Source organism: Mycobacterium sp. IDUB_24, from assembly GCF_055419385.1.
On record NZ_JBVAXO010000003.1, the window covers coordinates 1 to 114,888 of the forward strand.

The window sequence follows — 114,888 nt, forward strand, 5'->3', positions numbered from 1 at the left end:
CCCTAAACGGGAAAAAGAATGTGGCCAAAAACAACAAACAAAAACCACCAAACACACTATTGAGTTCTCAAACAACACGCCCGAGTTTGTCGCGCAGAAATCCCGCGGCTAAAAGCCGCTGAACTTTACTGCGGGCAGTGAGAATACCCACCGTAATGGGTGTCTCTCTCGGATTTTGTCTTCGCTCTCCGGCGCTTGTCCGTGTCGCTCTGACTTGGAATAAGTTACGTGAGCGCTAACAGCGAGTCAAATCGCCTGGTCACTGCGACGTTTTCCCAGGTCAGAGCCCGGTCGCCGGTTGGCCTAGGCGCCCACGCGCTCGACCCCGGCAATGTGCCGCTTGCCACGTCGCAACACGAGCCACCGCTCATACAGAAAATCAGAATGCTGTGGTATCCACTCGTCGCTTTCAATACGAATGTTGTTCACATACACACCGCCCTCGGCGACGTTGCGGCGTGCCGCACCCTTACTTGCCGCCAACCCGGTGCCGACCAACAAATCCACGATCGAATCCGGGCCGCCGGGCTTCAGCTCGGCAACCTGTCCACTACTGGCCTCGCGCAGCGCGGCGCCGAGGGTGGATTCGTCGAGGTCGGTCAACTCCCCCCGGCCGAACAGCGCCTGACTGGCGAGCTCGACCGCTTTCGTCGCGCCCTCCCCGTGCACCAACGTGGTGAGCTCCCGGGCCAGCCGTTTCTGGGCGGCACGCTCGTGCGCGCGGTTATTGGTGGCGTCCTCGAGCTCGGCGATCTCGTCCGGCGTCAGAAACGTGAACCAGCGCAGGTAACCGATGACGTCGGCATCGGCGGCGTTCACGAAGTACTGGTACCAGGCATATGGGCTGGTCATCTCGGGGTCCAGCCACACATTGCCGCCGCCGGTCGACTTGCCGAACTTCTTGCCTTCCGAGTCGGTGACCAGCGGAGTCGTCATCGCGTGCACCGTGGTGCCCAACTTCTGACGCACCAAGCGGGCGCCGGCCACGATGTTGCCCCACTGGTCGGAGCCGCCGATCTGCAACGCGCAGCCGTGGCGCTGATGCAGCTCGACGAAGTCATTGGCCTGCAGCAGCATGTAACTGAACTCTGTGTAGGAGATGCCGTCGCCCTCTAACCTGCGTTTGACCGTCTCCCGGTCCAGCATCACGTTGACCGAGAAGTATTTACCCAGGTCACGCAGGAATTCGATGGCCGAGAGCCGGGCCGTCCAATTCAGGTTGTTCTCGACGATGGCACCGGTCGGGGTGTCGTCGAATTCGACGAACCGCTCCAGCTGGCCACGAATGCGGCCGGCCCAGTCCGAGACGGTGTCGGCGGTGTTCAGCGTGCGCTCCCCCGTGTCGCGGGGGTCACCGATCATCCCGGTGGCCCCGCCGGCGAGCACGATCGGTCGGTGCCCGGCGCGTTGGAACCGGCGCAGCGTGAGCAATGGGACCAGATGGCCCGCGTGCAGGCTGGGCGCGGTGGGATCGAAGCCGGAATAGACGGTCATGGGTCCCTTGGCCAGGTCATTCGCCAGCGCATCGCGGTCGGTCGATTGGGCGATCAGCCCACGCCAGTCCAGCTCATCCAGGATTCCCATGCTCATGACGACGATCATGCCGCATCGCGGAGGTCAATCACTGGCACCGGGCGCAGGGGCACGCGGGCTGCGCCGATACGCCGAAACCTCTCCCCGATCCGCCAGCCACAACCGCCATCTGCGGTCGGCGGCCTTGCTCACCCCGACCCGTGGTCCTTCCACTGCCGGAGCCGCATCGCGCAACGCCAGGCGCACTGGACTGTCGGCATCGAAGAGGTCAATTCCGTTGTCTTCCATCGTGATTCCCAGCGCCGAACACAGATTTCCGGGTCCCCGTGCCAGGGCGGCCGGCAGTATCGCCGGTCCGCGGCGCCGGCCGGCCAGCTCGGTGCCGGCACTCACCGACGCGGCTCGCAGCAGGACCGCACCCGCGACGCCGTCGTATCCGCAGACCACGTTGGCGCAGACGTGGATGCCGTGGCTGCGGTAGGTATAGAGGTGTCCGGGCGGGCCGAACATCACGAGATTGCGACCACCGGCGCCGCGAAACGAATGTGACGCGGCATCGGGCCAGGGGCCGTCGAGCGGTCCGCCGTACGCCTCGACCTCGACGATGACAGCACTGACACCGCGGCCGGTCAGCTCGGCCCCCAACAGCCGGCGGGCCGCGAGCAGGGGGGCGCCAGTCAACAGCTCGGTGCCCATCTGCAAGCCCACCCGAGCGATTTTGCCCTCCCCGACATTGACCGTTGACACCGGCCGGACTTGCGCGCACTATTCATCACATGATGACTTCATCGATTGATGAATTCTCGACCCCGCCTCCGTCCGACGCCCGCGCCCCCGCCGTCGACATCACCGGACTGCAGGTCAGCCGGGGTGGCCGCCCCGCAGTTCGCGACCTCTCGGTGCGGATCGCCCACGGTGCCATCACCGGCCTGCTCGGTCCGTCAGGCTGCGGCAAGACCACCTTGATACGCAGCATCGTCGGTACCCAGATCATCGAGGCGGGCACGGTCACGGTGCTCGGACATCCCGCCGGTTCGGCACCGCTGCGCCACCGGGTCGGATACGTCACCCAGGATCCGACGATCTACAACGACCTGCGAGTCGTCGATAACGTCCGGTACTTCGCCGCGCTGTACGGCACGTCGGCAGACTCGGCGGCCGACGCCATCCGCGCGGTCGGTCTCGACGATCACCGCACCGCGTACTGCGGCAATCTCTCCGGAGGTCAACGGACCCGGGTCTCGCTCGCCTGCGCGTTGGTGGCCGAACCCGAACTCCTGGTGCTCGACGAGCCCACCGTCGGCCTCGATCCGGTCCTGCGGGTCGACCTGTGGGAACAGTTCAACGAACTGGCACGACGTGGCACCACGCTGCTGGTTTCCAGCCACGTGATGGACGAGGCCGATCACTGCGGTGACCTGTTGCTCATGCGTGAAGGCCGCTTGCTCGCCCACACCACCCCTGACCGGCTACGGAAGGACACGGCATGCACGTCCCTGGAGGAAGCGTTTCTCACCGTCATCCGGCGCAGCGACTCGGACGCGACCAACCGAGCCGACTGAGCCCGGCGGCCTACCTGGCCACGACCGGTCGGATCCTGCGGCAACTGGCCGCAGACCATCGCAGCGTGGCGATGATCCTCGTGGTGCCGAGCCTGATCATCACGCTGATGTACTTCATGTTCCAGAACACCCCGCACCCGCCGGGACACCCATCACCGTTCAACAATGCGTGCCTCATCATGCTCGGCGTCTTCCCGCTCATCGTGATGTTCCTGATCACGTCGATCACCATGCAGCGGGAACGTGTCTCGGGAACCCTCGAGCGGATCTTGACCACACCATTGCGCCGGTTCGACCTGCTGGCTGCCTACGGCACCGCTTTCTCGATCGCCGCTGCGGCCCAGGCCATCCTCGCCTGCATCGTCTCGTTCTGGTTCCTAGGCCTGGATACCGCGGGCAGCCCTGTCCTGGTGTTCCTGATCGCGATCATCAACGCCGTGCTGGGCGTGGGGCTGGGCCTGTTGTGCAGCGCATTCGCCCGCACCGAGTTCCAGGCAGTCCAGTTCATGCCCGTGGTGATCGCGCCCCAGCTGCTGTTGTGCGGCATCATCGTGCCGCGCGCCGCCCTGCCGGAATGGCTGCAGTGGATCAGTAACGTCCTGCCTGCCAGCTATGCACTCGAAGCCCTGCAGCAGGTCGGCGCCCACCCTGAGCTGACCGCCATCGCGGCCCGTGACATCGCGATCGTGGTGGGATTTGCAGTGCTGGCACTGTGCCTGGCCGCGGCGACCCTGCGCCGCCGAACCCCGTAGGAAGCCGTGAGCACCGACATCGATTCCGAACGAGAACGAAAACGCCCCGGCCGGCCCGCCGGGCCGTCGGACAGACGCGAGCGCATCTTGACCAGTGCGCGGGAATTGTTCTCCCGCAACGGGATCGACAAGACTTCGATCCGCGCCATCGCGGCCGAGGCCGGGGTGGACGCCGCGCTGGTGCATCACTACTTCGGCACCAAGACCCAGCTGTTCGCCGCCGCGATCCACATCCCGATCGATCCGATGACGGTGATCGGAAAGCTCAAAGAGGTGCCGGTCGAGCAGATCGGACACACGCTGCCGTCAATCCTGTTGCCGCTGTGGGATTCCGAGATCGGCAAGGGCTTCGTGGCGACGCTGCGCTCGATCCTCGCCGGCAACGACGTATCGCTGGTCCGGTCATTTCTCCAGGAGATCATCGTCGGCGAAATCGGACCACGGGTGGACAACCCGCCCGGCAGTGCCCGAGTCCGCATCCAATTCGTCGCCTCGCAACTGGTCGGCGTCGCGATGGCGCGCTACATCCTGGAGTTGGAGCCCTTCGCCTCGCTGCCGGCGGACCAGATCGTCGAAACCATCGCACCCACCTTGCAGCGCTATCTGACCGGTGACCTACCGGGACTCCCCTGACCCGGCCAACTCGATCAGCCGGCGATGCTCGGCATCGTCATCGATGGCCACGGCCTCGTCGACCAGTAGGACCGGGATGCCGTCCTCGATCCGGTAGGCCCGCCGCAACCGGGGGTTGTAGAGCCAGTCCGTCCCCGCGAGCAGCAGCGGACCGCGGTCCTGCGGGCAGACCAGGATGCTCAGAAGCTTGTCGTCGACCACCACGTGAAGTTAGCCCAACGGGATCTGGATGCCGCCACTCGGGCCGGGCTGTGCCCCGGCCCCGCCCGGAATCGGAGCGATGCCTCCCGGGAACTGGCCCACCCCGGGGTTCAACCCACTCTGCTGCGGAATCTGAGCGTTGGACTGGGCCTGCAACTTGCGCTGGTAGGACAACGTGCTCTTGAGCGCGTCGATCAGCGGGCCCTGGTTGGGGCGCTTGTCGAGGGCCTTGGTGATGGCTTCACGGTTGGCATTCGACGGCTTGTACCCCTGCTGACGCAGCTTCATGATGTCGTGGATCAGCGTGGAGATCTGGCCACCGCCCTCGCCGGTGTCGTAATCCTTGGCGATGATGGACAGCGCTTGGTCGGCCGTCATCGGCGGGGCCGCCGGCGCAGCGGACCCGGGTGCGTCCGCTGCAGGCGTCGGCTGGGCAGGATCGGCCGCGGCTGTCGGCGCACCCGCGCCTACCAGCAGACCAAGGACCAGCGCACCGCCGGTCACCGATCCGGTGACCGCCCGACGCCAGCTGTTCGCACCCGATCCCGATGTCATCGATCCTCCAGTCGTTCTGCCGTTCGCCGGAGCGTAACAGCGCATTCTGGCCCCGGCATCCCGTCCGGCGACGCGATCAGCCGGACTCCGGCTCGCCGTCGGGGACTCCCGCAACGAGTTCCGCCCGGCCCGCGGCAGTCAGTTTCTTGTACGTTCCGGTATCGCCGTCGAGGTACCAGCAGTTACGCCGGCCGGATTTCGGGATGCCCGCCGCCCGCAACGGCGCCACGAGCGGGCGGTACGACGCGCCGAGTTCCATGTCGGCCACCACGTGCACCACGTCGGGCGGGTTACCCGCGGCCAGATCCTCGAGGGCGAGTGACAGATCTGCCGTCGGCACGCTGCCGCCGGGACGCAGCGCCAGCGCCGTCACCGCCAGCTGCCGGCCTGCCTCTTCGACCCCGTAGGTGACCGACATGTCGACCGCGTCCAACCGACCGACCGCGTCGTTGACGGCCGTCGCGAACACCGGCCCCCGTTCGGTACGGATCACCGCACCCCGGTTGTCGACCAGCCAATAGTCACCGTCCTCATCACGACGGAACAGGAACTCGGTGGACACCCAGGTGTCGGCCGGCGCGAACACGCCACGCTTGACCACAGCAGTCGGATCGACCGGGCCGCGCGGGTGGGCGAGAAGCACACCGACCTCGTTGGCCTCGGCCTTGCGCACGAAACCGTGTTCGTCCTCCAGGATCAGATCGTCGTCGGCGTCGTAGGCGGCAAGTTCGACGGTGCCGCCACCCGGTAGCGGACGCCCCTTGCTGCCGATCTTGGCGCCGGACACGTTGGCCAGCACGGCCTGGCCGTCTGTGGTCGCGAAGAACTCGACGACGTGGGCCGGCTCGAACACGTCGACCACCCGCTTCCACAGCCCGGCAGGCATACCCGAGCCGATGAACAACCGGACCGGGTGACTTCCGGTGAGCGAGAACGACGGGTCGTCGATGACCTCGCGCAGCATGGCCCAGGTGTAGGACACGACCGTGACGCCGTACTGCCGGATCTCCTGCAGGAAGCGGTCGGGCTGCAGCCCGCGGGACAGCGCGATGCGTGACCCGCCGACCACCGCACCGCCCAGGCTGACCAGCAGGCCGGACTGGTGATGCAGCGGAGTCAGGCAGTAGACCGTGTCGCCGCGGCCGAGGTTGGCCGCCGACGCGGTGCCGAACGCGGACAGCGCCCACCGGAAGTTGGTGATCTGACGGGCCACGAGCTCGCCGCCGACCTCGCTGAAGGCGACGAAGGCCAGGTCGCGGGCCAGGCCCGGGTTGGGCCGGTACCAGCCGGGGAGTTCGACGACGTCTGGGTCGATCTTCTCCATGTCCACGACAGCGGCGACGTCTTCGGTTTCCTCGGGGAGATCGAGGTCGCGGTTCTCGCCGCCGCCGAGGACCAGCACCCGCGCATCGAGCGCCCGGGCCATGTCGAGGTGGCTCGGGTCGGCGATGATTTCGGTGACGCCGCCGAGACGGGCGGCCGCGGCCAGATCCGCCTCCGGCAGCAGCACCGCCACCGCCCCCAACCGGGACAGCGCCGCAATGGCGACCAGGGCACTCGGCCGGGTGTCCATCAGGACGCCGACGCGGGCGCCCTGGCGCACCCCGACGTCGATCAGGCCGTGCACCACGTTGTTGACCCGGCGGTCCACTGCTTCGTAGGTGTGCACCCGGCCGTCGAACAGCAGCGCCTCACCGTTGGGCGCGCTGCGCGCCTGCTCGCTCATGATCCGGCCCAGCGAAATCCGGGTGTGGTCGTTGACCTGCCCCAGCCGGGCCAGGCGTGGCAGCGTACGGGCCGTCTCGATGACCAGGGTCCTGGCGTTCTTGTTCGCCGCCATCAACGCGTCGGCTGCCGAACGGGCCACCCCGAACGCCATCTCGGTGGCCGCCGTCGCGCCGTGGGTGACGCGGGTGGAGAACGACACCCCGCCCTCCGGGCGGTCTGCCGGCTGCGATCCCATCGGAACCACGCCTTCCGGCATCTGTTCTCCACCAAGCCATTTCACCCACTGCGCCACCGTCGGCCAGGTCTGGTCGGAAGCCTTCGAACCCACGACCAAGCCGAAATGTCCTGCCCTGATCAGATATTCGTAAACATCCGCATCGGGCGCAGCCCGCTTGATGCCCCGGACCGCGGCCGGCTGGCCGATATCGTCGACCTCGCCGACCACCGCGAGGATCGGGCAGTCGATGTCAGAAAGCGTGACGAGGTCGCCGCGGATCGAAAAGCCCCCGGTCATCATCCGGTTGTGTGAGATGAACTGCTTGAGCAGTTCGGAGATCGCGGGCCCCGACCACGCGATCCAGCCCTCCGAGGACAGGAACCGGCGCTGCTGTTCGCGCGGCAGCAGGGCCTCACGGTCGTGCAGCTGACGCAGGAACTCCAGACGAGACTGGGCGGTCTTGATCGGGTCGAGCATCTGAAAACCGGTGCGGGCCAACCAGCCCGGGATGTCGATGCGGCTGAACACGTGATCGGCCATGAAATCCGCCGCACCCGCGGCGACCCCGGCCGGCAGGTTCATCGGCAGTGCGGCCAGGGTGTCCACCGGGGCACCGAAGGCGATGATGCTGGCCAGATCCTTGGACCGCCGGTAGGCCGCGGTTTGGTAGGCGAACATCCCACCCTGCGAGTAACCGGCCAGGTGCACGTCGCGCCCCGTGACCTCTTTGACGACGTCGATGGCCTCCGACAATCCGACGACGTGGTCGGCGAGGTTGCGCTGCATGCCACCCTCGACCTTGTCGGGCGAGCCGAAATCGATGACCCAGGGGTCGATACCGGCGGCGTGCAGGATGCCGACCGCACCATCGTCACGCGTCACGTCCCACATGTCCGCCGACATCATCATCGGATGCACCATCAGCACCGGCGGACGCGGATTCTGGGCCCCCGGGCGGGCGTCCGGCGGAAAGTACCGCCGCAGCCGGTACATCGGCACGCTCTGGATGATCTGGAACGGCGACGGGACCGCACCGGTCTCCAAGCCCCCGTAGCGCAGAACCTCCAGGCCATTCTGCGCGGTCGCCAGCAACCGCTCGACCGGTCTGGTCACTGCTGAGAAATCCACCAGCTTGCTCCCCACCTGACAACTCAACCCCGACCCCGATTGACGTCGTCATCATGGCACAACAGCAACCGATCACCGACTTGATCACGCCTACGTGCGTAGCCGCCCGATGCGGTGCCGGTGACGGAGGCGCCGAACGATAGGGTCGGCGGCGATGGCACACCTGCTCGGGGGCGAAGCCCTGCATCTGGAGTACCCCACCGGCGTGGTGTTCGACTCCGTCACGGTCGGCGTCAGCGAAGGCGACCGGATCGGCATCGTGGGCCGAAACGGCGACGGAAAATCCAGCCTGCTGGCCATGCTGGCCGGCCGACTCGAACCCGATTCCGGCCGGGTGACCGTCCGCGGTGGTGTGCGGGTGGGCGTCCTCGACCAGGCCGACACCCTCGACGACGCGGACACCGTCGGGCACGCCGTGGTGGGTGACGTCCCCGAACACGAATGGGCCGGTGACCCGCGCGGGCGCGACGTCATCTCGGGTCTGCTCGGCGACCTGCCCTGGGACGCCGAACTCCGCACCCTCTCGGGCGGACAGCGGCGCCGGGTCGCCCTGGCCGGGCTGCTCGCCGGCGATCACGACGTGCTGGCCCTCGACGAGCCGACCAACCACCTCGACGTGGAGGCAATCACCTGGCTCGCCGAGCATCTCAAGAAGCGCTGGTCGGCATCCTCGGGTGGGCTGCTGGTGGTGACGCACGACCGCTGGTTTCTCGACGAGGTCTGTACGGCCACCTGGGAAGTACACGACCGCATCGTCGAACCGTTCGACGGCGGCTACGCCGCATACATCCTGCAGCGGGTCGAACGCGACCGGCAGGCGGCCACCATCGAGGCGCGGCGGCAGAACCTGGCCCGCAAAGAACTGGCCTGGCTGCGCCGCGGCGCTCCGGCCCGCACCTCCAAGCCGAAGTTCCGAATCGACGCGGCCAACGCGCTGATCGCCGATGTGCCGGAGATCCGGGACAAGGTCGCACTGCAGTCCCTGGCGGTGTCACGGCTCGGCAAGCAGGTCGTCGACCTCCTGGACGTGTCGGTGAGCTACGGCGACCGCGAGGTGCTGCACCAGGTCGAGTGGCGAATCGCCCCGGGTGAGCGCACCGGGATCCTCGGCGTCAACGGCGCCGGAAAATCCACGCTGCTCGGTCTGATCGACGGTTCGGTGCAGCCGACCTCAGGCCGGGTCAAACACGGTAAGACGCTGCAGGTCGCGACCCTCACCCAGACCGTCGACGAGCTTGAGCCTCACCTCGGCGACCCGGTGCGGACAGTGCTCGCCAACCTGCGCACGTCGTATGTGTTCGGTACCGGGTCGAAGGCTCAGGAACTCACGCCCGGGCAGTTGCTGGAGCGTCTCGGGTTCTCCAACGCCCAGTTGTCGACACCGGTCAAGGACCTCTCCGGCGGACAGCAACGCCGCCTGCAGCTGCTGTTGATCCTGCTGGCACAGCCCAACGTGCTGATCCTCGACGAACCGACCAATGACCTGGACACCGACATGCTCTCCGCCATGGAGGATCTGCTCGACTCGTGGCCCGGCACGCTGATCGTGGTGAGCCACGACCGCTATTTTCTGGAGCGGGTCACCGACCAGCAGTACGGGATCCTCGGCGGGCATCTGCGGCATCTGCCGGGCGGGGTGGACGAGTACCTGCGATTGCGGGCCGCGCATGCATCGGCGACCGGCGCCGCGCCGGCACCGGCCGCCGGCACTACACCCGACGGGCTGTCCGGCGCCGATCTGCGGGCAGCGCAGAAGGAGGTGTCCGCCCTGGAACGCCGGCTGGAGAAACTGCAGCAACAGATCAACCGGTCCCGGACGGCGATGGCGGACCATGACCAGTCCGATTTCGAAGGGCTCGCGGTCAAGGTGGCCGCCATCCGCGCGCTGGAGGACGAGGTCACCGAGGTCGAGGAGCGTTGGTTCGAACTCGGCGAGCAGATCGGCTAACGGCGCAAGCGGATTCGTAACTCCTCAGCGGTGTTGCGGACCACGCCGAGCTGCTTGGCGACCTGAACCGGTGCGGTGCCGCCACGGGCGCTGCGCGCGTTCACCGAACCTTCGACAGTCAGCACTTCGCGCACCTGCGCGGTGAGTGCCGGGTCGATCTCGGCGAACTCGTCGTCGGTCAGCTCGTCGAGCCCGACGCCGCGCCCCTCGGCCGCCTGCACCGCGGCACCCGCGGCCTCATGGGCGACACGGAACGGAACACCTTGGCGCACAAGCCATTCAGCGATATCGGTGGCCAGCGTATAGCCCGCGGGAGCCAGCGCGGCCATCCGGTCCTCGTCGAAGGCCAGGGTGGCGACCAGTCCGGCCATCGCCGGCAACAACAGCTCCAGCTGCGCCACCGAGTCGAAGACCGGTTCCTTGTCCTCCTGCAGGTCCCGGTTGTAGGCCAGGGGCTGGGCCTTGAGCGTGGCCAGCAAGCCCGTGAGGTTGCCGATCAGCCGTCCGGATTTACCGCGGGCCAATTCAGCGATGTCCGGATTCTTCTTCTGCGGCATGATCGAACTGCCGGTCGACCACGAATCGTGCAACGTGACGTAGCCGAATTCGGTTGTGCTCCAGAGGATGATGTCCTCAGCGAGCCGGGACAGGTCCACGCCGATCTGGGCGAAGACGAACGCCGCCTCGGCGGCGAAATCGCGCGCCGCGGTGGCGTCGACGGAATTGTCTGCCGCCGAGGCGAATCCGAGATCCGCGGCGATCGCGTCGGGATCCAGTCCGAGAGAGGAGCCGGCCAACGCCCCCGAGCCGTAGGGCGAGACCGCGGTGCGGTCATCGAAATCGGCGAGCCGGTCGACATTGCGCAGCAGCGGATGAGCGTGGGCCAACAGATGGTGGGCGAGCAGGATCGGCTGGGCGGCCTGCAGATGCGTCTTGCCGGGCATGATCGCCGTCGGATGGGCCGCCGCCTGGGTGGCCAGGGCGTTGACCACCTCGAGCACGCCGTCGGCCACGCGGCGGACAGCGTCGCGCAGCCACATCCGGAACAGTGTGGCCACCTGGTCGTTACGGGAGCGTCCGGCGCGCAGCCGGCCACCCAGATCCGGTCCGACCCGGTCGATCAGCCCGCGCTCAAGCGCGCCGTGCACGTCTTCGTCAGTGACCAGCGGCTCGAAACTGCCGTCGGCGACGTCTTCTCCGAGGCTGTCCAGCCCGGCCAGCAGACCGTCGCGCTGCTCATCGGTGAGCAGGCCCGCCCGGTGCAGAACGCGGGCATGGGCCTTGGACGCGGTGACGTCGTACGGCGCCAGCACCCAGTCGAAGTGGGTCGACTTGCTCAGTGCGGCAAGGGCAGCCGAAGGGCCATCGGCGAACCGGCCGCCCCACAGCGATCCCTCGTTGGTGGTTCCGTCGTTGGTGCTCATGTCACCCTCACTGCTCGGCGGTGCTTGCTGCTTACAGACCCAGGTCGCGCTTGGCCGAGATCTTGGAGCTCAGACCGTGCAGCAGCACGAAGCCCTTGGCCGCGCTCTGGTCGAAGCTGTCGCCCTCGTCGTAGGTGGCCAGGTTGAAGTCGTACAGCGACTCCCCGGAACGCCGGCCGTTGACGATGACGCTCCCGGCGTGCAGAACCAGCCGGATGTCGCCGGAGACATGCTCCTGCGTGTGCTCGACGAACGCCTCCAGGGACCGCTTGAGCGGGCTGAACCACAGGCCGTCGTAGGTGAGCTCGCCCCACTTCTGGTCCACGCCGCGCTTGTACCGGCCCAGCTCACGCTCCAGCGTCACATGCTCCAGTTCGGTGTGCGCGGTGATCAGCACCATCGCACCCGGCGCCTCGTAGATCTCGCGGCTCTTGATGCCGACCAGCCGGTCCTCGACCACGTCGAGCCGGCCCACGCCCTGCGCACCGGCCCGGGTGTTGAGCTCCTGGATGATCTCCAGCACGCTGAGCGGACGACCGTCGATCGCGACCGGGCGACCCTTGTCGAAACTGATGATCAGCTCGTCGGGGGCGTTGAAGTTGACCGTCGGATCCTGGGTGTAGTCGTAGACGTCCTTGGTCGGCGCGTTCCACAGGTCCTCGAGGAACCCCGTCTCCACCGCACGGCCCCACACGTTCTGATCGATCGAGAACGGTGACCGCTTGGTGACGTTGATCGGGATGGCGTTCTCCTCGGCGAACGCGATGGCCTTCTCACGGGTCCAGGCGTAGTCGCGAACCGGTGCGATGACGTCGAGTTCGGGGGCCAGGGAGGCGAAGCCGACCTCGAAGCGCACCTGATCGTTGCCCTTGCCGGTGCAGCCGTGCGCGACGACGGTGCCGCCGTGGCTACGAGCCGCGTCGACCAGGTGCTTCACGATCAGCGGGCGGCTGATGGCCGACACCAGCGGGTAGCGATCCATGTAGAGCGCATTCGCCTTGATGGTCGGCAGGCAGTATTCGTCGGCGAACTCGTCACGGGCGTCGACCACGACGGCCTCGACCGCACCGCAGTCCAGGGCACGCTGGCGTATGACCTCCATGTCCTCGCCGCCCTGGCCGAGGTCGATGGCGACGGCGACGACCTCTTTGCCGGTCTCCTTGCCGATCCAGCTGATCGCGACCGAGGTGTCCAGACCTCCGGAGTACGCCAGGATGACGCGTTCGGACATGAGCAATCTCCTTGTTTTGGGCTTTATTTCAAGTTCTCGATGATGCCGGCGAGCTCTGCCCCGGTCATCGGGTCGCGCGCCACCATCAGGATGGTGTCGTCACCGGCGATGGTGCCGACCACATACGGCAGGGCAGCACGGTCGATCGCGCTGGCCAGGTAGTGCGCTGCCCCTGGCGGGGTGCGCAGCACGGCAAGGTTAGCGCTGGCGTCTGTCGACACCAGCAAGTCCCCCAGCAAGCGGGTCAACCGCTCGGTACCGCCGGACACACCCCGCACCGGGCTGCCGTCCTCGGGTACGACGTACACCCCGACGCCGCCGTCGGCGCCACGCAGTTTCACCGCGCCGAGTTCCTCCAGGTCCCGCGACAGCGTGGCCTGGGTGACCTCGATGCCCTCCTGGCCCAGCAGGGCGGCCAGTTCGGTCTGGCTACTCACCTGCCTGGACGACAGGAGCGTGATGATGCGGGCCTGGCGGCCGGCACGGGTCGGTGCGCTCACGTCAGGATCGCTCCAGGAGCCACACCAGCATGGCCTTCTGGGCGTGCAGCCGGTTCTCGGCCTCGTCGAACACCGCGCTCTGCGGCCCGTCGATCACCTCATCGGTGATCTCGTGACCGCGATGCGCCGGAAGGCAGTGCAGCACAATGGCTTCCGGGTCGGCACGCTTGAGGAGGTCGGCGTTGACCTGGAACGGGCGGAACGGCCGCACCCGGTCGAGCCCGTCGTTCTCCTGACCCATCGACGTCCAGGTATCGGTGACGAGCACGTCGACCCCGTCGACCCCGGCATGTGCGTCATCGGTGAGGGTGACGGTCGCCCCGGTCTCACTGGCACGGCGCTTGGCGGCATCGACGAACTGCGGGTCAGGTTCGAAACCGGCAGGTGCGGCGATGGTGACGTGGATACCCGCGGTGACGCCGCCCAGCATCAGTGAGTGCGCCATGTTGTTGGCGCCGTCGCCCAGGTAGGTCATTCGCAAACCTTTGAGGCCCTCCACCCCGCCCCGGCGCTCGGCCAGTGTCTGCAGGTCGGCCAGCACCTGGCAGGGGTGGAATTCGTCGGACAGCGCATTGACAATCGGGACGGAGGCGCCACTGGCCATGGCGGTCAGCCGCTCCTGGGCGAAGGTGCGCCACACGATCGCGTCGACGTAACGGGACAGGACCGCCCCGGTGTCCTCGAGGGTTTCCTCGCGGCCCAACTGGGTGCTGCGTCCGTCGACCACCACGGCATGCCCGCCGAGCTGGGCGATGCCCATCTCGAACGAGAACCGGGTGCGCGTCGAGTTCTTCTCGAAGATGACGGCGACCCCGCGCGGGCCTTCGAGCGGGCGCCGCGAGAACGGTGCCTTCTTCAGCTCGGCGGCCAGCGCGAGCACCTCGGCCTGCTCATCGGGCGACAGATCGTCGTCACGCAGGAAATGCCGGATCATGATTCAGCCTCCACAGCGGTGTCGAGAACGGTGGGCAGAGCGGACAGGAACGTCTCGATCTGCGGTTCGGTGATGATCAGTGGCGGCGCCAGCCGGATCACGTCCGCAGCAGCGGCGTTGACCAGGAAGCCCGCGTCGCGGGCCGCGGCCTCGACCGCCTTGGCGCTGGGGGCGGTCAGCACCACTCCCTGCAGCAGGCCCTTGCCGCGCACGTGGTCCACCAGCGGATGGCCCAGCTCCTCGATGCCGTGGCTCAGGGTCTTGCCGAGTACCCCGGCCCGGGCGATCAGGTCCCCATCCGTCAGCGCCTTGAGCACGCCCAGCGCGGCTGCAGTGCACACCGGGTTGCCGCCGAAGGTGCTGCCGTGCAGGCCCGGGGTGAGCAGATCACCGGCCGGCCCGATGGCCAGGCAGGCCCCGATCGGCAGCCCGCCGCCCAGGCCCTTGGCCAGAGTCACGATGTCGGGGGTGATGCCGTCGTGCTGATGGGCGTAGAAGACGCCGGTCCGCCCGACTCCGGTCTGTACCTCGTCGAGGACCAGCAGCGCACCGTTCCTTGTGGTGATGTCCCGGGCAGCAGCCAGGTATCCGGCCGGCGGGACGACGACGCCGCCCTCCCCCATGATCGGTTCCAGGAACACCGCGGCGGTATGTGAATCGACCGCGGCCGCAAGGGCTTCGACGTCGCCGTAGGGCACGTGGGTGATGTTGCCCGGCAGCGGTTCGAAAGGTGCCTGCTTGGCGGGCTGGCCGGTCAGGGCCAGCGAACCCATCGTGCGGCCGTGGAAGGCGCCTTGGGCGGCAACGATATTCGTCTTGCCGGTCAGTCGGGTGATCTTGAAGGCCACCTCATTGGCCTCGGTACCCGAGTTGCAGAAGAACACCCTCGCCTGGGTGCCCAGATGCCCGACCAGGGCCTCGGCCAGCGCGATGCCCGGCTCGGTGGCATAGAGGTTGGACGTGTGGCCCAGCGTGTTGAGCTGGGCGGTGACAGCCTCGATGACCGCGGGGTGACGGTGCCCGAGGAGGTTGACCGCGATCCCGCCGAGCAGGTCCAGATAGGACTTGCCGTCAGTATCGGTGACCACGACGCCGTCACCGCCGGCCAGCGCCAACGGCGGGGTGCCGTAGTTGTTCATCATCACCGCTTCCCAGCGGTCCTGGAGGCTCATGCGGGTACCACCTTGGTTCCGGTTCCTTCATCGGTGAAAAGCTCGACGAGCACACAGTGTTCGACACGGCCGTCGATCACATGCGCGCTCGGCACCCCGCCGGCCACCGCCCGCAGGCAGGCCTCGATCTTGGGCACCATCCCCGATTCGAGCTTGGGGAGCAGCTGCGTCAGGGCCCCGGTGTCGATCTCGCTGACCAGCGAGGAGCGGTCCGGCCAATCGGTGTAGAGCCCCTCCACATCGGTGAGCATGACCAGCTTCTCGGCGCCCAGCGCCTCGGCCAGGGCCGCGGCCGCGGTGTCGGCGTTGATGTTGTGCACCACGCCGTCGACATCCGGCCCGATGGTCGAAACCACCGGAATCCGGCCCGCGGCAATGAGATCCAACAGCGATCCGGCGTTGACGTGTTCGACGTCGCCGACCAGCCCGATATCGGTGGCGACCCCGTCGACGGTGACGCTGCGCCGTACCGCGGTGAACAGATGCGCGTCCTCACCGGTGAGGCCCACTGCGTACGGGCCGTGAGCGTTGATCAGGTTGACCAGCTCCCGGCCCACCTGACCGAACAACACCATCCGCGCCACATCGAGGACCTCGGGTGTGGTCACCCGGAAGCCGCCCTTGAAATCGCCTGGGATGCCGAGCTTCTTGAGCATCGCGCTGATCTGCGGCCCGCCCCCGTGCACCACCACCGGGTGGATACCGCAATTGCGCAGAAACACCATGTCGGCGGCGAAGGCCGCCTTGAGGATGTCGTCGGTCATCGCGTTACCGCCGTACTTGACGACGACGATCTTGCCGTGCAATTGCTTGAGCCACGGCAGCGCCGAGGCGAGCACCTGGGCCCTGACGCCGCGCTCGATGGCCTGGCTCATGAGCTGTAGGCCGAGTTCTCTTCGACGTAGGCGTGCGACAGGTCGGTGGTCCGGATGGAAGCACTGTGGTCTCCCGCGCCCAGATCGACCACCACGGCGATGTCCTCGCCGGACAGGTCGACATCGCGCGCACCCGGGGCGCCGGCCCCGTCGATGCAGACCGGAGAACCGTTGAACGACACGCTGATCCGCTCCGGATCGAGCTTCACCGGCGCGATGCCGACCGCGGCCAGCACCCGGCCCCAGTTGGGGTCGGAGCCGAACAGCGCGGTCTTGACCAGGCTGTCGCGGGCGATGACGCGCGCCGCGACCAGTGCGTCGTCCTCGCTGCCGGCGCCGGTGACGGTGATGACGACGCGCTTGGTGACGCCTTCGGCGTCGGCCTGCAGTTGCGCGCACAAGTCGTCGCAGACCCGCAGCACAGCCTCGTTGAGGTCGTCCTGACTCGGGGCGATCTCGCTGGCGCCCGACGCGAGCAGCAGCACGGTGTCGTTGGTCGAGCAGCTGCCGTCGACGTCGAGCCGGTCGAAGGTCAGTGCCGCGGCCCGCTTCAGCGCGACGTCCAGGGCTGCGGCGTCAACGACCGCATCGGTGGTCAACACCACCAGCATGGTCGCCAGCGACGGCGCCAGCATCCCGGCGCCCTTGGCCATCCCGCCCAGGGTCCAGTTCTCCCCCGACTCCACCGAATGGTGCAGCGCAACCTGTTTCGGCACTGTGTCGGTGGTCATGATGGCCCGTGCCGCGTCGTCGCCGCCCGTCAGGCCACCGGCGATCTCGTGGACGATCTCGGTGACCCCGGCCAGCACCTTGTCCATCGGCAACCGGTCACCGATCAGGCCCGTCGAGCACACCGCAACTTCGATGGCACCGGTCTCGGTGCCCCAGTCGCTCAGCGCGGAAGCGACGGCCTCGGCGGTGGCATGGGTGTCCTGGAAGCCCAGCGGACCGGTGCAGGCGTTGGCGCCACCCGAGTTCAGGACCACCGCGCGCAGCCGGCCGGTGGTCAGCACCTGCTGTGACCATTGCACCGGGGCAGCCTTGATCTTGTTGCGGGTGAACACGCCCGCGGCGGCGTGGTCGGGCCCCTCGTTGAACACCAGGGCCAGGTCCGGCGCGCCGGAAGCCTTGATCCCGGCGGCGATCCCGGCCGCCCGGAAGCCCGCGGGGGCGGTGACGCCCTGCGTGCGGACCAGCTTGGTTTCCTCGGTCACGGTGCCACTCCCACGATCGACAGTCCTTCGGTTTCCGGCCAGCCGAGCGCCAGGTTCATCGACTGCACCGCGGCGCCGCCCGTGCCCTTGGTGAGGTTGTCGATGGCGGCGATGGCGACCATGGTCTTCGCTTCGGTGTCCACTGCGACCGCGATCTGCGCGGCATTGCTGCCGATCACCGACCCCGTCTTGGGTAGCTGCCCCTCGGGCAGCAGGTGGATGAACGGCTCTGCGTCGTAAGCCTTTTCGTAGGCAGCCCGGATCTCGTCGTTGGATGCCTCGGTGCGGGCGGTGCAGGTGGCCAGGATTCCCCGGGAGGTCGGGATCAGCACCGGGGTGAAGGAGACGGTGACGTCCTTGTCGGTCACCGCACGCAGCCCCTGGGCGATCTCCGGGGTGTGCCGGTGCTCGCCGGCGATGTTGTAGGCGCGTGCCGAGCCGATCACCTCCGAGCCCAGCAGGTCCACCTTGGCGGACTTGCCCGCACCCGAGGTGCCGCTGACGGCGACCACGGTGACGGCCGGTTCGACGAGGTCGGCGCCGACGGCGGGCAGCAGCGCCAGCAGTGCCGCGGTCGGATAGCAGCCCGGCACCGCGATGCGCTTGGCGCCCTTGAGCCGGTCCCGGGCACCCGGCAGTTCGGGCAGCCCGTAGGGCCAGCTGCCGGCGTGCGCCGAACCGTAGAACTTCTCCCAGTCGGCGGCGTCGGTGAGCCGGAAGTCGGCACCGCAGTCGATGATCAGGGTGTCGGGACCGAGTTGCTCGGCGAGCGCCGCGGAATGACCGTGCGGCAGGCCCAGGAACACGACGTCGTGGCCGGCCAGTACCTCGGCATCGGTGGCTTCCAGGATGCGCGAGGCCAGCGGCAACAGATGCGGGTGATGCTCAGCCATGCTGGTGCCCGCGCTGGAGGCCGCGGTCAATGCCCCGATGGTCAACCGGCCGTCAGCGTAGGCCGGATGCCCGAGCAGCAATCGCAGGATCTCTCCCCCGGCGTACCCGCTCGCGCCGGCCACCGCTATCGAAGTCATGCGGCAATTCTGCATTGTTATGCATGCAGATGCAAACTCATTAACCGGCTAAGCGGCGGCGATGCAGAGCGCGTCGTAGAGCCAGCGCTGAGTGGATCCCACAGTAGTGGCCTCCCCCGCGATTTCACTGAACAGGCTCCAGTACCGGCGGACGTCCGGATCGGTGTCGGCGCCGGCATTTGCGGTGAGCATCCGCCGAAAGCGCGGCGTGTCGGAAACCCGGCGGGCCCGGGCGTGCGCATCGACGAATCGGTCGACGGCAGGTCCGTCCGAAGGTGGCTGACCGAGGCCACCACGATCGCTGATGCCCGCCGGCTCGAACCCGCCACAGCTGCTTGGCCATGACCGTTCCGAACTCCGCCCGGCGGCGCAGACGAGCAGCAGAGCCATGTCACACGCCTCGGCGACACCGGTGACGACGGGCGAGCGCAACAAGTTCTGCGTACGCGACGACGCGGGCCGCGCTCGCCTCGCCGGGCGGTTGCGGCACCGTCATCTCGACGAACTCGTCGAACATCGTCATCGACGTCGCCCCCGCGAACAACCGCCGCCAGAACCCGACGAGAACATCGTGCCCGCGACGCCCCTCCTGGGCGGTGACCAGTCCCTCCAACGCTGCCAGGCGACCCTTCAGACCGGTCAACTCCGCCTCGATGGCTCGTTGTTCGGCCGCCACGGCCTCACCGATCGACGTCCGGCCCGCCAGAATGCCGCCGATGGCGCTCAGGCCGAGACCGACCGCTCGGAGCCGACGGACTAGCCGCAACGACTCGACTGCGGTGGCATCGAATACCCGGTGTCCGCCGGAACTGCGTCGAGGCGCCAGCAGACCTTCGTCGCAGTAGTACCGAATGGTCCGCACCGGCACATCGGTGAGCCGTGACAGCTCACCGATAGTTGTGCTGTGCGTCACAATCTCTTGAACCTCCCCCTGACTGGAGTTTCTAGCGTAATCCGCATGAACACCGAGGACGTCTGGCACGCCGTCGACACCGAAAGACGCAGCCTGCTGCAATTACTCGAACAGCTCAACGCATCGCAATGGCGCCACGCCAGCCTGTGTGACAGCTGGCAGGTCCGAGACGTCGTGGCCCACGTGGCGCTCTCGACCCATGCCCATGTCGGTCGAATTCTGGTCAATCTGATGCGCGCACGCGGCAATCTCGACCGCATGGTGTGCGATACCGCCGTCCGCCACGCCGCGAGAACCGGTGACCGCGAGCTGCTCGGCGAAATCCGGGGCACCATCGGGGCCCGATTCACCGCAGTCGGCACCACGCCGACCGATCGGCTGATGGATCTGCTGGTACACGGACAAGACATCGCGGTTCCCCTGGGCCTTCGTCACGAAATGCCCGTCGAGGCGGCACAGCTGGCGCTCGAACACATCTGGCACCCGCGGTTTCCGTTCCATGCGGCGACGAAGCTCGCCCCGTACCAGTTACGCGCGGTCGATACCGCCTGGGCAGCCGGCGAAGGTCCGCTCATCGAGGGACCGGTGTCGGCGCTGCTCCTGCTCGCCACCGGACGCGAGGCGGCCGCGCTTCCCCACCTGCGCGGCGCCGGGGTCCCCTCATTACGCCCGTGAGGAGAGATCAGCCGCGCAGCACGGCTCCGACCCGCTCACCGGCCACGGCCACCGCGGCGTCACGGGCGGCGCTGGCCTCGTCCTCGGTGAGGGTGCGATCGGCAGCCCGGAACCGCAGCGCCAGGGTCAGCGACTTGCGCCCCTCCCCGATCTGCGGTCCGGTGTAGACGTCGAACAGCCTGACGTCCTCCAGCAGCTCGCCGGCCCCGTCGCGGACGGCATCAACAACTGCAGCCGACGCGACCTCAGCGTCCACCACCACGCTGATGTCCTGGAATACCGCCGGGAAGGGCGATACCGACGGCGCCGGCAACGCTTCGACGATCGGTACGGCATCGAGGTCCAGTTCGACAGCGCAGGTCCCCTTGGGCAGGCCGGTGCGCTCGACGACCGCTGGATGCAGCTGTCCCGCATAGCCGACGGAGGTGTCACCGACGAGTACCTCGGCACAGCGGCCCGGATGCCACGGCAGCTCCTGCGCGGCGCGCAGGGTGAACTCCACCCCGGCCGCCCGGCCGATCACCCGTACCGCCTCGAACGCGTCAGCGGCTTCCACCGGACGTCCGGGGCCCCACGGGCCGGCAGGTTCACGCAGCCCGGTCAGCACCGCCGCGACGTGTTGCGGCTGGCGCGGCAGCGAGGCGTCCAGCCCGGCGATCTCCTCATCGGTGGGCCTGCGGTCGTTCGGGATCCGCTCGACGGACCGGGTCTGCTCGGTGGGATGCACCACCTGCTGAATCGCGAACAGCGCGACATCGGCGGCACCGCGGGAGACGTTGCGGCCCAACGCCTCAAGGAGGCCCGGCAGCAACGTGGTGGCCAGCTGCGGCCGGTCGGCCTCCAGCGGATTGAGCACCTTCGTGGCGTTGCGCCGCGGATCGTCGGCAGCAAGGCCCCACGCGTCGAACACCCCGGCAGGCAGGAACGGCGACGGCAGGACCTCGACGAAACCGGCCAGCGCCAACGACTTCCCGATCGCCCGGTGCCGCTTCTGACCCGCGGTCAGACCACGCCCGGCCGGCGCGGTCGGCAGCACCGACGGGATGGACTCCAGCCCCTCCAGCCGCAGCACCTCCTCGACCAGGTCGGCACGCTGACGCATGTCGGGCCGCCAGCTGGGCGGGGTGACGGTGAGGACGTCGGAACCCGCGGCTTCAACGACCGAGGCGCCGATCTGGGTCAGCCGGCGCGCCGTGGTGCCTGCGGCATATTCGACGCCCGCAGTCCGGTCGGGCAGGTCGGCCGGGATCTCGACGGCCGGTTGCGACCAGTCGGTGCGTCCGTCCACGCGCCAGTCCGTGAGCTTCGGCTCCACGGCACCGCCGGCGATCTCGGCCAGCAGGGTCGCGCAACGGTCCAGGGCCGCAACGGAAATGGCGGGGTCGACCGAGCGCTCGTAGCGACGGCCGGCCTCGCTGGCCAGGTGCAGGCGACGCTGGGTGCGCGACACCGCAGCCGGATCCCACACCGCCGCCTCCAGCAGCACATCGGTGGTGGTACCACGCACCTCGGTGGTGCCCGCACCCATCACTCCGCCGATCGCCGCGGTCGCGACGTCGTCGACGATCAGCACGTCGGCCGAGTTCAAAGTCCGCTCGACATCGTCGAGGGTGACGACCTTTTCACCGTCACGGGCGAAGCGCACCGAGAAACCGCCGGTGATGAGACTGCTGTCGTGAGCATGCATCGGATGACCGAGTTCGAGCATGACGTAGTTGGTGACGTCCACGGCGGGCGAGATCGCCCGGATGCCGCTGAGCATCAACCTCCGCTGCAGCCACCACGGCGACACCGCTGCCGGGTCGATGCCGGTGACCGGGCGTAAACCGAAGCGCTGCACCCCGGTTCCGGGCTCGACGGTCAGTGGCCAGGCCTCCCCCTCGGCGGGCAGCGGCGGCACGTCGGCGAGGTCGACGAAGTTCAGATCGTGCGCACAGGCGATCTCGCGGGCCAGGCCGCGCACCGATAGGCAGTAGCCGCGGTCCGGCGTGATCGCCAGATGGAACACCACGTCGTCCAGACCCAGGACCTCGGCGGCCGGGGTACCGGGTGCGGCGGTGCCCTCGGGCAGCACCAGGATGCCCGCCTGATCGACACCCAGGTTCATCTCCGATGCCGAGCAGATCATGCCGTCGGAAACTCGGCCGTAGGTCTTGCGTGTGGCGATGGTGAAGTCCCCGGGCAGGACGGTTCCCGGCAGGGCTACCACCACCAGGTCGCCCACGGCGAAATTCGTCGCGCCGCAAACGATGTCGTGTGGCTCGCCGTCCACATTCTGGATACCGACGTCCACCTTGCAGGCCCGGATCGGCTTCTTGAACTCGGTGAGTTCCTCGATCTCGGCGACGCGGCCGATGGTCAGCGGACCACTGACGGGGCCGATCGGGATGATCTCCTCGACCTCGTGGCCGATTCGGATGAACGTCTGCTCAAGCTCCTCGGCCGATGCGTCCCAATCGGGGGCACCGGCGCGCACTGCCTCACGCAACCAGCTGAAAGGAATCCGCATCAGGCACCGACCCCGAACGGCAGCGAGAAGCGGACATCGCCCTCGACCATGTCACGCATGTCGGGAATTCCGTTGCGGAACTGCAGGGTTCGCTCCAATCCCATGCCGAAGGCAAATCCGGAGTAAACGTCGGGGTCGATACCGCAGGCGCGCAACACGTTTGGGTTGACCATCCCGCAGCCGCCCCACTCGACCCAGCCGGGGCCCCCCTTCTTACCGGGGAACCAGATGTCCACCTCGGCCGAAGGCTCGGTGAACGGGAAGAAGTGTGGCCGGAACCGGGTGCGCCCCTCGGGCCCGAACTGGGCCCGCGCGAACGCGTCCAACGTGCCGCGCAGGTGAGCCATGGTCAGGCCCTTGTCCACGGCCAGCCCCTCCACCTGGTGGAACACCGGTGTGTGGGTGGAATCCAGTTCATCGGTCCGGAAGGTCCGGCCGATCGAGATGATGTAGACCGGAAGCTCGCGCTCCAGCAGTGCCCGGATCTGCACGGGTGATGTGTGCGTCCGCAGCACCTGTCGCGAGCCTTCAGGGGCGAGCGAAGCGACGGGGGAAGCCTGAGGGGCGATCTGGAAGGTGTCCTGCTCACTACGGGCCGGGTGATCCGGCGGGAAGTTCAGTGCGTCGAAGTTGAACTGCTCGGTCTCGACCTCGGGCCCCTCGGCCAGTTCCCACCCCATCGCCACAAAGGTGTCGGCGACGTTCTCGGCCAGGATCGTGATCGGGTGCCGGGCTCCCACCGGCTGGCGCGTCGAGGGCAACGTCACATCGATGCGTTCGGCGACCAGCACCGCGGCGTCGCGCTCGGCCCGCAGCGCGGCCAACCGCTCGTCGTACGCGCGCTGAGCCTCACCCCGGGCGACGTTGACGCGTTTGCCGGCGTCGGCGCGGTCTGCCTTCGGCAGCGTCGCCAACGACTGCCGGGCCAGAGCGATCGGGGCACGGTCACCGAGGTGCTCGGTCTTGGCGCGTGCGAGCGCGTCCAGGTCGCCGGCTTGATCGAATGCGTGCCGGGCCGCTTTCACCGCGTCATCGAGCGCGGCGGCGGACAAATCCTTTTCGTCACCCACTCGGCGACAGCCTCCTTGATGTCTGCGGCACCGGTGTGACGCAAGTGCTGATCATATGTGATCGGCATCTGGCCCTGACGCTGCGGTTTTGGTTCGGTCGGACCTGTCCGGCGGTCACTGAGCGGGCGGTTGCCCGGAGGTTTTCACCCGGTACATCAGCAGGTCGTCGGGCACACCTTCGGGCTTGTTCGAGAACATCTGTCGACGTTGACGTTTCACGGTGACGCCGATTTCCGCCAACTCCTCCTCGGAGATGCCCTCCAGCGCGGTGTGGGACACCACGAGGCCGCCGCTGTTGGCCCGTTCCATCACCCGGGCGGTGACGTTGACGTCCACGCCGAGCCAGTCCGATCCGATGCGCTGCGGGCGCCCCGTGTGGATCCCGACCCGCATGCGCGGCGCGTAACCGTCCATGTCGATGCCCTTCACCCCGTCGAGCGCAACAAGCATCGCGCGCAGGGCGGTACCCGGGTCGGAGAACACCGCCATCATGCCGTCGCCCATGCGTTTGACGATGTGACCGCCGGCTTCCAGCACGGGCGGCTCGATCACTTGCGCGACGCGGCGCAGCAATCGCAGTGTGGCGTCATCCCCTGAACGCAGCGACCACGACGAGAAACCCACCAGATCGGTGAACACCAGCGTCACTTCGGGATTGGCGGGAGTCCCCGAGACACGTTCGGTGAGCGCCTGCCATACCTGCAATGCGCCCAGGCTCACCTCGCGCGAGGCGGCGTCACGGTCGAGCAGGCGATCGGCTACCCGTGCGGCCGCGCGGGGTCCGCCCTCGCCCGAGGCCGACAGGCGGTCGCCGAAATCCGGATCCCCGGGCAACGACCGACGTACCCGCCGGACCAGGTCGACGACGGCGGGGCTGCGGTTGGCGCTCTGCAGCCACCCGAACGGGCCCGGCAATCCGGGTCTCTGCGCCGGACGCTGTTGGGGCGCCTGCTCGATATCTCCGACTCCGCCGGACGGGTCATCGAACGGCTCGCCATCCACAGCGCAAGAGTAAGTGGCCCGCGGACCGGGCGGCAATCGCGCTACGAGCTGGTTTGCCCACATTTCCCCTACGCCGGCGAACCGGGCTGGTCACAGCGCCGTGGCGCCACGGTAGCCGCCGAATAACAGTGCGCCGCGACGCGCCGCGTCAACGTAGACAACGTACGTTGTCACTACTATCGTTGGCCACAGCTGTGATCCACGTCATGACGAGTCAACGAGGACCAATGACCACACGAGCCACCACCGGCAGCGAACACGATCCACTGGGCCCGGATTCGCTGACCTGGAAGTACTTCGGCGACCTGCGCACCGGGATGCTGGGCGTCTGGATCGGCGCGATCCAGAACATGTATCCGGAACTCGGCGCCGGCGTCGAGGAGCATTCGATCCTGCTGCGCGAACCGCTACAGCGGGTGGCCCGGTCGGTGTACCCCATCATGGGAGTGGTCTACGACGGGGACCGCGCGCCCGACACCGGCGCGCAGATCAAGGGGTTCCACACCACCATCAAGGGCGTCGACAACCAAGGGCGGCGCTACCACGCACTGAACCCTGAGACGTTCTACTGGGCGCACGCGACGTTCTTCATGTTGATCATCAAGACCGCGGAGTATTTCTGCGGCGGCCTCACCGAAGCCGAGAAACAGCAGCTCTTCGACGAACACGTGCAGTGGTACCGGATGTACGGCATGAGCATGCGGCCGGTCCCCAACAGCTGGGAGGAGTTCCAGGAGTACTGGGACGCCAAGTGCCGCGACGAGCTCGAGATCAACCGGGCCACCCTCGACATCTTCACCATCCGGATCCCCAAGCCGTGGTTCGTGCTGATGCCGACACCGGTCTGGGACCAACTTTTCAAACCACTTGTCGGAGCGCAGCGCTGGATCGCCGCCGGATTGTTCGATCCGGCGGTGCGGGAGAAGGCCGGGATGCGCTGGACGCCCGGCGACGAGGTGCTGCTGCGGATCTTCGGCAAGATGGTCGAGTTGGCGTTCGTCGCGGTGCCCGACGAGATCAGGCTGCACCCACGCGCCCTGTCGGCCTACCGCCGCGCGGCCGGGAAGCTACCGTCGGACGGTCCCCTGGTGGAAGCGCCGGGCTTCATGGCGCCGCCCCGCGACCGCAGGGGCCTGCCGATGCATTACCTGCCGCGCAACAAGACCCTGCTCGACCGGGCCGGCGCCCTGGTGCACACCACGTTCTCACTACCGGCGCTGCGGCGCCCTGCCCGCCGCCCCGCGGCCTGACTTTTGACACCTGTCTAAGCTGTCGGGATGCTGGATTGGTCTGATGTAGACATCGCCGTGCGCGACGCGGTTCGTGAGTTCGTGGACAAGGAGATCCGCCCGCACCTCGACGAGCTCGAGAGCGGCGATATGGAGCCCTACCCGATCGTGCGAAAGCTGTTCGCCACGTTCGGTATTGACGCGATGTCCAAGGAATCGCTGGACAAACGGCTGGAGAAGCTGCGCAGCGGTGACGCGAAGCCGTCCGGCGCGCGGGGCGGAATGTTCGGTGGCAGCGGGTCCCCGGGCATGGGATTCGTCCTGATCAGCGAACTGTGCCGGGTATCGATGGGCCTGGTCACCGGGCTCGGGGTCAGCCTCGGCTTGACCGTGTCGACCATCCAGAGCCGCGGCACGCTGGCCCAGCAGGAGCGCTGGCTCCCCGGCCTCGTGACCTACGAGAAGATCGGCGCCTGGGCGATCACCGAACCCGATTCAGGCTCAGACGCCTTCGGCGGTATGAAGTCCTATGTCACCCGCGATGGGGACGATTACATCCTCAACGGCCAGAAGACCTTCATCACCAACGGGCCCGACGCCGACGTCGTCGTCGTCTACGCCAAGCTGGATGAACGAGACGGGTCGGACAAGCGCAACCGCAAGGTACTGACCTTCGTCCTCGACCGCGGCATGGAAGGCTTCGTGCAGTCGAAGCCGTTCCGCAAGATGGGCATTCACTCCTCGCGCACCGGCGAGCTGTTCTTCAACAACGTCCGGCTGGGACGTGACCGGCTGCTCGGCGAGACCGAAGGCTCCGAGGATGGCACCGACGAGGGCCGGGCAAGCGCGCGGTCGAACTTCTCGGCCGAACGCATCGGGGTGGCCGCGATGGCACTGGGCGTGATCGAGGAATGCCTGCGGTTGAGCGTCGACTACGCCAAGACCCGCACCCTGTGGGGTCAGGAGATCAGCCAGTTCCAGCTGATCCAGCTCAAACTGGCCAACATGGAAGTGGCCCGGATGAACGTGCGCAACATGCTGTTCCGCGTCATCGAATCCGCTGAGAAGGGCTCCCCGATCTCCCTCGCCGAGGCATCGGCCATCAAGTGGTACTGCTCGCAGGCCGCGACAGATGTCGCGATGGAGGCCGTGCAGCTGTTCGGCGGCAACGGGTACATGACCGAGTACCGGGTGGAGCAGTTGGCCCGCGACGCCAAGTCGTTGATGATCTATGCCGGCAGCAACGAGGTTCAGATCACCCACGTGGCACGAGGACTGCTCAGTTAGCCCTGCCCCTGGATCATTTCGCGACCCGGGTGTGCCTCGCGCCACCCGGCCATCGCGGCGTCCCAGTCGGGTCCGTCGAGCGCGGTGAGCGCGGCCGGAAACAAGCCGTCCTCTTCTTTGGCGATGTGCAGGTAGAGCTCTTCGATCTCGTTGCGCACCCGAGCCTGGTGCTCGGGATCGGCCAGGTCGACGACCTCGAGGAACGCGGCCAGCTCGCGGTGTTCGGCGACCAACGGATCGATGTGCTCGGCGTAGAGCTCATCGCCGTGCATCACCGCGAACAGCCCGTTCTCCTCGCCCTGCCAGTGCGAGCGCAGCTCCTCGAACATCTCCCCCAGCCGCCGGCGGGCCACCTCCAGCTCACCGCGGTCCAGTGCGCGCACCGCTTCCCGGCCGTGGTCGACTGCGCGCTCGTGCTCGGCGATGTAATCCCGCAGCAGTGGCATGTCCCGGCATCCGCAGTATTGGCACATGCTCAATCACTAGCACTGCGGTGGGCGCGGGCGCTCTGATACAGACAGATAGAGGCTGCCGAGGCGATGTTGAGGCTCTCGGAGTGACCGGGCATGGGTATGTGCACGCGATGGTCGGCAGCCGCGGCCAATTCGGTTGGCAGGCCGTGGGCTTCGGGGCCGAACAGCCAAGCCGTGGGCTGCGCCAGGTCGCCGCCGGCATCGAGGTCGTCGAGGCTGACCTCGCCGTCGACCGTGGTGGCCAGCACCTGCAACCCTGCGGCCTGCAGCCGCGCAACGGTTGCCGCTTCATCGGGCTCGTCGATCACCGGCAGCGAGAAGATGCTGCCGGCCGACGCCCGCAGGCACTTGCTGTTGTACGGGTCGACGCTGTGGCCGGCCAGCACGACGGCATCGGCCCCCATCGCGTCGGCAGTGCGGATCAACGTACCGGCGTTGCCCGGCTCCGAGATCCGCACGGGCACCGCGATCAACCGGGGCGCAGCGGCCAGAACGTCAGCAAGGGAGACCTCCGGCAGCCGGCACACTGCAACCAGGCCGACCGGGGTCACGGTGTCGGACAACGCTTTTGCCGCGCGCTCGGTGACCAACTCCACGGGTGCGTCGCCGAGCACGGATCGGAAGCGGTGCGCAGCTTCTTCAGTCGCGAACACCTCGGAAACAAGTCCGCGCCGCAACGCTGCCTCGACGAGGTTGGACCCCTCGGCAAGGAAGCGTGCGGCGCGGCGGCGCCCGACGTGGCGCTGCAGTTTGACCGCAGCAGCCACCCGGGCAGAACGCTCGGTAAGCGTCAGGCGGCCTCTCCGGAGGGCGCATTGACATCTTCGGGGAGCGCGGCCTTGGCGACCTCGACCAGCGCGGTGAACGCGGCGGCGTCACTGACGGCAATCTCGGCCAGGTTCTTGCGGTCTACCTCGACACCGGCAGCCTTCAGCCCCTGGATCAGGCGGTTGTAGGTGATGTCGTTGGCGCGGGCCGCGGCGTTGATACGCGAGATCCACAGCTTGCGGAACTCACCCTTGCGGGCGCGACGGTCGCGGTAGGCGTAGTTCAGCGAATGCAGCTGCTGTTCCTTGGCCTTGCGGTAGAGGCGCGACCGCTGGCCGCGGTAGCCCTTCGAGGCCTTGAGTACGGTACGCCGCTTCTTCTGGGCGTTGAGTGCGCGCTTCACGCGTGCCATGGGATGTTCCTATTCTCGTTCGGTACGGGGAGCGGCAGGTCTAGCCGTTGAGCAACTTGTTGACACGCTTGGTGTCGTTGGCTGCCACCACGGTGCGGCCGTCGAGCCGACGGGTGCGCTTGGTGGCCTTGTGCTCCAGCAGGTGGCGCCGGCCGGCCTTCTGGCGCACGATCTTGCCGGTCCCGGTCTTGCGGAAGCGCTTGGATGCTCCGCTGTGGGTCTTCGCCTTGGGCATGAATCCTCAGTTCTGTGTTGAAAACTAGTTCTGCGTGACGTCTGGTTCTTCTGATGCGGCTGGTGCAGCCTGCTGCCCGCCGGGGCGCTCGGCCTGCTCTGCCGCCTTGGCGCGAGTCTTCGCGCCGCGGTGCGGTGCCAGCACCATCGTCATGTTGCGGCCGTCCTGCTTGGCTGACGTCTCGACGAAGCCGTAATCGGCGACATCGGCGCCGAGCCGCTGCAGCAACCGGTACCCGAGTTCGGGGCGGGACTGCTCACGACCACGGAACATGATCGTCACCTTGACCTTGGACCCGGCTTCGAGGAAGCGGACCACATGGCCCTTCTTCGTCTCGTAGTCGTGATCGTCGATCTTGGGACGCAGCTTCTGTTCCTTGACGACGGTCTGCTGCTGGTTCTTGCGAGACTCGCGCTCCTTGAGTGCCGTCTCGTACTTGAACTTGCCGTAATCCATGATCTTGCAGACCGGGGGTTTAGCGGCTGGTGCAACTTCGACGAGGTCGAGATCGGCATCCGCGGCGACGCGGAGAGCATCTTCGATGCGCACGATCCCTACCTGCTCGCCGTTCGGTCCGATCAGGCGGACTTCAGGTACGCGGATGCGCTCGTTGATGCGGGTCTCAGTGCTGATGGGGCCTCCTATGTTGGGTCTGCTGAGGAGACCCGCCCATCCGCACTTCTGCCCTGTAGAACAGAAAAGCCCTGCTGAAAAGCAGGGCCCAATGCCGACCGATCACGGCTTCCGCCGCCTGCAGCTCCAAAGGTGGAGCACAGAACCGGCGTCCGAGGACACCGGCGACCGGACCGTTGTACCAGTGTGGCCAACGGTGGGAGTGGGACTCCACTTGCTGTCCCTGACATAAGCCGGGACGGTCGCGCATGAAAGTCTAGCAGCTATGACGGATCCGACCGAAACGCCCGACGAAGCGACACCGCAGCTACGGGAGCTGGCCGACATTCCCGCGGTCGAAGTGATCACCCGGGCGGCGGTCATGTTGATGAGCGCCGCAGCCGAGAAGATCGGGCTGTCGGCCGAGGACCCCGAGGATAGCCCGCACCGCGATCTCGACGAGGCCCGCCGGCTGATCACTGCACTCGCCGGGCTCGTCACCGCCTCGGCCGAATACCTGGGACCCCACGCGGGCCCGGTGCGCGACGGCCTCAAGAGCCTGCAGCTGGCGTTCCGCGAAGCCAGCGCGGCACCCGAAGAACCGGGAAAAGGCCCAGGCGAGAAGTACACCGGCCCGGTCTGGTAGCCGGTCCCCCCGGTGTCTGTGCGCGGGCTCAACCCAATTGACGGGTTGAGCGCCTATTCTCCGGGCGTATGACCGTCATCAGCCGCGGCAACGGCACCGGGGTCCAGCCCGCGTCGAGATTCTCCTGGGTTCCCGCAGCAGCCGGCTGGATCGTCGGGGTGATCGCCACCCTGTCGCTGATCGCCAGCGTGTCACCGGCAGTGCGCTGGTTGATCCAGGTGCCCCGAGAGTTCGTCAACGACTACATCTTCAACTTTCCCGACACCAGCTTCGCGTGGGCGTTCGTGCTGGCGTTGCTGGCCGCGGCGCTGGCCGCCCGCAAGCGGATCGCCTGGTGGATCCTGGTGCTCTACATGGTGGGCGCCATCGGCTGGAACCTCGGTGACCTCGCCGCCGGTGGAGATCCTGTCGCCGACGATGTAGGCGAGGTCATCGGTGTGGTGTTCCACGTGGCCGCGATCGCCGCGCTGGTCTTGGCCCGTAACCAGTTCTGGGCCAAGGTGCGCCGCGGTGCCCTGCTCAAATCCGCCGTGGTCCTGGTCGCGGGCATGGCGATCGGAATCCTGGCCGCGTGGACGCTGCTGGAACTGTTCCCCGGCACCCTGCCCCCGGAATGGCGGCTGCTGTACGCGGTCAACCGGGTCAGCGGATTCGCGACCGTCCCGCCCGAGGTTTTCGAGGGCTATTCGCACACCTTCCTCAACGCGATCTTCGGCTTGTTCGGCGCGCTGGCACTGATGGCGGCCGCGGTCGTGCTGTTCCAGTCCCAACGCGCCTCCAATGCACTGACCGGCGAAGACGAGTCAGCGATCCGCGGGCTGTTGGAGACCTACGGCAAGAACGATTCGCTCGGGTACTTCGCCACCCGCCGGGACAAATCGGTGGTGTTCGCCCCCAACGGCCGGGCCGCGATCGCCTATCGCGTGGAAGTCGGGGTGTGTCTGGCCGGCGGCGATCCGGTCGGTGATCCGAAGGCCTGGCCGCAGGCGATCGCCGCCTGGCTGCAGCTGTGCCAGACCTACGGCTGGGCGCCCGGTGTCATGGGCGCCAGTTCGACGGCAGCCGAGGCGTTCCGGGTGGCCGGGCTCAACGCGCTGCAACTCGGTGACGAGGCCATCCTGTATCCGGACAGCTTCCGGCTGTCCGGCCCCGATATGCGCGCGGTGCGACAGGCGGTCACCCGGGCCCGGCGCGCCGGCACCTCGGTGCGCATGCGGCGCCACCGTGAACTGGATCAGGCCGAGATGGCCGAGGTGATCAAGCGTGCCGACGCCTGGCGGGACACCGAGACCGAACGCGGCTTCTCGATGGCGCTGGGCCGGCTCGGCGACCCGGCCGACGGTGACTGCCTGCTCGTCGAGGCGGTGCAGCACAAGGCCGGCGAACCAGAAAACTCAGAACCCGAGGTGGTCGCGTTGCTGTCGCTGGTGCCGTGGGGAGCCAACGGTGTCTCGCTCGACGTCATGCGCCGCTCCCCGCAATCCCCCAACGGCACCATCGAGCTGATGGTCAGCGAACTGTGCATGCAGTCCGAAGGCATTGGGGTCAGCCGTATTTCATTGAACTTCGCAATGTTCCGGTCGGCATTCCAGCAGGGTGCACAGCTGGGCGCCGGTCCGGTGGCCCGACTGTGGCGCGCCCTGTTGGTGTTCTTCTCCCGGTGGTGGCAGTTGGAGACGCTGTACCGCTCGAACATGAAGTACCAGCCTCAGTGGGTTCCCCGGTACGCCTGCTACGAGGACGCGCGGTTGATCCCGCGAGTCGGGGTGGCCTCGGTGATCGCCGAAGGTTTCCTGGTGCTGCCGTTCTCCCGGCGAAACAAGCAGCACACCGGCGAGCACGTCGCGGCCCCGGCGGAGTTGGTGGGTTCGGGCCGCCTCCACCACGACGGCAGCGCACCGGACTTCTCCGGAATGCCGACGGATCCCGACGGCGACGAGCGGCAACGGCTACCCGAGCAGGTGCGGGTCCGGATGGCCAAGCTGCGGCAGTTGCAGGCCGGCGGCGTGGACGCCTATCCGGTGGGCCAGGCCCCGAGCCACACCATTGCGGCCGCACTGGAGGCCGCCGACGGCGACGACGTGATCGTGGCCGGCCGGATCCTGCGGGTCCGGGACTACGGCGGCGTGCTGTTCGCCCAGCTGCGCGACTGGTCAGGAGAAGTTCAGTTACTGCTCGACAACGAGGGGCTCAGCGGGGCCACGACCGCCGACTTCACCGCCACGATCGACCTGGGTGATCTGATCGAGGTCAGCGGTGCGATGGGCCGCAGCCGCAACGGCACCCACTCGCTCCTGGTCGACAGTTGGCGGTTGATCGGCAAATGCCTGCGCCCGCTGCCGGACAAGTGGAAGGGCCTGACCGACCAGGAGGCCCGGGTCCGGGCCCGCTACGTGGACCTCGCGGTCAACACTGAGGCACGAGACCTGATCCGGGCCCGTAGCGGCGCACTGCATGCCATCCGGGAGACGTTGTACGCCAAGGGTTTCCTGGAGGTCGAGACCCCGATCCTGCAACAGATCCACGGCGGTGCCAACGCCCGGCCGTTCCTGACCCACATCAACGCCTACGACCTGGACCTGTATCTGCGGATCGCGCCCGAGCTCTACCTCAAGCGGTTGTGCGTCGGCGGCGTCGAGCGGGTCTTCGAGCTGGGCCGCGCGTTCCGCAACGAGGGCGTGGACTTCAGCCACAACCCGGAGTTCACCCTGCTGGAGGCCTACCAGGCCCACGCCGACTACAACGTGTGGATCGACGGCTGCCGCGAGCTGATCCAGAACGCCGCGGCAGCCGCCAACGGAGCCCAGGTCTTCCAGCGGCCCCGTGCCGACGGGGTCCTCGAGCCGGTCGACATCTCCGGCCGGTGGGCGGTCAAGACCGTGCACGACGCGGTGTCGGAAGCCCTCGGCGAGCACGTCACCGTCGAGACCGACCTGGCCGTGCTGCGCCGGCTCTGCGACGCGGCGCACATCCCCTACCTGACTCATTGGGACGCCGGGGCCGTGGTGCTGGAGATGTACGAGCACCTCGTCGAGGACCGCACCGAAGAACCCACGTTCTACAAGGACTTCCCGACCTCGGTGTCCCCGCTGACCCGGCCGCACCGCAGCATCCCAGGGGTTGCCGAACGCTGGGATCTGGTGGCTTGGGGCGTCGAACTGGGCACCGCCTACAGCGAGCTCACCGACCCCGTCGAACAGCGCCGCCGGTTGCAGGAGCAATCGTTGCTGGCCGCGGGCGGTGACCCCGAGGCGATGGAACTCGACGAGGATTTCCTGCAGGCCATGGAGTACGCCATGCCGCCGACGGGCGGTCTCGGTATGGGTGTGGACCGTGTGGTCATGTTGATAACTGGCCGTAGCATCCGCGAAACACTCCCGTTTCCCCTGGCCAAACCTCGTTAGCAGCCACCTCACAGCCGATCCCAAGATTGGGCGGCGACGATGTTGCCGTGACCTTCACTCACCACCTGTCCTTGATGCACGGCTGGGTTCCGACCAGCATCCAAGTCATCACCGCCGTGGTGTTGATCGCCGCAATCGGGTGGCGTACCCGCCGCTGGGCGCTCATCTGGCTGCCGTTCGCCGCGGCCGTGGGCGGCATTCTCGTCGCGGGCACAAACTGGTACATCGAGTCCGAGGGTCTGGCGGGCAATCCGGCGCCGCGGTCCCTGTGGGTGTGGATCGCGCTGACGGGCGCGGCGGTGGTGATCCTGGCCGCGGGCTGGCGCGGCAGCCGGTGGTGGCGGCGCGGTACCGCTGTCATGGCAGTGCCGCTGACGCTGCTGTGCACGGCACTGGCGCTGAACCTGTGGGTCGGTTACTTCCCGTGGGTGCAGACCGCATGGAACCAGTTGACCGCCGGTCCCCTGCCCGACCAGACCGACCAGGTCACGGTGGTCGCCATGCAGCGCAAGGGCGCCATGCCCGCCAAGGGCAGTGTGGTCCCGGTCGAAATCCCCAACACCGCTTCGGGTTTCCGGCATCGCGGTGAGTATGTGTACCTGCCGCCGGCGTGGTTCGCTTCCAATCCCGCTCCTCAGTTGCCGACCGTGATGATGATCGGCGGTGAGTTCAACACCCCGGCCGACTGGATGCGGGCCGGCAACGTGATCAAGACGATGGACGATTTCGCCGCCGCCCACCACGGCTATGCGCCGGTGCTGGCGTTCGTCGACCCGGGCGGCACCTTCAACAACGACACCGAATGCGTCAATGGCAAGCGCGGGAACTCCGCCGACCATCTCACCAAAGACGTTGTCCCATATATGAACAGCCACTACGGCGTCAAGCCGGCGGCCTCGGGTTGGGGCATCGTCGGCTGGTCCATGGGCGGCACGTGCGCGGTGGACCTGGCGGTCATGCACCCCGAACTGTTCAGTGCGTTCGTCGACATCGCCGGTGACATCGGCCCGAACTCGGGGACCAAGGCGCAGACCATCGACCGACTGTTCGGCGGCAATGCCGCCGCGTGGGACGCCTTCGATCCGAGCACGGTGATCAACCGGCACGGGCCGTACGACCAGATGACCGGTTGGTTCGACGTCAACGACACCTCCACGCCGGGCAAGCCCGCAGCCCACGCCAACGATCAGGCCAAGGCCGCCAACTCCCTGTGCGCACTCGGTTCGAAACACGGCATCGCCTGCGCCGTGGTGACCCACCAGGGCACCCACGACTGGCCGTTCGCCAGCCATGCATTCTCGGCGGCCCTGCCCTGGCTGGCCAGTGCGATCGGTACACCGCAGGCACCCGCGACCGGACTGCCGCAGGCGTCGCCCTCGGCGGCGTTCATCCAGACGGCCGCCAAGTAGCGCTCAGTAGTCGGATTCAACTGCGCGGACCTCGGCGAGGAAGGCACCCGCGGCCATCCGTGTGCGCGCGAACGCTCGCACCCGCTCCCGCGCCTCCGCGGACTCGGGGGCGTCCTCGGCGCCCACCCGGACCGCGGCGTCTGCCCAATCCAGGTTCCAGGCGTGGGTTTCGGTGAGACGCCGCCCGTCCGAATCGTGCAACTCCAGCACCGCACGACCCGTGGCATCGAGGAAACCGGAAGCGCCGCAACCGTTACCGCGTAGTCCCACCTCGATACCCAGCGGTGAGTCCGGCCCCGAAAGCGCCACCCGCACCACCGCTGTGACCCCCGCACCGTCCCCGAGCACCGACCACTCGAGGGTGTTCTCGGCAGCGTCGAACACTCCGGGCGGCACGGCCGACCACGCGACGGTGCCGGTTCCGCGTGCGATCAGCCCTGCCGTCTTCCCACTGTCGCCGCTGCCGGCCGCGAGCGCGTAGTCGTCCCGCTGTGGTTCCGCTGCGAGCGTGTCCGGCCAGTTCAGCCCGATCTCACCGGCGAGCTCGCGGCATTCCTCGACCATTGCCGCAATCCTCGGATCACCGGATGCAGCAAGTGAATTCAAGGCACTCAGGTGTGGCGCCAACAGACCTGCGACGTCGGAATCCAGGGTGTCGTCAGTGAAGAAATCCTCGGCGGCCACCGTCGACAGCGCCAGTTCGGCATCGAGTACCGGACGCTCCAGTGCCGCGATGCCGTCCCGGTCGCTGGCCGGCCACCACCGCCGCAACCAGTGCCCGATCGCCAACCGCTGCAACGTTTCCATCGTTCCCGGCAGCACCTCGACCCCGGTCAGCTCGAGCGATTGTCCGGGCTCCCGGTGGCGCAGTGCGTCCAGGAGGGCGACGTGGCCCGACTCGCCGAGCACTCGCCAGAGCCAGTCCGCACGCTCCGGATCGGTGAACGTGATGGAAGGTGGTTCGTCTGCGCCCCCGTCCACGACCCATGACAGGACCGCGCCGCTGACCTCGAGTACCGCGACCAGAGGCAGATCGTCGGCCACCGGGCCGCTACTCCACAGCCCGCCGTCTGCACCCAATTTCACTCTGCCACCTGCACTTCCAGCATCGCCTTGATCCGCTGCCGGTGATCCAGACTGACCGACCTGGCCACGCCCTCCAGCAGCGACCGCAGGTCGTCGACGTCCGCGCAGGACTCTTGCCAGACATCCCGGCCGTGCAACCGCGCCCACAGCCGGCTCAGATAGGGGCGGCAGAACGCACCGAGATCATCGATGACCTGCCGTTGGCGCGGGTGCACCGGGGCACCGGCCACCACGTAGCGGCGGGCATGCAGCACATACGCTTCCTTGGCCAGCCGGGCCTGTATGCGCGCCGACAGCTGGTAGCGGCCCGCGGCGTCGGCGTCGAGCGGACGCAGGTCGGTGGCCACCTCGATGCCGGCCACCAGGCCGGCCTGCTTGTCCTCGGCGAGCAGCCCCCATGGAGCGCAGGACCGGTCCACCTCCTCGGCACACAGCAGCGGGATGTCCGGCAGTTCGTCCCGGTCCAGTGCCCGGCGCAATGTCGCCCGTACCCGATCGACCACGCTGCGGTCCAGCGGGCGATCACCCTCGGCCGGGCCAATGATCGACGGGTGCTGTTGTGGCAACACTGAACTCAGTCCGATGTCCACAACCGACCAGGGCAGCCCGGCATCCTCGTGCCGCACCCCGGCGCCGAGGTTGTACGGCGTGGCGTCGGCCACCAGCGCCGACCACACCCGCCGGCGGGCCGCCTCGGCACGATGACTGTCGGCCGGGCCCAGCACAGTCGCCAGTCCGGCGAAGAACGGGCCGGTGATCGCGTCGGAGGCGACGATGTCCTGCCAGCTACGGTCGAGCTGGCGACGCAACCGGTCGACGACATGCGGATCGGCCACATGCTGGTTGAGCGCCTCGATGGCGGTACGGTCACGGCCCTGATGGAGATCGGCCAGCACCTCCGTCGCAACGTCAGTCTTGTCTGAGGCCGGGGCACCCCGGGTAACGGCAAGCTCGAAACACACCGGGAAATACAGCTCCTGGGCGTTGCCGGCGGTGATGCGCAGCCGTCGGCGCTGCTGTTTGAGCTCGGTGAACCAGGCAGCGGCGGCACGCAGGTGTGGCCCACTGCGGATCATCTGCGCGTGCAGGTCAGCAGCCACCGCGGGAGCCAGCACCGGTGCCGAGTAGTGGGTGTTGCTGCGCAACCTGAGCACCAGCGGGTCGATGATCCGTTTGACGGTCCGGCGCAGTGGCCCGCCGTCGTCGCCGCTGAACACCTCGACGCCGGGGCCGAGGGCGCGCCAGGCCCGATCGATCACCGCGCGGCGCGGCTGGGCGGCGCCCACCGCCGAATCGGGGTCGGCCCGCGCCCCAGACGTTTCGGACCCGATGCTCACCGGCACCAGGATAGAGGCGTCGAAGTTGGGTTCGGTAGCGGTCGGTCGGCCGGACCCTTGGGGACATGACCGACGTCGTGCTGCTCACCGTCCTGTGCCTGTTCTGCGCCGGCGCCGCGCTGACCGCCACTCGCCGGGCACGGTGCGTCTGCCGGGACGACGAGGCCGACGAGCGTCTCGTCACTCTCGGCGAATTGGTCGCCGAATTCGACCACATGCTGGTCCGCAAGGGGCTCATGACGCGGGTTCAGCTCGAGCTGATCCGCACCGGCACCCGGTCGCGCGGAATCATCACCGGAATGCGGGCCACCGGGACCATCCGCGAGGACTACCGCGAGGTCGAACTCGACCTCATGGTCAGTAGGCGCGGCGGCGGCCAGTTCCCGGTACGTCAGCGGGCGTTGATCCCGGCATCGGCGCTGGCAAAAGTCTCACCGGGCAACGTGATCGACGCGTACTACCGGCCGGGCAATGAACGCGTCGTGGCGGTCTGTGTGACCCCGGCCTGACTCAGCGGGCGCCGTCGACGCTGAACGTGGCCACCGCGGCCCAGTGCAGTGGGCTGGCCGTCAGGTCGCCGTCACGCCACCGGCGCATCATGGCCCGCTGCCAGCGGTTCACCGCCCGGCCCGCGTCATCGTCGCGATGTGCCAGATCCACCCCGACGATGGTGTCCGTCATCGGATCGGCCTCTGCGCCGGCCCGGCTGAATTGACGGAATCCGGCCGTGGTCGGCAACGACCACAGGGTCGCGGTCACCAGTTGCGCGCCACCCAGGATCATCGCCGCGACCAATCCGGCCGCCTCGTCGAACCGGTAGTCGCCACCGGAGGCGCACGCCAGCAACGCCACTCGGGGCGGGATGGGCAACTGCGCCGCGATCATCTCCCCCGCGGTCAGAGGCCGGCTCTCGGCCAGATGCAACGCCGCGCGGTCGGCGTGCCCGTCGGCTCCGTCAGCGGCGCTGGCGTGCCCGACGTAGAGCAGCCGGCTCGGGTCCTGTGCGCAGGCATCGGCCAACCACCCCCGGTCGGTATCGGTACGCCGGAACAGCTCGACGGCCGCGTCGACCTTCGGCAGCACGGGGTGGCCGGCCACCAGCTCACTGAAATGTTCCGACAACGGCGTCTGTGGTGACGGGCGGCCCAGCACCGAGCCCAGCGCCGAATCCGGTCGCTGTCCCGGAATGCGGGGATCCAATACCAGCACCGGTGGACAGTCGAGGCGTTCCGTCCAACGCGCGGCGCGGCGCGGCGCATGAACGATGTTGGGCGGCACCGCCATCAGTACATCCACCAGCTCCATCAGCCGGAAGCCCTCGGCACCCGGCATCGCGAGCTGGCCCCAGGGCACCCGGCCCAACCGCGGGCTCGGTGTCACGAAAAGCACCGGTCGGACGTCGGCGACGCAATCGGCCAGCAGTTGCCAGCCGTCGATCCCGATGAGGTGCGAACCGAGCAGGCGGGCCAGCTCGAGTTCGGTCTCCGGGGTGGCGAATGCGCCGGTGACCACGGCCCGTTCGACTGCCTCGGCAGGCGTTTCGGTACCGATCGGGTCCGGCAGCGCCGGATTGAGTACCGCCTCCACCGCCTCCATGTGCGGTTCCTCGATCACCCACGTGATCGAGCGTTGCGGCTGCCCCACCACGCGCAGGCTGACGTAGGTCGCGATGCCGACGTCGGCGAACCGGAGTACCAGAGTGTCGGTCACGGCCACGTCGTCCATTCCGCACCAGACGCGGTGACATCGCACCCATACCGCTGCAGCGCGAGCTCCCGGTAGTGGCTCAATATCGGACCCGAGCTCGGGTCGATCCGCAGCGGGGGCAGCGGGCCGAGCCGGGTCAGTGCGCCTTCACCGCCGACTGGTGCCGCGGCGGCCGCGACGGCGAGTTGCGGTGCGAGTTCGGCCTCGACCGGTACGGCCGCCGTGGCGGTCTCGGCCCATTCGGCGGCCGGGCCCGGCTCATCCGCTCGGTCCGTACTGAAAGTTCCTCGTGCGCTGTGGTATTCGATCAACTCACAGGTCAGCTCGGTATTGTCCGATTCCCAGGCCACCGCGAACGCTCCCGCCATCAAGGGAGCCGCAACGCTGTGGGCCCATCGGGCCCTGGCCCCCGCGTCGGTGATCGTGTATCGCACCGAATCAACGGCGAGCGCCGCGGGGACCTTCAGGTCGGCGGCGCGGTCGAGCTTGACCATCCCGCGGCGGTACCTGCGGCTACCCGGGCGGCAGTTGAACGTGCCGGACCCCGCGGCATGCCGAGCCTCGACCTGTTCCCAGCTCTGCCCCGGTTTGCCCAGACCGTCGAAGCCCATCCCCGCCAGCGCGTCGGCCCGCCAGATGTTGCCGAGGTGCGCATCCAGCCGCGCGTACTGCAACCAGGTGCGCCGGGGCGAGGCGTCCAGCAGGCCCCTGGCCTCGTCCACCATCGCGATTGCCTCGTCGAAGGCGCCGCGGAACAGAGCTATCCAGCTCCGTTGCAACAGAATTCGGTGAATATGCAGAGGCCGCTCGATTTCGCGCCAGTGCCGCTCGGCGTGCGCCCAGCATTCGTCGGCCTCCCGCAACCTGCCCAGACCCACCCGGATCAACCCGAAGTAGAGCCAGCTCCGGGATACGTCATGGGCGCGGGCATGCTCGGCGATCACCGGGTAGGCCTCGGTCACCAGGTCCTGGGTGTCGGAGTACTGACCGGCCGACCAGGCCGCGGCCCCCCGCTCCAGCTGAGCGCGGGCGGTGTCGAGCTTCCAGCCCCGGGCCTGCGCACGCGCTCCGGCCCGGCGCAACCATGGCTCGGCCTCGTCGAGACGGCCGGACTCGATGCAGAACCGACCGTAGCCGAGCGCTCCGGTGACGAAAAGGTGATCGGCCTCGGCATCCTCAGTGTCGGGCGCAGTGCGGTCCTCGAGGACGTCCAGCACCTCGGCCCACACCGGCACCGATGCGGCATACAGGTCGTCGTCGCACAGGCTGCTCGCGATCAGAATCCTGGTGTGGCAGATCAGGTTACGATGTTCGGACCGCAAATCGTCGAAGTCCCCGTCGATTTCGATCAGGGTCGCCAGATGCGCTGCGGCGCCGTCATGATCGCCGCGGGCGGCGGCCAGTCCGGCTTCGAGGAACTTCACCCTGCGCGTGTAGCGGCAGATCATGTGATCGATCTCGGAATCGGACATGGTGGCCTGCGCCGCGAGGTCGGGCCGTTGTCCCGACCGGATCGATTCGTAGATCGCCAGACAATCGCGGATGCGGGAAATGCTCTCCACCACACCCTCATACGCGGTGCGTACCAGGAATATCTCGCCGAGCTGTGCGAACACCTCGAACGCATAGTCGTCGCGGTCGGCCTGCTCGATCAGGGGCAGCAGCGAGACCAGGAGATCGCGGGCCGCAACCTCGTCGGCGGCCAGCGCCAGCTGACGGGCACGGTCGAGATCGCCGGCGATGGTCACCCCTGCACCCTATAAAAGGGGCGGGCGCACCCGGCAGGAGGTCCGCCAGGCACGCCCGCCATGTCGGGAGATCAGCTGCAGGACACCGTGATGGTGAACGGCTTGTTGATCATCCCGGCCATCGGGTTCTTCATGTCGGCACCCGACGCTTCACCGGTGATGGTGTAGGTGTCCCCGTCGACCTTGACCTCGGCCGAACCGACCTTGACGCCCATGGCCTCGCTGACCGCCAACGCGCTGCCGTCGTAGACCAGGCCCAGCGACTCGACCTTCGGCGCGGCCTCGTCGGTCATCACCACGCCCAGGCCCTGCTGGCCGCCGACGGCGGCGCTGGCCACGTTGATCTTGCCGCCCTGTTTCACACAGGTGACCGAGTTCAGGTCGAGGCCCGCCAGGTCCGAACCGTCGACCTTGACCTGGGTGTTGCTCCCGGAGCTGACCTTGGTGTCGGTCGCCGACGCGGCCGGCTTGTCCGCGGGTTTGTCGGCAGGCTTGTCGTTCGAGCAGCCCACCAGCACCGCACCGGTCGCGAGCAGTCCCATGGCGCCGGCGATAACTCGATTCATGGCCATTGCGTCTTCTCCTTCGTTTCACGTTGCCCCGATGGCTCCGTCGTGTCCCGAAGTCTTGGCGGGCCCAAGTGCTACCGATCCCAAGAAATGTCGGTTCCCGCAGGTAACGTGGGGTGCATGACGGACCCATCGCAGCCGGACCGATCCGAAGAATCCGCAGCAGCCGAGGAGCCCGCCACCATCGAGGGCGAGGTGGTTCCCCCGGCTCCGGCCACGGGTTCTGCGCCGCGGCCCGTCCCGGGACCGGTTTCCGGGCCGGCGGACCCGGGCTACACCTCAGCCGGGGTGCCGACCTTCGATGCGGTCCGCGAGAAGATCGAGACCCGCTACGGCACCGCGCTCGGAGCGTCCGAACTGGACGCCGAGACACCTGAGGGCCGGTCCATCGAGGAGCAGTACGAGAAGCGCCAGAAGGCGGCAGCCGAACGCTTGCGGCAGATCCGTGAGTCCATGGACAAGCAGGACGACGCCTGACCCGTGCGATCGTTCACACCCGCCGAGCGCCGGGCCCGGCTGGCCCGGCGCCATTTCTTGTGCCGACCGGGGTCCTCCATCGACGACACCACGCGCGCCTTCGTCGGCCTGCACGCGACTGACCCCTCGACCCCCTACCTGTCCCTGTTCGCCCGGCTGCCCGGCTTCACCATCGACGATCTGGACAAGGAGCTGTACCAGCGGCGCACCGTGCTCAAACACCTCGCGATGCGGCGCACACTGTGGATCGTGCGCGCCGAGGACCTGCCACTGGTCCAGGCCGGGGCCAGCGACCGGGTGGCCGGCAACGAGCACCGCAAACTCGTCGGCGATGTGGAGAAGGCCGGTGTGGCCGCCGACGGCGCCCAATGGCTGGACACGGCATGCCAGGCGGTCCTGGCCCACCTGCGCGAACATGGACCTACGCCCGCGGCCCAATTGCGCAGCGCTCTGCCCGAACTCGCCGGGAGTCACGACCCGGCGCCCGGAAAGCGCTGGGGTGGCGAAACACCGCTTTCTCCAAGGGTTTTGACAGTGCTCGGCGTGCGGGGTGACATAGTGCGCGGCCCCAACGACAGTGGCTGGAACAACTCACGGCCGCGCTGGACGGTCACCTCCGACTGGCTCGGGGCACCGGTGCCGACCGCCGACCCGGACCATGCGCGCACCGAGCTCGTGCGGACCTGGCTACGGACGTTCGGCCCGGCCACCGTCGCCGACATCAAATGGTGGTTCGGCAACACCCTGACCTGGGCCCGCCACGCCTTGCGGGATACCGGCGCCGTCGAAGTGGACTTAGAAGGCGCGCCCGGTGCCGTGGGTTATGTACTGCCCGACGACCTCGACATCGAGCCGGATGCCGAGCCCTGGGCGGCCCTGCTCCCGGGACTGGACGTCACCACGATGGGGTGGTTCGACCGCGACTGGTACCTCGGCGCTCACCGCAGCCAGGTCTTCGACACCAACGGCAACGGCGGGCCCACGGCCTGGTGGAACGGCCGAATCGTCGGCGGCTGGAGTCAGGACGCTGACGGCCGCGTCCAAGTCCATCTTCTGGAAGAGATCGGGCGCGACGGCACTCGCGCATTGCAACAGCGCGCCGATGCGCTGACCGAATGGCTGGCCGGCGCCCGCGCCAATCCCCGGTTCCCCTCACCACTGACCAAGCGCTCATGATGCGATTCGCGAGTTGGGGGCTGGTGGCCATGACCGGATGCGCCGTCATCAGCCTTGTCTACGGGTCGAGTTTTCCCGGCGAACCATCGGACATCTTCTATTTCGCGGCATTGACTCTGGTTCCGCTGTTCGTCATCTCGTGCGCCTTGGGCATCGCACTGCGACGCAAGACCGGACGGTGCGACCGGGCGCTGATACTGGCGAGTCCGGCGTTGGTAATCGCAGGCATCGTGCTGGTCTGCACAAACGTCCCACTGCAACTGCATTGGCGAATGGCGCAGCCGTCATTCGATCGCGCTCTACTGGCCTTCGATGCGGACGCCAACTTCGGCAAACATCCCGGCCATATCGCCGGCTACCCCATCGAGTACATCGCGCGCCCGGCCGACAACTTCGTCGACTTCACCTATCGCGACGGCCAGAACGGCTGGAACGGCTTCGCTTACAGCGCCGACGGCAGCGCACCGCAGACCCAACACAAGTCAGCCGGCGATTACGTCATCGGCTGGGCGAAACGCCTTGGCCCGCACTGGTTCGCGTTCCAGAGCTACCACACCGTGCACTGACCGTCAGGCGCTGACCTTGCGCCGCTTGGTTTTCGGCGCGGGTACATCGATCAACTCGGCAAGGAACTGCCCGGTATAGCTGTCGGGGTTGGCCGCCACGGCCTCGGGCGTACCCTGCGCGACAACCGTGCCGCCCCCGGCGCCGCCCTCGGGCCCCATGTCCACGATCCAGTCCGAGGTCTTGATCACGTCGAGGTTGTGCTCGATGACGATCACCGTATTACCCTTGTCGACAAGGCCGTTGATCACCTTGAGCAGCTTGCGGATGTCCTCGAAGTGCAGACCGGTGGTCGGCTCGTCGAGGATATAGACGGTGCGCCCGGTGGACCGCTTCTGCAATTCCGCCGCGAGCTTGACGCGTTGCGCCTCGCCGCCGGACAACGTCGGTGCCGGTTGCCCCAGGCGCACGTAACCCAGGCCGACGTCGACGAGGGTCTTGAGGTAGCGGTGGATCGAACTGATCGGCTCGAAGAACTCGGTGGCATCCTCGATCGACATGTCCAGCACCTCGGCGATGGTCTTGCCCTTGTAATGCACCTCGAGGGTTTCCCGGTTGTACCGGGCGCCCTGACATACTTCGCACGGCACATACACATCGGGCAGGAAGTTCATCTCGATCTTGATGGTGCCGTCACCCGAGCAGGCCTCACAGCGGCCGCCCTTGACGTTGAACGAGAACCGCCCGGGCTGATAGCCGCGGACCTTGGCCTCGGTGGTGGCGGCGAACAGCGACCGGATCTTGTCGAACACCCCGGTGTAAGTGGCCGCATTGGACCGCGGCGTGCGGCCGATAGGTGACTGGTCGACGCGGACCAGCTTGTCGAGTTGATCAAGGCCGTTGACTCTGGTGTGCCTGCCGGGCACCTGCCGGGCACCGTTGAGCTTGTTGGCCATCACCGAGGCCAGGATGTCGTTGACCAGGGTCGACTTGCCCGAGCCGGAGACTCCGGTCACCGACGTGAGCACGCCGAGCGGGAAGGCGACGTCGATCTCCCTGAGATTGTTCTCCCGGGCCCCGACGACCGTGACCTGACGACGCTTGTCGGTGGGCCGGCGGATGGCCGGGACCTCGATGCTCTCTTTGCCGGAAAGATAAGCGCCGGTAAGGGATTCGGGGTTGGTCAACAGGTCCGCATACGTTCCGCTGTGCACGATCCGGCCACCGTGCTCACCCGCGGCCGGGCCGATGTCGACCACCCAGTCGGCGTGCGCGATGGTGTCCAGATCGTGTTCGACGACGATGAGGGTATTGCCCAGCTCACGCAACCGGACCAGGGTGTCGATCAGCCTGCGATTGTCACGCTGGTGCAGGCCGATGGACGGCTCGTCGAGCACGTAGAGCACACCCACCAGCCCGGAGCCGATCTGGGTGGCCAGCCGGATACGTTGCGCCTCACCACCGGACAGCGTGGCGGCAGCCCGCGACAGCGACAGGTAGTCCAGGCCGACGTCGAGCAGGAACCCGAGCCGCGACTGGATCTCCTTCAGCACCTGCCCGGCGATGGCCTGCTCGCGATGCCCGAGCGTCAGTGCGTTGAGGAATTCGGCGCAGTCCGCGATCGACAGCTCGGCCACCTCGGCGATGGACTTCGCGCCGAACTCCCCCGCGGCCATCGTCACCGCGAGAATCTCGGGCTTGAGCCGCGTGCCGTTGCACTCGGGGCACGGGATGTCACGCATGAAGCCCTCGTAGCGTTCCTTCATCTGCTCCGAGTCGGTCTGCTCCATGCGCCGCGCCAGGAAGGCCATCACGCCTTCGAAGTCCGCATAGTAGGACCGGGTGCGGCCGTAGCGGTTCTTGTATCGGACGTGGACCTGGTGATCAGACCCTTCGAGAATGGCCTTGCGCGCCTTGGCGGGAAGCTTCTTCCACGGGGTGTCGACGTCGAACCCGAGTTGATCGCCCAATCCGGACAGCATCCGGGTGAAGTACTCGGCACTCTGCCCCACGGCCCACGGCGCGATGGCGCCGCCGGCCAGCGTCAGGTCCGGATCGGGGACGACCAGTTCGGGGTCGACCTCTTTGCGGATTCCCAGGCCCGTGCATTCCGGGCAGGCGCCGTAGGGAGAGTTGAACGAGAACGACCGGGGTTCCAGATCGTCGACGGCCAGCGGGTGGCCGTTGGGGCACGCCAGTTTCTCGGAGAACCGTTGTTCGCGATGCGGATGGTCGTCCTCACGGTCGACGAACTCGAGCACCACGATGCCGTCGGCCAGGTTCAGCGCGGTCTCCACCGAATCGGTGAGCCGCTGCTTGGAGCTGGCCTTGACCGTCAACCGGTCGATGACCACCTCGATGTCGTGCTTTTCCTGCTTCTTGAGCTTGGGCGGATCGGTCAGCGGATGCACCACGCCGTCCACCCGCACCCGGCTGTAACCCTGAGTGTTGAGCTTCTCGAACAGGTCGACGAACTCACCCTTGCGGGTGCGTACCACCGGGGCCAGCACCTGGAACCGCAGGCCCTCGTCCATGGCCAGCACCTGATCCACGATCTGCTGTGGGGTCTGACGGGCGATGCGCTCACCACACACCGGGCAGTGCGGGGTGCCCGCGCGGGCGTACAGCAGACGCAGATAGTCGTAGACCTCGGTGATGGTGCCCACGGTCGAGCGAGGGTTGCGGTTGGTCGACTTCTGATCGATCGACACCGCAGGCGACAGGCCCTCGATGAAGTCGACATCCGGCTTGTCCATCTGTCCGAGGAACTGCCGGGCGTATGCCGACAGGGACTCGACGTAGCGGCGCTGCCCCTCGGCGAAGATGGTGTCGAAGGCCAGCGAGGACTTGCCGGACCCGGACAGGCCGGTGAACACGATCAGCGCATCGCGCGGCAGATCGAGGTCGACTCCTCGCAGATTGTGCTCGCGGGCACCCTTGACAATAAGGCGGTCAGCCACGCGTTTCCTTTCCCACGACAGACTTCACGCCCATGCTATGTGCGCCCACCGACAAGCCGGATACGGTGGCGCTATGACCAGCCCTCACATCGCGGTTGACGACACCTACACCGGACACCAGGAGCCCGGCACCGCCGCCCGGCGCGCCCTGCCGAACGCCTCGATCATCAAGGTGTCGGTGGGCCCGATGGACAACAACGCCTACCTCGTGACCTGCAATTCCACCGGTGACACACTGCTGATCGACGCCGCAAACGACGCCGATGTGCTGCTCGACGTGATCAAACAGCAGACACCCAAGCTGTCCCTGATCGTCACCAGCCACCAGCATTTCGACCACTGGCAGGCGCTGGAAGCTGTGGCAGAGGTCACCGGAGCGCCGACGGCCGCACACTCCCTGGACGCCGAGCCACTGCCCGTGACGCCCGATCGGATCCTGGCCGACGGCGACACCATCACGATCGGCGACCTCACGTTCGACGTGATCCATCTACAGGGTCACACCGAGGGGTCGGTTGCGCTGGCCCTCAAGTCACCGGACGGCGTGACCCACCTGTTCACCGGCGACTGCCTGTTTCCGGGCGGGGTCGGTAAGACCTGGCAGCCCGGTGACTTCGAGCGGCTACTGGGTGATGTGAGCGCCAAGGTGTTCGACGTCTACGACGACCGCACAGTGGTGTACCCCGGCCACGGAGACGACACCACGCTCGGCGCCGAACGTCCCCATCTCGGGGAGTGGCGCGAGCGCGGTTGGTAGTCGTCTGCCGGTGCGGCTCAGCTGGTGTGGACGATGAGCACGTCGGTCTTGGACCGGCGTGCCACGTTCGCCGGCACCGAGCCCAGCAGACGGCCGGCGATCGTGCTCAAGCCGACGTTGCCGACCACCAGCAGATCCGCCTGGACGTCCTCGGCGAGCTCGACGAGCGCATCGACCGGAGCGCCGACAACCGGCCGCTCCTCGATGTCGGTGGCGCCGGCGGATTTCGCACGATCGGTCGCCTCGCGGAGGATGGCGTAGATCGGTGCATTGCCCGCCATCTTGTAGCCCTCGTCCTTGAGCACATCAGCGGCACGCTGATCTTCGCTCTGGGGGAAGTAGGCGGTCGCCACGATCAGCTTGGCATTCGAGCCGGCGGCAATCTGACCGGCGCGGTCGACTGCACGCAATGACGAATCAGATCCGTCCGTGCCGACCACCACGGTTCGATACGCGCTCATCAATACCCTCCCACTGTCAGTTGCAACGCCACCCGAGACAGTAACCCGTCGTCCGCTGACCAGGGGGGCGAATCACGACACCCACACGGACAGCCGACAACTGAACCCATATTTCGGTCCCGGAACGGCGAATCGGCCCTGATGTTAACCCTCGGAACCACAATTTCGGTGCCGACCGTGACGTAGTCGACGCGGATCGAATCGGGGTTGCCGCCAGGACGATTCACCACCGTAGTGATCCAGCTCATCTATCGGTGCGCCGCTCGACACGGTGGGCAATAGCACTGTCGGAGAGAGCGAGTCGGGTGCCCCAGGCTAATCTTTGGCATCGGTTGAGGGGGTGACACGGTCGCTGACGTGGATCTATCGCTGAATGAGCGTGCCGACGGCGCGGGCAGGCGCGTCGATCGAGACATCCGATTCGACGCTCTGGCGGTGGCCGCGTTCGCCATTGTGCTGAGCGCAGCAGGGGCTGCCCGGCCCTCACTGTGGTTCGACGAGGCCGCCACCATATCGGCGGCAACCCGATCGGTTTCCCAGCTCTGGGACCTGATCGGCCACATCGACGCCGTGCACGGCCTGTACTACCTCGGCATGCACGGCTGGTTCACCGTTTTCCCGGCAACAGAGTTCTGGTCCCGGTTCTCCAGCTGTCTCGCCGTCGGCGGCGCGGCGGGCGGAGTGGTCGTTCTAGGCCGGCAGCTCGGCAGTCGGACGGTATCGGTCTGTGCGGGAGTTATTTTCGCGATATTGCCCAGAGTCACGTGGGCCGGCATCGAGGCTCGGTCCTATTCGTGGTCGACGCTGGCGGCGGTGTGGCTGACGGTTCTGCTCATCTTCGCGCTCCGGCGCGATCGTACCGCGTTGTGGGTGTCATACGGTGCGCTACTGGCGATTTCGGCCGTGCTGAACATCTTCGTGGTTCTGATGGTGATCCCACATGCCGTGGCCGTCATGATGCTCTGCGACCGCCGTCGCAACAGAGCCGGCTGGGCTGTGGCCACCGCGGCCGCCGTCCTGATGGTGGTTCCCTTCATCTCGTGGTGCCGTTCGCAGAGCTTCCAGGTCGGCTGGATCTCACCATTGGGCCTACATACGGTCGGCGAAGTCCTCATGGAGCAGTACTTCGACCACAGCCTGGCCTTCGCGCTACTGGCGGCGGCCGTGCTCAGTGCACCCTTGTTGGTGAGACGGCTACGGCCCACCGATGCCGGCGCCCGGCAGCTCGTGCTTGTCGCCGCGATGTGGGTGCTCGCACCGACAGCGGTGCTTCTGGTGTATTCGGCTGTTTCCCAACCGCTTTACTACCCGCGTTACCTCTGTTTCACCGCACCGGCAATGGCACTGCTGCTGGCAATCTGTGTGGTCGCGGTGGCCCGCAGCCGGGAATGGATCACTGCCGTATTGGCGGTGTTCGCCCTGACCGCGACACCGAACTACATCACGGTGCAACGCGGCCCTTACGCCAAGGAAGGCATGGATTTCAGCCAGGTCGCAGACGTCATCTCGGCACACTCATCCCCCGGCGACTGCCTGATCTTGGACAACACGACCTCATGGAAGCCGGGCCCCATCCGCCCCCTCACCGCCGCCCGGCCGGCCGCGTACGCCGACCTCGTCGACCCCGGTCGCGGTACCCCGGCCTGGAAACGAAATCGGTTGTGGGATGCGCACCTCGGGATCTGGGGCGTCGCAAACGAGGTGCGCCGGTGCACGGTCTTGTGGACCGTGTCCGAACGCGACCCTTCGGTGCCCATCCGACAGAGCGGACCGAAGCTTCAACCGGGGGCGCGGTTGGACCGCGCTCCGGCCTATCAGGTGCCCGAAAGCATGGGTTTCCACATCGTCGAACGCTGGCAGTTCAACTTCGCCCAGGTGGTCAAATCCATCCGGTGAGTCAATCGCGTCTGGCCCGGCCGAAGTACATCTCCTGCGTTGTCGAACACACCAGTTGCCCCGCCCGGTTGTACAGCGTGGCGCTGCCCAGCCCGCGCCCGTTGATGCCGCTGGGTGAAACCTGGTCGGCCAGTACCCAATCCGTCAGATCGGCCGGACGGTGGAACCAGATGGCCAGGTCGATCAGCGCCGAGAAGACCGTCACCTGAGTCGCACGCCGCATCGTCACCGTGGCATCAAGCAACGCCGTACCCGAAAAGTACGTCAGCAGACAGCTGTTGACGATCGGATCATCGGTGACCGGTGCGGCAGGACGCCACCACATCCGGGTGCGCTCCGGTGGTTCCGGCAGATCGATCGCCAGCCGCGGCGGCGCGTCGATGTAACGCCGCTCGATCCACTGCGGACGCACCCAGTACCCTCCGGCCTCATCGGCGAACGCCTGCAACTGCTCCTCCACCGGGGGCAGGGTCTCGGGATCTGGCACCTCCGGCGCGGATTGCTGGTAGTCCGCGGCGTCCATGTCCACGCTGAACGAGACGAGCGCTTCCAGCAACACCTCATCGCCTTGGCGCCCGATGACCCGGCGGGTGGACAGCGATCCGCCGTCGCGCAGGTTGTTCACCTCCATCTGCACCGGATGCCGGGCATCCCCGGCCCGCAGCAGATACACGTGCAGGCTGTGCGGCAATCGGCCCGGAACCGTCCGACTGGCTGCCATGAGCGCCTGGGCGGCGATATGCCCACCCACGATGTGATGGGAGGGGTTGTCCCGCTGTTCGGCGACGAACATGCCGTCACCCGACTCGACCAGGTCGAGCGTGGACAGGACATCGGCAAGGGGCAGCATGGGCACCGCAGCATTATTCGATGCGGCGTGTTGCTGTTTGCAGTGGGGTGCCGAGAGGGCCCCTGCAGATTTCTCCACAGGGGCCTCCGACGCTCGAGCGAGTGACGGGATTCGAACCCGTGTAAACGGCTTTGCAGGCCGGTGCCTGACCACTCAGCCACACCCGCGTCGATTGGTTACTGTGCCAGCCGCGCAGGTAGCCGCCCATAGTTTCGATCTCAATGATCCCTAACTGTCGGCGTCCCCCACCGGCCTGCCGACCACGGCCCCGCCCTGGGGCCACCCGGCCGGCGAGTCCTCCCACGGTTCCTGCCGTCCGTACGGGGTGAGGTCGAGGAACGGGTAGCCCACTGCGCTGTGGTCGAGTCCGCGCGCGAAGGCGGAGTAGGTGTGGAAGACCTCGTCGTCGCGGCGTAGGAAGACACTGGCGCCCGGCCAGTCGCCCCGGAGGTCTTCGTCGGCGAAGCCGGCATCGTGGAGCTCGTTGACGGACTTGTAGTTGTATTCGATCGGCGCCCGGGCCGGGTCGAGCGTCACATGGAAGTCGTAGGTGAAGTCGCCATCGCGCGACGAGTACCACGGGAACGTCCAGCCGTGCGCGTCCCGGTACGCCGCGATGCTGGCATACGGTGCCCGGGAAACACAGGCGAACGTGACATCCTTGCCGTGCAACAGTTCTCGGTCCTGTGCGGTGAAGGTGAGATCAGCCGCGGCGGTGCAACTGGGACACCCCGCATCGATCGCGTCGATCCACATGAAGTGGTGGATGTAGAGCTGGCTGCGCCCCTCGAACATGTCGACGAGGCGCACGGCACCGTCCGGCCCCTCGAACGCGTAGTCCTTCTCCACCTTGACCATCGGCAGCCGGCGCCGTTGAGCGTTGACCGCGTCGCGCAGGTGCGTCACCTCGCGCTCGGCGGCCAGCAGTTTCTTGCGCGCCTGGCGCCACTCGTCCCGGGTGACGACATCTGGGTAGGCATTGGGTGTCAGCGGCATCGAATCACTCCTCGTATCGGTCGTATACGAGTGAGACTCGTGGCGCCGGAGGAACTCATCGCGCGCGAGGGTGCGGAAAATGTTGGTACTGGGCCGCGTGTCGGCGAACAGACGCGCACGCTCGCGCTGCGACTAGCGCCGACCGGACCGGAACGAGGCGAAAGCCCCGAGCACGGCCAGCACCGCGAACCCGGCGAACAGCCACCGCGCTGCGGCCGCGTCCGCCGTATCGCTGAGGTTGACGACGACTCCGGCCAGCCCAGCACCGAACGCGCCGCAGATGAGCTGCACGGTGTTGATCGCCGCCGCCGCGGCGGGGCCTTCGACCGGATCGTCGACGCTGCCCATCGCCCATGCGGACAGGTGGGGCCAGGCGATACCGATACCGGCACCGGTGACCACGAGCGCCACTGCCCACACCACCACCAACCACGGCGACATCCCGTCCCGGATCAACAACGCACCGCCCGCCAATCCGACCGCCATCACGATGGGCGCGAACGCCACGGTGCGTGTGATCGTCCGCCGGTTCTGCAGCGATGCACTGACGATCTCCCCCGCGGTCCAGCCCACCGACAACACCGCGCCGAAGAACCCCGCCACCACGGGCGTCAGGTGTCCCAACCGTTGACCGAACAGCGGCACGTACATGTCGACCATGGTCGCCGCCATCAGCACCCCGAGACTCAGGTAGATCCACTTGAGTGGGCCCGGCCCGAATGTGCTGGGCGGCAACACCGATGCCCGGGCGCGGCGGTCCACGAACAGGAACCCGGCCACGAGTGCCAGCCCGAGAACCAGCAGAGCTGCCGTGGGCCGCCAATCGTGTGGAATCCCCGCCACACTGACCGCCATGGCCGCAGCGCCCAGCAGTGCCAGCGACCGCACGGGAATTCCCGGCGCCGGGGCCGCGGCCGCGCCACGGGCCGGCAGCGCGACGGGCACGAGTGCCGCCATCGCAACCGCCAGGATCACCAACACCCCGAAAGCCCACCGCCAGTGCCCGAACTGTGCGAACAGCCCGCCCGCCGCCGGTCCGATCAGGGTGCCGACACCCCACATCGCCGACACCAGTGCAGATGCCTTGGTCCACAACGTATTCGGGAGCGCGGTATTGATGACCGCATAACCCAGGCCGGCCAGTAATCCGCCGGCGAACCCCTGCACCGTGCGCCCGACGAGCAGCACCTCCATGCTCGGGGCCAGCGCGCAACCCAGGCTTCCGGCACCGAACACCGTGAGCCCCAACAGATATGCCTGCCGTGGACCGAGCCGCATCAGCAGCGAGTGGACGGTGGTGGCGGCGATCACCGAGGCGACCAGGTACACCGTCGTCACCCAGGCGTAGAACCGCTGCCCACCGATCTCGGCCACCGCACTGGGCAGCAGGCTGATCGTCAGGAACTCGTTGGTGGCGTACAGCAGCACGCCGCCGGCCAACACGGTGGACGCCCCCAGATACCGGGTGCCCAACAATTGCCGCCAGTTCCCGGTATCGGGCGTCACGGTATCGGTCACACCGATGACGCTAGAAGCTGAACCGCCGTTGAGGTCAACTCCGGTTATTTCAGGCCGGCCGCGTCCATTCCACGCAGCTCCTTCTTCAGGTCCTGGATCTCGTCCCGGATGCGCGCCGCCAACTCGAATTGCAGATCGCGGGCAGCCGTCATCATCTGCTCGGTCAGATCCTTGATCAGATCGGCCAACTCGGCACGCGGCATGTTGGTGGTGTCGCGGCCTTCCACGATCCCGGCGCTGACCGAACGTCCCGGCTCGCCCTGGGCGCGCCGGCCACGCGAGGCATTGCGCCCCGAACCGCCAATCGGGACGGACTCGGCGGCTTCAGTATCGTCAGCCTCGCGGTACACCTGGTCGAGGATGTCGGCGATCTTCTTGCGCAGTGGCTGCGGGTCGATCCCGTTGGCCTCGTTGTAGGCGACCTGCTTGGCACGACGGCGCTCGGTCTCGTCGATCGCGTCGCGCATCGAATCGGTGATCTTGTCCGCGTACATGTGCACTTCGCCGGACACATTGCGCGCCGCGCGGCCGATGGTCTGGATCAGGCTGCGGGTGGAGCGCAGGAAGCCCTCCTTGTCGGCGTCCAGGATCGCGACCAGCGACACCTCGGGAAGGTCCAGACCCTCGCGCAACAGGTTGATGCCCACCAGCACGTCGTACTCCCCCAGCCGAAGCTGGCGCAGCAGCTCGACGCGCCGCAACGTGTCGACCTCCGAGTGCAGATACCGGACCTTGATGCCGAGCTCCAGCAGATAGTCGGTGAGATCCTCGGCCATCTTCTTCGTCAGCGTGGTGACCAGCACCCGCTCGTCGCGCTCGGTGCGCGTACGGATCTCCCCGATCAGATCGTCGATCTGCCCCTTCGTCGGCTTCACCACCACCTGCGGATCGACCAGCCCGGTCGGGCGGATCACCTGCTCGACGAACTCGCCGCCGGCCTGACTGATCTCATAGGCACCCGGCGTCGCCGACAGGTACACCGTCTGCCCGATCCGGTCGGCGAATTCCTCCCAGGTCAGCGGCCGGTTGTCGACCGCAGAGGGCAGCCGGAAGCCGAAATCGACCAGGTTGCGCTTGCGCGACATGTCGCCCTCGTACATGCCGCCGATCTGCGGCACGGTGACGTGGGATTCGTCGATCACCAGAAGGAAATCTTCCGGGAAGTAGTCGATCAGTGTCGCGGGCGCGGTACCGGGACCGCGGCCGTCGATGTGGCGCGAGTAGTTCTCGATGCCCGAGCAGAACCCGACCTGCTTCATCATCTCGACGTCGTAATTGGTCCGCATCCGCAATCGCTGCGCCTCCAGCAGCTTGCCCTGGCCCTCCAGCTCGGCAAGCCGCGCCTCGAGTTCGGTTTCGATGCTCGAGATGGCGTGCGCCATGCGCTCGGGACCGGCCACATAATGGGTGGCCGGGAAGATCCGCACCGAGTCGACCTGGCGCACCACGTCACCGGTCAACGGATGCAAGTAGTACAGCGCCTCCACCTCGTCGCCGAAGAACTCGATGCGAATGGCCAGCTCTTCATAGGACGGGATGATCTCCACCGTGTCGCCGCGCACCCGGAACGAACCGCGGGTGAACGCCATGTCGTTGCGGTTGTACTGGACGTCGACCAGCAACCGCAGCAGCCCGTCACGCGGCACTTCCTGGCCGACCTCCAGCTCGACCGAGCGGTCAAGATAGGACTGCGGCGTGCCCAGACCGTAGATGCAGGAGACCGACGCCACCACCACCACATCGCGCCGGGACAGCAGACTCGAGGTCGCCGAATGCCGCAACCGCTCGACATCGTCGTTGATCGAGCTGTCCTTCTCGATGTACGTATCGGTCTGCGCGATGTAGGCCTCGGGCTGGTAATAGTCGTAATACGAGACGAAGTACTCGACGGCGTTGTGCGGCAACATCTCCCGCAGCTCATTGGCGAGCTGGGCGGCCAGCGTCTTGTTCGGCGCCATCACCAGGGTGGGCCGCTGCAACCGCTCGATCAGCCACGCCGTGGTGGCCGACTTTCCGGTACCGGTCGCGCCGAGCAGCACGACATCACGTTCGCCGGCCTTGATCCGACGTTCGAGCTCCTCGATGGCGGCCGGCTGATCACCGGCGGGCTCATACTCGCTGACCACCTCGAACTTGGCGCCGGCCCGGACGAGGCCTTCTACGGCATCGACGGCAGATCGGTACTCCGAATGCGCAAGCACAGGATGTTCGGTCGCGAAGGCCATGCTCACCAGCGTAGAACGGTGCACCGACAACTTCCGCCCGCGTTCGCTCCCCGCGTAGGCTGAGCCCATCCACGCACCCAAGCACGAGACATTTGACCTGGTGGCCCGCACGAACACCGATCCAAAGGGCATCGTGCGGGCCGTCGACGTCTACACCGTCGAGCCCTGGGGGCTGTACATGGCGCGACCGACACCCGGCCGGGCCCAGTTCCATTACCTGGAATCGTGGTTGCTGCCTGCGCTCGGACTGCGGGCCAGCGTGTTCCATTTCAGCCCCGGACACGAACGTGACCAGGACTTCTACCTCGACATCGGCAGCTATACCGCCGGCCCGACGGCCTGGTATGCCGAGGACCACTACCTGGACCTGGTGATCCGCACCGGCCGCGGCGTCGAATTGTGCGACGTCGACGAGCTGCTCACCGCGGTCCGCCACGGGCTGCTGAGTCCGGAGGTCGGCGAGCAGGCGGTGCAAACCGCGGCCACCGCGATCGAGGGCCTGGCGAGCTGCGGATACCACCTGGATCAGTGGCTGTCCGGCAACGGAATGGCCCTCACGTGGCGGGAAGCGTAAGGTCGGGATTCATGAGCTCAGCTAAGTACGCCTGGGGAGCCCTCCCCGCGCTGGCCGGACTGCTCACCGGCGCGCTGTTGATTCCCGCTGTGGCACAGGCCGATCCGGAGGCGCCGCCTCAGGTGGAACCGCTGCCCGGCCAGCAGCTGCACAACGTCACTTACCGCGCCCGGATCGACGGCGTGTCACGCAACGCGACCATCGCCTACAAGATCGACGACGACAACGTCAACACCGCCGACCCGTCGATGCTGCCGGGTCGGATCTTCGAAGCGACCGGTGTGGTGACCAATCCGGAGACCGCAGGAATGGCCGTCCGCATCGACTGGCCGTACTCGGCGAATCTGCACTGCGAGATCCTCGTGGACGACCAGGTCATCGCCCAGGCCGACACCTTCGTCGGCCCGCGATTGACCCGACCCAAGGATGACCCGAGCTACGGCAGCCTGCCCTGTGGCGCCCCGCTGAGCACCCCGATGCCGGGCACCGCCGTCGACACCACGCCGGTGGGCACCGATACCGCGCTCCCGCCACCGGTCGACCCCTCAGCACCGCCCGTCGAACCTGAGCCACCGGCCGCGTAGCCTTCAGCGCTTCAGCCAGGACTCGACCGTGTGCCGCGTGTCGTTGATGTGGGCCGCCATCAGCGCGGCAGCCAGCTCCGGATCACGGTTCGCGATCGCTTCGAGGATCGACTCGTGGTAGTCGTTGGCGTTGGGCTCCAGGCGTCCGAAGATCGCACCGACCGGTAGCCACATCCTCCGGCGGGCGTCGGCCACTGACTCCAGCAACCGATCGTTCTGCGTAGCCTGGGCGATGCCGAGGTGAAATGCGGAGTCGAGGGTCTGGAAATCCGTGGTGTGCTGAGCTGACTGGTCGTTCATCCCGGTCTGCAGCGCGGCTTCCATACCTTTGAGCAGCTTGCGCAGTTCTCTCACATCGCTGACCCGGCGTCGCTCGGCCGCCAGCCGGGTGGCCCCCGTCTCGACGATGACGCGGTAGTCGAAGGCATCGCGGATCGCGCGCTTGTTGTGGCGCAACTCCCGGCGCATCTGAGCCGGGTCGTACCGTGGCGCCTGGACGGTGAACCCGCCACCGCGGCCGCGCCGCACGGTGATCAGCCCCTGCTTTTCGAGGACGGCCACCGCGGCACGCACCGTGGTGCGAGAGACGTCGAGCATGTCGGAGAGCTCGCGTTCGGTGGGCAGCCGGTCACCTGGTCGGAACTGGCCGAGCTCCAGGGCTCGCCGCATCTGGTCGACGACCAGCTCATGGGCGGCGATCTGGCGGACCGGAACCAAGGCCGGCTTCAACGTTGACATGTTCGTCCCCCCTTTGGACGCCCCAAACGCTACCGCACAGCCGAAACCAGCTGTCCGGACACTTGACTGTTGTGCTCTTGATCGCGAAACTGCTGCGGCCCAATGATTTAAGGCTGCCAGCCCGTCGATTCCGCCCATTCCCGGGCACGCCGGTAGGCGTCCAGGAACCATGGTTCTTTGGCCACCGCGTAGTCGGGCGTGGCCAGTGCGGCACGCTTGGCCGCCAGGTAATCGGCGCGCACTCCCGGGTTGGCCCGCAGCCAGTCGACGAACATCAGAGCGAAACGCTGGTTGGGCCAACCGTTCACGCGGATGTGCACGTTGGTGGGCCGACCCGGATCCGCCGACGCGTGGAAACGCTTGCGCCACACCGTGGGATCGTCATCGTGCGGGGTATCGGCCGTGATGTCCGGCACCACGGGATAGCCGGCCGTCAACAGTGCCTCGGCGAGCTCGTCGGCGACGGCCAATGACTCCACCGTCACCTGCACATCGATGACATCCTTGGCATCCATCCCCGGCACAGCGGTCGAACCGATGTGGTCGATGCGCACGGCGCGGTGTCCGCATGCTGTGTTCAGCCGGGCCACGATCCGCCGGGCCTGGTCCGGCCAGGTCGGGTCGTAGGGCACCACGACAGGGTCACGGCGCGCCGGCTGCCGGATGTTGAGGTTGTGCGCGAACGGCAGGATCCGCTCGTGCCACAGTGCGCGGGCCTGTTCGACGACGGCGCCGGGGCTACCCGAGTTGTCCAGCCAGACATCGGCTACGGCGCGACGCTGCTCCTCGGTGGCCTGTGCGGCGATGCGGGCCCGGGCGTCCGCCTCGGTGAAGCCGCGGTATTCGATGAGTCGCTTGACGCGCAATTCCGGGTCGGCGTTGACGATGATGACCAACGGGAACATCGGCGCCATCTGGGATTCCACCAGCAGCGGGATGTCTTCGACGATCACGGCATCTTCGTGCGCCGCCGAGATGAGCTCCGACCGGCGGTGCGCCACCAGCGGATGCACGATGCCGTTCAAGGTGGTGCGCTTCTCGTCGTCACTGAAGGCGATCGCGGCCAGCGCGGGACGGTTCAGCGCACCCTCGGGCAGCAGGATCCCCCGCCCGAACGCGTCGACCAACTTGGCCAGCCCCTCGGTGCCGGGCTCCACCACCTCCCGGGCGATGACATCGCCGTCGACGATGATGCCGCCGAGATCGCTGAATGTGGCCGACACTGTTGACTTTCCGGCGCCGATACCGCCGGTTAACCCGATGCGAAGCACGCCCAACAGTCTGGCAGGCACCAGAAACGACGAACGCCCCGACCCAATGGGCCGGGGCGTTCGTTGTGTTACTTCTTAGGCGTTGCCTGCGAGCTTCTCACGCAGAGCAGCCAGCTGTGCATCGCTGGCCAGCGTGCCACCGGTGGACTCCTCCGACCGCGAGGAACCGTTGGACACCGGACGGGCAGCTTCCTCGGCCTCGGCCGCGGCGAACTTCTCCATCTGCGTGGTGTGCATCTTGTGCCGGCGCTCGGCCTCGGCGTAGCGGGCCTCCCACTCCTCCCGCTGCTTGTCGAAGCCTTCGAGCCATTCGTTGGTCTCGGCGTCGAAGCCCTCGGGGAAGATGTAGTTGCCCTGCTCGTCGTAGCTGTCGGCCATGCCGTACTTCGACGGGTCGAACTCCTCGGTGTAGTCCTCGTTGGCCTGCTTGAGGCTCAGCGAGATCCGGCGACGCTCCAGGTCGATGTCGATGACCTTGACCATCGCGTCGTCGCCGACGGTGACAACCTGGTCCGGGACCTCCACGTGGCGCTCGGACAGCTCCGAGATGTGCACCAGACCCTCGATGCCCTCTTCGACGCGGACGAACGCACCGAACGGCACCAGCTTGGTGACCTTGCCCGGCACGATCTGGCCGATCGCGTGGGTGCGGGCGAAGTGGCGCCACGGATCTTCCTGAGTCGCCTTGAGCGACAGCGAAACCCGCTCGCGATCCATGTCGACGTCGAGCACCTCGACGGTGACCTCGTCGCCCACCTGAACCACCTCGGACGGGTGATCGATGTGCTTCCAGGACAGCTCGGAGACGTGCACCAGACCGTCGACACCGCCGAGATCGACGAACGCGCCGAAGTTGACGATCGAGGAGACGACACCCTTGCGGATGGCGCCCTTCTGGAGCTGGTTGAGGAACTCGCTGCGCACCTCGGACTGGGTCTGCTCCAGCCAGGCGCGGCGGCTCAGCACCACGTTGTTGCGGTTCTTGTCCAGCTCGATGATCTTGGCCTCGATCTCCTTGCCGATGTACGGCTGCAGATCGCGGACACGACGCATCTCGACCAGCGATGCGGGCAGGAAGCCGCGCAGGCCGATGTCGAGGATCAGGCCGCCCTTGACGACCTCGATGACGGTGCCCTTGACGGCCTCGTCCTTCTCCTTGAGCTCCTCGATCGTGCCCCAGGCGCGCTCGTACTGAGCACGCTTCTTGGACAGGATCAAACGGCCTTCCTTGTCCTCCTTGGTGAGAACGAGGGCCTCGACCTCATCGCCCACGGAAACGACCTCGTTGGGGTCGACGTCGTGCTTGATGGAGAGTTCACGGGAAGGAATGACACCTTCGGTCTTGTAACCGATGTCGAGCAGAACCTCGTCACGGTCAACCTTGACGATGGTCCCCTCGACGATGTCGCCATCGTTGAAGTACTTGATGGTCTTGTCGATCGCGGCGAGAAAGTCCTCGGCCGAGCCAATGTCGTTGATGGCTACTTGCGGCGAGGTGATGGAGGGACTTGGCATGTGGTGGGTTGCTCCGGACAGGTTTACTCGTAGGGACAGTAATGTTGCGGTATTGCGTTCGTGCCGATCCGTGACGGTCTAGCTGCGTGCACAGATACGTAACGAGGGTACTAGACCAGGCACACGCAGGACAAACCGCCTACCCTGACGGCGGCTCACGGGGCCTGTAGGACCCTCGCCCGAACTTGTGCCGGGAACGCAACCTGCCCACCGCTACGCTTCGCAGGTGGCGTACTCCCCGACCCCCGGCCCCGTCCATCGGCCGTGGTTTCCGATCACCGCACCCATGCCCAGGCCGGTCCGGAAGGTCGGGGCCCCGCTGGCCGCGATCATCGCCTGCGGCGTCGTCATCGGTGCGCTGGTACTGCTCTTCACCGCACTCAACCCGGCCGGCGCGATCATCGGCTTCACGCTGTCCAGCATCGTGATGACCGGGGCGGTGTTCGCCTACCTGTGGCTGGATCGCTGGGAGCCCGAACCGCCCCGGTTGTTGCTGTTGGCGTTCGGTTGGGGCGCCGCGGTCGCCGTCGTGCTCTCCCTGATCCTGGGCCTGTTCGCCGATGCGCTACTGGCGACACCCGGTGTCGACTCGTCCCACAGTTTCGCCTCCGTGGCGATCCGGGCGCCGTTCATCGAAGAGGCCGCCAAGGGCCTGTTCCTGCTGGTCATGATGACCGGCAAGCGCCGCAACGAGCTCAACTCGCTCACCGATTGCCTGGTCTACGCCGGCCTCGTCGGTCTCGGGTTCGCCTGGCTGGAAGACATCATGTACATCTCCAGCGCGGATTCGCTGGGAGGATCCCTGCTCACCGCGGCGATGCGACTGATCATGGCGCCGTTCGCCCACTCACTGTTCACCACGATGACCGCGATCGGGGTGTACTTCGCACTGCAGCGGCGCAGCGGCATCGCCAAGGCGCTGTGCATCCTGGCCGGCTACCTCGGTGCGGTGCTCATGCACGGGTTGTGGAACGGGTCGTCGCTGCTCGGCGCCGGAACCTACTTCATCGTCTACATCGTCTGGATGGTGCCGATCTTCATCATCATGATCGTGGTCGCCGTCACCAGCCGTCGCCGCGAACAGCGCGTGGTGGCCGAGAAGTTGCCGGGAATGGTCGCCGCCGGGCTCATCACCCCCAACGAGGCCACCTGGCTCGGAGCGTTGAAGACCCGCCACGGCGCCATCCAGCAGGCGACGATGGCCGGCGGCCGCCCCGCGGGCAAGGCCGTCGCGGCGTTCTCCGCCGCCGTCGTCGAACTGGCTTTCGTCCGGGACCGCATCGACCGTGGTTTCGGCGACGCGCAGGTGTACGCGCTACAGCAGGAAGAGGTGTACTCGGTGACCGCCGCCCGCTCGGCCGCACCGATCCTGCAGTGGCTCGCCAACTACCAGGCGCCGATCAGCTAGCGCGCCGATTGCGCCAACGCCGCACAGTCGGGGCACTCCGAGACCATCGGATGCACGCAGGTGACGACGTGGGAAAGAAACTGCTCGGCGCGCTGCAGCCGGGAGATGTCCGCCCTGATCCGCCGCAGCGTGGTGGTGATCATGTCGATTCGGACATCGCGATCGGCGAGGCGCAGATCGCGGATCTCCGCCAGAGCCAACCCGGCCTGCTGGCACAACCGCACCAGCCGCGCCCTGGTGATCAGTTCGTCGTCATATCGCCGGTGCCCCGCGGCGCTCCGCAACGGGACGAGCACTCCAACGTCTTCCCAGTGCCGCAGCACGTGGGATTCGACACCGACCGCCGCTGCGGCCACCCCCACCGGATATTTCTCACCCATGTCGGTCCACGCCCCTTGACTTCAGGTCGACCTGAAGTTCTAGCTTCGCATACGTGACTACCACTGCCGTCAAAACTCCGGTTCGACAGCCGAGCCTGTGGGCCTGCTGCTCGGCGTTCGCCCATGCGCCGGCCGGGCTCATCCGCCCCCGTCGTCCGGACCGAAGCCTGCTCAACCAGTTGAAGAATGCGGGCCTGCCGTCCACAGACGAGACCGTCACCATCCGCACGCTGCGTCAAGTGCCGAAATGGGTCCCCACTGCGGCCATCGTCGAGGGAACCCGCGCACCGCGGCGCATTCCCATCGCCATGACCGCGTTCATCGTGGAGCATCCGCGCGCCCGCTTCGTGGTGGATCCAGGCATGTGCGCCGATGTAGGCGTCCGAGTGCTCAGCCAGTTACCCGCCGTGCTGCGTCCAGCCGTCGTTCCTCCGCCCGACGCGGTCACCACCGCAGCGGCGCTGGCCGAGGAACTCGGCCAGGATCACGTCGACTTCGCGCTGCCGACCCACCTGCACTGGGACCACATCTGCGGGCTTCTCGACCTGCCCACCATGCCTGTGCACGTTCATCACCCCGAGCTTGAGTGGGCCACCCGCGATCCGGTCGCACCGATCGGCGGCGTGCGGGACTCGCTCCAGAACCGAACCATCACCACATTCACACTCGACGGCCCGCCGGTGCTGACGTTCGAACGCAGCCACGACCTTTTCGGTGACGGCGCGGTGCAACTGGTCGACCTCGCCGGCCACACTCCCGGCAGCATCGGGCTCTTGCTCAACACCGCCGGTGGAAGGGTACTGCTGGCCGGCGACGCCGCCTGGCATGACCTCGCCGTGGAACACATCCGGCAGAAGCCCAGTTACCCAGGAGCTTTCGCCGACGAGGATCGCGACCAGTGCTTCCGCACCCTGCACCGGTTGCACGCGGTGAGAGACCAGGTCCGGATTGTCCCGACGCACGACCACGCCGCTGCGACGTCCTTGCGCGGTTAGTGAGCGGTCCAGCCGCTACTGACGCCTAGTGCGCCGCGGCATCCCAACTGCGGCCGTAGCCGACCGACACCTCCAGCGGCACGTCCAACGGATAGGCGTTGCCCATGTGCTCGCGGACCAGCGACTCCAGGGTGTCGTGCTCCCCGTCGGCCACCTCGAACAACAGCTCGTCGTGAACCTGCAGCAGCATCCGTGACTTCAGCCCGGCTTCCTTGATGGCGGCGTCGACATTGATCATCGCCACCTTGATGATGTCGGCAGCACTGCCCTGGATCGGCGCGTTGAGCGCGGCCCGCTCAGCTGCCTCGCGCACGTTGCGGTTGCTGCTGTCGAGTTCCGGCAGGTAACGGCGACGGCCCAGCACCGTCGAGGTGAATCCGTCCTTGCGGGCCTGGTCGACCACGTCACGCAGATAGTCCCGCACCCCGCCGAACCGGTCGAAGTACTGCTCCATCTGTACCTTCGCCTCTTCGGTGGAGATCTTGAGCTGGCTCGCCAGCCCATAGGCGCTCAATCCGTAGGCCAGGCCGTACGACATGGCCTTGACTCGCCGGCGCAGCTCTGGGGTCACCTCGTCGATCGGTACCGAGAACGCCCGCGACGCCACGAACGAGTGCAGGTCCTCACCGGTATTGAATGCTTCGATGAGCCCTTCGTCCCTGGAGAGGTGCGCCATGATCCGCATCTCGATCTGGCTGTAGTCCGCGGTCATCAGCTCCGAGTAGCCCTTGCCGACCACGAACGCGTCACGGATCCGCCGGCCCGCCTCGGTGCGGATCGGAATGTTCTGCAGGTTGGGCTCCGTGGAGGACAGCCGGCCGGTGGCCGCGATCGTCTGATTGAACGTGGTGTGGATCCGGCCGTCACCGGCGACCGCGTTGAGCAGGCCGTCGACGGTGACCTTGAGCCGAGTGGCGTCGCGGTGGGCCAGCAGATGTTGCAGGAACGGATGCCCCGTCTTGTCGAACAGTGACTGCAGCGCATCGGCGTCGGTGGTGTAGCCGGTCTTGGTCTTCTTGGTCTTCGGCATCTCCAGCTCGTCGAACAGCACGACCTGCAGCTGCTTGGGCGAGCCGAGGTTGATCTGCTTACCGATCACGGCGTAGGCGGCCTCGGCGGCATCACGAATCTGGTCGGCGAACTCGCTCTGCAGCTCCTGCAGGTTGTCCAGATCCACGGCGATGCCGATGGACTCCATCTCGGCCAGCGCGCGCTGCACCGGCAGCTCCATCCGGCCCAACAGCGAGGACGAGTCGATCCGAGCCAGTTCCTCATCCAGCGCTTCGGCCAGGTCCAACACCGCACAGGCCCGCAGGATCAGCGTCTGCACCGCCTGCTCATCGACCCCGTCAGAATCATCCAGCAACGAAAGTTGTTGCTGTTCAGGAGTTTCAGCGCGCAGCTCGCGACGCAGGTAGCGCACCGCAAGATCGTCGAGCGCGAAGCTGCGCTGGCCCGGCCGCACCAGGTACGCGGCCAGCGCGGTGTCGGAGGTGACCCCACGCAGGGCCCAGCCGCGCCCGGCCAGATCGTGAATCGCCAGTTTGGCCTCGTGCAGCGCCTTCGGCGGACCGGGATCGCCCAGCCAGCGCGCCAACGCCTCCTCGTCCTCCGGCGTCAGCGTGGCGGTGTCGATGTAGCGCCCGTCGCCATCGGCCGCCACGATGGCCAAAGCGGTGGCGTCGGCGTCATAGGCCAGGTGCGTGCCGACCACCGCAAGCCCGAACCTGTTGCCCAAGCTGTGCTCGGCAAGCCACGCCGCGAGCTCACCGGGCTCGAGCGCTCGGCCACGCACATCGAACCCGTGCTCGACCTCGGGCTCCGAGGCGACCAGAGTCTCGAACAGCCGGTCACGCAGAACGCGAAACTCCAGGTCGTCGAACAGCCGGTGGATCTGGTCGCGGTTCCAGGGTTGCATCCGCAGGGTGTCCGGTGTCTGCGGCAGCGGCACATCGCGGACCAGGTCGGTGAGCTCACGGTTCAGGACGACGCTGGACAGATTCGCCCGCAGCGAATCACCCACCTTGCCCTTGACTGCGTCGACGTTGTCGACCAGTGCCTGCAGGGAGCCGTATTCGACGATCCACTTGGTCGCAGTCTTCTCACCGACCCCGGGAATGCCCGGCAGGTTGTCACTCGGGTCTCCGCGCAGCGCTGCGAAGTCCGGGTACTGGGTCGGGCTCAGCCCGTACTTCTCCACTACCGCATCCGGGGTGAACCGGGTCAGCTCACTGACGCCCTTGCGCGGGTACAGCACCGTGATGTTGTCGGTGACCAACTGCAGCGCGTCCCGGTCGCCGGTGACCACAAGCACCCGGTAGCCCTCCCGCTCGGCCTGGGTGGCCAGCGTGGCGATGATGTCGTCGGCCTCGAAACCAGGTTCGGCCAGCGCGGTGATGCCCAGCGCGCCGAGCACCTCTTTGGTGATGTCGATCTGACCGCGGAATTCGTCGGGGGTAGCGGACCGGCCCTCCTTGTATTCCGGGTACTTCTCCTTGCGGAACGTCTGACGCGAGACGTCGAACGCCGCACCCACGTGGCTGGGCTGCTCGTCACGCAGCAGGTTGATCAACATCGAGGTGAACCCGTAGACCGCGTTGGTGGTCAACCCGCCCTGGGTCTTGAAATTCTCGGCGGGCAACGCGTAGAACGCCCGGAAAGCCAGCGAATTGCCGTCGAGCAGCATCAGTGTGGGCTTCTCGTCGGCGGTGGGATTCAGCGCGTTCTTGGTCTCGGTCTTGGCGGGGCTCACGGCCCTCACTCTAGGCACCGGCGGTGACATCCCGTCGACCACCGACACCACTATCGTGGACCGCAGTGGCTGAAACAACGACGGACACCGTATCCGTCAACCCGCCGGTCGACATCCCGCCGCCGGCCGTCCGCGCCGTCACCGCCATCGCCGTCGTCACCGGAGCCGTCCAGCTTGCGGCCGCCATCGCGGGCCGGGGCTACTGGTTCGACGAGGTGTACATGCTGGCCATCGGCCGCCGCCATCTCGACTGGGGCTCGGCCGATCAACCGCCACTGGCACCCACACTCGCCGCACTCAGCGATCTCATTGCTGCTGATTCCGTTGTCGCGCTCCGTATCCCGGCGATCCTGGCGACGATGGGCGCCATCGTGGTGGCCGCCCTGATCGCCCGCGAGATGGGTTGCGACAGCCGCGCTCAGGCGTTGGTGGCCTTCGCCCAGGCGACCGGGGCGTGGGTGTCGTTCGCCGGGCACTGGCTCACGCCGTACACACTCGAGCCGCTCGGGTGGCTGCTCCTGATCTGGTTGGTGGTGCGCTGGATCCGGCTGCGCGACGATCGACTGCTCCTCGCCCTGGGGGCAGTCGCCGGGCTCGCGGCGATGACGAAGTTCCAGGTGCTGCTGCTGTGCGCGGTGATGCTGTTGGCCGCACTCGCGGTCGGGCCGCGCGCGCTGCTGCACCGCCCACTGCTGTGGGCCGGCGTCGGCGTCGGTGCCGCGATCACCGCACCGACACTGTGGTGGCAGGCGCGGCACGCTTGGCCGCAGTTGAAGATGGCCGAGGTGGTGGCGGCCGAATCGGGACCCCTGTACGGCGGCCGCGGAGGTATCGCGGTGCAGCTGATCGTGTTCGCCGGCGTGATCGGTGCGGCACTGGCCCTCTACGGCCTCGTCCGTCTGGTCAGGGACCGCACCTTGGCCGATTACCGCTTCCTCGGCGTCACTTTCGTGGTCCTCTATGTTCTGTTCGTGGCCACGGCCGCCCGGCCCTATTACCTGTGCGGCCTGTTCCCGCCGCTCGTCGCAGTCGGTGCACTGAGCCTGCAGCGCCGCCGCGAGGCAGGCCACTCCCGGTGGCGATGGGCAGTGTGGCCGGCCTGTGTTCTCAGTGCCGCAGTGGCGGCGGCGGCCATCGCGCTCAGCATCACGATCGGCCGCGAGGGCACCGACGAGCAGATCGCGCAGCGCACCGCTGCGGCGTATGCAAAGTTGCCCGCCGGCCAGCGGGAACACACCGCCATCGTCGGCGAGTCCTACATCGTGGCCGCCTTCCTCGACGGCTACTCCGACAAATACCAGCTGCCCCCGGCATTCAGCCCGACCCGCAGTTACGGCTACTTCCCCGCACCGGCGCCAGACGTCGGCACCGTGCTGTTCATCGGCGAGGAGCCGGTGCGCCTACGCCCGTTCTTCGCAAATGCCCGCGACGTGGGCGGCATCACCGACGACCTCAGCGCGTGGTTGCTGACCGGCCGGACCGAGCCATGGGATTCGTTGTGGCCCAAGATCCGGACGCTGTCGGTGGGCTGATCATTCGGCGAGCCATCTCGATCAACACCCTGGCGGCCGGACTCATCGGGCCCTGCGCCCGCCACGCGAACACCAACCGGCCACGCAGCTCCGGCGTGATGGGCAACGGGTGCAGCGCAGTCCGCGCGACGGCCACCGACTCCGGCAACACCGCGACTCCGAGCCCGCGCTCGGCGAGCTCGGCCAACGCGCGCGGGGTACTCGCCTCGAATGCGACCCGCGCAGCCACTCCGGCCCCTCGGCAGGCCCGGTCGAACTGGTGGCGGATACCGGCACCCGCCGGCAGGGCGATGACCGGATGTTCGGTGAAATCGCGCAGCGCGACGGTGCGCCGTCGCCGCCACGGATGATCGTCCGCCACCGCGGCGACGATCCGCTGATCTGTCACCACCTCGGCAGCCAACCCGGCAGGCAGTTCGGCGCCCACCGACACGATGGCCGCATCGAGCCGTCCCGAGCGCAGGCCCTCGGCCAATGCGTCGGACTCGTCGGTGGCCAACGTGATGTCGATCAGCGGGTGTGCCGCGTGGAACTGTGCGAGCAGGCCCGCCATGTCGAAGTCGTGGGCCGTCACGGTGCCCACGACCACAGAACCGCGCAGCAACTCGCCGAGTTCCTCGACCGCGGTGCGGACCCCGGCCGCGGCGGCTAGGGCCGTCCGCGCGTGCGGCAGCACGGCTTCGCCCGCGGCCGTCAGCCGGACCGTACGGCGGCTGCGATCGAACAACTGCTGGCCGAGTTCGCGCTCCAGGTGGCGGATCTGAGCGCTCACCGCTGGTTGCGCGACGTGTACCCGCTCGGCGGCGCGGGTGAAGTTGGCTTCTTCGGCCACCGCGACGAAGTATTCGAGCTGCCGCAATTCCATAAGTATTCACAATAGTTTGTGGATCAACTATGTATTGGACTTATCGTTCAGTGGGGCCGACGCTGGAGTCATGTCCAGTAAACCGATCATCATCGCCGGCGCCGGGATAGGCGGTCTCACGGCCGCACTCAACTTGCACGCGAAGGGTTTTCCCGTCATCGTGCTGGAAGGCGCCCGCGAGCTGCGAGCCCTCGGCGTGGGCATCAACCTGCTGCCGCACGCCGTGCGTGAACTGACCGACCTCGGCCTCGGCGAGGACCTGCTGGCCATCTCGTCCACCCCGGCCGTCATCGATTTCTACCGCGCCGACGGCACGTTGCTGTTCCGCGAGCCCCGCGGAATCGAAGGCGGCTATGGCTACCCGCAGTGCTCGGTGCACCGCGGCCGGCTTCAGATGCTGTTGCTCGACGCGGTCCGGGCCCGTCTGGGTCCCGACGCGGTGCGTACCGACGCCGCCGTCACGGGATTCCAGGAAACCGACCGGCAGGTCCGCGTGGCGACCCGCGCCGCGGAGTTCACCGCCGAGATATTCGTCGGCGCCGACGGAGTCCACTCGATGGTGCGCCGGCAGTTGCACCCGGGGCCCGATCCGCTGATGTGGTCGGGAGTCCGAATGTTTCGCGGCGCGAGCCGGATCCGGCCGTTTCTCGACGGCCGCACCATGGCGATCGTCAAGGGCGACAACGGGGTCGAGCTGGTGACCTACCCGATCGGCGGCGATCTGATGAACTGGGTACTGCAGGTCCCGTGCGCCGATCCCGGCCCACTCCCCGGCGAGGCCAACTGGAATGCCCCGGCCGATCCCATGACGGTGGCCGCCCACATGTCCGGCTGGCGGCTGGACTGGTTGAACCCCGCCGAACTCGTGGCCCGGTCCCCGGCCGTGTTCGAGTACCCGATGGTCGACCGTGAGCCGTTGTCCCGCTGGGGCACTCGTCACATCACGCTGCTCGGCGATGCCGCGCACCCGATGTATCCCGTCGGCGCCAACGGCGGTTCACAAGCCATTCTCGACGCCCGCGCCCTCGCCGACGAAATGGCCGCCGGACGGGGCCTGGCCGGCTACGAGGCTCGCCGCATCCCGGAGACCACCGCCGTGGTGCACGCCAATCGCGAGATGCATGCCGGCGATCCCCGAGATCTGGCCCGCGTCACCGCCGACTATCGGCGAAACACCCGCGCAGACAGGAGCTCCCGATGACAGACGTCACTCCCCTGCTCGGCGGAGTTGATCGCGGATGGCCTCCGGGCGGGTGCTGATCGCGCCGACGTAACCGTCGGGCCGGACCAGGACGTAGGAGCCGACGGGTACGTCGTAGTCGGCGCTGGGCGCGATACGCACCCGCGGGATTCCGAAATCGACTGGTTCGCAACCGAATTGCAGCACGGTCCAGTGCGGGCCGCGGAAGACGTCGAACAGTCTGCGACCGTCCGGCAGCAGGCCGTCGGGCGCCCGGTCTCCGGCGCGCAGCGCACCGGTCGGATCCGTGTCGACGGCCAGCGGGCCGCCCCGGTAGTGGATGTCCAACTGGTGGATGGCCGCCGGCGCGGGCCCCGTCGCGCCGAACCCCTGGCGGTGCAACAGGCCACTGAGGTGCAGCACGTCGGCGGCGACGGGCAAGCGCTCCGCCTCGTAGCTGTCCAGCAGGCTGTCAGGCGCTCCGGCCAGCACTGCGGCCAGTTTCCAGCCGAGGTTGTAGGCATCCTGCACGCCGGTGTTGACGCCCTGTCCCCCGGCGGGCGAATGCACGTGGGCGGCATCCCCAGCCAGGAACACCCGGCCCATCCGGAAATGTTGCGCCATCAGCAGATTGACCCGATACAGCGAGATCCACCTCAGATCCGAGAGCGTCACGTCCCGGCGTCCCGACCTGTGCTGCAGGACTGCCTGCATGGCCTCGAGGGTCAACGCGGGAATCTCGTCGCCCGGTGCCATCGTCACGACAAGTTGGTAGTGCTCGCTGCCCGGCAGGTTCCACAGCGAGAACCGGGTGGCCCGGTCTCCGTCACGGGTCAGCAGGTGACAGCACCGACCGGTGAGCCCACTGGCCCGCACGTCACCCACGATGATCCGTTCCTCGGTGAGTGCACCACCGAGGAAGTCGACCCCGGATAGCTTGCGGACCGTGCTGCGACCGCCGTCGGCGCCGATGAGGTAGTCGGCACCGATCGTCCCGCGATTCGTGTGCACCGTGACACCGTCGGCGTCTTGCGTGAAACCCGTTACCTCGGTGTCGAACTCGATGGTTCCGCCGAGGTCGGCGAAGCGCGCCGCCAGGATCTGGTCGGTGCGCCATTGCGGGAGCAGCCACGTATACGGGTACGGCACCGCCGGCGAGGAAACCAGCTCCGGCAGTCCCAGCAGCTCGTAGATCGGTTTCTCCCACACCACGTCCGCGCCGCTGTAGAGCCGCATGGGCGGAAAGGGCTCCCCGGCGGCCAGCACGGCACCGATCACCCCGAGATCATCGAAGACCTCGAGCGTGCGCGGCTGCAGCCCTTTGCCGCGAGAGCCGGGAAACAACGTCGCGGCCTTCTCGAGCACCCGGCACGGCACGCAGCGGCGGGCCAGCTCGATGGCCAGGGTGAGTCCGGTCGGCCCGGCGCCGGCGATCACGACGGTCATCCGTGGGCACCCCCGAGCAGGACCAGCAGCGCGTCGTCGACCAGCCGTGCACTGAATTTCGCGTCGACGGGTAGGTCGAGGTGGAGCTGCCGCAGGATCATCGCCTCAGCCACGTCGTGGATCAACTCCACGTCGGTGTCCATCGCGATGTCTCCGCGGGCGATGGCCCGTTGCAGCGCGTCACGGAAGGGCGAGAGCTCTTCTTTGTCGAGATGTTCGCGCAGGGCCTCGGCCAGCTGCTGATCGTGCCGCATGAGCGTGGCCAGCTCGGCGGTCACCCGGGTCAGCGGCTCGGAGACCTCCGCGGCCAGCACGTCCATCACCGCCAGCAGGTCACCGCGCAGGTCACCGGTATCGGGCACGGAGGCATTGCGGGCGGCATCAGCAGCGTCCAGGGTGGCGCGGACCAGCTGGGCCTTGTTCGGCCACCGGCGATAGATGGTGGCCTTGCTGGCGCCCGCCCGCGCGGCGACCGCATCGATCGTCAGCGCTTGATAGCCCCGTTCTGCCAGCAGTTCGGTCGTGGCGGCCAAGACCGCCCGTTCACGCTCCACACCTCGCACCATGCCCGAAGAGTACGAAACAGTTTCGTACTCTTCAAGCGAATATCCTGACCCTCGGGACAAAACTGCAACACGTTTCAGTTCGGCGGTCTCGATCGTTTAGGCTGGCCGCGTGCCAGCAGCATCTTCGCAACCCGCGATCGACGGGTGGTTCGCCACCGACGACGCCGGTGCCACTCACCTGATCGGCGGAAAGTGCACCCAGTGCGCCACCTACGTCTTCCCGCCGCGCGAGAACAACTGCCCCAACCCGGCCTGCGACAGCGACACCCTTGATCTGGTGCCGCTGTCCCGCCGCGGGAAGGTGTGGAGCTACACCGAGAACCGGTATCTCCCGCCCACGCCGTATCCCAAGACCGACCCGTTCGAGCCCTTCGCGATCGCCGCGGTCGAATTGGCCGACGAGGGCCTGATCGTGCTCGGCAAGGTCGTCACCGGCACCCTCGCCGCCGATCTCAAGGTCGGCATGGAGATGGAGCTGACCACCATGACGCTCTACACCGACGACGAGGGCGTCGAGCGCACCACCCACGCCTGGAGGATCGCCTGATGAGCGCACCCGAACCGCTGTACATCTTGGGCGCGGGCATGCACCCGTGGGGCAAGTGGGGACGCGACTTCACCGAGTACGGCGTCGTCGCCGCTCGCGCGGCCCTGGCCGAGGCCGGCCTGGACTGGCGCCAGATCCAGCTGGTCGCCGGAGCCGACACGATCCGCAACGGCTACCCCGGCTTCATCGCCGGGTCGACGTTCGCCCAGAAACTGGGTTGGAACGGCGTGCCGGTGTCATCCTCATACGCGGCGTGCGCCAGCGGTTCGCAGGCGCTGCAGAGCGCCCGCGCCCAGATCCTGGCCGGGTTCTGCGATGTGGCCCTGGTGATCGGCGCCGACACCACGCCCAAGGGGGCCTTTGCACCCGTCGGCGGCGAGCGCAAGAACGATCCCGACTGGCAGCGCTTCCACCTGCTCGGCGCCATGAACCCGGTGTACTTCGCCCTGCTGGCCCGGCGCCGGATGGATCTCTATGGCGCCACCGCCGAGGACTTCGCCCAGGTGAAGGTGAAGAACTCCCGGCACGGCCTGCAGAACCCGAATGCCCGCTACCACAAGGAATCCTCGGTCGAGGACGTGCTGGCCAGCCCGGTGGTGTCCGACCCACTGCGCCAGCTCGACATCTGCGCGACCTCCGACGGCGCCGCCGCGCTGATCGTCGCGAGCGCGGATTTCGCCCGCAAGCACCTGGGCTCGCTGGAGGGCGTTCCTTCGGTACGCGCGGTCTCGACGGTGACCCCGCGCTACCCCCAGCACCTGCCCGAATTGCCGGACATCGCAACGGATTCCACCGCCGTGGTGGCCGCCCCGGAGCGGGTGTTCAAGGACCAGATTCTCGACGCCGCCTACGCCGAGGCCGGAATCGGCCCCGAGGACGTCAGCCTGGCCGAGGTGTACGACCTGTCCACCGCACTCGAGCTCGACTGGTACGAGCACCTGGGCCTGTGCGCCAAGGGCGAGGGCGAGCAGCTGCTGCGTTCCGGTGCCACCACCATCGGTGGGCGCGTCCCGGTCAACGCCTCGGGCGGTTTGGCGTGCTTCGGCGAAGCCATCCCGGCACAGGCCATCGCGCAGGTGTGCGAGCTCACCTGGCAGCTCAAGGGCCAGGCCACCGGCCGTCAGGTCGAGGGTGCGAAGGTCGGCGTCACCGCGAACCAGGGCCTGTTCGGCCACGGCTCATCGGTGATCGTCGCGCGCTGACGTCTGCTCCGCGAGCGTGCGTGTCTGCTCCGCGACACGCCGCCGCGCGTCAGCATTTTGCGCACGTTCGCGTAACGATGAGGACGTGAGCGAAACCGTTGTCGTCCGGGTCAAACCCGGCAGCCGCAAGGGCCCGCTGGTCGAGACCGGCGACGACGGCGCGCTCACCATCTATGTGCAGGAACGCGCCGTCGACGGCAAGGCCAATGACGCCGTCACCAAACTGCTTGCCCAACATCTGGGTGTGCCGCGCAGCCGCGTGGAGTTGATCGCCGGCGCGACTGCGCGGCTCAAGCGATTTCGCATCACCTGAGCGCCGGCGAGCGTGCGCAGAGCGCTGAGACGATACGGCGTGTCGGGCAACAAACACGCACGCTCGCGGTGCCAAGGGCCATCTACGCCAGGTTGCGGTTCCACTCCAGCCAGCCGATACCGCTGCGCCCGTCGTTGGTACGGACCTTCGCCCAGGCCCGGGGGAACTGACTGACCCTGCCGTCGTCTCCTGGAGCCACCAGCAATACGGGCGCATGGCCGGCGATGTCGACCGTCACTTCGACGTCGCCGGGTTGCAGCGTCAGCGTCGTCGACACCGGCAGATCATCGGCACCGAGCGTGTAATCCGCAGTCACCGCCTGTAATTCGACCAGCGGCTCACCCGCGCGCTGCGAATACCCGATGCCGATCGGCGGCATGCCTGGTATCCGGATGTCCACGCCGTGCAGATGGGTGCCGTCGTCGAGATGGAACGCACTCCACACCCAGTTCATCGCCCACCAGTCCCGCACGCCCCACGAGTGGTCGCGTTGGCCAGCCACACCGTTGATGTCGAAGGTCTGCTCGCCGATGGTCACCGTGCCCGAGACCGTGCACGGAATCTCGTAGCGGGGCGTGATCCGGTACTGGTAGGGAGTACCCACCGTGGTCCAAGTCAGGTCCATGGTCACCGCAACCGGCCGGCCCGTCGCGCCGCGCAGCAGCGCCGCCGGATCGTCGTGGGCCTGCCCGGTACCCGATGCGGTGACACGGTAGGTCTTGAGCGGTTCGAGCGGTTGCAGGCTCAACTCGACGCCCTCACCCGTGATCGATGCGGGTTCAGCCGGTGTGGCATGAAAGTCGTTGAGCGCCACGGTCGGCATGCCCGGACCACAGAACAGCACGTTGACCCATGCGGTGTCCAGGTTGGGGATCAGGCCCAGGCGGACCCAGCCGCCGAAACCCGCAGCGGCGTCGGTGAAGTCGAAGTACCAGCTCTCGTTCCACAGTTCTTCACCGGTAGGGGCGTGCGGATAGTCGTCCTCGGCGGCAGGTGCCAGCGGTTGCGGAATTGCCGGTGGCGCAAGGATATCCAGTGCGCCCGTGTCCAGAACGTGGCTGCAGTGCCGGTCGAGCATCGTCATGAACATCTGGTCACCGCGTTCGGTGCGCTCCACCAGCATCGAGGAGATGATCGCCATCATCACCCCGAAGAAACTCTGCCGACGCACGCCGTCGCGCACCTGGTCGAGCGTCAGCGCCGAGGCTGTGCCGAGCGCCTGGTGATACGCCGTCAACAGCTCGTCGTAGTGTGCGCGGCGCTGATCGACGGGTAGGGCGCAGCCGATGAAGTAGGCCACGTCGGTGAACGCCGGCCCCTTCGTGACGGTCTGCCAGTCGACCACGGTCAGGCCCCGGTCGGCACCCGTGTCGCCGAACAGCATGTTGTCGAGCCGGTAGTCACCGTGCACCAGACCCTGGGGCCGCTCGGACGCGCCCTCGTCGGCCAGGTACGCATCGAAACTCTCGACGAGCCGGTCACACACCTGGCGCTGCTCCGGCGTGATCAGGCCTGTGTAGCGCTCGACGAATGCCGCATACAGGCCGGTGATCAGAGCCTGGTTGACCGGCGCCTCACGGTTGAGCCATTTGGCCCGGTTCAAGGCCTCGACGCCGGCCACCGATCCGTGTACGTGTCCCAGCTCGGTGAGCGCCACCGCAGCCTGTTCTGCTGTCGCGCCACGGATCTCGTCACCGACGACAGCCGGGGTGGCGTCGCCGAGCAGCAGGTCGAAGGCACCGGTCTCGGTGTCGATCGCCGCGTGGTAGCACGGCGCCACCGGCCCGGGAGCCAGGGCGGGCGCGATGTCGGTGTAGAACCGCACCTCACGCTCGTAGAGTCCCAGCGCCAGCCCGGTCTGGCGGCTGTTGGGATCGGTGGCGGCCACCTTGAGCACGACCGAGGCCGGCCCGTCCGCCTCACCGGCATAGTTCAGCGCGACCCGGTAGCACTCGCTCATCTGCCCGGTGCCGATCCGCTCGAAACTGAATCCGCTGACCGGACCGGCACCCAGGGCGGCGGTCAGCCAGTCACACGTCAGGTCTTCGGGGCGGTCCAGGACAGCGGTCTGAGTCGGTTGCACACAGGCAACCTAGCAGTGTTCCGCATCACACATGACAGGTGTCAACTAATACCTAGTGGTGTGCTGCTTTGGCATGACCGTGTGCACAGGAGTCCGGCGGGGTGGCCGCCACGTCCAGTGCCGGGTTGCGGTCGAAGAACCCGAAAGGCTTGAGCCAGAACGACACCACATCCACCGGCATCACCGGCCAGTCCTCCGGTCGGGTGATGTGGTGGATGCCGAACACGTACCACAGCACCACGTCGGTGTTGTCGATCGGCCGGTCGGCCTTCGTCCACTCGCCCAACCCGGTGTCGGCCACCGACTGGTTGACGAACTCCCCCGCCGGCCAGCGTTCGTCCGGCCGGTTCGGGGTCACCCACAGGGTGTGGGCGATGACATTGGCGCGTTGCAGTACCGGCGAGGACGGGTCGAACATCGCCGGGATCGCCCCGGTGGGCACCAGCTTGTAGGACGGGTGCGTCCCCAGGCCGTTGACGACGTTGGTGTTGACCACCTTCCAGGCCCGCTGGGTGGCGAAGTTGACGTCCTGTTTGCCCTCCTTCTCGGTGCGCAGCGCCTGGTTGCGCACCACCAGGGACAGGCCGTACGGATTGTCCGGACTGATCGGTTCCGCGTATGACTCGGTCATGTAGACCGTGTTGTCGGTGCCGTCGACGTCCAGGTCCAACCGGGCGATCAGGAAATGCTGATGGAACGGCGCATAGGTGCGCTCGTCGACGAGCGTGCCGTTCTTGGGCGTCGCCCCGGCCGGGAACGGCGTGGTGACCATGATCCCGGTGGCGCGGACCTCGCACTCGATGTTGCCGTCCTGGTAGAGCCGCCAGTACACCAGATACTCGTAGTTGGCGACGGTGACATGGAATGACAGTGTGAGCCTGCGCATTCGGCGCACCTCGGCCCCCGCGTCGTGGTCGACGTGCTTCCACAGGACGGCGTTGTCCTCCTCGTGGATACAGATCGCGTTGGTGATCGTGTACGGCTCGCCGCTGCTGTCGTGCAGAACCGCGTCCAGATAACGGATCTCACCGAGACAATCGCAGCCGAGCTCCAGCGAAGTGGTCATGAATCCCAGTCCCCACTCGCCGATGTCGAAGGCGGTGCGCCGATAATGATCGACCGACGAGTCCCGATAGGGCACCACCATCTCGGCGAACGACATCCGGTGGGCCACCGAGCGATTCACGTCGCCGTCGCGGTAGCGCACGGTGTGCAGCGTCATCCCCTCGCGGTGGTTGAACCCCACCCGCAGCGACCAGTTCTGCCACTGCAGCAGGTTGCCGTCCAAGGTGAAGGACGGCCCCTCGGGCTGAGTGATGTCCAGCGGCTTGAGCGGCTCCCGGCGCGACGCCGCCCGGATCCGTTCCGGAATGTGATGCGGTACGTATTCGCCCATCACAGAGGGCATTTCGGGAGGCGTATCGTCCCTGCAGTCATCTTCGACGCGCAGCACCTCCATGCTGTTGATGTCGATCACGCAATGCAGACCGCTGACCGGGTGGGCGTACGGATTGGCCCCGGCGGCCTGCTTGTACCAGGTGTCCGACCAGCCGATCCGCCGGTCGCGGTACTCGGGGGGTGCGACCGCGTCACCGTAGGTCCAGGTGTCCATGAAGACGTTGTCCAGGTCGGTGATCCCGCGTCTGGCCAGTGCCGCGATCACGTCGGGGTGCCGACGCAGGACCTCGTCGCATTCGACGAACTCGTCGACGGTGAAGTTGGCCTGCACGCCCGGAACGTGGTCGAACTTCTCGACCCGGTCATCGGTCAGCGACACCACGCCCTTATAGGTGGCATTCGCTGCCCGCTCCAGACAGATCACGGCGGCCCGCCTGGGCGGTGTCGCGCCGCCGCCGTCGAAGAGGGCCAGTTCGGCCTTGGACGGCTCGACGAGTTCCACCGAGGCAACCCGCCAGCCCTCCCCGACCCCGTGCTCACGCCGCAATATTGCTGCCACCGCGCGAAACTCGTCGGCGGACAGCGGATCCAGGGGGTAGTCCACGTCAAATACGCAACCACATCCGAGCGATTCCCTGCAGCAAATCGCTCAGAGTGGAGCCGGCGAACTCAGCGCTCGGCGAGGGTGAACCCTTCCCAGGCCTGCCGCCGCACCGCCCGGGGGTCGTATTCGACGCGCGGCCGGCGGTCGAAAACGAACACCGCGCGGTCGTTGCGGTCATAGGCGGGCCAGCCCGGGCCCGGCTCACCGGTCCGGCTGAATTCACGCCAACGGCGCTGCACGTCACGGCTGACCCGCCGGGCCGAAGTGCGGTCACCCACGGCGGTCAGCAGTGCGCCGTAACTCGTGTGGTACGTGTCGAACACCGCCAGCAGCTCCATCGCATGCGTCGCCCCGAGCCCCGCCCAGTGCAAGGTGCGCGGCGCGTAGTCGTAGCGGTACACGTAGGTGGGCGCGTGCCGACTGTGGGCCTCGGCGATCTGCCAGGTGGCCGAGGCGAACGCGAAATCACCACCGAGCCGCACGCAGGCCGCGCTGCTCGGATAGTCCGGGTAGGCCGCGACGATCCGTCGGCGCTCCTCGGGATCGCTACGGGCAAAAAGCTTTTCGATCATCTGCTCATTGGTCGGCAGCAACTGCATGAAGCGGGTGAACAGGCGCCCCTCGTCGGCATTGTTGCCGACGATCAACGGCACCCGGTGTGCGCTGCCCTCGGCCATCGCCGTCACCGGATCGGCGGGCAGGTACTCGGTACCGAAGGTCGGGCCGACCGGAAATGCGCCGGGCATATCGGTCTGCCCGCGCACGATCAGTGCTTCCAGCGCCCGACCCAGATCGGCCGGACGGGCGGTCATCAGCGCTGTGGCCGCCGATCCCTCACCGGGACTGATCAATTCGGCGAGCTGATCTGCGAGCTTGGCCGCGGCGTCCGCGGAGCTGACCATCCCGCTGGCCGGACTCTCCGAGATCACGCGGGCGAACAGTCCTTCGGCCTCGGGCACCGCGAGCAACGTCGCGACCGCATGGGCACCCGCGCTCTCCCCGAAGATCGTGACGTTGTCCGGATCCCCGCCGAACACTGCCGCGTTGTCCCGTACCCAGCGCAATGCCAGCACCAGATCGCGCAGGAACAGGTTGTCCTCGATCGGATGTTCCGGCGTCGACAGGGACGACAACTCGACACACCCGAGCATGCCGAGCCGGTAGTTGACCGAGACGAACACACAACCGCGACGGGCCAGCGCGGCGCCGTCATAGACCGGCGTGGCGGAGCTGCCCATGATGTAGCCACCGCCGTGCACGAAGAACATCACCGGCAGTGGACCGTCGGAGTCCGGTTTTTCCGGCGCCACCACGTTGAGGGTCAGGCAGTCCTCGCTCATCGGCTGGTGTTTGCCCACCCCGACGAGCGTGTAACGACGTTGCTGGGGCGCGCAGTAACCGAACCCGTGGCAGTAGCGCACACCCGGCCATGACTCGGCGGGCTCGGGTGCCCGCAGACGCAGCCGTCCGACCGGCGGTTTGGCGTAAGGGATGGAACGCCAACGGTGTACGCCGTCGCGCGTGAACCCCTCGACGATGCCGGTACTGATCTTTGCCCGGACAGTCCGCTCGTGCATAGGACGACCGTATCGAACAACACCACGGGGGGCCGACAGGCGGTGGGCGTGGCATGCGACCGCTAGCCTTGCGGGTATGCGAATCGCTGTGACTGTTGGGGCTGCTGCGCTTTTGGCGGCGCTCGTGGCGGCCTGCTCACCGGGAGGGGGGCACGAGACGCAGCCGAGCTCGCAGCCCCGGATGTCGATGCCGGCCGGCGCCCCGCACATCAAGACCCCCACGTCGACCCCGACGACGACCTCGCCACTGCCCACCACCGCACCGGCCCCCGGCACCCCGATGAGCCGGGTGATCAAGTGGGTCGAGGCGGGCACCCCGGCCGATCCATCCGGCTTCCACACTGCAACCCGCGAGGGCCAGTCCACCAATCTCGGTGACGATGTGGCGTTCGTCGTGCCCTCGGGCACCGCGCGCTGTGCCACCGACAAGAACGTCGAAGGCCAACTGGCTTGCCTGATCAAGGCCGACGGTCTCCCCTCGAAGCCGTCGGACGTCGAGGGCCAGTGGATTCCCGGCTGGGTGGATTTCGCCGGGGAGACGGTGGATATCGGCTCACTGCACGGCGACCCGGGGCGATTCAACTACGGCGACGGCGCGCAACTGGCCGCGGGCAAGTCGCTGGCCTTCGGCGACTACCGGTGCCGGGCCGATGACACCACGTTGGTGTGTGTCAACTACGCGCACCAGTCCGCGGTGCTGCTGAACTCGTCGGGCGTCGAACCACTGGGCTGCCTCAAGCCGGTGCCTCCGCCGGTGGGCGTCGGACGACAGCTCAGCTGCCCGCCCGACTAACGCCAGCCGTCGGCGGCCTTTGCAGCCTGCAAGAGCGCGTCACACAACTGCCGCAACTCGTCAGACCCGGCGCCCTCGTCGACCGCGATCGCGACATCCTCGGCCGCACACCTGACCTGATACACCCGGTCGGATAGTTGGGCGGCCTCGTCGGCGGTGAGCACCACCGAATCCGGCGCCAGCGAGGTGCCCTTCACCATGGCGCGTTGTTCATAGGCCCGCTGCCGGCAGGATTGTCTGCAGTACTGGCGACGGCGGCCCATCTGCGCATCGGCGACCTCACGCCCGCACCACCGACACGGCTGTGGACGGTCGCGTCTGCGGTTCCCGATCGCCATGGGTCACGACTGTAGACGGCCGTGTGCCCTGACCCGCGTATCATCAATGGTCGAGTCGGGAACTTGGCAACGCCGTGCAGCGTTGATATATCCGGACAAAACGCCGAACAAGGAGTGTTGACGATGGCTGATCGCGTCCTGAGAGGCAGTCGCCTCGGAGCCGTGAGCTACGAGACCGACCGCAACCACGACCTTGCACCGCGTCAGGTCGCGCGCTACCGCACGGACAACGGCGAGGTGTTCGACGTTCCGTTCGCCGACGACGCCGAGATTCCCGGCACCTGGCCCTGCAAGAACGGCATGGAGGGCACGCTGATCGACGGCGACGTGCCGGAGCCCAAGAAGGTCAAGCCGCCGCGTACCCACTGGGACATGCTGCTGGAGCGTCGCTCCGTCGAAGAGCTCGAGGAGCTCCTCAAGGAGCGCCTCGACCTGATCAAGACCAAGCGTCGCGGCAGCTGAGCCTCGCATAAAAAACCGCGATATGCCCTTCGTGGGCATATCGCGGTTTTTGCGTATTCAGCTAGCGCACCACGCCTCGGGCGCGGTCCAGGCGCCCACGGATCCCCCACTCCGCGACCTTGAACATCGCCTCGCGGATGTTGGAACCACTCATCTTGGAGACCCCGAGCTCACGTTCGGTGAACGTGATGGGCACCTCGACGACCTTGAACCCGTTGTTGATCGCGCGCCAGGTCAGGTCGATCTGGAAGCAGTAGCCCTTGGAATCCACCGCGGACAGGTCGATCTTCTCCAGCACCTCGCGCCGGTACGCGCGGTACCCGGCGGTGATGTCGTGGATACCGACACCCAGCAGGAGCCGCGAATAGGTGTTGGCGGTCTTCGACAGCACCAACCGTCGGACCGGCCAGTTGCGCACGGTGCCGCCGGAGACATAGCGCGAACCGATCGCCAGATCCGCGCCGGCATCAACCGCGTCCAGCAGCCGGTTCAACTCCTCGGGCGCGTGACTGCCGTCGGCGTCCATCTCGACCAGGACCGAGTACCCGCGACCCAGACCCCAGGCAAAACCGGCCAGGTAGGCCGCGCCCAGGCCCGCTTTGCTGGTCCGGTGCATCACGTGTACGCGATCCGGGTCGGCCAGGGCCAGCTCATCTGCCAGCTTGCCGGTGCCGTCGGGGCTGCCGTCGTCGACCACCAGGATGTGCACCTCGGGGCTGGCGTGGTGCACACGCCCGACGATCAGCGGCAGATTCTCCCGCTCGTTGTAGGTGGGGATGATCACCAGGGTGCGCTGACTCGGGCGTTCACCGTCCCGGCGAGGGCTGGATTCCCCCGGCCGCTGCGCTCCCTCACCAGAGACTGTCATGTGGCTCCTTCATCGTCGCGGGCCTTCGCCGGTGCGACGCCTCAACATTCTTTGCACGAACCCTCCATTGTGCAGTATTGCGGCCAGCAACGCCCCAAATCCAATCGTGACCAGCACCACCTGCAAGGTGGGTCCCCACTCGGTGGCGGGCGTCAGCTCTGATTTCAGCCTGATCTGGCTGTCCAGATAGGCAGGCTGGAAGAACTCGGTGCGAGCCAACTCACGTCCGTCCGGCGCGATGACCGCACTGATCCCGGTGGTCCCGGCGACCACGACGTAGCGATCGTGCTCGACGGCCCGCAGTTTGCCGAATGCCAACTGCTGAGCGCTCATGTTCTCGTCGAACGTCGCATTGTTGGTGGGCACCGTCAGCACCTGGGCACCGCTCAGGACCGATTCTCGTGCGGCCCGGTCGAAGATCACCTCCCAGCAGGTGGTCACCCCGATCGGCACGCCGGCCGCGTGTACGACGCCGTTGCCCTGACCCGGCACGAAGTAGCCGGCCCGGTCCGCATACGACGACAGGTGCCGGAAGAAACTGCGCCACGGCAGGTACTCACCGAAGGGCTGCACGATCTTCTTGTCGTGACGCTCGCCGGGCCCGTGTTCGGGATCCCAGACGATCACGGTATTGGTGGCCACCGGGTTGTCCGCGGTGTAGCCGTCGGCCTTGGTGACGGCTCCCACGAGAATCGGTGCGCCGATGGTGTCGGCCGCCGCGGTGATCTGGGCCGCGGCGTCGGCATTGGCCAAGGGATCGATGTCGGAGGCGTTCTCGGGCCAGACCACGAACATCGGCTGCGGTGCCCGGCCCGCGCGCACGTCGTCGGCCAGTCGCTGCGTCTCTTTCACGTGGTTGTCGAGCACTGCACGACGCTGGGCGTTGAACTCCAGCCCGAGCCGCGGCACATTGCCCTGCACGGCGGCGACGGTGACAGTCTGCTCATCGCCCGCGCCGGTTCCGGAATGACGAACCTGCGGCCACAGCAGTGCAGTGGCCAGCAGCACCACGGTGATGCTCAGACCCGGCAGCATGACCGCGGGCGCCGGGAAGCCCGGCTTGTGGCCGTGATGCCACCACTGCACGATCTCGAGCGCCAGCAGCGTCAGACTGAAGCCGACGAGTACCACCGCGAACGACAGCAACGGCGCGCCGCCCCAGCGCGCGAGGGCCAGCAGCGGCCCGTTGGTCTGGCCGAATCCGAGTACTCCCCAAGGGAATCCGCCGAACGGCACGGTGGATTTCAGCCATTCCTGGGTGCCCCACAACGCGGCGAACCACAACGGCCAGCCCGGCAATCGTCTGACGACGACCGCCGCCAGGCCGAAGAATCCGCAGAACAGCGCCTCCATGGCCGACAGTGCCAGCCACGGCACCGCGCCGACGAGACCGCTGATCCACGGCAGCAGCGGGATGTAGAACGTCAGGCCGAAGAGGAATCCGTAGCCGAAGCCGCCGGCCCGGGTGGTGGATTCGAGGGTCAGCACCCAGCCGATCAACGCCACTCCGACGAAGGCCGCCCACCACCATCCGGTCGGCGGGTAGCTCAGGCACAACGCGAGTCCTCCGCCGGCCGCAGCGCTCAACTGCGCCCAACGCCGCGCCGCGGCGCGTCCGAATCGCGACGCCCAGACGGTCACCACGGACCAACGGTCAGGTGTGCCCGCAGCGGTCAGGCGGTACTCGAGCTCCTCGGGCTCCTCGTCGGGATCGATGTCGGCCACCGGATCTCCGGTGACTCCCTCGTCCAGTTCGTCGAATGACTCGTCGTCGAGCGCGTCGAGTTCGGCGAGCTCGTCGTCCTCGATGGCTGGGATCACGTCGGTGATCTCGGTGGGTTTCGGCCGTGAGCGGCCTGGGCCATCGTGCCGCGAGCGGCCTGGGCTCACCGGTCGCGGGCGGCCCGATTTGTCTCTGGGACGGTCATTGCCCATGGATGACGACACCCCGGTGAACAGTCTGACGACAGCGCGGCAGCGCGGCATCGGGCGCCAACCGCGGCAGTGCGGGAACCCGTGATCGCGGATCGGTGGACCACCGCTGGACGGCGTTGGCCGGCGCGCTGACCTCCAGGTCGTCGGCCTCCCAGACTGCGTAACTGGCCGGGGCACCAGGGGTGAGTGTCCCGGTGACGCCATCGCGCACCCCGCCGGCCCGCCAGCCTCCGCGGGTGGCCGCAGCGAACGCTGCACGAGCCGAAATGGCACTGCCCGCGCTACGGTGCGACACCGCGGCACGCACGGTCTGCCAGGGATTCATGCTGGTAACCGGGGTGTCTGAGCCGAAAGCGAGGGGCACGCCTTCGGATGCTAACAGCGCAAACGGGTTGAGCCGGTGAACTCGGTCAAGCCCGAGACGCTGGGCGTACATGCCGTCTTCTCCGCCCCACAGGGCATCGAAGTTGGGTTGCATGCTCGCCATCACGCCCCAGGCGCCCAATCGAGCGGCCTGCTCGGCGTCGACCATCTCCAGATGCTCCAGGCGGTGACCGCAGCGCGCCACTGCCGGACCCCCGAGCCGCTCCACCACGGCCTGGAAACCGTCTACGACCGTGGCGACAGCGGCATCACCGATCACGTGGAATCCGGCCGGGATCCCGGCCTCCGTGCAGGCCTGGACATGCGTGGTGACGGCGTCGGCGTCGAGGTAGCGGTTGCCGCACGTATCCGGAGCGTCGTGGTAGGGCTCGTGCAGCCATGCGGTGTGTGAGCCGAGGGCACCGTCGACGAACAGGTCTCCGGCCAGACCGCGCGCCCCGGTCTCGGCGAGCAGGTGGCGGGCGTGCTCGGCGTCGTGGGCCGGTTCGCCCCAGTAACCGACGACCTCGACACCGTGCTGCAGAGCCTGCAGTTCCTGCCAGTCAAGGAGGCCGCCGATCTGCGGCCCCGCGCACTCGTGGACCGCGGCGATCCCCATCGCGGCCGCGTGATCGAGTGCCGCAACGCGGGCGTCATGCCGTTGTTGCCGGGTCAGCTGCTCACGCGCGGCCGCGCGCACCAAATGATGCGCCTCGGCGCTCAGCGGGCGTTGCGGATCGAACCCGGCCGCCTCGGCCAGCGCAGGCGCCAAGCGGCGCAGTGCGGTGCTGGCGGCGGCCGAATGCACGTCCACCCGGGCCAGATAGGCGGGCCGGTTCCCCAGCACCCCATCGAGATCCCCGGTGCTCGGTCCGGTGCGCTCCGGCCAGCCCGACTCGTCCCATCCGTGCCCCCACACCGGCCCGTCCGGATGCCGACGGGCGTATTCGTCCAGCAGCCGCAGGCAGTCTGGCAGCGAGGTGGCCCCGCGCAGGTCCAGGCCGTGCAGATTCAGCCCGGTGGCGGTCAGATGCACGTGGCTGTCGACGAATGCCGGGGCGACGAACCCGCCGTCGAGGTCGACGATCTCCGCGTCGGGAAACTGTGACCGGCCGACTTCGTCGGTACCCAGCCACGCCACAACCCCGCCGCGCACGGCGAGTGCCGTCGCGTCGGGATAGCTGGGGCTGTGGATGCGCCCGTTGATCAGAAGTGTGGTCAAACTGTTCGGCTGGCGGTTAGGCCTTGGGAGGCAGGCGGAACGGATCGACGTCGTGAACATCGTCGGAAACGTCGATTACTTCGCCGTCAATGTAGTCGCCTGTCCCCCGTGGATAACCGGCGGCACCGGTCGCTGCGCCGAAACCGGCGGGCGCCGCGACTATGAGCGGCATCCGTCGGGCGACCAGACCCGTGAGTACCGGCCGCGCGGCCGCCCGCGTGGGCGGCAGCAGCAACAGTGCGCCGACGGCCGAGCTGGCCAGTCCGGGAATCACCACCAACACGGTGCCCAGGGCTACCAGCACGCTGTCGGACACGGCTCCATGAGCATCGGACAGGCCACCTGAGAGGCCCGTGCGCAGCCGGCGGATGTGCCGGTTGAGCTGTGAACCCGCCAATGCCAGCCCGATCACGAACGACGCCGACAGCAACAGCACGGTGTAGCCGAACCCGATGGTCGTCACCAGGGCGACCATCACCGCCATCTCGACCAGGAGATAGATCAGAAACAGCCGCTTTGCCATGCTCGGTCAACGGTTGGGCGGGCGGTTCGGTTCCTGACAGGTTCGATCTCAGTTCACTGGCTTCAGCAGGAGCGAAACGTTGTTCTGCATGCCGCCGCGCAGTTTGGAGAAGACGTTGAACGTCTTGCCCAGCAGACCGTAACGCTTGCCGATCGCGTCGTAGGTGGCGCCGTTGGCCGATTTGGGCAGGATCTCCGCGACGGCCTCGACCGCTTCGCTCTTGGGATTGCCGCGCACGTCACACGCCGCGACCGTCACCCGCGGCGTGTTGCCGATCCGTTTGACCTTCCAAGACGACTCCTGGGTGATCACCACCAGCCCGTCGGCTGACGGCGCGGCCCAGATCGCGGTCGGTTTGGGCCTGCCGTCCTTGGTGAACGTGGTCAGCAGAACGTAGTTGGCCTTGGCGACATCGGCGAAGGTGAGAGCCATGCGCTGAATCTACTGCCCGCCGGACATCTACCGCCCCCTAGCCTTCCAGCTCACCTTCGGTTTCCAGCAGCACCTGCCGGAGCCCGTCGAGGGTGGCCTGCTCGGGCTGGGCCCACATACCGCGGCCGGCGGCCTCAAGCAGTCGCTCTGCCATACCGTGCAATGCCCACGGGTTGGATTCGGACATGAACTTGCGATTCTCGTCGTCGAGTACGTACTCAGCCGAGAGCCGTTCGTACATCCAGTCGGCCATCACGTGTGCGGTGGCGTCGTATCCGAAGAGATAATCGACGGTGGCCGCCATCTCGAAGGCGCCCTTGTAGCCGTGCCTGCGCATCGCGTTGATCCAGCGCGGGTTGACCACCCTGGCGCGGAAGACGCGGTTGGTCTCCTCGGACAGCGTGCGGGTGCGGACCGCGTCGGGGCGGGTGTTGTCACCGATGTAGGCGGCCGGGGCCTGCCCGGTCAACGCCCGCACGGTGGCCACCATGCCGCCGTGGTACTGGAAGTAGTCGTCGGAGTCGGCGATGTCGTGTTCGCGGGTGTCGGTGTTCTTGGCTGCCACCGCGATTCGCCGGTACGCCCGGTTCATGTCATCGGCAGCGGGTGCGCCGTCAAGTCCGCGGCCGTAGGCGAATCCGCCCCATGCCGTGTAGACCTCGGCCAGGTCGGCGTCGTCGCGCCAGTTGCGGCTGTCGATCAGCTGCAGCAGACCCGCGCCGTACGTTCCCGGCTTGGACCCGAAAATCCTTGTGGTGGACCGCCTTTGATCGCCGTGTTCGGCCAGGTCGGCCTGCGAGTGAGCGCGCACGTAGTTGTCCTCGGCCGACTCGTCGAGGCCGGCCACCAGCGCCACCGCATCGTCGAGCATGGTGACCACGTGCGGGAAGGCGTCACGGAAGAACCCGGAGATGCGCACCGTGACATCGATGCGCGGCCGGCCGAGTTCGGCGAGGTCGATGGGCTCCAGGTTCACCACCCGGCGCGAGGCGTCGTCCCATACCGGGCGCACACCCAAGAGGGCGAGTACCTCGGCGATGTCGTCGCCGGCAGTGCGCATGGCCGAGGTCCCCCACACGGACAGGCCCACCGACTGCGGCCAGCGGCCGTAATCGGTGCGGTAACGCTCCAACAGTGAATCCGCCATCGCCACACCGGTTTCCCAGGCCAGCCGCGACGGGACCGCCTTGGGATCCACCGAGTAGAAGTTGCGCCCGGTGGGCAGCACGTTGACCAGGCCGCGCAACGGCGATCCCGACGGCCCGGATTCGATGAAGCCGCCGGCCAGGGCGCGCAGCACCTGGTCGATCTCGCTCGCGGTACCGGCCAGCCGGGGCACCACCTCGGTGGCGGCGAACCGCAGGATCCGGGCCACCTCCGGGTTGTCGGTGATCTTCTCCACCGCAGAAGCGTCCCAACCGGACTCCTGCAGCGCCGCCACCAATTCACGCGCGCCGGCCTCGGCGGCGTCAACGGCCGTACGCTCGTCACTGCCATCCTCGATCAGCCCCAGTGCCTGACGCAGGCCCGGCACGGTCTGCTCACCGCCGAACAGCTGCCGGGCGCGCAGGATGGCCAGCACCAGGTCCAGTTCGCCTGAACCGGAGGGCTTCTGCCCCAACACATGCAGGCCGTCGCGGATCTGGACATCCTTGATCTCACACAGCCACCCGTCGACGTGCAGCAGCATGTCGTCGAACGAGTCCTCGTCCGGGCGATCCTCCAGGCCCAGGTCGTGGTCCATCTTGGCGGCCCGCATCAGCGTCCAGATCTGTTGGCGGATGGCCGGCAGCTTGCCGGGATCGAGGGCCGAGACGTTGGCGTGTTCGTCGAGCAGCTGCTCGAGTTTCGCGATGTCACCGTAGGTTTCGGCGCGCGCCATAGGCGGGATGAGGTGATCGACGAGGGTCGCGTGCGCTCGGCGCTTGGCCTGGGTGCCCTCCCCTGGATCGTTGACCAGGAACGGATAGATCAGCGGTAGGTCGCCGAGCGCCGCGTCGGTGCCGCATGCCGCGCTCATGCCGAGCGTCTTGCCGGGCAGCCATTCCAGGTTGCCGTGCTTGCCGAGATGCACCACCGCGTGCGCACCGAACGAATCGGGGAACGAGGAGTCCAGCCAGCGGTAGGCAGCCAGATAGTGGTGGCTGGGCGGTAGGTCGGGATCGTGGTAGATGGCCACCGGGTTCTCCCCGAAGCCGCGGGGCGGCTGCACGATCAGCACCACGTTGCCGGCCTGGATGGCCGCGATGACGATCTCCCCCTGGGGATCACGGCTGCGGTCGACGAAGAGCTCACCCGGCGGTGGGCCCCAGTGCTTCACAACGGCGTCGGCGAGTTCGGCCGGCAGGGTGGCGAACCAGGCTCGATAGTCCTTGGCGGGGACCCGAATCGGATTGGCTGCCAGCGCCTCGTCGGTGAGCCAGTCCGGATCCTGCCCGCCGCGTTCGATCAGGGAGTGGATCAGTGCGTCACCGTCGCCGGAGGCGACAATTGTGGCGAGGTCGCCGGATCCGCCGATCTTGGCGAGGTCGCCGGATCCGCCGATCGTGGCGAGGTCGCCGGATCCGCCGATCTTGGCGAGGTCACCCGGCGCGGCGGCCTCACCGATGTCGTAACCGGCATCGCGCATGGCGCGCAGCAGCGCGACCGCGCTGGCCGGGGTGTCCAGGCCGACGGCATTGCCGATGCGGGCATGCTTGGTCGGATAGGCCGAAAACACCACGGCCACGCGCTTTTCCGCAGCGGGAACGGATCGCAGCCGGGCGTGACGCACCGCCAGGCCGGCGACTCGGGCGCAGCGCTCGGGGTCTGCCACATACGAGATCAGCCCTTCGGAGTCGATCTCCTTGAAGGAGAACGGCACCGTGATGATCCGGCCGTCGAACTCGGGAACGGCGACCTGCGTGGCGACGTCCAGCGGCGACATCCCGTCGTCATTGTCCGACCACTGGTCCCGGGAACTGGTCAGGCACAGTCCCTGCAGGATCGGAATGTCCAGTGCGGCAAGGTGAGCGACGTTCCATGAATCGTCGTTGCCGCCGGCGCCGACCGCTGCCGGGGTGGCGCCTCCGGCGGCGAGCACGGTGGTGACGAGCGCGTCGGCGGTGCCGAGCAGCTCGAGGAGTTCGGGTTCGGCAGTGCGCAGAGACGCGCAGAACACGGGCAACGCGCGGCCGCCCGCCTGCTCGACGGCATCGCATAGCGCCTCGACGTAAGCGGTGTTCCCGGCCAGTTGCTGGGCGCGGTAGTAGAGGACGGCCACCGTCGGTCCAGCGGAAGCGGCGACGGCGGGGCGCTCCAGGACACCCCAACTCGGGGTGGCCACCGGGGCCGCGAAGCCGAATCCGGTCATCAGCAGGGTGTCGGAAACGAACGAGTGGAGATTCGCCAGGTTCTCCAGACCACCCTGCGCGAGGTAGATGTGGGTTTGCAGGGCCGCACCCTGCGGGGCGGTCGAATGTCCCATCAGTTCAGCGTCGGGCGACTGCTCACCACTGACCACGACCGTCGGCAGGCCACTGGCCACCACGGTGTCGATGCCGTCCTGCCAGGCCCGGTAACCGCCGAGGATGCGGATCACCGCGATGTCAGCACCGTCGAGAAGCTCCTCGAGCTCACCGCTGACCAGCCGTGACGGGTTGGCCCAGCGATAGCGGGCCCCGCTGGCGCGGGCAGTGATCAGATCGGTGTCCGAAGTCGACAGCAGCAGGACAGTGGGAGCAAACACCCCCCATTCGTACCGCACCGGCTACCCGATCGGGGTAGCCGGTGTGTACGGACAGGCCGGGTCAGGGCTGGGTTTCGCCGAACCGGTTGTGCCATGACTGCCGGTACGGCGAGCCCGCCGTCGCAACCAGCACCAGGACGAATGCAGTGAACGCACCGAATGCGAGCATCGATTGCTCCTTTCATCAGAGCCTATGGTCAAGCTTTAAAACTTCCCGGTACCGGTGGTCCCGGGAATGCTCCTAAACGGTACGACCGACGGCGCCGAAAATCGCCGATCTGTAAGCGACCGAACAGGTTTCCGAGCCTGTGACCGATGTCACAGACGACAGTGAAAGTAAGATGGCGGTCGATATGACCAGGACCCGCGATCAGGACGCCTGCCCCGGCGCACTGACGGTGCACCAGGCCGCCGACGGCGCCCTGGTGCGGATTCGACTCCCGGGCGGGATGGTCACCGCCGCCCAATTGACGGCGCTGGCCGAAGTGGCTGAGCAGTTCGGCTCTCCCGCAATGGAACTGACCTCTCGCGGCAACATCCAGATCCGGGCAGTGACCGATACCGACGCAGCCGCGACGGCACTGGCCGGCGCCGGTCTGCTGCCGTCACCGACACATGAGCGGGCCCGCAACATCGTGGCCTCGCCGTTGTCCGGGCGTTCCGGCGGCGTCATCGACATCCGCTCCCTGGTCACCGAGCTCGACGAGGCCATCCAGGCCGACCCGTCCCTGGCCGGGCTGCCCGGCAGGTTCTGGTTCAGCCTGGACGACGGGCGGGGCGACGTGTCCGGGATCGACGCCGACGCCGGTGTGCACGCGCGGGACGACGGCCGGTACGCACTGCTGCTGGCCGGGCGCGACACCGGGGTCCGACTGGACACCGGTGACGCGGTCGCCACGTTGATCACAGTGGCCAGACGATTTGTCGAGATCCGCGGAAATGCCTGGCGGATAACCGAACTCGATGACTTGTCGGCGCTGTTGGACGGCTTGACCGCCGATGCCGAGGCCGGAGCCACCTGGCCACCGACAGTGACGCCGCCGGTCGGCTGGATCGAGCAGCGCGACGAGCGGGTGACACTGGGAGCGGCCGTGCCGCTGGGGGTACTGCAGGCCCGGACCGCCCAATTCCTCGCCGCGATCGAGGCTCCGCTGGTGATCACCCCGTGGCGTTCGGTGCTGGTGTGCGACGTCACCGACGGCGTCGCGGACGCGTCCCTGCGCGTGCTCGCACCACTGGGGTTGGTGTTCGACGAGAACTCGCCGTGGCTGCGGGTCAGCGCCTGTACCGGCAGCCCCGGGTGTGCCAAATCCGCCACCGATGTGCGTGCCGACGCCGCCGAGGCGGTCCGCAGCCCCACAGAGGCGCACCGCCACTTCGTCGGCTGCGAGCGGGCCTGCGGCAGGCCAGCCACCGCCGAGGTCCTGATCGCCACCGAGGACGGATACCGGCTGCGTATCGCGCCCCCGTAGGGTATGCGCGTGCTCGACTACATCCGTGACGCCGCCGAGATCTACCGGCAGTCATTCGCGACTATCCGCGCCGAGGCGAACCTGTCGCGCTTCCCCGACGATGTGTCGCGGGTGGTCGTCCGGCTGATCCATACCTGCGGCCAGGTGGATGTCGCCGATCATGTGTCCTACACCGACGATGTCGTGACCAGGGCGCATGCCGCGCTCGCCGCCGGCGCCCCGGTGCTGTGCGATTCATCGATGGTCGCGGCCGGGATCACCCGATCTCGTCTGCCCGCCGACAACGAGGTCGTCTCGCTGGTCGCCGATCCCCGCGCCCCGGAGTTGGCGGCGAAGTTGGGATTCACCCGCTCGGCGGCCGCCGTCGACTTGTGGGCCGACCGCCTCGGTGGCGCGGTAGTGGCGATCGGCAACGCGCCGACGGCGCTGTTCCGGCTGCTGGAACTGCTCGACGAGGGCGCGCCCGTCCCGGCGGCGGTGCTGGGCGGACCGGTCGGTTTCGTCGGGTCGGCGCAATCCAAGCAGGAACTGATCGAGCGCCCGCGTGGCATGTCCTATCTGGTGGTGACCGGCCGGCGCGGTGGCAGCGCCATGGCCGCGGCCGCCGTCAATTCGATTGCGAGTGAGCACGAGTGAGTACAACGGCGACAGAACGTGGAACCCGCGGAACCCTCTACGGCGTCGGGCTGGGCCCGGGCGACCCGGAGCTCGTGACCGTCAAGGCGGCCCGGCTGATCGGTGCTGCCGACGTGGTGGCCTACCACAGCGCCAGGCACGGCAAGAGCATCGCCCGAGGTATCGCCGAGCCTTATCTACGGGAAGGCCAGCTCGAGGAACACCTCGTGTATCCCGTCACCACCGAGACCACCGAGCATCCCGGCGGCTACGTCGGCGCAATGGAAGATTTCTACGCCGCCGCCGCCGACCGCATTGCCGTACACCTGGAGGCCGGCCGCGACGTGGCACTGCTGGCCGAGGGTGATCCGCTGTTCTACAGCTCCTACATGCACATGCACACCCGCCTCACCGAGCGGTTCGACGCCGTCATCGTTCCCGGCGTCACGTCGGTGAGCGCGGCCTCGGCTGCCACCGGTACCCCACTGGTGCAAGGCGATGACGTGCTGACGATCCTGCCGGGCACCTTGCCCACCGCGGAACTGGAGCGCCGCCTGGCCGATACCGACGCGGCCGTTGTGCTGAAACTGGGCCGCTCGTACAGCCGCGTGCGCGAGGCGTTGTCGTCGACCGGACGCCTGGATGAGGCGTACTACGTCGAGCGGGCCAGCACCGATCGGCAACGGGTGTCGCCGGCCCGCGACGTCGGCGGCGATGACGGCGAAGCCGGCGACGAGATCAAGGTGCCGTACTTCTCACTGGCGATGGTGCCCGGGCGTTCGCGGTCCACCTCATCGCAGGGCAGTGTGGTGGTCGTGGGCCTCGGGCCGGGTGACTCGGACTGGATGACCCCGCAGAGCCGCCGCGAACTGTCCGCTGCCACCGATCTGATCGGTTACGGCCCGTACCTCGATCGGGTGGGAGCCCGTGCCGGGCAGCATCACCACGCCAGCGACAACACCGATGAGCCCGCCCGCGCCCAGCTGGCCTGCAAGCTGGCCCAGGAAGGCCGCACCGTCGCAGTGGTCTCGTCGGGCGATCCCGGCGTCTTCGCGATGGCGACTGCGGTACTCGAAGAGGCCAAACAGTGGCCCGGCGTAGAGGTCCGGGTGATCCCTGCGATGACGGCGGCCCAAGCGGTCGCCAGCCGGGTCGGCGCCCCCCTCGGGCACGACTATGCGGTGATCTCCCTGTCCGACCGGCTCAAGCCGTGGGACGTGATCGCCGAGCGTCTCACCGCCGCAGCCAAGGCCGATCTGGCACTGGCGATCTACAACCCGGCGTCAAAGTCGCGGACCTGGCAGGTGGGCGCCATGCGCGAGTTGCTGCTGGAGCATCGCGACCCGAGCACCCCGGTGGTGGTCGCACGTGCGGTCTCCGGCGCCCAGGCCGGCCCCGGCGAGCGGGTGTCCGTGGTGCGACTGGCCGATCTGGATCCGGCTCAGGTGGATATGCGCACCATGCTGATCGTCGGTTCGTCGCAGACGCAGTGGTACACCGGTTTGGCCGCCGGCGACGCCACCGAGGACCGGGTGTTCACCCCGCGCCAATACCCCGGCTGACCTCAGCGCTGACTTGCGTCGAATTTTGTTGACTGCTGTCAGAATGACCGATAGTGTCCGGCGTCACACCCTCTGAAAATGGGAGGCCGGCCACCATGCCGACGGCACCACAGGGCGCACCCGCGCGGTCACCGGTTGACCGTCGGCAACCGCAACGCAGCGATCAGCGCCGCACCGCGATCCTGACGGCACTCGACGAACACCTCAGGCAGACCGGGTTCGACTCCCTCAACATCGCCGAGGTCGCCCGGGAGGCCGGGGTGGGACGCTCGGCCTTCTATTTCTATTTCGAGAACAAGGCCGCCGCGGTGGCCGCATTGCTCGAACCGATGCACGAAGCTCTGCTGGCGGCCAACACCATCCTGGCCAACACCGCTGCGCCGCCCCGATCCCGGGTGCGCGACACGCTTGAGGCGGTGGCGCGGACCGCCGAGGAACACCGCTATCTGTTCCAGGCCATGTGGGAGGCCCGCGCAGCCAACAGCGCCGTCCGGGACATGTGGAACGGGGCCCGAGAGTCGTTCGTCCCCACCGTCGCCGCCGTGATCGCCGCCGACCGGGCCGCCGGACGTGCCCCCGACGGCCCAGAGCCACGGGTGCTGGCCAGCCTGCTGATGGAACTCAACGATCGTCTGGTGGAACGGATCATCGTCGGTGGGCCGCTGACCCGCCGGCAACTATTGGAAGGTGCAGAAGCGATGTGGATGGGCACGATTTACGGCACGATCCGCGAAACCGGAGAATCTCGATGACGGCCGCGGTGTCCATCCCGAGCAGGCCCGCCGAGGTCACCGCCGGTTGGTTGTCGAATATCCTTGGTGCCGAAGTGGATTCAGTGCAGACCGAGCCGATCGGCACGGGCCAGACCGGTGCCACCTACCGGGTATCGGTCACCTACCGCGACGACGCCGGCCTGCCCGGTACCTTCGCGGTGAAGCTGCCGTCTCAGGACGAGACCGTGCGTGACCGCGTCAGCATCGGCTACCGCTCCGAACACGCCTTCTACACCAACGTGGCCGACCACGTGCAGATCCCGACCCCGCACTGTCACCATTGCGAGATCGCCGGCGAGGGAGCCGATTTCGTCCTGCTACTGGCAGATATGGCGCCGGCCGAGCAGGGTGATCAGATCGCCGGATGCACACCGGCCGAGGCGAGGCTGGCCGTGTTGGCCCTCGCCGATCTCCATGGGCCGACCTGGGCCGACCCGCGCTGGGCGAACTTCCCCGGTATCGCCATGCCCAAGCCGGAACCCGACTCGGCCAAGGGCTTCGGGGATATCGCCAAGATGGCGGCCGACATCACGCTGGACAAGATCGGCGCCCGCCTGGACACCGAGGACCAGGACACCATGCGCGCGGCGATGTCGGTGGTCACCCCGTGGCTGCTGGCGGAACCGGACCGGTTCGCCATCCTCCACGGTGACTACCGCCTGGACAACATGCTGTTCGACCCCGACCGCACCCGGATCACCGTGGTGGATTGGCAGACCCTCGGTTCCGGCCTTCCGGCCCGTGACCTGTCGTATTTCACCGCGACCAGCCTGGATCCCGCTGTCCGGGCCGCCGCCGAAGCCGACCTGGTCGACGCCTACCACGACCGGCTGCTGACGCACGGCGTCACCGGATATGACCGCGAAACATGTTGGCAGGATTACCGTCTGGGAATGCTGCAGGCGCCGCTTATCACCGTGCTCGGCACCGCATTCGCCAACTCCACAGAGCGCGGCGACGACATGATGGTCGTGATGGCGCAGCGCGGCTGCCAGGCGATCCGGGAGCTCGGCACACTCGATCTGATCAACGCCTGATCCTTGGGGGTCAGGTGAAGTTGGCCCGGGGGGTTACCCGGGCGATCCCGCGCATGATCCGAGGCGCTCTCCTCGCCATCACCGCCATCGCGTGATCGGATCGGCGCATCGTGGGCCTGGGCCCGGGGGTCGGCACCGAAGCCAGTTCCGCCTCCGCTGTCCCGGCCCGCGCGCCGTGGCGATCGACTGCCAGAAGTCTCCAGGTGCCCGGCACGCCACGCAGCTCGACGTCGCCGCGGTCCTCGAAACCGGTTCCCGAGCCCACCACCAGATCGCGGACGGTGCTGGACACCAGAATCTCCCCCGCACCGGCCTGCCCGAGGATGCGCGCCGCGATATGGACCGCGATTCCCCCGATATCGCCGTCCAGCAGTTCGCATTCGCCGGTGTGGACGGCGGCGCGAATCTCGATGGCCATGGTCTCGGTCTGATCGCGTAGAGCCTCCGCGCAGCGAATGGCTGGTGTCGGACCGTCGAATGTGGCGAGGTATCCGTCGCCGGTGTTCTTCACCACGATGCCGCCGAATCGACCGGTCAGGTCGGCGGTGATATCCCCCATCCGGTGGAGCACCGCACGCCAGCGTTCGTCTCCGGTGGCTGCGGCGTGCTGTGTGGAGGCGACCATGTCGGTGAACAACACCGTGCGCAGGGCGCGATGCGACTGCGACGGTGCAGCATGGCAGCCGGTGAGGAATTCCTCGATCTCGCTGGTGATCTCGTCGGGGTTGGCGATCCAGGGAGCATGGTCGGTGCCGTCCACCTCGAGCATTCGCGCGCCCGGGATGTGGTCGGCGAGATACCGCCCGCCCTGGATGGGCACGAGGTCACCGGTGGCATGGATGACGAGGGTGGGCGTCGTGATTGTCGACAGGATGGATCGGACGTCGATCCGGAACAACGCTTCGAGCGTCGCGCGCGCCATACCCGGGCTGGCGCTCATCCGCTCGATCATCCCGAGCTGGCGGACCGACCCAGCGGCCGGGAGCAAGCGTTTGAGTGCGGCACCGGTGCCCCACGCCGAGCCGCTGGCGCGCCCGAACTCCTGAAAATCGTCGAGCTGCCCGGTCGAGGGCGTGTACTCCGCGCCCATCTCGGTCAGGATCCGCGCGTGCAGCTCCGACGGGTCACGGTCGAAATCGGCCCACTCGGTGATACCGGAGTACGCGAAGGTGCCGGTGAGGATCAACGCCCGGGTGCGTTCGGGCCGGGTTGCCGCGAACAACATGGCCGCTGGGCCGCCTTCACTCAACCCGAACAGCACAGCACGCCCGAATCCCGCGGCGTCCATCACCGCCTCGATCTCGGCTGCCCGCTCGTCGAGCGTGCGCACCTGAGGGACGGGATCCGACAGACCCACACCCGCCTTGTCGAACAGCAGGACGCGGCAGAACGTGGAGAGCCGCTCCATGAAGGCCTCGAACTCGGGCATGGTCCAGAACATCTCGAGGTGGCTGACGAACGACCCGGCATAGACGAGCTCGACGGGTCCGTCGCCGAATACCTGATAGGCGAGACTCAGACCGCCGCACGGTGCGTATGACGTCTCCGCCACGATCTGGAGCCTACTGCTGTCAGGTGCTGCAACCTGCGCTTTTGACCCGAACCCAGCCTGCAGCTTCCTCGACGGTCGCCACTGTGTGCACCCCCGGCGGCAGCGGCGGCCGGTCCACCATCACCACCGCCACCCCCGCCGTCTCGGCGGCCCGCAGCTTGGGCTCGGTCATTGCGCCGCCGCTGTTCTTCGTCACCAGCGCATCGATACGGTGCTCGCGCAGCAACGCCAACTCCCCGTCGTAGTCGTACGGTCCGCGCGACAGCAGCAACTGGTGATCGGCAGGCAGGGTGTCGGGGTCGGGCGGGGTGACGGCACGAATCAGAAACCAGGCGTCGACGTTTTTGAAGGCCGCTGTCCCGGACCGTCCGGTGGTCAAAAATATTCGCGAATAGCCGTTGGCCGTCACAGTTTCGGCTGCTTCCCGGTCCGATGCCACCACGATCGCGGTTCCCGGCGCCCAGGCCGGCCGGGCCAGCACCAGATGGGGCAGCTGAAGTTCGGCGCACACCTGCGCCGCGTGTGCGGTGATGGTGGCCGCGAACGGATGGGTCGCGTCGACCACGGCATCGGCGCGTTCGTCGATCAGCCATTGCCGCATACCGGCCACACCGCCGAACCCGCCGATGCGCACCGGCCCGACCGGCAGCGCCGGATCCGGAACCCGGCCGGCCAGGGAACTGATCACCTCGACCTGCGGGTGCAGCACCGCGGCCAGCGCTCGGGCCTCCCCGGTGCCGCCGAGCAGCAGAACTTTCATCAGTGGGTCGCCCCGCGACGTCGATCCGATGAGTACAAATAGCTGTCGGAAAACCCTTCGGCGGCAAGCACATCACCGACGACGATCACCGCCGTCTTGGTCACCGCGGCAGCATGCATCTGCGCGGCGATGTCGGCGAGCGTGCCGCGCAACACGATCTCCTGCGGCCAGCTGGCGAATGCCACCACGGCACAAGGGGTTTCGGGTCGGTATCCGCCGTCGATGAGTTGCGGCACGATGTGGTCGATCTGGGCCGCGGCCAGGTGCAGCACCAACGTGGCTCCCGGGGCCGACAACGTGCGGAGATCCTCACCCTCGGGCATCGCCGTGGACAGCGTGGCCACCCGGCTCAGGGTGACGGTCTGCGCGACGCCGGGCACGGTGAGCTCGCGGCCCAGTGCAGCCGCCACAGCGGCGAAAGCCGGTACGCCGGGGACGATCTCGTACGTGATTCCCAGCTCGTCCAGCCTCCGGCACTGCTCGGCCAGCGCACTGTAGATCGACGGATCACCGGAATGCAGCCGTGCCACATCCAGGCCCGCCTTGTCCGCGGCCACCAATTGGTCGATGATCTGGTCCAGGTTCAGCGGGCCGGTGTCGACGACCTTCGCCTCGGCCGGGCACAGCGCCAACAGGTCGTCGGGCATGATCGACCCGGCGTACAGGCACACCGGGCAGCTGCCGAGGAGTCGCGCGCCGCGCACGGTGATGAGATCGGCGGCGCCCGGGCCGGCGCCGATGAAGTACACCGTCATGGCTTCACCACCGCCCACTGGGTGACGGGCAGCGCCGGGCGCCAGCCGGTGAACCCACCGATCGCCCCGCCTTGGTAGTGCTGATAACGCCGCACCTCGCCGCCTTCCTTCGAATACCACTGCGCGACAACTGCTTCTGACTCCAGCGTGACCGCATTGGCCACCAGCCGCCCACCTGAGGGCAGGCGGTCGAAACACGCCTGCAGCAGTCCGGGTTGAGTGACGCCGCCGCCGATGAAGATGACGTCGGGCTCGGGCGCACCGTCGAACGAATCAGGGGCGCCACCCCGTACATCCACCCGGACCCCGAAGGCCGCGACATTGCCGAGGATCCGGTCGCGGCGCTGCGCATCGCGTTCGAATGCCACCGCCGCACATCCCGGTGCGCTGCGCGACCATTCGATCGCGATACTGCCCGACCCTGAGCCGACATCCCACAGCAGTTCCCCGGGACGCGGCCCCAGAGCCGCCAGGGTGACCGCCCGGATGGACTGCTTGGTCAGCTGCCCATCGTGGGCGAACACGTCGTCAGGCAACGCCTGTGCCCGGCGATCGTCGGGCCGGTAGGCCACCGCCACCACGTTGAGATCGTCGATTCCGGCCGGACCGGCGGTAGCCCAGTCTGCCGCGATGCCGTCGTGGCGGCGCTCCCCCGGCCCGCCCAACTGCTCCAAGACCGTCAATTCCGAATCACCCCGGCCGGATTCGCTGAGCAGACGCGACAGCGTGGCGGGCGTCTGCGCGTCGCGGGACAGTACGATCGCTTGGCCACCGCGACGCACCGCGGTGTGCGGCTCGGCCGTCACCAGGCTGATCACTTCGGTGTCGGGCACCGTCCAGCCCATCCGGGCACAGGCCAGCGTCACACTCGACACGTGCGGCAGCACCCGCACCCGCTGCGCGCCGAACAACCGGATCAACGTCGTGCCGATGCCGTGCAGCAGTGGGTCCCCGCTCGCCACCACATGCACGTCGCCATCGCCGAAGAGCGTCGGCAGCGCGGGCAGCATCGGCGACGGCCATTCCCGTCGCTCCGACGTCACGCTGTCGTCGAGCAGTTCCAACTGCCGCGGCGAGCCATACACCACGGTGGCGCTCGCCAGCTCGTCACGCGAGGTCTGCGACAACCCGGACATCCCGTCGGCGCCGATGCCGACCACGGTGATCGACCCCATCACCGGAGTCTTCTCTCTTCGCGCAAGCGGCTCATCTGCCCTCTGTTCTTCGCGCAAGCGCTCATCACCGCGGCATCCTGCGCCAGATCGGCCGCGGCACAAACCGCGTCACAAAGATCATCGGTCGGATCACCCACGGCACCCACACCGCACTCTTGCCCCGGGCCAGCGCCTTGGCGGTGGCATCGGCCACCTGAGCCGGCGTGCTCGAGAACGGCGCCGGCTCCATGCCCTCGGTCATCCGGCCGATCACGAATCCGGGCCGCACGATCAACAGTTGCACGCCGGTTCCGTGCAGGGCGTCGCCCAGGCCGGAGGCGAACGAGTCGAGGCCGGCCTTGGCCGAACCGTAGACGTAGTTGGCGCGGCGGGCCCGGGCGCCCGCGATCGAGGAGAACACCACGAGCCGCCCCCGGTCCGCGGCGCGCATGCGCTGGGCGAGGACGGTGAGCAGGCTGACCTGGGCCACGTAGTCGGTGTGCACGACGGCCGCCGCGTGAGCGGGGTCGGCCTCGGCCCGGTCCTGATCTCCCAGCACCCCGAACGCCAGCACCGCTGTACCGATCGGACCGTGGGCGGTTTCGATCGCCTCGATGACACCCCTGTGGCCGGTGAGGGCGTCGGCGTCGAACTCGCACGTGTGCACCTCGGCGGCCCCGGCCGCCCGCACCGCGGCGACCTGCGCATCGAGGTGGTCGGCGCGACGCGCGGCCAGCACAATGACCGCCCCGGCCGCGAGCCGCACCGCGAGTTCGACACCGATCTCGCTGCGGCCGCCGAAAATCACCACGACACGAGGATCCGTGCCTGCAAACCCGGCCGTGTCTGCTGTGTCCTCCATGGCAGCGATTATGTCCTGCGCTAGCGTGGACCCCGATGGCTACATCTCGTGGCAAGGCAACCACCAAGCTCACCAGCGAAGCACTGGCGTTTCTCACCGAACGTCACCTGGCCATGCTGACCACGCTGCGCTCGGACAACTCGCCGCACGTCGTGGCGGTGGGTTTCACGTTCGATCCCAAGACACACATCGCCCGGGTCATCACCAACGGCGGCTCCCAGAAAGCGGTGAACGCGCACGAGCGCGGGATCGCCGTGCTCAGCCAGGTCGACGGCGCGCGCTGGTTGTCGTTGGAGGGCAAGTCCACCGTGCGCAGCGAAGCCGATGCGGTCCGCGATGCCGAGCTGCGATACGCCCAGCGCTACCGCACGCCGCGGGTGAATCCCCGTCGCGTGGTGATCGAGGTACGGATCGAACGCGTACTGGGTTCTTCGGAGCTTCTGGACCGCAGCGAGGGTTAGCCAGGCGCGTCGAGCATCAGGGTCATCAGCTGGATCTCTTCGGTCTGTTCGGTGACCATGAGGCTTGCGGCCCGGCGTACGGCGTCGTTATCGCTGTGCTGAAATGCATAGCCCGCCATGGTGATTCCGCCCTGATGGTGGCGCGTCATCAGTTTCAGGAATTGCGTCTCGTTGTCGGGGCCCGTGCTGCGCTGCAGGCGGGCGAGATCCTCGGGTGTGGCCATACCGGGCATGACCGTCGCGTGCTCGTGGTGATCCGTACCTTCGTCCGACATCCAGGCCATCGGCTGGGTGGACGACGGCGCCGCACCGGCGAGTTGAAGCCAGCCGGTCATCTGTCCGATTTCGACGAGCTGGGTGAAGCGGATCTGTTCGGCGAGCGCCGTGACCTCCGGCGAAGCGTCTGCGGCCAGCATGTCGGTCATCGTGACGGCCTGCTGGTGGTGCGCTGTCATGTCTTGGGCGAAGCCGATTTCCAGCGCCGAGAGGACCGGTGGCCGGGGGTGGTCGCGGTCCATCACCGCAGCGCACAGGACGGCACCCGCCACAGCGGCGACGACGGCCATCACAAGGGCACGAAGAGCGCGGCGGACGGTCATCGTGGCGGGTACACCGACCGGTCGAGGCGCAGTGTCATGAAGCCGTTGTCCGAGCACGTCACGTACAGCAGATCGCCGCGGAATTCCGGTGGGGACATACACCAGTCCGCCGAGAGGTCCAGCCCGATGATCCGGCCGTCGCGGACGATGTCATCGCCGTTGATCTGGCCGTTGAGGATGGCGTGGGCCACGGCGATGACGCTGCTGGCCGGCGGCACCACGATGCCGCCGAAGCGCACATGCTGAGAGTTCGGGAGCTGGTCGTTCTTCCCGGTCTGGGCCGGTGGGTTGAAGTAGGCGATTTCGTGGACGTTGTCGGGATCGCGGACGTCGAATACCCGGATCCCGGATTGCGCCCACCCACACGCCAACGCCTGGGGGTCTTGCCGGCGGTCGACGCTGCAGTAGTGGGATTCATAACCGAAGGCTCCGCTGCTGGAGGCGCTGGCGGCCCATCGGTCGAGGTTCTGCGGCAGGTTGATGTCTAGTTTGACGGTGGTGCGCAGCTTCAGGTCGGAGAAATCGGAGGCGTCGAAGAGTTTGACCCCACCGGAGCCGAACTCGTCGACGTTGAACAGGTGTGGCACCCCGTCGTAGGTGACGTAGATGCTGTGTTGGCTGATCAATCCGTCATGCCAGTGTTTGTACCCGCGACTGGGTAACAGCTGGTGCATGGTCGTACCCGGTGCTGCTCGGTCCTGTACGGCGGAGGTGTCCAGCACGTTCAGCCCGGCTGCGGTGGACATGAACATGGTGTCGCCGTCCGGGGTGAAATCCATGCCGTGGCTGGCGAAGCCCGCCGGTGCGCTCCACACCACCCCGGGGTCGGTCGGATCGGAGACATCGACAGCGCTGGCCCAGATCTGGCCGGAAGCCCAGTATGTGTTGCCGTCGGGCGAAAACCCGCCTTCGTGGGTGAGCATCGGAATCCGCACCCCGGGCAGCGATCCACGGCCCTCGTTGAGCAATCGGGGATGCGCGCAGTCGGTCGCGATGTCGTAGATGGAGATGTACCCGAGCCCGAACAGAAACGGCACCCCGGTCCCGGCCAGCAAACCGCGGGTTTCGTTGACCTTCAATGATTCCCACGTGCCGTTGACCATGGCGGGTTGATCGAGCATCACGGTGGGACGGGGATGCGCCGGATCGGAGACATCGACCACCTGGACCCCGTCCGTGTGCGGGAAGGTCGAACCGATGTAAACGCAGTTCTTGTATGCCGCACTGGTCCAGCCGGCACCGGGCCCCTGGTACTGGCCGACCAGATCGATGTTGCAGTTGTAGCCCAATGTGCTGCGTCGGGAATCGCGATCCCCGACGGGCACCTCACCCTGCAGACCGGTCTCGACACGATCGCCCGGGCGACACGTCGCCGCCGCCACCGCGGTTGACCAGACGTCGTTGTTCGGGTCGAAACCCGGGGGCAGGCCTGCCCAGGCGGGCGAGGCGGCGCAGATGAGGACAGTCAGGAGGGTCGCGCACACTGCCGCCCACCGCAGCGCCGCGGTGTGGCTGTGGCCGGCCGGCGAGGTGCCGGCGCCGAAGCGCTCGCAACGAAATCCGTCGTTCTCCCCCATCGCCGCAACCTAACATCCTCTAAGGCATTAGAGGATATTCATGGAGAATTTGCTCTGATCGCCTCCCCGTCGGTTGGTAGCTGGAAGGTTAGGATTGCGCCATCAGCGCACCTCGTAAGTACAACCCGACCAAGCGGCGCGCCGACCTGGCCGACGCCGCCATCGAGCTGTTGAGCACGGAAGGCGCACGGGGACTCAGCCATCCCCGGGTGGACAGGCAGGCGGGTTTGCCGGCAGGAACGACGTCGTACTACTTCCGTACTCGCAAACTCCTGTTGCACGGGGTCGCGGAACGCCTGACCGAACTCGACCTCGGTGACCTGTCGATGATGGACGAGCGCAGCGATCGATTCGAGCGCCAATACGGCGGCACCCTGGGGCTCGCGCGGCTGGTGATGCTCTCGGGTACCGAGCCCTACCTGACCCGCACCAGGGCTCGGTTCGAGCTGATCCTGCACGCCCACCGGGACCCTGACCTGGCGGCCATCATGGCGACCTACGGCGTCCAGTTCTACAGCCGGGCACGCGAAGTCATCGCCCGCTGGTACGACGATCCCACCGTGCCGGCCACCCAGATCGAGGAAAGTGCCGTCGTGGTGCTCACCTTCATCAGCGGCATCATGACCAGCTTCATCCACGGCAGCCCCGTCATCACCGACGCCCACCACCTGGACCAGCTGATCCGCCACCTGCTGCAGCGTGGATAGCGGTGCGTACGCCTAGCCCACCGGGACGACGACGAGGTCGTGCGGCTGATTGTTGACCGACAACGCACCGCCCTCGGTGACCACGACGATGTCCTCGATACGGGCGCCCCAGTGGCCCGGGAAGTACACGCCGGGCTCGACGCTGAATGCCATCCCGACCTCCAGGGGCAGATCGTTACCGGCCACGATGTAGGGCTCCTCGTGCACCGACAGCCCGATGCCGTGCCCGGTGCGGTGGACGAACGCCTCGGCCAGCCCCTCGGCCGCCAGCACGTCGCGCGCGGCCGCGTCGATCTGCTCAGCGGTCACCCCGGGGCGCACGGCCGCGACGGCGGCCTGCTGCGCGCGCTGCAGTACCGCATAGCGACGCGCCACCTCCGGATCCGGCTCACCGATGCTGTAGGTGCGGGTGGAGTCGGAGTTGTAGCCGGGCTCGTACGGACCTCCGATGTCGACGACGACGATGTCCCCGGCGCGCAACTCACGGTCGGAGCACTCGTGATGCGGGTCCGCACCGTTGGCGCCGGAGCCTACGATGATGAACGCAACTTCTGAATGCCCTTCGGCGACAATGGCTTCGGCGATGTCAGCGGCCACATCGGCCTCGGTGCGGCCAGGCACCAGGAACTCGGGAACCCGGGCGTGCACGCGGTCGATCGCCGCACCTGCCTTGCGTAGCGCATCGATCTCGGCGGGGTCCTTGATCATCCGCAGCCGGCGCAGCACATCGGTGGCCAGCACCGGAACCACGCCGAGCAGGTCGGCAAGGGGCAGCAGGTGCAGGGCGGGCATGGCATCCGTGACCGCCACGGCACTTCCCGGCCCGCCGAGCGCGTCGGAGACCATCTGATACGGGTTCTGCCCGTCCACCCAATCGCGCACCGTCACACCGAGTTCGGTGACCGCCGACTCACGCAGCGCCGCCAATTCCAGGCGCGGCACCACGATCGTCGGGTCGCCGGAGGCCGGTAGCACCAGCGCCGTCAGCCGCTCGAAGGTCTGCGCCCGGGAGCCCACCAGGTACCGCAGGTCATAGCCCGGGGTGATGACCAGACCGGTCAATCCGGCGTCCGCCGCGGCGGACGCCGCCGCGGAAAGCCGTTGGGCGTAGACATCGGTGCTGAATCGGCTGACGCTCATGGCGTCGAGGCTAGTCCGTAGCTCACCGACGCCACCGGCTACTGTCGCTGGAATGTTGCGTGACATCCGTGATCTCACCGACGATCCCGAGGCCTATGCCACTGAGCTGCGCAGGCGCTGGGGCGGCCTGCTCAGTTATCGATACCTCGGGCGCTCGTATGCCTCGATGGACCTGGGCCCGGTCGACGACACGGTCACGTTGCGTCGCGACATGCGCAACCCTGCGGGCGGATTGCTGCTTGCGGTGCTCGGTATCTCCTCTCCCGACAGCGGCGGAGTCAGTGATCTGGAGGCCGTGCCCAATCCGGTCATCCATTCCTGTCAGGTCCTGGATCCGGCCACGGATGTGGCTCGCATCCGGGTGGACACCGAGGTCCTCAAACAGGGCAGGCAACTGGCCTATAGCCGCTCGGTCATCGTCGACGCCGACAATCCGGACCGGGTCATCGCACTGACCGAGGGCCAGGGCATCTCGATCGGCACACCACCGGAGGGCCTGGAGAAGATGCCCGTCGACCCGATAGGTGTCGTCGACGGACCGGATCTGCCGCCGCTGTGGCAGGTGTTCGGTGGCAGCAAGCGCGACAGCGGACCGTGGGCCGGGCACTGGGCGCTGCCGGAGCTGGCAGTCGAGGTGGCCTCACCGGACGCCGCCCTTCACATCGGCCCGCAGTTCGTGATACTGGAGACGGCTGCCATGGAAAGCGCGGTCGAGGCCACAAACAGCGTTGCGTTGCAAGGCCTTTCGTCGCACGTGATGTTCTTGGCGCGCGGCAAGGCCGGCCCGTTCCGGGTCGACACCCAGGTACTGACCGGCGCCGGGAGCGCGGGTGCCGGCAGCGTCGCCGTCAGGGCCACCCTGTACGACGAGGGTGCCGGCGGCAAAGCCGTCACCGCCGCCTCATACATCTTCGGGAGGATCCAGTGAGCGACCCGGTTCTGCTGCTCGACGGCGCCAGCATGTGGTTCCGGTCGTACTTCGGTGTGCCCTCGTCGATCAAGGCCCCCGACGGCCGGCCGGTGAACGCGGTGCGCGGGTTCCTCGATTCGATTGCCACTCTGGTGACCCGGGAACGGCCGCGCCGGCTCGTCGTGTGCCGCGACGACGACTGGCGGCCACAGTGGCGGGTCGACCTGGTGCCCTCGTACAAGGCGCACCGGGTCGCTCGGCCGGAGGCCGACATCGGGCTGCGGCCTCCTCCTGATGGAACCCTCTACGTCGAAGAGGTTCCCGACGACCTCACCCCGCAGGTCGACATGATCATCGAGCTGCTCGACGCCTTCGGCATCGCGACGGCCGGGGCGCCCGGGTTCGAAGCCGACGACGTGCTCGGCACGCTGGCGACACGTGAACAGCGGGATCCGGTCGTGGTGGTCAGCGGCGACCGTGACCTACTGCAGCTGGTACGTGACGAGCCCGCCCCCGCCGTGCGCGTGCTCTACATCGGTCGAGGGCTGGCCAAGGCGACGAAGTACGGTCCGGAGGAAGTCGCAGAGCTGTACGGGGTGCCCGTCGACCGAGCCGGACCCGCGTATGCGGAGCTCGCCCTGCTGCGGGGTGATCCGTCCGACGGACTGCCCGGTGTAGCCGGCATCGGAGAGAAGACGGCCGCGGCCCTGCTGGCCCGATTCGGCTCCTTGGAGGGCATCAAAGCGGCCACCGAGGATCCGAAATCCTCACTGTCCAAAGCACACCGGGCCAAGTTGCTGGCCGCGGCCGACTACCTGGCGGCGGCCGAGCCGGTGGTGCGGGTGGCCACCGATGCCCCGGTGACCATGACCACTGCGACCGATCAATTGCCGCTGGTCGCCGGCGATCCGGCCCGGGTCGCCGACCTGGCCGCGGCGTACGGGGTGACCTCGTCGATCAGCCGATTGCAGTCGGCCCTGGACCGGCTGCCCGGCTGATCTCGGACATTGCCCATCGCGCGGGCTTTACGCGCCGTTTTCTACATGCGGGTCGCTCACGGCGCGGCGAGCTGCCCTCATGTAGAAATCGGCGAGAAGTCAGCCAACGCGCCGGGCCAAACCAACGTGGCGACCGGTAGGACTACTTGGGCCGACCGACCTCGTAGGTGCCCTTGTCGTCCTTGAAGGTCACCGTCACCTTGCGCTTGGTGCCGTCGATGGTGACCTCGCAGTCGAACGTCGAATCCTTCTCGACCTTCGGATTTTCGCCGTCGTTGCACTTGACACCGGTCACCTTGGTGGCGCCGTAGCCGTTGGTCTTGTCGGTCAGGATCTGCTCGACGCCGCTCTGGGCCTTGTTGATGTCGAGCTTGGTCGTGACCGCCCAGCCGGGTAGCCAGAAGGCGGTCACCGCCAGGATGATCAGCAACAGCGCCACCACGCCGCCGACAACGCCGCCGATCACCCCGAGTGAAGCCTTGGAACCCTGGTCGGCACCTGGGATGCCGTACTGACCGAACTGACCGGGAGCGCCGTACTGGCCCGGTTGACCGAACTGACCCGGCTGTCCGGGCTGTCCGTACTGGGGCTGCTGGCCGGGCTGGCCGTACTGCGGCTGCTGCCCGTAACCGGGCACCTGGCCGTACTGGGGCTGCTGGCCGGGTTGCGGGTACGCCTGCTGGGCGTACTGATCAGGCCCGGGATACTGCGGCTGCTGGGGCTGTTGCGGCTGCGAATAATCCGGCTGCTGAACGCCCTGCGGCTGCTGCGGGTAGGACGGGTACTGCTGCGGCGTGTACGCCGGAGGCTGCCAGGCCGGAGTGTTGGTCGTGGGGTCCTCGGAAGCGGGGGTCGGCGGCTGCCATGCCTCGGCGCCCGACGCCTGGTCCGCTCCGGGCTCAGGCTGCTGACCGGGCCACTGTTGTCCCTGGTCAGATCCCTGCGGTCCGCTCATGGTTCTCCTTGATCCTGTTCTGTGTCGCCTCAGACACCCTACCCCGCATCAACAGCAACAACGCCGCGCCGAACATCGTTGACAGCGCGTTTCGCGGTATTGCGCAGGGCGGATTGCGGCGCGGCATTACGGACTTGGTCGAGCAAATCTAGGACCTGGCGGCACCACCGCACGAAATCGCCCGCCGAGAGCGTCGAACCCGACCCGTTCACATCAGAGGCGGCCAGGGCGGCAGCCAGATCTCCGGTGGTGGCCCAGCGGTAGACCGCGGTCACGAATCCTTCGTCGGGTTCGCGCCCCGGGGCCAGCCGGTGCCGCTGTTCGTCGCCGCGCAGGTCCACCGACATCCGCCGGGTACGGGCCAGCGCGCGACGCAGGCCCTCCGTGGGAATGTCGACTCCCAACACACCGCCCGCCGAATCCCCACGGGACTCGAACAGCACCGCCGAGAGCACCGCCGCCAGTTCTGCCGCCTGCAGGCCCTGCCACAGCCCAGCACGCAGGCATTCGGCCACCAGCAGGTCGCTCTCGCTGTAGATGCGGGCCAGGAGCCGGCCGGCATCGGTGACGCTGAGATCCGGCTTGAGTTCACCGTCGTTGTTCGCTTTTATGAACCCGCGTTCGCTGAGCAGCGCCACGATCCGGTCGAAGGTGCGGGCCAGTGAGTTCGTCGCCGCGTTCACCTTCTGCTGGATCTGGGCGTTGTCACGTTCGATGCGCAGATACCGTTCGGCGATCCGGGCCTGCGCTTCACGATCTGGCAGTTGGTGGGCCGGATGATCACGCAACTCGTCACGCAGGCCGGCGAGTTCGGGATCGACGTCACGTTCGGGGGCGCCGGTGCGCCGGCCCGACCGCACCGACGGCAACGACAGGTCGGCTGCGGCCGAGCGCAACGCCGACGCCAGGTCCCGGCGTACGCGCGGCTGCCGGTGCTCCACCCGCTTGGGTAGCGTCATCGCGCCCAGCGGGGCCGAGGCACCTGAGTAGTCGGCGGACGAAATCCGGCCGGCCCAACGGTGTTCGGTCAACACGAGCGGTCTCGGGTCGTCACTGTCGCGCTGGGCAGGCTCCAGCACCACCGCCAGTCCACCGCGGCGCCCCTGGGTGATGGTGATGATGTCGCCGCGGCGCAACGCGGACAACGCATCGGTGGCCGCCTTGCGTCGCTGCAGGCGCGAGGCCCGCGACTGCGCACGCTCGCGTTCAGTGATCTTCGCCCGCAACCGGACGTAGTCGAGGATGGGCGCGTCTGGACCGCCGAATTCGGTCGCCAGCTCGCCCATCATCCGTTCGCCGCGCGCGATCCCGCGCACCAACCCGACCACCGACCGGTCTGCCTGGTACTGGGCGAACGAACGTTCGAGCAGTTTGTGGGCCTGTTCTGGCCCCATCTGCTGCACCAGGTTGATGGTCATGTTGTAGCTCGGCGCGAACGAGCTACGTAACGGGAAGGTTCGAGTGGAAGCCAGGCCGGCGACCTCGGCGGGTTCGGCGTTGCTGTCGTCGGGCCGCCACAGCACAACGGCATGGCCTTCGACATCGATGCCGCGACGCCCGGCGCGCCCGGTCAGCTGGGTGTACTCGCCCGGTGTCAACGGGACATGCTGCTCGCCGTTGAACTTGACCAGGCGCTCGAGCACCACGGTGCGGGCGGGCATGTTGATCCCCAGCGCCAGCGTTTCGGTAGCGAACACCGCCTTTACCAGGCCCGCGGTGAAAAGTTCCTCCACGGTGTGCCGGAAGACCGGCAGCATGCCCGCGTGGTGGGCGGCGAGCCCACGCAGCAGGCCTTCGCGCCACTGGTGGTAATCGAGCACGATCAGGTCGGATTCGGCCAGATCGGCGCAGCGTCGGTCGACGATCTCCGCGATCCGGCCGCGTTCCTCGTCAGTGGTGAGCCGCAGTGGCGCACGCAGGCACTGTTGGACCGCCGCGTCGCATCCGGCCCGCGAGAACACGAAGGTGATGGCGGGCAGCAGCCCCGCGCCGTCCAGGGTGGCGATGACGTCCGGCCGGCTGGGCGGCCGGTACAGCTGCGGGCGACCTCCTCCGCGGCCACGCCCGCGTGGTTGCCAGTCGGCCAGCCGGTCCGCCTCGCGCCGATGACTGATGTGGCGCAACAGCTCTGGGTCTACCAAGGTTGATGTCGCCGCCCGGGCGGCTCCGTCAGTGCTTCCGGCGCCCTCGAACAGGTCGAACAACCGCCGGCCGACCAGCATGTGCTGCGACAGCGGGACGGGCCGGTGTTCGTCGACGACGACGGTGGTGTCGCCGCGGACGGTCTGGATCCAGCCACCGAATTCCTCGGCGTTGCTGACAGTGGCCGACAGGCTGACCAGCAGCACCTCCTCGGGCAGGTGCAGGATGACCTCTTCCCACACCGCGCCGCGCATCCGGTCGGCCAGGAAGTGCACCTCGTCCATCACGACGTAGGAAAGTCCGTGCAGTGCAGGTGAATTCGCATACAGCATGTTGCGCAGCACTTCGGTGGTCATCACCACGATGTCGGCGTCGCCGTTGATGGACTGGTCGCCGGTCAGCAACCCGATCTTGTCCGCACCGTAGCGGGTCACCAGATCGTTGTGCTTCTGGTTGCTCAGCGCCTTGATCGGCGTGGTGTAGAAGCATTTTCCGCCGGCCGCCAGCGCCAGGTGCACCGCGAATTCACCGACCACGGTCTTACCAGCCCCGGTGGGCGCACACACCAGGACGCCGTGCCCGCTCTCCAGCGCGCGGCAGGCACGCACCTGGAAATCATCGAGGGCGAACGGGTATTCGGCGGTGAACCTGGTCAGCTCAACGCCCGTCCCCTCACCTGGTTCAGGTGGCATCGTCGTCGATGCCGATCCGTGACGGACCCAAATCCGGTTCTGTCACAGGTTCGGGCCGTTCGACGGGTTCCACCGTCGGGATGGGCGCAGCCTCGTCCTCGGGCACCTCCAGTGCCTCGCGCCGGGCCTTGCGCTTGTCGTTGATCCGCGCCACCTGGATGGCGAACTCCAACAGGAGGCTGAGCGCGCCGGCCAGTGCCAGCATCGTGAACGGGTCCGACCCGGGGGTGGCGAACGCCGCGAACACGAACAACCCGAAGATCAGTCCGCGGCGCCAGGCCTTGAGCCGCTCATAGCTGAGCATGCCCACCAGGTTGAGCATGATGATCAACAGTGGGAACTCGAAGCTGATGCCGAACACCAGCAGCAGGTTGATCAGGAATCCGAAGTACTGGTCACCCGACAGCGCAGTGACCTGCACGTCGCTGCCGACGGAGAGCAGGAAGCCCAGGGCCGTGGCCAGCACCACGTACGCCAGGATCGCGCCGGTGATGAACAACAGGGCGCCGACGCACACGAACGCCATCGCGAAGCGGCGTTCCTTCTTGTACAGGCCCGGCGTGATGAACGCCCATAGCTGGTAGAGCCACACCGGGCAGGCCAGCACGAGCCCGGCCGCCAACGCCACCTTGAGGCGCAGCATGAACTGGTCGAACGGGCCGGTGGCCAGCAGACGGCACTCGCCGTCCGGTGCGATCGTCGCGCGCGCCGAGTCGGGCAGCGCGCAGTACGGGCCGCGCAGCCACTCCCCCAGGCTGTGGAAGCCGAAGAAGCCGTGGGTGTACCACAGGAAGCCGAAGATCGTCGTCAGCAGAACGGCGGCCACCGCCATCAACAGACGGTTGCGCAACTCGTGCAGGTGGTCGACCAACGACATCGTGCCGTCGGGGTTGACCCGCGAACGGCGGCGACGTGGATCGAGCTTCTTGATGAATCCGGAGGTCACTGGCGTGTTCTAGAGGCCTGGTCGTAGACGCGACACGGCATCGCGGGGCGATGACCGCGATCGGCTGCCGGACCGGTCAGGCCGTGTGGCGATCCGGGGACTGCTCCGGGGCAGGCGCCTCGACCCGCTCGGAAGCTATCGGCTTCGCCGGCGGGGGGTTGTCGGCCGTGGGACCCGAAGACGCTGAAGAATCCGACTGCATCTCCTTGATCTCCGACTTGAAAATCCGCATCGACTTACCGAGCGACCGGGCGGCGTCCGGCAGCTTCTTGGCACCGAAAAGCAGTACGAACACCGCGATAACAATGATCCAGTGCCAGGGTTGTAGACCACCCAATTTGGTTACCTCCAGACGTCGGTGCCGAGTCTACTCGCGTGTGCCGTCGGTGTTGTACGCATGCGGCGTCACCGCGTCATAGACACGCAACGCCTCTCCGGCAGATTCCTGCACCCGCTGCGCAAGTTCCTGTGGGGCCAACACCCGCACCGCCGAACCGAATCCGAGCAGGAAGCGCGCCATCCACTCGGGCGAGGCGTACGTCATCACCGCTTCGCACGCCCCGTCGGGCAATTCATTGACCACCCGCAACGGGTAGTAGTCGAACATCCACGACGCGGATGGGTCGATCAGCAGAGTTGCCGACGGCAACGACGGGTCGGCGGTATCGGGATCGAACAGCGAGGTATCGATGCCGGCCTGCACCGCCGGCGACGGCGGCTCAGCGGGATCGGCGAGACGCTCTGCCGCGACGATCCGGTCGAACCGGAACATCCGGACCGCCTCGGCGCTGCGGCACCACGCCTCCAGGTAGCTGTTGTCGCCGATGAGCACGACGCGGATCGGGTCCACCGTGCGGGTGGTGAGCGAATCACGCGAAGCCGAGTAGTACTCCAGGGTCAGCGCACGGGCGTCCCGCACCGCGGCGCGTACCGCCGCGGCCGTCCCGGTTTCCTGGGGCACGCTCTCCTCGACAGCGGCGCGCTGGCTGCCCGCCGCCGATTCGATCTTGGCGATGGCGCTGCGAGCGGCCTCGGGGTCCACCATCCCGGGCACGTCGACCAGCGAACGCAGGGCCACCAGGATGCCGGTGGCCTCCGTCGACGTCAGGCGCAGCGGGCGATCGACACCGGCGCTGAAGGTGACTTCGACTGTGTCCCCTTCGAAGTCGAAGTCGATGAGATCGCCGGGACTGTAGCCGGGAAGCCCGCACATCCACAGCTGCCGCAGATCGTCGTCGAGCTGCTTGGCTGTCACCCCCAGGGCGGCCGCGGCCGCCGAACGCGTGACCTTCGGGTTGGCCTGGAAATACGGCACCATGTTGAGCATCCGGACCAACCGGGTGGAAACCTGACTCATGACCGCTCCACCTGCGCCCGCAACCGGCTCACCACGTCGTCGCGCAATGACGGTGGTTCCAGCGCGACGGCGTCGACGCCGTAGCCGGCGATCTCGCGGGCCAGCCGGTCCGACATTCCGATGTCGACGGTGATCTCCTCCCCTGCGCGCCCGCCCAGCGTGCGCGGCACGGTCTCGATCGCCTGACGGCGCAGCGCGGTGGCGCGTCCGCCGGCGATCCACACCCTGGCCTGTTCACCGGTCGGTTGTTCGGCCACGGCACGCGCGACGATGTCACGTAGGTTCACCTCGTCGGGTTTGGCCACCGCGCAGGCCGGCCCGACCGTGCTCACGTCGGGATCGATACGGGAAAGGCGAAAGGTACGGGTGTCGTCGCGGTCACGGTCGTGTCCGACCAGATACCACCGGCCGCGATGGGTGACGACGCCCCACGGCTCGACGTTGCGGCTGGTGTGCTCCACGTTGCGCGAGGCGCGGTGCCGGAACTGCACCGCGTGCCCGGAATCGATCGCCGACAACAGGATTCGCAACACTTCTTCAGAGCCGCGCAGGCCGGGCAGCGTTGCGGTCGAGGCGATGGCCACACCGGCCCCGTCGGCATCGACATCCACGCCCGCGGCACGCAGCTTCAGCAGTGCTCCCTGCGTCGCAGTGATCAACTCGGGCGACTGCCACAGTTGAGTGGCCACCGCGACCGCCGCCACCTCATCGCCCGTCAACTGGACCGCGGGCAGCGCGTACTCGTCGCGGTTGATGCGGTAGCCCTCGGTCGCGTCGAACTTGGAAACCCGCCCGGTCTCCAGCGGGATTCCCAGGTCGCGCAGTTCGTTCTTGTCACGCTCGAACATCCGGGAGAACGCCTCATCGGTGGGACTGTCCTCATAGCCCGCGACGATGCCGCGGATCTTGTCGGCCGGCAGGAACCGATCGCTGGACAACAACGCGATGACAAGATTTATCAACCGCTCGACTTTGGATACCGCCACGAGATGAAAGCTTAGAGCTCACATGCTGGCGATCAGGCGCTTGACCCGCTCGTCGACCGATCGGAACGGATCCTTGCACAGCACGGTGCGCTGAGCCTGGTCGTTGAGCTTGAGATGCACCCAGTCCACGGTGAAGTCGCGCCCGGCTTCCTGTGCGGCGCTGATGAACTCGCCGCGCAACTTGGCCCGGGTGGTCTGCGGCGGGGTGTTGACCGCGGCGTCGATCTCCTCGTCGGTGGTGATCCGGGAGGCCAGACCTTTGCGCTGCAACAGGTCGAACACGCCACGACCACGCTTGATGTCGTGGTAGGCGAGGTCGAGCTGACTGATCTTCGGATCGGACAGCTCCATGTTGTAGCGGTCCTGGTAGCGCTGGAACAATTTGCGCTTGATCACCCAGTCGATCTCGGTGTCGACCTTCGCGAAATCCTGGCTCTCGACCGCGTCGAGTTGGCGGCCCCACAGATCGACGACCTGCTCGATCTGGGTGCTCGGTTCCCGGGTCTGCAGATACTCCACGGCCCGGCTGTAGTACTCGCGCTGGATGTCGAGGGCGCTGGCCTGCCGCCCGCCCGCCAACCGCACCGGACGCCGCCCGGTCAGGTCGTGGCTGACCTCACGGATGGCGCGGATGGGGTTGTCCAGGGAGAAATCCCGGAACGGGACACCGGCTTCGATCATCTCCAGCACCAGCGAGGCGGTGCCCACCTTGAGCATGGTGGTGGACTCGCACATGTTGGAGTCGCCGACGATGACGTGCAGCCGGCGGTACTTCTCGGCGTCGGCGTGCGGCTCGTCGCGGGTGTTGATGATCGGCCGCGAGCGGGTGGTGGCGCTGGAGACGCCCTCCCAGATGTGCTCGGCGCGCTGGCTCAGGCAGAAGGCTGCGGCCTTCGGTGTCTGCAGCACCTTGCCCGCACCGCAGATGAGTTGGCGCGTGACCAGGAACGGCAGCAGCACATCGGAGATCCGGGAGAACTCACCGGCCCGCACGATCAGGTAGTTCTCGTGGCAGCCGTAGGAGTTGCCCGCGGAGTCGGTGTTGTTCTTGAACAGGTAGATGTCGCCGCCGATGCCCTCGTCGGCGAGCCGCTGCTCGGCATCGATCAGCAGGTCCTCCAGGACGCGCTCACC

Annotated in this window: 103 protein-coding genes and 1 tRNA gene (1 of these 104 only partly in view); 36 read left to right on the plus strand and 68 right to left on the minus strand. The window is 67.5% G+C overall.

What is annotated here, in order from left to right; translation table 11 throughout:
• Window positions 1-303: 303 nt before the first annotated feature.
• Together tyrS and ACZYZF_RS12510 are read right to left on the minus strand one after the other, a co-directional pair.
• Complete coding sequence (gene tyrS, locus ACZYZF_RS12505) at window positions 304-1,590, minus strand: tyrosine--tRNA ligase (protein WP_463746905.1); 1,287 nt, start codon at window positions 1,588-1,590, stop codon at window positions 304-306.
• Window positions 1,591-1,617: 27 nt separating this feature from the next.
• Window positions 1,618-2,229 carry a DNA-3-methyladenine glycosylase gene (locus ACZYZF_RS12510; protein ID WP_463746931.1) on the minus strand — a complete coding sequence of 204 codons (612 nt, stop codon included), beginning with the start codon at window positions 2,227-2,229 and terminating at the stop codon, window positions 1,618-1,620.
• Between the two features lie 80 nt (window positions 2,230-2,309).
• Here ACZYZF_RS12510 and ACZYZF_RS12515 point away from each other — a divergent pair, with 80 nt between their 5' ends.
• From ACZYZF_RS12515 to ACZYZF_RS12525, 3 genes are read left to right on the plus strand one after another with little or no spacing between them, the layout of a single operon-like run.
• Entirely contained in the window at window positions 2,310-3,095 is a 786-nt protein-coding gene (locus ACZYZF_RS12515) for an ABC transporter ATP-binding protein (RefSeq protein WP_463746904.1), read from the plus strand.
• Complete coding sequence (locus tag ACZYZF_RS12520; RefSeq protein ID WP_463746903.1) at window positions 3,020-3,847, plus strand: ABC transporter permease; 828 nt, start codon at window positions 3,020-3,022, stop codon at window positions 3,845-3,847. The genes ACZYZF_RS12515 and ACZYZF_RS12520 overlap by 76 nt, the downstream gene beginning before the upstream one ends.
• A gap of 6 nt (window positions 3,848-3,853) precedes the next feature.
• Entirely contained in the window at window positions 3,854-4,480 is a 627-nt protein-coding gene (locus tag ACZYZF_RS12525; RefSeq protein ID WP_463746902.1) for a TetR/AcrR family transcriptional regulator, read from the plus strand.
• Here ACZYZF_RS12525 and ACZYZF_RS12530 read toward each other — a convergent pair.
• From ACZYZF_RS12530 to ACZYZF_RS12540, 3 genes are all read right to left on the minus strand, one after another.
• Window positions 4,463-4,681: a Trm112 family protein gene (locus ACZYZF_RS12530; protein WP_463746901.1), complete on the minus strand. Its 219-nt coding sequence runs from the start codon at window positions 4,679-4,681 to the stop codon at window positions 4,463-4,465. The two genes, ACZYZF_RS12525 and ACZYZF_RS12530, sit on opposite strands and share 18 nt — an antisense overlap.
• Window positions 4,682-4,690: 9 nt before the next feature.
• Window positions 4,691-5,236, minus strand: coding sequence for a hypothetical protein (locus tag ACZYZF_RS12535; RefSeq protein WP_463746900.1), 546 nt, complete (start codon window positions 5,234-5,236; stop codon window positions 4,691-4,693).
• A 76-nt stretch (window positions 5,237-5,312) separates the two neighbouring features.
• Entirely contained in the window at window positions 5,313-8,309 is a 2,997-nt protein-coding gene (locus tag ACZYZF_RS12540; RefSeq protein ID WP_463746899.1) for an acyl-CoA synthetase, read from the minus strand.
• A 154-nt stretch (window positions 8,310-8,463) separates the two neighbouring features.
• Here ACZYZF_RS12540 and ACZYZF_RS12545 point away from each other — a divergent pair, with 154 nt between their 5' ends.
• Window positions 8,464-10,257 (plus strand): ABC-F family ATP-binding cassette domain-containing protein, encoded by a 1,794-nt coding sequence (locus tag ACZYZF_RS12545; RefSeq protein ID WP_463746898.1) that lies wholly within the window; start codon window positions 8,464-8,466, stop codon window positions 10,255-10,257.
• Here the strand turns inward: ACZYZF_RS12545 and argH are convergent.
• The 10 genes from argH to ACZYZF_RS12595 are packed head-to-tail and all read right to left on the minus strand — an operon-like array spanning window position 10,254 to window position 19,551.
• Complete coding sequence (gene argH / locus ACZYZF_RS12550; protein ID WP_463835890.1) at window positions 10,254-11,681, minus strand: argininosuccinate lyase; 1,428 nt, start codon at window positions 11,679-11,681, stop codon at window positions 10,254-10,256. The genes ACZYZF_RS12545 and argH overlap by 4 nt on opposite strands.
• A gap of 31 nt (window positions 11,682-11,712) precedes the next feature.
• On the minus strand, window positions 11,713-12,912 hold the full coding sequence (locus ACZYZF_RS12555) for an argininosuccinate synthase (RefSeq protein ID WP_463746896.1): 1,200 nt from the start codon (window positions 12,910-12,912) through the stop codon (window positions 11,713-11,715).
• A gap of 23 nt (window positions 12,913-12,935) precedes the next feature.
• Window positions 12,936-13,412: an arginine repressor gene (locus tag ACZYZF_RS12560; RefSeq protein ID WP_463746895.1), complete on the minus strand. Its 477-nt coding sequence runs from the start codon at window positions 13,410-13,412 to the stop codon at window positions 12,936-12,938.
• Window position 13,413: 1 nt separating this feature from the next.
• Window positions 13,414-14,346, minus strand: coding sequence for an ornithine carbamoyltransferase (gene argF, locus ACZYZF_RS12565; RefSeq protein WP_463746894.1), 933 nt, complete (start codon window positions 14,344-14,346; stop codon window positions 13,414-13,416).
• On the minus strand, window positions 14,343-15,518 hold the full coding sequence (locus ACZYZF_RS12570; RefSeq protein WP_463835891.1) for an acetylornithine transaminase: 1,176 nt from the start codon (window positions 15,516-15,518) through the stop codon (window positions 14,343-14,345). The genes argF and ACZYZF_RS12570 overlap by 4 nt, the downstream gene beginning before the upstream one ends.
• On the minus strand, window positions 15,515-16,393 hold the full coding sequence (gene argB / locus ACZYZF_RS12575; RefSeq protein WP_463746892.1) for an acetylglutamate kinase: 879 nt from the start codon (window positions 16,391-16,393) through the stop codon (window positions 15,515-15,517). The genes ACZYZF_RS12570 and argB overlap by 4 nt, the downstream gene beginning before the upstream one ends.
• Window positions 16,390-17,607, minus strand: coding sequence for a bifunctional glutamate N-acetyltransferase/amino-acid acetyltransferase ArgJ (gene argJ, locus ACZYZF_RS12580; RefSeq protein WP_463835892.1), 1,218 nt, complete (start codon window positions 17,605-17,607; stop codon window positions 16,390-16,392). The genes argB and argJ overlap by 4 nt, the downstream gene beginning before the upstream one ends.
• Window positions 17,604-18,638, minus strand: coding sequence for an N-acetyl-gamma-glutamyl-phosphate reductase (gene argC / locus ACZYZF_RS12585; RefSeq protein ID WP_463835894.1), 1,035 nt, complete (start codon window positions 18,636-18,638; stop codon window positions 17,604-17,606). Before argC ends, argJ begins: the two co-directional genes overlap by 4 nt.
• 48 nt (window positions 18,639-18,686) lie before the next feature.
• Window positions 18,687-19,070, minus strand: a complete 384-nt coding sequence (locus tag ACZYZF_RS12590) for a hypothetical protein (RefSeq protein WP_463836178.1) — start codon at window positions 19,068-19,070, stop codon at window positions 18,687-18,689.
• On the minus strand, window positions 19,030-19,551 hold the full coding sequence (locus tag ACZYZF_RS12595; protein WP_463835895.1) for a MerR family transcriptional regulator: 522 nt from the start codon (window positions 19,549-19,551) through the stop codon (window positions 19,030-19,032). Before ACZYZF_RS12595 ends, ACZYZF_RS12590 begins: the two co-directional genes overlap by 41 nt.
• 45 nt (window positions 19,552-19,596) lie before the next feature.
• Here ACZYZF_RS12595 and ACZYZF_RS12600 point away from each other — a divergent pair, with 45 nt between their 5' ends.
• Complete coding sequence (locus ACZYZF_RS12600) at window positions 19,597-20,226, plus strand: maleylpyruvate isomerase family mycothiol-dependent enzyme (protein WP_463835896.1); 630 nt, start codon at window positions 19,597-19,599, stop codon at window positions 20,224-20,226.
• Window positions 20,227-20,233: 7 nt separating this feature from the next.
• Here ACZYZF_RS12600 and pheT read toward each other — a convergent pair whose 3' ends face one another.
• The 3 genes from pheT to ACZYZF_RS12615 form a co-directional block, all read right to left on the minus strand.
• The gene (pheT, locus tag ACZYZF_RS12605; protein ID WP_463835897.1) at window positions 20,234-22,735 is read right to left on the minus strand and encodes a phenylalanine--tRNA ligase subunit beta; all 2,502 of its coding nucleotides are present in this window, start codon (window positions 22,733-22,735) and stop codon (window positions 20,234-20,236) included.
• Window positions 22,735-23,805 (minus strand): phenylalanine--tRNA ligase subunit alpha, encoded by a 1,071-nt coding sequence (gene pheS, locus ACZYZF_RS12610; RefSeq protein WP_463835898.1) that lies wholly within the window; start codon window positions 23,803-23,805, stop codon window positions 22,735-22,737. Before pheS ends, pheT begins: the two co-directional genes overlap by 1 nt.
• A 114-nt stretch (window positions 23,806-23,919) precedes the next feature.
• Window positions 23,920-24,807 (minus strand): adenylate/guanylate cyclase domain-containing protein, encoded by an 888-nt coding sequence (locus tag ACZYZF_RS12615; protein ID WP_463835899.1) that lies wholly within the window; start codon window positions 24,805-24,807, stop codon window positions 23,920-23,922.
• Window positions 24,808-25,034: 227 nt separating this feature from the next.
• Here ACZYZF_RS12615 and ACZYZF_RS12620 point away from each other — a divergent pair, with 227 nt between their 5' ends.
• Window positions 25,035-26,057 (plus strand): oxygenase MpaB family protein, encoded by a 1,023-nt coding sequence (locus ACZYZF_RS12620; RefSeq protein WP_463835900.1) that lies wholly within the window; start codon window positions 25,035-25,037, stop codon window positions 26,055-26,057.
• A gap of 27 nt (window positions 26,058-26,084) precedes the next feature.
• A complete protein-coding gene (locus tag ACZYZF_RS12625) occupies window positions 26,085-27,323 on the plus strand; it encodes an acyl-CoA dehydrogenase family protein (RefSeq protein WP_463746883.1) in 1,239 nt (412 codons plus the stop codon).
• On the opposite strand, the gene ACZYZF_RS12630 is transcribed toward ACZYZF_RS12625, so the two are convergent.
• From ACZYZF_RS12630 to infC, 5 genes are read right to left on the minus strand one after another with little or no spacing between them, the layout of a single operon-like run.
• Complete coding sequence (locus ACZYZF_RS12630) at window positions 27,320-27,769, minus strand: hemerythrin domain-containing protein (protein WP_463835901.1); 450 nt, start codon at window positions 27,767-27,769, stop codon at window positions 27,320-27,322. The two genes, ACZYZF_RS12625 and ACZYZF_RS12630, sit on opposite strands and share 4 nt — an antisense overlap.
• Before the next feature lie 29 nt (window positions 27,770-27,798).
• Complete coding sequence (locus tag ACZYZF_RS12635; RefSeq protein WP_463835902.1) at window positions 27,799-28,563, minus strand: TrmH family RNA methyltransferase; 765 nt, start codon at window positions 28,561-28,563, stop codon at window positions 27,799-27,801.
• Window positions 28,564-28,586: 23 nt separating this feature from the next.
• Entirely contained in the window at window positions 28,587-28,976 is a 390-nt protein-coding gene (gene rplT / locus ACZYZF_RS12640) for a 50S ribosomal protein L20 (protein ID WP_454790577.1), read from the minus strand.
• Window positions 28,977-29,016: 40 nt separating this feature from the next.
• Entirely contained in the window at window positions 29,017-29,211 is a 195-nt protein-coding gene (rpmI, locus tag ACZYZF_RS12645; protein WP_036449598.1) for a 50S ribosomal protein L35, read from the minus strand.
• 24 nt (window positions 29,212-29,235) lie between these two features.
• On the minus strand, window positions 29,236-29,844 hold the full coding sequence (gene infC / locus ACZYZF_RS12650; RefSeq protein ID WP_463746930.1) for a translation initiation factor IF-3: 609 nt from the start codon (window positions 29,842-29,844) through the stop codon (window positions 29,236-29,238).
• 265 nt (window positions 29,845-30,109) lie between these two features.
• Here infC and ACZYZF_RS12655 point away from each other — a divergent pair, with 265 nt between their 5' ends.
• From ACZYZF_RS12655 to ACZYZF_RS12665, 3 genes are all read left to right on the plus strand, one after another.
• The gene (locus tag ACZYZF_RS12655) at window positions 30,110-30,469 is read left to right on the plus strand and encodes a DUF1844 domain-containing protein (protein ID WP_463746880.1); all 360 of its coding nucleotides are present in this window, start codon (window positions 30,110-30,112) and stop codon (window positions 30,467-30,469) included.
• Window positions 30,470-30,537: 68 nt separating this feature from the next.
• A complete protein-coding gene (lysX, locus tag ACZYZF_RS12660) occupies window positions 30,538-33,873 on the plus strand; it encodes a bifunctional lysylphosphatidylglycerol synthetase/lysine--tRNA ligase LysX (RefSeq protein WP_463746879.1) in 3,336 nt (1,111 codons plus the stop codon).
• Window positions 33,874-33,920: 47 nt separating this feature from the next.
• Complete coding sequence (locus ACZYZF_RS12665; protein ID WP_463746878.1) at window positions 33,921-35,282, plus strand: alpha/beta hydrolase; 1,362 nt, start codon at window positions 33,921-33,923, stop codon at window positions 35,280-35,282.
• A gap of 3 nt (window positions 35,283-35,285) precedes the next feature.
• Here ACZYZF_RS12665 and ACZYZF_RS12670 read toward each other — a convergent pair whose 3' ends face one another.
• Both ACZYZF_RS12670 and ACZYZF_RS12675 read right to left on the minus strand, forming a co-directional pair.
• Window positions 35,286-36,368: a hypothetical protein gene (locus ACZYZF_RS12670; protein WP_463835903.1), complete on the minus strand. Its 1,083-nt coding sequence runs from the start codon at window positions 36,366-36,368 to the stop codon at window positions 35,286-35,288.
• The gene (locus tag ACZYZF_RS12675) at window positions 36,365-37,705 is read right to left on the minus strand and encodes a hypothetical protein (RefSeq protein ID WP_463835905.1); all 1,341 of its coding nucleotides are present in this window, start codon (window positions 37,703-37,705) and stop codon (window positions 36,365-36,367) included. Before ACZYZF_RS12675 ends, ACZYZF_RS12670 begins: the two co-directional genes overlap by 4 nt.
• A 65-nt stretch (window positions 37,706-37,770) precedes the next feature.
• Here ACZYZF_RS12675 and ACZYZF_RS12680 point away from each other — a divergent pair, with 65 nt between their 5' ends.
• Complete coding sequence (locus tag ACZYZF_RS12680; RefSeq protein WP_463835906.1) at window positions 37,771-38,214, plus strand: hypothetical protein; 444 nt, start codon at window positions 37,771-37,773, stop codon at window positions 38,212-38,214.
• Between the two features lies 1 nt (window position 38,215).
• On the opposite strand, the gene ACZYZF_RS12685 is transcribed toward ACZYZF_RS12680, so the two are convergent.
• The 3 genes from ACZYZF_RS12685 to ACZYZF_RS12695 form a co-directional block, all read right to left on the minus strand.
• Window positions 38,216-39,430, minus strand: a complete 1,215-nt coding sequence (locus ACZYZF_RS12685) for a CHAT domain-containing protein (RefSeq protein ID WP_463835907.1) — start codon at window positions 39,428-39,430, stop codon at window positions 38,216-38,218.
• The gene (locus ACZYZF_RS12690) at window positions 39,412-41,160 is read right to left on the minus strand and encodes an ATP-binding protein (protein ID WP_463835909.1); all 1,749 of its coding nucleotides are present in this window, start codon (window positions 41,158-41,160) and stop codon (window positions 39,412-39,414) included. Before ACZYZF_RS12690 ends, ACZYZF_RS12685 begins: the two co-directional genes overlap by 19 nt.
• 71 nt (window positions 41,161-41,231) lie before the next feature.
• Window positions 41,232-41,726, minus strand: a complete 495-nt coding sequence (locus tag ACZYZF_RS12695) for a lipoprotein LpqH (protein ID WP_463746929.1) — start codon at window positions 41,724-41,726, stop codon at window positions 41,232-41,234.
• Window positions 41,727-41,912: 186 nt separating this feature from the next.
• On the opposite strand from ACZYZF_RS12695, the gene ACZYZF_RS12700 reads away from it, so the two are divergent.
• The 3 genes from ACZYZF_RS12700 to ACZYZF_RS12710 are packed head-to-tail and all read left to right on the plus strand — an operon-like array spanning window position 41,913 to window position 43,948.
• Entirely contained in the window at window positions 41,913-42,206 is a 294-nt protein-coding gene (locus ACZYZF_RS12700; RefSeq protein ID WP_463836164.1) for a hypothetical protein, read from the plus strand.
• 3 nt (window positions 42,207-42,209) lie between these two features.
• A complete protein-coding gene (locus ACZYZF_RS12705) occupies window positions 42,210-43,382 on the plus strand; it encodes a winged helix DNA-binding domain-containing protein (protein ID WP_463835910.1) in 1,173 nt (390 codons plus the stop codon).
• Window positions 43,379-43,948 (plus strand): hypothetical protein, encoded by a 570-nt coding sequence (locus ACZYZF_RS12710; RefSeq protein WP_463835911.1) that lies wholly within the window; start codon window positions 43,379-43,381, stop codon window positions 43,946-43,948. Before ACZYZF_RS12705 ends, ACZYZF_RS12710 begins: the two co-directional genes overlap by 4 nt.
• Window positions 43,949-43,951: 3 nt before the next feature.
• Here the strand turns inward: ACZYZF_RS12710 and uvrA are convergent, their stop codons facing one another.
• Window positions 43,952-46,846 (minus strand): excinuclease ABC subunit UvrA, encoded by a 2,895-nt coding sequence (uvrA, locus tag ACZYZF_RS12715; RefSeq protein WP_463746870.1) that lies wholly within the window; start codon window positions 46,844-46,846, stop codon window positions 43,952-43,954.
• Between the two features lie 73 nt (window positions 46,847-46,919).
• On the opposite strand from uvrA, the gene ACZYZF_RS12720 reads away from it, so the two are divergent.
• Window positions 46,920-47,603 carry an MBL fold metallo-hydrolase gene (locus tag ACZYZF_RS12720; RefSeq protein WP_463835912.1) on the plus strand — a complete coding sequence of 228 codons (684 nt, stop codon included), beginning with the start codon at window positions 46,920-46,922 and terminating at the stop codon, window positions 47,601-47,603.
• A gap of 17 nt (window positions 47,604-47,620) precedes the next feature.
• Here the strand turns inward: ACZYZF_RS12720 and ACZYZF_RS12725 are convergent, their stop codons facing one another.
• The gene (locus ACZYZF_RS12725) at window positions 47,621-48,064 is read right to left on the minus strand and encodes a universal stress protein (RefSeq protein WP_463746868.1); all 444 of its coding nucleotides are present in this window, start codon (window positions 48,062-48,064) and stop codon (window positions 47,621-47,623) included.
• A gap of 357 nt (window positions 48,065-48,421) precedes the next feature.
• Here ACZYZF_RS12725 and ACZYZF_RS12730 point away from each other — a divergent pair, with 357 nt between their 5' ends.
• A complete protein-coding gene (locus tag ACZYZF_RS12730) occupies window positions 48,422-49,960 on the plus strand; it encodes a glycosyltransferase family 39 protein (RefSeq protein ID WP_463746867.1) in 1,539 nt (512 codons plus the stop codon).
• 1 nt (window position 49,961) lies between these two features.
• Here the strand turns inward: ACZYZF_RS12730 and ACZYZF_RS12735 are convergent, their stop codons facing one another.
• From ACZYZF_RS12735 to uvrB, 5 genes are all read right to left on the minus strand, one after another.
• Window positions 49,962-50,810: an acyl-CoA thioesterase gene (locus tag ACZYZF_RS12735; protein WP_463746927.1), complete on the minus strand. Its 849-nt coding sequence runs from the start codon at window positions 50,808-50,810 to the stop codon at window positions 49,962-49,964.
• A gap of 96 nt (window positions 50,811-50,906) precedes the next feature.
• A tRNA-Cys gene (locus ACZYZF_RS12740) sits at window positions 50,907-50,977 on the minus strand.
• Window positions 50,978-51,038: 61 nt separating this feature from the next.
• Window positions 51,039-51,806: a DUF899 domain-containing protein gene (locus ACZYZF_RS12745; protein ID WP_463835914.1), complete on the minus strand. Its 768-nt coding sequence runs from the start codon at window positions 51,804-51,806 to the stop codon at window positions 51,039-51,041.
• 132 nt (window positions 51,807-51,938) lie between these two features.
• The gene (locus tag ACZYZF_RS12750; RefSeq protein WP_463835916.1) at window positions 51,939-53,324 is read right to left on the minus strand and encodes an MFS transporter; all 1,386 of its coding nucleotides are present in this window, start codon (window positions 53,322-53,324) and stop codon (window positions 51,939-51,941) included.
• A 44-nt stretch (window positions 53,325-53,368) separates the two neighbouring features.
• Window positions 53,369-55,549, minus strand: coding sequence for an excinuclease ABC subunit UvrB (gene uvrB / locus ACZYZF_RS12755; RefSeq protein ID WP_463746861.1), 2,181 nt, complete (start codon window positions 55,547-55,549; stop codon window positions 53,369-53,371).
• 67 nt (window positions 55,550-55,616) lie between these two features.
• Between uvrB and ACZYZF_RS12760 the strand changes: the two genes are divergently transcribed.
• Together ACZYZF_RS12760 and ACZYZF_RS12765 are read left to right on the plus strand one after the other, a co-directional pair.
• Complete coding sequence (locus tag ACZYZF_RS12760) at window positions 55,617-56,123, plus strand: ribonuclease FAU-1 family protein (protein WP_463746925.1); 507 nt, start codon at window positions 55,617-55,619, stop codon at window positions 56,121-56,123.
• A gap of 11 nt (window positions 56,124-56,134) precedes the next feature.
• Entirely contained in the window at window positions 56,135-56,707 is a 573-nt protein-coding gene (locus ACZYZF_RS12765; RefSeq protein WP_463835918.1) for a hypothetical protein, read from the plus strand.
• 3 nt (window positions 56,708-56,710) lie between these two features.
• On the opposite strand, the gene ACZYZF_RS12770 is transcribed toward ACZYZF_RS12765, so the two are convergent.
• From ACZYZF_RS12770 to rpsA, 3 genes are all read right to left on the minus strand, one after another.
• Window positions 56,711-57,445 (minus strand): FadR/GntR family transcriptional regulator, encoded by a 735-nt coding sequence (locus ACZYZF_RS12770; RefSeq protein ID WP_463746859.1) that lies wholly within the window; start codon window positions 57,443-57,445, stop codon window positions 56,711-56,713.
• A gap of 107 nt (window positions 57,446-57,552) precedes the next feature.
• Entirely contained in the window at window positions 57,553-58,716 is a 1,164-nt protein-coding gene (gene coaE / locus ACZYZF_RS12775; protein WP_463746858.1) for a dephospho-CoA kinase, read from the minus strand.
• A gap of 75 nt (window positions 58,717-58,791) precedes the next feature.
• Window positions 58,792-60,231 carry a 30S ribosomal protein S1 gene (rpsA, locus tag ACZYZF_RS12780; protein ID WP_029108909.1) on the minus strand — a complete coding sequence of 480 codons (1,440 nt, stop codon included), beginning with the start codon at window positions 60,229-60,231 and terminating at the stop codon, window positions 58,792-58,794.
• A gap of 226 nt (window positions 60,232-60,457) precedes the next feature.
• Between rpsA and ACZYZF_RS12785 the strand changes: the two genes are divergently transcribed.
• Window positions 60,458-61,639 (plus strand): PrsW family intramembrane metalloprotease, encoded by a 1,182-nt coding sequence (locus tag ACZYZF_RS12785; protein WP_463835920.1) that lies wholly within the window; start codon window positions 60,458-60,460, stop codon window positions 61,637-61,639.
• On the opposite strand, the gene ACZYZF_RS12790 is transcribed toward ACZYZF_RS12785, so the two are convergent.
• On the minus strand, window positions 61,636-62,019 hold the full coding sequence (locus ACZYZF_RS12790; RefSeq protein WP_463746856.1) for a helix-turn-helix domain-containing protein: 384 nt from the start codon (window positions 62,017-62,019) through the stop codon (window positions 61,636-61,638). The genes ACZYZF_RS12785 and ACZYZF_RS12790 overlap by 4 nt on opposite strands.
• A gap of 53 nt (window positions 62,020-62,072) precedes the next feature.
• On the opposite strand from ACZYZF_RS12790, the gene ACZYZF_RS12795 reads away from it, so the two are divergent.
• Window positions 62,073-63,014: an MBL fold metallo-hydrolase gene (locus ACZYZF_RS12795; protein ID WP_463835921.1), complete on the plus strand. Its 942-nt coding sequence runs from the start codon at window positions 62,073-62,075 to the stop codon at window positions 63,012-63,014.
• Between the two features lie 25 nt (window positions 63,015-63,039).
• Here ACZYZF_RS12795 and polA read toward each other — a convergent pair whose 3' ends face one another.
• A complete protein-coding gene (gene polA, locus ACZYZF_RS12800) occupies window positions 63,040-65,700 on the minus strand; it encodes a DNA polymerase I (protein WP_463746924.1) in 2,661 nt (886 codons plus the stop codon).
• A 131-nt stretch (window positions 65,701-65,831) separates the two neighbouring features.
• Here polA and ACZYZF_RS12805 point away from each other — a divergent pair, with 131 nt between their 5' ends.
• Complete coding sequence (locus ACZYZF_RS12805; protein ID WP_463835922.1) at window positions 65,832-67,298, plus strand: glycosyltransferase family 39 protein; 1,467 nt, start codon at window positions 65,832-65,834, stop codon at window positions 67,296-67,298.
• On the opposite strand, the gene ACZYZF_RS12810 is transcribed toward ACZYZF_RS12805, so the two are convergent.
• Complete coding sequence (locus ACZYZF_RS12810) at window positions 67,219-68,163, minus strand: LysR substrate-binding domain-containing protein (protein WP_463835923.1); 945 nt, start codon at window positions 68,161-68,163, stop codon at window positions 67,219-67,221. The two genes, ACZYZF_RS12805 and ACZYZF_RS12810, sit on opposite strands and share 80 nt — an antisense overlap.
• Window positions 68,164-68,233: 70 nt before the next feature.
• Here ACZYZF_RS12810 and ACZYZF_RS12815 point away from each other — a divergent pair, with 70 nt between their 5' ends.
• A complete protein-coding gene (locus tag ACZYZF_RS12815; protein ID WP_463835925.1) occupies window positions 68,234-69,364 on the plus strand; it encodes an FAD-dependent monooxygenase in 1,131 nt (376 codons plus the stop codon).
• Window positions 69,365-69,370: 6 nt separating this feature from the next.
• Here the strand turns inward: ACZYZF_RS12815 and ACZYZF_RS12820 are convergent, their stop codons facing one another.
• Window positions 69,371-70,789 (minus strand): FAD-dependent monooxygenase, encoded by a 1,419-nt coding sequence (locus ACZYZF_RS12820; RefSeq protein WP_463835926.1) that lies wholly within the window; start codon window positions 70,787-70,789, stop codon window positions 69,371-69,373.
• Complete coding sequence (locus ACZYZF_RS12825) at window positions 70,786-71,355, minus strand: TetR/AcrR family transcriptional regulator (protein WP_463746850.1); 570 nt, start codon at window positions 71,353-71,355, stop codon at window positions 70,786-70,788. The genes ACZYZF_RS12820 and ACZYZF_RS12825 overlap by 4 nt, the downstream gene beginning before the upstream one ends.
• Window positions 71,356-71,464: 109 nt before the next feature.
• Here ACZYZF_RS12825 and ACZYZF_RS12830 point away from each other — a divergent pair, with 109 nt between their 5' ends.
• The 3 genes from ACZYZF_RS12830 to ACZYZF_RS12840 all read left to right on the plus strand — a co-directional run bounded on the left by ACZYZF_RS12830 (window position 71,465) and on the right by ACZYZF_RS12840 (window position 73,417).
• The gene (locus tag ACZYZF_RS12830; RefSeq protein ID WP_454790604.1) at window positions 71,465-71,902 is read left to right on the plus strand and encodes a Zn-ribbon domain-containing OB-fold protein; all 438 of its coding nucleotides are present in this window, start codon (window positions 71,465-71,467) and stop codon (window positions 71,900-71,902) included.
• The gene (locus ACZYZF_RS12835; RefSeq protein WP_463746849.1) at window positions 71,902-73,104 is read left to right on the plus strand and encodes a lipid-transfer protein; all 1,203 of its coding nucleotides are present in this window, start codon (window positions 71,902-71,904) and stop codon (window positions 73,102-73,104) included. The genes ACZYZF_RS12830 and ACZYZF_RS12835 overlap by 1 nt, the downstream gene beginning before the upstream one ends.
• A gap of 85 nt (window positions 73,105-73,189) precedes the next feature.
• Window positions 73,190-73,417, plus strand: a complete 228-nt coding sequence (locus tag ACZYZF_RS12840) for a DUF167 domain-containing protein (protein ID WP_463746848.1) — start codon at window positions 73,190-73,192, stop codon at window positions 73,415-73,417.
• Window positions 73,418-73,499: 82 nt separating this feature from the next.
• Here the strand turns inward: ACZYZF_RS12840 and ACZYZF_RS12845 are convergent, their stop codons facing one another.
• The 3 genes from ACZYZF_RS12845 to ACZYZF_RS12855 all read right to left on the minus strand — a co-directional run bounded on the left by ACZYZF_RS12845 (window position 73,500) and on the right by ACZYZF_RS12855 (window position 79,079).
• Window positions 73,500-75,500 carry a DUF7064 domain-containing protein gene (locus ACZYZF_RS12845; protein ID WP_463835927.1) on the minus strand — a complete coding sequence of 667 codons (2,001 nt, stop codon included), beginning with the start codon at window positions 75,498-75,500 and terminating at the stop codon, window positions 73,500-73,502.
• Window positions 75,501-75,552: 52 nt separating this feature from the next.
• Complete coding sequence (locus ACZYZF_RS12850; RefSeq protein ID WP_463746846.1) at window positions 75,553-77,502, minus strand: primary-amine oxidase; 1,950 nt, start codon at window positions 77,500-77,502, stop codon at window positions 75,553-75,555.
• A 65-nt stretch (window positions 77,503-77,567) separates the two neighbouring features.
• Complete coding sequence (locus ACZYZF_RS12855) at window positions 77,568-79,079, minus strand: carboxylesterase/lipase family protein (RefSeq protein ID WP_463746845.1); 1,512 nt, start codon at window positions 79,077-79,079, stop codon at window positions 77,568-77,570.
• A gap of 76 nt (window positions 79,080-79,155) precedes the next feature.
• Between ACZYZF_RS12855 and ACZYZF_RS12860 the strand changes: the two genes are divergently transcribed.
• Window positions 79,156-79,872, plus strand: coding sequence for a hypothetical protein (locus ACZYZF_RS12860; protein ID WP_463835928.1), 717 nt, complete (start codon window positions 79,156-79,158; stop codon window positions 79,870-79,872).
• Here the strand turns inward: ACZYZF_RS12860 and ACZYZF_RS12865 are convergent.
• Window positions 79,869-80,210, minus strand: coding sequence for a hypothetical protein (locus ACZYZF_RS12865; protein WP_454790611.1), 342 nt, complete (start codon window positions 80,208-80,210; stop codon window positions 79,869-79,871). The genes ACZYZF_RS12860 and ACZYZF_RS12865 overlap by 4 nt on opposite strands.
• 123 nt (window positions 80,211-80,333) lie before the next feature.
• Between ACZYZF_RS12865 and ACZYZF_RS12870 the strand changes: the two genes are divergently transcribed.
• Entirely contained in the window at window positions 80,334-80,672 is a 339-nt protein-coding gene (locus tag ACZYZF_RS12870) for an RNA polymerase-binding protein RbpA (protein WP_454790612.1), read from the plus strand.
• Between the two features lie 61 nt (window positions 80,673-80,733).
• Here the strand turns inward: ACZYZF_RS12870 and ACZYZF_RS12875 are convergent, their stop codons facing one another.
• Genes ACZYZF_RS12875 through cobN form a run of 6 tightly spaced genes read right to left on the minus strand, consistent with a single transcriptional unit; the run spans window position 80,734 to window position 89,742 of the window.
• Entirely contained in the window at window positions 80,734-81,540 is an 807-nt protein-coding gene (locus ACZYZF_RS12875) for a polyprenol monophosphomannose synthase (RefSeq protein ID WP_463835930.1), read from the minus strand.
• A gap of 9 nt (window positions 81,541-81,549) precedes the next feature.
• Window positions 81,550-83,475, minus strand: a complete 1,926-nt coding sequence (gene lnt, locus ACZYZF_RS12880) for an apolipoprotein N-acyltransferase (RefSeq protein WP_463835931.1) — start codon at window positions 83,473-83,475, stop codon at window positions 81,550-81,552.
• Entirely contained in the window at window positions 83,465-85,060 is a 1,596-nt protein-coding gene (locus ACZYZF_RS12885; protein ID WP_463746843.1) for an amidohydrolase, read from the minus strand. The genes lnt and ACZYZF_RS12885 overlap by 11 nt, the downstream gene beginning before the upstream one ends.
• A gap of 16 nt (window positions 85,061-85,076) precedes the next feature.
• The gene (locus ACZYZF_RS12890; RefSeq protein ID WP_463746842.1) at window positions 85,077-85,583 is read right to left on the minus strand and encodes an FxsA family protein; all 507 of its coding nucleotides are present in this window, start codon (window positions 85,581-85,583) and stop codon (window positions 85,077-85,079) included.
• A gap of 48 nt (window positions 85,584-85,631) precedes the next feature.
• Window positions 85,632-86,015 carry a PPOX class F420-dependent oxidoreductase gene (locus ACZYZF_RS12895; protein WP_463746841.1) on the minus strand — a complete coding sequence of 128 codons (384 nt, stop codon included), beginning with the start codon at window positions 86,013-86,015 and terminating at the stop codon, window positions 85,632-85,634.
• A gap of 37 nt (window positions 86,016-86,052) precedes the next feature.
• The gene (cobN, locus tag ACZYZF_RS12900; RefSeq protein ID WP_463835932.1) at window positions 86,053-89,742 is read right to left on the minus strand and encodes a cobaltochelatase subunit CobN; all 3,690 of its coding nucleotides are present in this window, start codon (window positions 89,740-89,742) and stop codon (window positions 86,053-86,055) included.
• Between the two features lie 353 nt (window positions 89,743-90,095).
• On the opposite strand from cobN, the gene cobG reads away from it, so the two are divergent.
• The 5 genes from cobG to ACZYZF_RS12925 all read left to right on the plus strand — a co-directional run bounded on the left by cobG (window position 90,096) and on the right by ACZYZF_RS12925 (window position 95,201).
• Window positions 90,096-91,214: a precorrin-3B synthase gene (gene cobG, locus ACZYZF_RS12905; protein WP_463746839.1), complete on the plus strand. Its 1,119-nt coding sequence runs from the start codon at window positions 90,096-90,098 to the stop codon at window positions 91,212-91,214.
• A 9-nt stretch (window positions 91,215-91,223) separates the two neighbouring features.
• Window positions 91,224-91,850 (plus strand): precorrin-8X methylmutase, encoded by a 627-nt coding sequence (locus ACZYZF_RS12910; RefSeq protein WP_036451160.1) that lies wholly within the window; start codon window positions 91,224-91,226, stop codon window positions 91,848-91,850.
• Complete coding sequence (locus tag ACZYZF_RS12915; protein WP_463835933.1) at window positions 91,847-93,391, plus strand: precorrin-2 C(20)-methyltransferase; 1,545 nt, start codon at window positions 91,847-91,849, stop codon at window positions 93,389-93,391. The genes ACZYZF_RS12910 and ACZYZF_RS12915 overlap by 4 nt, the downstream gene beginning before the upstream one ends.
• A gap of 95 nt (window positions 93,392-93,486) precedes the next feature.
• A complete protein-coding gene (locus ACZYZF_RS12920; RefSeq protein WP_463746837.1) occupies window positions 93,487-94,143 on the plus strand; it encodes a TetR/AcrR family transcriptional regulator in 657 nt (218 codons plus the stop codon).
• On the plus strand, window positions 94,140-95,201 hold the full coding sequence (locus ACZYZF_RS12925) for a phosphotransferase family protein (RefSeq protein WP_463746836.1): 1,062 nt from the start codon (window positions 94,140-94,142) through the stop codon (window positions 95,199-95,201). The genes ACZYZF_RS12920 and ACZYZF_RS12925 overlap by 4 nt, the downstream gene beginning before the upstream one ends.
• 10 nt (window positions 95,202-95,211) lie before the next feature.
• Here ACZYZF_RS12925 and ACZYZF_RS12930 read toward each other — a convergent pair whose 3' ends face one another.
• The 5 genes from ACZYZF_RS12930 to ACZYZF_RS12950 form a co-directional block, all read right to left on the minus strand.
• Window positions 95,212-96,753 carry an adenylate/guanylate cyclase domain-containing protein gene (locus ACZYZF_RS12930; RefSeq protein ID WP_463746835.1) on the minus strand — a complete coding sequence of 514 codons (1,542 nt, stop codon included), beginning with the start codon at window positions 96,751-96,753 and terminating at the stop codon, window positions 95,212-95,214.
• Window positions 96,754-96,772: 19 nt separating this feature from the next.
• Window positions 96,773-97,513: a cobalt-precorrin-6A reductase gene (locus tag ACZYZF_RS12935; protein ID WP_463746834.1), complete on the minus strand. Its 741-nt coding sequence runs from the start codon at window positions 97,511-97,513 to the stop codon at window positions 96,773-96,775.
• Window positions 97,513-98,268 (minus strand): precorrin-4 C(11)-methyltransferase, encoded by a 756-nt coding sequence (cobM, locus tag ACZYZF_RS12940; protein WP_463746833.1) that lies wholly within the window; start codon window positions 98,266-98,268, stop codon window positions 97,513-97,515. Before cobM ends, ACZYZF_RS12935 begins: the two co-directional genes overlap by 1 nt.
• The gene (cbiE, locus tag ACZYZF_RS12945) at window positions 98,265-99,443 is read right to left on the minus strand and encodes a precorrin-6y C5,15-methyltransferase (decarboxylating) subunit CbiE (RefSeq protein WP_463746832.1); all 1,179 of its coding nucleotides are present in this window, start codon (window positions 99,441-99,443) and stop codon (window positions 98,265-98,267) included. The genes cobM and cbiE overlap by 4 nt, the downstream gene beginning before the upstream one ends.
• Window positions 99,444-99,507: 64 nt before the next feature.
• Complete coding sequence (locus ACZYZF_RS12950) at window positions 99,508-100,284, minus strand: SDR family NAD(P)-dependent oxidoreductase (protein ID WP_463746831.1); 777 nt, start codon at window positions 100,282-100,284, stop codon at window positions 99,508-99,510.
• 35 nt (window positions 100,285-100,319) lie between these two features.
• On the opposite strand from ACZYZF_RS12950, the gene ACZYZF_RS12955 reads away from it, so the two are divergent.
• Complete coding sequence (locus ACZYZF_RS12955) at window positions 100,320-100,745, plus strand: F420-dependent biliverdin reductase (RefSeq protein ID WP_463746830.1); 426 nt, start codon at window positions 100,320-100,322, stop codon at window positions 100,743-100,745.
• Here ACZYZF_RS12955 and ACZYZF_RS12960 read toward each other — a convergent pair.
• Together ACZYZF_RS12960 and ACZYZF_RS12965 are read right to left on the minus strand one after the other, a co-directional pair.
• Window positions 100,742-101,344, minus strand: coding sequence for a DUF305 domain-containing protein (locus tag ACZYZF_RS12960; RefSeq protein ID WP_463746829.1), 603 nt, complete (start codon window positions 101,342-101,344; stop codon window positions 100,742-100,744). The genes ACZYZF_RS12955 and ACZYZF_RS12960 overlap by 4 nt on opposite strands.
• A complete protein-coding gene (locus ACZYZF_RS12965; protein WP_463746828.1) occupies window positions 101,341-102,921 on the minus strand; it encodes an LVIVD repeat-containing protein in 1,581 nt (526 codons plus the stop codon). The genes ACZYZF_RS12960 and ACZYZF_RS12965 overlap by 4 nt, the downstream gene beginning before the upstream one ends.
• Window positions 102,922-103,148: 227 nt before the next feature.
• Here ACZYZF_RS12965 and ACZYZF_RS12970 point away from each other — a divergent pair, with 227 nt between their 5' ends.
• Window positions 103,149-103,628 carry a TetR/AcrR family transcriptional regulator gene (locus ACZYZF_RS12970; protein WP_463746827.1) on the plus strand — a complete coding sequence of 160 codons (480 nt, stop codon included), beginning with the start codon at window positions 103,149-103,151 and terminating at the stop codon, window positions 103,626-103,628.
• Between the two features lie 12 nt (window positions 103,629-103,640).
• Here the strand turns inward: ACZYZF_RS12970 and ACZYZF_RS12975 are convergent, their stop codons facing one another.
• Window positions 103,641-104,768: a M24 family metallopeptidase gene (locus ACZYZF_RS12975; RefSeq protein WP_463746826.1), complete on the minus strand. Its 1,128-nt coding sequence runs from the start codon at window positions 104,766-104,768 to the stop codon at window positions 103,641-103,643.
• A 52-nt stretch (window positions 104,769-104,820) separates the two neighbouring features.
• Here ACZYZF_RS12975 and ACZYZF_RS12980 point away from each other — a divergent pair, with 52 nt between their 5' ends.
• Window positions 104,821-105,696, plus strand: a complete 876-nt coding sequence (locus ACZYZF_RS12980; RefSeq protein ID WP_463746825.1) for a hypothetical protein — start codon at window positions 104,821-104,823, stop codon at window positions 105,694-105,696.
• A complete protein-coding gene (locus tag ACZYZF_RS12985) occupies window positions 105,693-106,676 on the plus strand; it encodes a 5'-3' exonuclease (protein ID WP_463746824.1) in 984 nt (327 codons plus the stop codon). The genes ACZYZF_RS12980 and ACZYZF_RS12985 overlap by 4 nt, the downstream gene beginning before the upstream one ends.
• A 142-nt stretch (window positions 106,677-106,818) precedes the next feature.
• Here the strand turns inward: ACZYZF_RS12985 and ACZYZF_RS12990 are convergent, their stop codons facing one another.
• The 7 genes from ACZYZF_RS12990 to pafA all read right to left on the minus strand — a co-directional run.
• Window positions 106,819-107,631 carry a DUF4333 domain-containing protein gene (locus ACZYZF_RS12990; protein WP_463746823.1) on the minus strand — a complete coding sequence of 271 codons (813 nt, stop codon included), beginning with the start codon at window positions 107,629-107,631 and terminating at the stop codon, window positions 106,819-106,821.
• Between the two features lie 38 nt (window positions 107,632-107,669).
• Entirely contained in the window at window positions 107,670-110,465 is a 2,796-nt protein-coding gene (locus tag ACZYZF_RS12995) for a DEAD/DEAH box helicase (RefSeq protein WP_463746822.1), read from the minus strand.
• Entirely contained in the window at window positions 110,455-111,411 is a 957-nt protein-coding gene (gene tatC, locus ACZYZF_RS13000; RefSeq protein WP_463746821.1) for a twin-arginine translocase subunit TatC, read from the minus strand. The genes ACZYZF_RS12995 and tatC overlap by 11 nt, the downstream gene beginning before the upstream one ends.
• Window positions 111,412-111,487: 76 nt before the next feature.
• Entirely contained in the window at window positions 111,488-111,748 is a 261-nt protein-coding gene (gene tatA, locus ACZYZF_RS13005; RefSeq protein WP_463746820.1) for a Sec-independent protein translocase subunit TatA, read from the minus strand.
• 30 nt (window positions 111,749-111,778) lie between these two features.
• Window positions 111,779-112,768 (minus strand): helix-turn-helix transcriptional regulator, encoded by a 990-nt coding sequence (locus ACZYZF_RS13010; protein ID WP_463746819.1) that lies wholly within the window; start codon window positions 112,766-112,768, stop codon window positions 111,779-111,781.
• Window positions 112,765-113,754 carry a helix-turn-helix transcriptional regulator gene (locus tag ACZYZF_RS13015; RefSeq protein WP_463746818.1) on the minus strand — a complete coding sequence of 330 codons (990 nt, stop codon included), beginning with the start codon at window positions 113,752-113,754 and terminating at the stop codon, window positions 112,765-112,767. The genes ACZYZF_RS13010 and ACZYZF_RS13015 overlap by 4 nt, the downstream gene beginning before the upstream one ends.
• An 18-nt stretch (window positions 113,755-113,772) precedes the next feature.
• On the minus strand, window positions 113,773-114,888 hold the 3' portion of the coding sequence (pafA, locus tag ACZYZF_RS13020) for a Pup--protein ligase (protein WP_208301349.1). The gene runs 243 nt beyond the window's last position; the window shows 1,116 of its 1,359 coding nt (coding positions 244-1,359); its start codon lies off the right edge, out of view; it ends in the stop codon at window positions 113,773-113,775.

Bases quoted from the DNA above. Each gene is read 5' to 3' on its own strand.
- tyrS (WP_463746905.1), bottom strand. From the start codon at position 1,590: ATGAGCATGGGAATCCTGGATGAGCTGGACTGGCGTGGGCTGATCGCC.
- ACZYZF_RS12510 (WP_463746931.1), bottom strand. From the start codon at position 2,229: ATGGGCACCGAGCTGTTGACTGGCGCCCCCCTGCTCGCGGCCCGCCGG.
- ACZYZF_RS12515 (WP_463746904.1), top strand. From the start codon at position 2,310: ATGATGACTTCATCGATTGATGAATTCTCGACCCCGCCTCCGTCCGAC.
- ACZYZF_RS12520 (WP_463746903.1), top strand. From the start codon at position 3,020: ATGCACGTCCCTGGAGGAAGCGTTTCTCACCGTCATCCGGCGCAGCGA.
- ACZYZF_RS12535 (WP_463746900.1), bottom strand. From the start codon at position 5,236: ATGACATCGGGATCGGGTGCGAACAGCTGGCGTCGGGCGGTCACCGGA.
- ACZYZF_RS12545 (WP_463746898.1), top strand. From the start codon at position 8,464: ATGGCACACCTGCTCGGGGGCGAAGCCCTGCATCTGGAGTACCCCACC.
- argH (WP_463835890.1), bottom strand. From the start codon at position 11,681: ATGAGCACCAACGACGGAACCACCAACGAGGGATCGCTGTGGGGCGGC.
- ACZYZF_RS12555 (WP_463746896.1), bottom strand. From the start codon at position 12,912: ATGTCCGAACGCGTCATCCTGGCGTACTCCGGAGGTCTGGACACCTCG.
- argF (WP_463746894.1), bottom strand. From the start codon at position 14,346: ATGATCCGGCATTTCCTGCGTGACGACGATCTGTCGCCCGATGAGCAG.
- ACZYZF_RS12570 (WP_463835891.1), bottom strand. From the start codon at position 15,518: ATGAGCCTCCAGGACCGCTGGGAAGCGGTGATGATGAACAACTACGGC.
- argB (WP_463746892.1), bottom strand. From the start codon at position 16,393: ATGAGCCAGGCCATCGAGCGCGGCGTCAGGGCCCAGGTGCTCGCCTCG.
- argC (WP_463835894.1), bottom strand. From the start codon at position 18,638: ATGACTTCGATAGCGGTGGCCGGCGCGAGCGGGTACGCCGGGGGAGAG.
- ACZYZF_RS12600 (WP_463835896.1), top strand. From the start codon at position 19,597: ATGAACACCGAGGACGTCTGGCACGCCGTCGACACCGAAAGACGCAGC.
- pheT (WP_463835897.1), bottom strand. From the start codon at position 22,735: ATGCGGATTCCTTTCAGCTGGTTGCGTGAGGCAGTGCGCGCCGGTGCC.
- ACZYZF_RS12620 (WP_463835900.1), top strand. From the start codon at position 25,035: ATGACCACACGAGCCACCACCGGCAGCGAACACGATCCACTGGGCCCG.
- ACZYZF_RS12625 (WP_463746883.1), top strand. From the start codon at position 26,085: ATGCTGGATTGGTCTGATGTAGACATCGCCGTGCGCGACGCGGTTCGT.
- ACZYZF_RS12630 (WP_463835901.1), bottom strand. From the start codon at position 27,769: ATGCCACTGCTGCGGGATTACATCGCCGAGCACGAGCGCGCAGTCGAC.
- rplT (WP_454790577.1), bottom strand. From the start codon at position 28,976: ATGGCACGCGTGAAGCGCGCACTCAACGCCCAGAAGAAGCGGCGTACC.
- rpmI (WP_036449598.1), bottom strand. From the start codon at position 29,211: ATGCCCAAGGCGAAGACCCACAGCGGAGCATCCAAGCGCTTCCGCAAG.
- ACZYZF_RS12655 (WP_463746880.1), top strand. From the start codon at position 30,110: ATGACGGATCCGACCGAAACGCCCGACGAAGCGACACCGCAGCTACGG.
- lysX (WP_463746879.1), top strand. From the start codon at position 30,538: ATGACCGTCATCAGCCGCGGCAACGGCACCGGGGTCCAGCCCGCGTCG.
- ACZYZF_RS12680 (WP_463835906.1), top strand. From the start codon at position 37,771: ATGACCGACGTCGTGCTGCTCACCGTCCTGTGCCTGTTCTGCGCCGGC.
- ACZYZF_RS12685 (WP_463835907.1), bottom strand. From the start codon at position 39,430: ATGGACGACGTGGCCGTGACCGACACTCTGGTACTCCGGTTCGCCGAC.
- ACZYZF_RS12695 (WP_463746929.1), bottom strand. From the start codon at position 41,726: ATGAATCGAGTTATCGCCGGCGCCATGGGACTGCTCGCGACCGGTGCG.
- ACZYZF_RS12710 (WP_463835911.1), top strand. From the start codon at position 43,379: ATGATGCGATTCGCGAGTTGGGGGCTGGTGGCCATGACCGGATGCGCC.
- ACZYZF_RS12720 (WP_463835912.1), top strand. From the start codon at position 46,920: ATGACCAGCCCTCACATCGCGGTTGACGACACCTACACCGGACACCAG.
- ACZYZF_RS12725 (WP_463746868.1), bottom strand. From the start codon at position 48,064: ATGAGCGCGTATCGAACCGTGGTGGTCGGCACGGACGGATCTGATTCG.
- ACZYZF_RS12735 (WP_463746927.1), bottom strand. From the start codon at position 50,810: ATGCTGCCCCTTGCCGATGTCCTGTCCACGCTCGACCTGGTCGAGTCG.
- ACZYZF_RS12745 (WP_463835914.1), bottom strand. From the start codon at position 51,806: ATGCCGCTGACACCCAATGCCTACCCAGATGTCGTCACCCGGGACGAG.
- uvrB (WP_463746861.1), bottom strand. From the start codon at position 55,549: ATGGCCTTCGCGACCGAACATCCTGTGCTTGCGCATTCGGAGTACCGA.
- ACZYZF_RS12765 (WP_463835918.1), top strand. From the start codon at position 56,135: ATGAGCTCAGCTAAGTACGCCTGGGGAGCCCTCCCCGCGCTGGCCGGA.
- ACZYZF_RS12770 (WP_463746859.1), bottom strand. From the start codon at position 57,445: ATGTCAACGTTGAAGCCGGCCTTGGTTCCGGTCCGCCAGATCGCCGCC.
- rpsA (WP_029108909.1), bottom strand. From the start codon at position 60,231: ATGCCAAGTCCCTCCATCACCTCGCCGCAAGTAGCCATCAACGACATT.
- ACZYZF_RS12790 (WP_463746856.1), bottom strand. From the start codon at position 62,019: ATGGGTGAGAAATATCCGGTGGGGGTGGCCGCAGCGGCGGTCGGTGTC.
- polA (WP_463746924.1), bottom strand. From the start codon at position 65,700: ATGCTGCTCGACGGCAATTCGCTGGCTTTCCGGGCGTTCTACGCGTTG.
- ACZYZF_RS12810 (WP_463835923.1), bottom strand. From the start codon at position 68,163: ATGGAATTGCGGCAGCTCGAATACTTCGTCGCGGTGGCCGAAGAAGCC.
- ACZYZF_RS12815 (WP_463835925.1), top strand. From the start codon at position 68,234: ATGTCCAGTAAACCGATCATCATCGCCGGCGCCGGGATAGGCGGTCTC.
- ACZYZF_RS12820 (WP_463835926.1), bottom strand. From the start codon at position 70,789: ATGACCGTCGTGATCGCCGGCGCCGGGCCGACCGGACTCACCCTGGCC.
- ACZYZF_RS12825 (WP_463746850.1), bottom strand. From the start codon at position 71,355: ATGGTGCGAGGTGTGGAGCGTGAACGGGCGGTCTTGGCCGCCACGACC.
- ACZYZF_RS12835 (WP_463746849.1), top strand. From the start codon at position 71,902: ATGAGCGCACCCGAACCGCTGTACATCTTGGGCGCGGGCATGCACCCG.
- ACZYZF_RS12855 (WP_463746845.1), bottom strand. From the start codon at position 79,079: ATGCACGAGCGGACTGTCCGGGCAAAGATCAGTACCGGCATCGTCGAG.
- ACZYZF_RS12860 (WP_463835928.1), top strand. From the start codon at position 79,156: ATGCGAATCGCTGTGACTGTTGGGGCTGCTGCGCTTTTGGCGGCGCTC.
- ACZYZF_RS12865 (WP_454790611.1), bottom strand. From the start codon at position 80,210: ATGGCGATCGGGAACCGCAGACGCGACCGTCCACAGCCGTGTCGGTGG.
- ACZYZF_RS12870 (WP_454790612.1), top strand. From the start codon at position 80,334: ATGGCTGATCGCGTCCTGAGAGGCAGTCGCCTCGGAGCCGTGAGCTAC.
- ACZYZF_RS12875 (WP_463835930.1), bottom strand. From the start codon at position 81,540: ATGACAGTCTCTGGTGAGGGAGCGCAGCGGCCGGGGGAATCCAGCCCT.
- lnt (WP_463835931.1), bottom strand. From the start codon at position 83,475: ATGGGCAATGACCGTCCCAGAGACAAATCGGGCCGCCCGCGACCGGTG.
- ACZYZF_RS12890 (WP_463746842.1), bottom strand. From the start codon at position 85,583: ATGGCAAAGCGGCTGTTTCTGATCTATCTCCTGGTCGAGATGGCGGTG.
- ACZYZF_RS12895 (WP_463746841.1), bottom strand. From the start codon at position 86,015: ATGGCTCTCACCTTCGCCGATGTCGCCAAGGCCAACTACGTTCTGCTG.
- cobG (WP_463746839.1), top strand. From the start codon at position 90,096: ATGACCAGGACCCGCGATCAGGACGCCTGCCCCGGCGCACTGACGGTG.
- ACZYZF_RS12920 (WP_463746837.1), top strand. From the start codon at position 93,487: ATGCCGACGGCACCACAGGGCGCACCCGCGCGGTCACCGGTTGACCGT.
- ACZYZF_RS12925 (WP_463746836.1), top strand. From the start codon at position 94,140: ATGACGGCCGCGGTGTCCATCCCGAGCAGGCCCGCCGAGGTCACCGCC.
- ACZYZF_RS12935 (WP_463746834.1), bottom strand. From the start codon at position 97,513: ATGAAAGTTCTGCTGCTCGGCGGCACCGGGGAGGCCCGAGCGCTGGCC.
- cobM (WP_463746833.1), bottom strand. From the start codon at position 98,268: ATGACGGTGTACTTCATCGGCGCCGGCCCGGGCGCCGCCGATCTCATC.
- cbiE (WP_463746832.1), bottom strand. From the start codon at position 99,443: ATGGGGTCGATCACCGTGGTCGGCATCGGCGCCGACGGGATGTCCGGG.
- ACZYZF_RS12950 (WP_463746831.1), bottom strand. From the start codon at position 100,284: ATGGAGGACACAGCAGACACGGCCGGGTTTGCAGGCACGGATCCTCGT.
- ACZYZF_RS12955 (WP_463746830.1), top strand. From the start codon at position 100,320: ATGGCTACATCTCGTGGCAAGGCAACCACCAAGCTCACCAGCGAAGCA.
- ACZYZF_RS12960 (WP_463746829.1), bottom strand. From the start codon at position 101,344: ATGACCGTCCGCCGCGCTCTTCGTGCCCTTGTGATGGCCGTCGTCGCC.
- ACZYZF_RS12965 (WP_463746828.1), bottom strand. From the start codon at position 102,921: ATGGGGGAGAACGACGGATTTCGTTGCGAGCGCTTCGGCGCCGGCACC.
- ACZYZF_RS12975 (WP_463746826.1), bottom strand. From the start codon at position 104,768: ATGAGCGTCAGCCGATTCAGCACCGATGTCTACGCCCAACGGCTTTCC.
- ACZYZF_RS12980 (WP_463746825.1), top strand. From the start codon at position 104,821: ATGTTGCGTGACATCCGTGATCTCACCGACGATCCCGAGGCCTATGCC.
- ACZYZF_RS12990 (WP_463746823.1), bottom strand. From the start codon at position 107,631: ATGAGCGGACCGCAGGGATCTGACCAGGGACAACAGTGGCCCGGTCAG.
- ACZYZF_RS12995 (WP_463746822.1), bottom strand. From the start codon at position 110,465: ATGCCACCTGAACCAGGTGAGGGGACGGGCGTTGAGCTGACCAGGTTC.
- ACZYZF_RS13010 (WP_463746819.1), bottom strand. From the start codon at position 112,768: ATGAGTCAGGTTTCCACCCGGTTGGTCCGGATGCTCAACATGGTGCCG.